Origin of the sequence: Citromicrobium bathyomarinum (assembly GCF_021021475.1) — a bacterium.
GTDB classification, from domain to species: domain Bacteria; phylum Pseudomonadota; class Alphaproteobacteria; order Sphingomonadales; family Sphingomonadaceae; genus Alteriqipengyuania; species Alteriqipengyuania bathyomarina.
Genome location: NZ_JAINWL010000001.1, coordinates 1225840 through 1341182 on the forward strand (window position 1 = coordinate 1225840; position 115343 = coordinate 1341182).

The window sequence follows — 115343 nt, forward strand, 5'->3', positions numbered from 1 at the left end:
CGCGGCCCTGCGGATAGTTGTAGGTGCGGATGCGTTCGGAGCGGTCGCCGGAGCCGACCATCGCCTTGCGCGCCTCTGCCTCGGCCCCCTGCGCGGCGTCGCGCTGCTGTTCGTAGAGGCGCGCGCGCAGCACCTGCATCGCCTGTTCGCGGTTCTTGTGCTGGCTCCGCCCGTCCTGGCAGGTGACCACCAGCCCAGTGGGCAGGTGGGTGATGCGGATCGCCGAATCGGTCGTGTTGACGTGCTGCCCGCCCGCGCCCGACGCGCGATAGGTGTCGATCTTGAGGTCGCCCGCGTCGATCTGCACATCGACCTCGTCGGGTTCGGGCAGCACCGCCACGGTCGCCGCCGAGGTATGAATGCGCCCGCCGCTCTCGGTCTCGGGCACACGCTGCACGCGGTGCACACCGCTTTCGAACTTCAATTTGGCGAACACGCCGGTGCCAGTGACGTGGGCGACGATTTCCTTGAACCCGCCGACTTCGGACGCGCTCATGCTGACCGGCTCGACCTTCCAGCCCTGCTCGCCCGCGAAGCGTTCGTACATGCGATAGAGGTCGCCCGCGAACAGCGCCGCCTCGTCGCCGCCCGTGCCCGCACGGATTTCCAGCATCGCGGGCTTGGCATCGGCGGAGTCGCGCGGGAGCATGGCGACGGCGAGCTGTTGTTCGAGCTCGGGAATGCGCTGATTGAGCGCCTCCAGCTCCTCTTCCGCCATGCCGCGCATCTCGGGGTCGGCGAGCATCTCCTCCAGCCCCGCGACTTCCTCGCGCGCGGCCTTAAGCTCCAGCGCCAACTTCGCGACCGGCTCCAGCTCGGCATAGTCGCGGCTCGCCTGGACGAATTCCTCGCCCTCCAGCTGGCCCGAGGCCATCCGCGCCTCGATCTCTGCGAAGCGGTTGGCGATCTGGTCGAGGCGTTCGGGAGGGATGGTCAATGGTCGTTCCGGTAGGGTTTCTGACACACCTGACACACAGTCCAGGGGTTAGAAAGTGGGTCCTGCGCGAGGGGGCTATTTCGGCAGGTGAATGTCGGGTGCGTGGGCGATCATGCAAGGCGCATTAGCGCGGGAAGGATGGAGTAGGAAAGCCGTCCCCACACCGTCATTCCCGCGAAGGCGGGAATCCCGCTTTCTTTGACGCATGGGCGGAAGAAGCGGGACCCCCGCCTTCGCGGGGGTGACGGGGAGGGGCGCGAACACCGCCTGTCTCTCCGTCATGCTGAACTCGTTTCAGCATCCAGCTTTCCATTTGCAAGCCCGCGGCGGGAGGAGGACTGGACCCCGAAACAAGTTCGGGGTGACGCAGAACCTACAGGTCGTGCCGCATGGCATCCCATGCTGCCTGCACCTGTGCCGCACGCGGGTTGTCGCCCCGAAAATTGGAGGTCGTTCCTTCGGCCCCGTCACGCAGGCTCACGATGGCCGAGGCAGGCGTCTTCACGGCCTTGTCGAACCGCTTCTTGGGCGATCCAATCGCGATCAGGTCCGCCGAGAACCCGAGTTCGCGAAAGCGAGCAAGCGCGCGGATGGCCGTGGGAATCACGTCATCGGATTCCGCAACCACCATCACATCGGCCGCGTTCGCTTCCTTCTCGCCCACCAGCATAGCCAGCCGCTCGATCCCCGCGGCCCAGCCGACCGCAGGCGTGGCCGGTCCGCCAAGACTCTCGATCAGCCCATCATAGCGCCCACCGCCCAAGATCGTGCTTTGCGAACCCAGTGCGTCGGCTGCGGCAGAGCCCTCGTCGGGAATGAACTCGAACGCCGTGTGGCGATAATAGTCGAGCCCGCGCACGAGGCTCTCGGCACGCACCCACTTCACGCCCGCCGCATCCAGCCCGCTGGTCACCGCATCGAAAAAGCCACGCGCCTCGTCGGTCAGGAAGTCGTCGATCTTCGGCGCGTCGGCCACGAAGCGCTGGTCGCGGCGATCCTTGCTGTCGAGAATCCGCAACGGGTTCTTCTCCAGCCGCTCCTGCGATTCCTCGCTCAACTCGTCCTTCACGCTACGGAAGTGCTCGACCAGCGCGGCACGCCATGCCTCGCGAGAATCGCCGTCGCCCAAGGTGTTGAGATGCAGCGTCACACCCTCGATCCCGAGTTCGCGGATCACCTGGTCGGCCATCGCGAGCAGCTCGACGTCCGCTTGGGGCTCCGCCGCGCCGATGATCTCGGCGTCGATCTGGTGGAACTGGCGGTAGCGGCCCTTCTGCGGGCGCTCGTAACGGAACAGCGGGCCGTGCGTGGCCAGCTTGACCGGCGCGTGCTGTTGCCAGCCGTTGGTGAGGTACGCGCGCGCGATTCCTGCGGTGAATTCGGGCCGCAGCGTCAGCGATTCCCCGCCGCGATCCTCGAAGCTGTACATTTCCTTGGACACGATGTCCGTGGTCTCGCCGATTGAGCGGGCGAAAACCTCGGTCTTTTCGAAGACGGGCATTTCCGCGCGGCGGAAGCGGTAGAGCTTGCGCACCCGTTCGAAGGTTTCGACCACGAAGGCGAAGCTTTCCGCCTCGGCCCCGAAAATGTCCTGCGTGCCGCGGATTGCCTGCGGTGTCTTTGTCTTTGCCATGATGGGCGAGCGCTTAGCGTGCGCGGCACCTAAACGAAAGCGGGCCAAACGAAAGCAGGATACATTATTGCATGCGCGCGCGATTGCCCGCATGAACCCCGTCCATGAAGCATCCCGCCCTCAGCGCCGCCCTCCTCCCTCTCCTGCTGGCCACCCCGGCCCTTGCGCAGGGCGACATCCGCCCCGCGGGCAACACCGCGCCGGAGCAGGCGCAGCTGGACGACGCGACCCCGCTGCCCGCCGATACGCCGTGGCCGGGCGGGACGATCGCGCTGGATATCGATGCGACAGATACGGCGCGCGGCGTGTACCGCGTGACGCAGACCATCCCGGTCACCGCCGACATGCGCGAGCTGCGCCTGCTGTTCCCCGAATGGCTGCCCGGCAATCACGCGGCGCGCGGGCCGATCAACCTGATCAGCGGCATCCGCTTCACCGCGGGCGGCAAGGTGCTGGAATGGAAGCGCAACCCGCTGGACGTGTACGAGCTGATCGTCGACCTGCCTGAGGAGACCAACGCGGTGACCGCGCAGTTCGTCCACACCTCGCCGATCACCGGCAGCGAGGGGCGGATCACGATGACGCAGGAAATGCTCAACCTGCAGTGGGAGAAGATGAGCTTCTATCCCGCCGGGCATTACGTGCGACGGATCGCGGTGAAGCCGACGGTCAAGGTTCCTGCGGGCTGGCAGGTCTTCACCGCGCTGGATGGCAAGACGCGCGAGAACGACACCGTCACCTGGCAGACGGTCGATTACGAAACGCTGGTCGATTCACCGATCTTCGCGGGCAAATATGCCGAACGCTGGGAAGTGGGCGAAAACGTGTGGCTGGATGCGGTGGCGGACAAGCCCAAATATCTCGACCTCGCGCCCGAAAACCTCGCCCGCTTCGAACGGCTGATCGACGAGGCGGACGCGCTGTTCGGTGCGCGCCATTTCGACCACTACGACATCCTCCTCGCGCTTACCGACCGGATGGGCGGGATCGGGCTGGAGCACCAGCGCTCGGCGGAAAACCAGTACGAGCCGACCGCGCTGATCGACTGGGACGAGATGGACTGGGACCACAACGTGGTCAGCCACGAGCTGGTGCACAGCTGGAACGGCAAGTATCGCCGCCCGGCGGACCTGTGGACCCCCGATTACCGCACCCCGATGCAGGATTCGCTGCTGTGGCTCTACGAAGGCCAGACCCAGCTGTGGGGGTGGGTGCTCGCCGCGCGCAGCGGGCTGCAGACCAGGCAGACCTTCCTCGATGCCTTTGCTACCTATGCGGCGAATTATTCCGAAGGGCAGCCGGGCCGCGCGTTCCGCTCGGTCGCCGACACGACCAATGATCCGATCATCAACTCGCGCCGCCCGATCCCGTATTCCTCGCTCTCGCGCAGCGAAGACTATTACGTCGAGGGCGCGCTGACCTGGATCGAGGCGGACCAGATCATCCGCCAGGGCACGAAGGGCAGGAAGGGGCTCGACGATTTCGCCAAGGCCTTTTTCGGCGTGAACGATGGCGACTGGGGCCAGCTGACCTATGATTTCGACGAGATCGTTGCGACGCTGAACGGCGTCTATCCCTATGACTGGGCCGATTTCCTGACCACCCGCCTGCTCGAACCGAACCAGCCCGCCCCGCTGCGCGGCATCGAAATGGGCGGCTACCAGCTGGTCTGGAAGGACGAGCCCAACAGCTACGACAAGGGCCGGATGGGCAACGGCAAGTATCTCAACCTGTTCTACTCGCTCGGCGTGAACCTCGGCACCGACGGCACGGTCACGGGCACGCTGTGGGACGGGCCGGCCTTCGATGCGGGGATCGTCAACGGCAACACCATCGTCGCGGTGAACGGCATCGCCTATTCGGGCGACACGATCGAAGAGGCGATCACCGCCGCGAAGGATACGGACCAGCCGATCGAACTGCTGGTCAAACGCGGCGACATCTACCGCACGGTGGCGATCGATTACCACGGCGGCCTGCGCTATCCGTGGCTCGAACCGGCGGGCGATGGCGAACAGCCGCTCGACCGCTTCCTGGAGCCGCGCGCGGGCGGCTGACCGGCACAATCGTCGCCAACCCTCCCGCAGTGCACAAAACGCGTTGCGGCTTGCGGGCGGCTCCACTAGGTCGCGGGCATCCTTCCAGCCCGATCGCGCGGGTGCCTGCGCACCCTGCCGATGGCGAGAGCGAACAGAGAGTAACAATGCGCATCGACAAGATCCCGACCGGCGACAATCCGCCCGAAAGCCTCAACGTCATCATCGAAGTGCCGACCGGCGGCGAGCCCGTGAAGTACGAGTTCGACAAGGAATCGGGCGCGCTGTTCGTCGATCGTATCCTCCACACGCCGATGCGCTACCCCGCGAATTACGGCTTCGTGCCGCACACGCTGTCGCCCGACGGCGACCCGCTGGACGCGCTGGTTATCGCCCGCTCGCCCTTCATCGCGGGCTGCGTGGTGCGTGCGCGCCCGATCGGCGTGCTCAACCTCGAAGACGAGCATGGCGGCGACGAAAAGCTGATCTGCGTGCCGATCGACACAACCTTCCCCTATTACTCGGACGTCGCCGAGACGAAGGACCTGCCGAGCATCATCTTCCAGCAGATCGAGCACTTCTTCACCCACTACAAGGATCTGGAGAAGGACAAGTGGGTCCGTGTCGGCAAGTGGGGCGATGCGGCGGAAGCCAAGCAGATCGTGATCGAGGCGATCGAGCGCGCGAAGGGCTAAGCGACAGGGCGGACGTTCGCCTTCGACTCGCGGTCGGACAACGCAGGCTCTCCTGCCCGATGTCCGCATCGATGCTCCACCCTCTAAACAGCGGCCGGGCCGAAAGCCCGGCCGCCTAAAGATCTGCGAGGCCTTCAAGCCGTAGAACGTGTAGCCAAGAGAATTGTCGGCCTCCTCGAACAGGGCGATCTCGCGACGGGTCTCCTCGATCACGATGCGCATTGCGTCCGTGGCGTTCTTGGAAAGGATATCGGCCCGAGCGCTCAATGGCGCATAATAGCCATAGTGCCACGCTTCTGAAGGCAGGCGTTCGGTGAATATAACCTCAAACCCGCTCGCCCGGGCTGTGGCGATATTCTCTGCCTCATTTGCGAGTTGGGGATATGCCTCGGTCTAGAATGCCTCGACCTTTTGCGGTCTGTGCTCACAAAACCAGGTGAGCTCGGAGATTACCGCATAGCCGCCTGTCCGCAAGACGGGCCGCCACGCGGACAGGGCTCCGGCGAAGGTCAGGTTGTAAGCTGCACCTTCCGACCACAGAAGATCGAGAGGACCGTCGTCGTGGCGATACTTCGCCATATCGCCGACATGACCGCGGATCAGGTGATCGAGACCACGTGCTTTAGCCCGTTCCTCGAGGATCGCTATGAAGGCGTGAGCGGCATCGACGCAATCAACCGGGGTGTTGAGCGCTTCCGCAAGAACCATTGCCGACGCTCCGGTTCCGCATCCCAAATCCGCGATCCGCGGTTCAGGTGGCAGTGTCGGAACGCGGTCGAGCAAACGACGGGTAAGAGCATCGTCGCCCGGCCCTTGTCGCTCCATCGCGCCATGAAGGGCCAGCATAGCATCCATAATCGCGGAATTATCAGAGGCCATCTGAAGACCCTCCGATGCGATTTGAACGATAAGAGAAGTTAAATAGCGTGCTCATGACTGAGCCTTTCGTGAAGATGTGAGGAAACACTCCGACCTGCAGTTCGCACGGTCGGCTGCATTTGCGCTTCACTGACGTGACTCGTCAGTGGCGCAAGTTTCCAACAATCTCCAACGTCGAGGCTCTGTTCGTCATGCGAGCATGATACGCAGCGTCGACATCGGGGTAAATCCCCGAAAGCAGCCGTTAGATTTTGGCCTCCCAAATGTCCGCCAGCCCAGAAGCGGCCCCATCACTCCACCGGCCGCCGATGGTCGAGCAGGTCGTGCTTCTGTTCGCTGCTGTCGCGTTCTTCCTCGACCATTTCGTCGATCTCATTGCGCGGCGCGACGTCGGTCGGTGGCGGGGCGGTGGCGGCGCGCGGCTTGCCCGGGGCTGTGGTCTCGGCACCGGACCCGGCACCCCGCGCCGCAATATTCTCAAACGGGACGCTGGCGGAGCGCGGGTCGAAGCGCAGGCGGTAGATCGGTTCGGGCAGGCCGAAGCCGGCATCTTCCAGCGCGGTCTTCACCGCCGGGATCGCGACGCTCTGCGCCTTGAACCAGTCGGTCTCGCGCTGGTCGATCCAGCCGAGGAAGCGGATCATCACGGCCGAATCGCCGACCTCCACGATCCGCGCCTCCGGCGCCGGCTCTGCCAGCATGAAGGGCAGGGCCTCCAGCGTGGTACGGCCCAGCTCTGCCGCAGCGGTCGCGTCGTCATCCGCGTCGACGCCCAGCGTGAAATCGAAGCGGCGCTGCGGATTGCGGGTGAAGTTGACGATCACCGCCTTGAACACGGCCGAGTTGGGGATGCGCAGGTGGTTGCCCTCCAGCGTCATCAGCACGGTCGCGCGGCTGGTCAGGCGGACGACGCGCCCCTCGAACGCGTCGATCTGGACCAGATCATTGGCCCGGAACGGCTGGCGTAGCGAGAGCATCAGCGAGGCGACGTAGTTCTCCACCGTGTCGCGCATGGCGAAGCCCAGCGCGATGCCGATCACGCCCGCCCCGCCCAGCACCGCGCCGAGCAGCGCGGTCGCCCCGATGATGTCGAGCGCGATGACCGCGGCGAAGATGATCGCGATGAAGCGGATCGCGCTCGCCACCAGATCGGCGAGGAAGTCGTTGGGTGTGACGAGCCGCCAGAGGAACTTGAGCGAGGCGAGCAGATATCCCACCAGCAGGATCGCCAGCCCGATCAGCAGCGCGACCCCGATCAGCGGCAGCATGCCCGCCGCGGCGCGCAGCCGGTCGATCAGCGCGGTGACGATATCCGCCGTCCCCTCCAGCGAGGTGTCGCGCGCGATCTCGTTCTCGACCGTCACCACATCGAAGCGCGCGGCGATCGCACCGGCATCGTCGATCGCTTCCTGGCTGGGGGCGGAGCCGGTCAGGCGCACCACGCCCTGATTCACCGCGACCTCGACGCCGGAGAACGCCTCGACCTCGGCATAGATGTCGCGCAGGCGAGTGGCGATGCGGCTGTCGGCCTGCGGATCGCGCTCGTCCGACAGCGCGCCGGTGGCGGTTGGCGTGGGCTGCGGCTCGGCCTGTTCGGGCACCAGACCCGGCAGCGCGGCGGCCAAGGGCGCGGCTACGGGCGCGGCGAGACATGCCAGCCAGAGCGCGGCGAGGAGTCGCAGCAGCATGGTCAGCCCCGCACAACTCGGCCAAGGCCGCGTGCGGGCATCAACCGGGGAAGGCCGTGCCGAATCCCAGCGCGAGCAGCATAGGCACGCCCACGGTCAGCAGCCACAGCGCCACCTGATCGCGCCGGAACGCGCCCTTCAGGGCTGGATCGTGCGCCTTTGCGTCGTCGATATCGGTCCACCGCTTTTCGAAAAATCGCAGCACAGGGATGAAGGCGCCGACCATGATGACCAGCAGCAGGTAGACAGTGATCCCGTCGAACGCGTGCTTCATCTTGGGCATGGTGATGAAGATCAGCAGCGCGGTGGTGATCAGCAGCGCCCAGGCGATATTGTCGCTGATCGCAGCGGGCCAATCGGCCTCGGGCCGCGTGTCAGCTGCAGTCTTGGTCCAGGTGTTCATGTGCGGCATCCTCTCGATCGCCCCCGTGCCGGGCACGATAGGGCGAGTGGGCCGCGCGCTCAAGCATGGAGGCGCAAGGCAGGCGCTCACCTATTGCGACTTTCGCCGCGCGCCCCATCTGCTAGGCAGAGAATTATGGCCGAGATCGATCCCGCCGACATTGTCCAGAATCCTTCCGAAGTGGAGGCCAACGCCGCCCCGCCGATTCCGCAGGGCGGGCTCGAAGTCGTGTCGATCGCCAAGAGCTACGACAAGCGCCCGGTGCTGACCGATATTTCGCTGTCGGTCGGCAAGGGCGAAGTGCTCGGCCTGCTCGGCCCCAACGGCGCGGGCAAGACGACCTGCTTCTATTCGATCATGGGGCTGGTGAAGCCCGATAGCGGCCGCATCCTGATGGATGGCGAGGATGTCACCGGCCTGCCGATGTACCGGCGCGCGATCCTGGGCCTGGGCTATCTGCCGCAGGAAACCAGCATTTTCCGCGGCCTGACCGTGGAACAGAACATCGCCACCGTGCTCGAACTGGCGGAACCCGACCGGCAGGCGCAGCGCGACGGGCTGGAGCGGCTGCTCGACGAATTCGGCCTGACCAAGCTGCGCAATGCGCCCGCGATGGCGCTTTCGGGTGGTGAACGGCGGCGGTGCGAGATCGCCCGCGCGCTGGCGGCGAACCCGTCGATCATGCTGCTCGACGAACCTTTCGCGGGGATCGATCCGCTCTCGATCAGCGACATCCGCGATCTGGTGATCGACCTCAAGAAGCGCGGCATCGGCGTCCTGATTACCGATCATAACGTTCGCGAAACGCTCGATATCGTAGACCGCGCCTGTATCATCTACGGAGGCCAGGTTCTGTTCGCGGGCACTCCGCAAGATCTGGTCGCAGACGAGAACGTGCGCAGGCTCTACCTTGGCGAGAATTTTACCTTGTGATTTTCCGGCGGTCCGAAACGTGATCGCGCATGGAAAACTCGGGTCCGCCGGGGCGGCACCAGCCGGGTGCAAGGGTCGGCGCAAGTCGAACCCGGATGGACGCCAAACCTGATGTCACTCGCTCCGCGCCTCGACCTGCGCCAGTCGCAATCGCTGGTGATGACGCCGCAGCTGCAGCAGGCGATCAAGCTGCTGACGCTGTCCAATCTCGAGATCGAAGCGTTTATCGGCGATGCGCTGGAGGCCAACCCGTTGCTCGAAATGGGCGAAATTCCTGCGCGCGGCGATGCCGGCCAGCGTGACGAGGATGGCAACGGCGACACGCCCGAAACCCCGCGCGAGGAACGCGACGCGGATGCGCTGATCGCGGAGGGCGCTGCCGAGAGCGACGCGCCGACCGACCTTTCTGCCGCCGAGATGGAGATCGACCGCGACACGGGCGACGGCAGCTGGGGTGCAGCGGAGGGCTTCGGCGGCGAGGATGACGGTTTCTCCGTCGACAGCCACGGCGGCACCGCGCTGTCGCTGTCCGAATATCTCCATGCGCAGGTCGGCGCCGCCGGGCGTGACGACCGCGAGATATTCATCGCCCGCGCGCTGATCGAACGGCTCGACGAAGCAGGTTACCTCACCGAGCCGCTGCGCGAGGTCGCCGATACGCTGGACATTCCGCTCGCCGAAGCGGAGCGCGCACTGCAACTCGTCCAGTCGCTCGATCCCGCAGGGGTCGGCGCGCGCAATCTGGCCGAATGTCTCGCGATCCAGGCGCGCGAGGCGGATCGCTACGATCCGTGCATGGCGCGGCTGATCGACAATCTGGAACTGGTGGCGCGCGGCGAGGTCGCCCGCCTGCATAAGCTGTGCGAGGTCGATGCGGAGGACTTTGCCGAAATGCTCGCCGAATTGCGCAGCTACGATCCACGCCCCGGGCTGACCTTCGGCGAACATGGGGGCAGCCCGGTGGTGCCCGACATCCTGATCGCGCCCGCTCATGACGGCGGCTGGCGAATCGCGCTGAACGAGGCGACCCTGCCGCGGCTGGTGGTCAACCGCCCCTATCTGGTCGAGCTTCGCGACGGCTGCCGCGACCGCTCCAGCCGCGCGTGGCTGAAGGATCGGCTGGAGGATGCGCGCTGGCTGATCCGCGCGCTGGACCAGCGGCAGAAGACCATCCTTGCCGTGGCGAGCGAGATCGTCACCCAGCAGGAGGGATTTTTCCGCCACGGCGTCAGCCATCTGCGCCCGTTGACGCTGAGGCAAATCGCCGAGAAGATCGAGATGCACGAAAGCACGGTCAGCCGGGTGACCAGCAACAAGTTCCTCCACTGCCCGCGCGGCACCTTCGACCTCAAGTACTTCTTCACCAGCGGCGTGGGCGGCGGCGAGGACGGCGAAGGCGCGAGCGCGGCGGCGGTCAAGGCGCGGATCAAGGCGCTGACCGACGCCGAGGATGCGAAGGCAATCCTCTCCGACGACAAGCTGGTGACCCTGCTCAAGGCCGAGGGCTTCGACATCGCGCGGCGCACGGTCGCCAAATATCGCGAGGCGATGGGGATCGGCTCCAGCGTGGAACGACGCCGGGCGAAGAAGCTGGCGGCGATCGGCTAGGCGCAGACCGCCGCCAGCCTGACGTCAGTCGCGCCGCAACACCGCGAAATAGGTCACATTGTCGTCGGTGTCCTGCACGTCCGCTGCCAGCACATCGAGGTTGTACAGCTGCGCCGCACGGGTCGAGGCGAGTGCGGCGCGGGTAAGCTGCCGTGCTTCAGCCACCTCGCTTGCGGCCCCGGCGGTGTCGCCCGCTTCCTCTGCCCGTGCGCCGATCTGCGCCAGGAAGCGCGTGCATTCGGCCAGCGCCATCGGATGGCTCGCGACCACCTCCACCTCTTCCAGCCGGGTGCCTGGCACTGCGAGGCAGTGGAACACGACCGGTTGGGGATGCACGTCGAGCCGGGTGACGGGGAGCGAGGCGAGCAATTGCTCCACCCCCGGCACCGCACCCGCAATCGAGTTTTCGAACGGGATGACAGCCCTGTCGCAGGTGCCCGCGATCAACGCGTCGCACGCGGCGCGGAAATCCCTGTAACCGACCGGCTCGGCGTCGGGGAAGCGGCCCAGGCACGCAAGTTCGCCGAAGGCACCGGGGTGCCCTCCATAAGCAATACGCATGTCGGTGTCCGGATCAGGCGGCGCGGCGGGCCAGCGGGACGACCCGCTCGATCGCGCACAGGTGCATCTCGCCCGAGACGGCGATGGGGCACACTGCCTCGCCCCGGCCCAGCCGGGCGGCGAGTTCGCTCTGTTCGAGCACGGCGTAGCTACGATCTTCGCACAGCCGGTCGCGCGACAGGCGGCCGACCGCGAGCGCGGAGCCACGCCCGCCCTCGCCCAGCAGCCCGTCGATGATGACCAGCTCGGGTTCGTCGGCCAGTGCGGTCCACCAGTCGCCCTCGCCGATCTCGATCATGGCGATCGCCTTGCCCGTGCGCGCACGCTCCAGCGCCGCTTCGGGCGAGGCGCTCTTGCGCACCGGGATGATCGTGCCGAACCGGGCGCGTGCCATCAGCTGCATGCGTTCCGGGTGGCGGGTGGCGTGCAGCGCGATCTCGATCGGGCGCTGGGCCTGCAGATTGATCGCCATCAGCTCGCGCCAGATCGCGGTCAGACTGACTTCGGGGATGCGGCGGGTCATTGCGTCGAGCCGGGCGATAATGCTCGCCTCGCGCGCGGGCCGCAGCAGCAGCTCGTCGCTATCCTCGTCTGTAACATCTTCCGATTTGGCGCTGGCGATCGAGGCGGCAAGGTCGAGCCGCTTCTCGATCAGAGCCAGCAGTTCCTCGTCGAGCGTATCGATCTCCTGACGCAAAGTATCGATGGTGCGGTGATTGGCGGCATTGGCAGACATGGTGAATTCGCTTTCGGTTCGTCACCGGCGCACGACGCAATGGGTCGGCGCGGGTGGTTATCGTTCGTTTGTCTCGATGGTGGCCGCTTTTCGCGCAGGGCCTCGCGCGGATCCCGATACGCCGCTCAGGCGTACCGGCCGCTAAACGAACCGAAATAATAGCCGTAATAGGAGAAACGCGCGCCAGCCAGATACACGAATGGCGGCACGGAAAGCTGTGTCGGGGCCGAAGCGGGGATTGCGAGATCCCGATGCTTGGTCATGACCAAATTGCTCCCGAGGCAAGGATTGAAATCAAAGCGCTGCCTCCCACGCTTTGCGCGTAACGAAATAACGCAAGCTTTGCCGCACTGCAACCTCGTATATCGCACAGGCCCGATGCTGTGGCATTCGGGTGACTCGCGCCGTGCCCGGTCCACCCGACTCGCAATTCTGCCGTTTCTTCGTGCGACTCGCCGGTTTTTCACGCTTTACACGATGTTAACCTTTTCCGTTCAGACCTTATGTGGTTAATAAGCGCAACACCTTCTGCGGGGGGCGTTGCAGCACATTCATCGGGCCAAAGGGGGCGACCCAATGCGCGTATTGCTGATCGAAGACGAGCCGAGCACGGCGAAGGCGATCGAGCTGATGCTCACGACCGAGGGGTTCAATGTCTACAGCACCGATCTGGGCGAGGAAGGCCTCGATCTGGGCAAACTGTACGATTACGATATCATCCTGCTCGACCTGAACCTGCCGGACATGCACGGTTACGACGTGCTCAAGAAGCTGCGTGTCGCCAAGGTGCAGACGCCGGTTCTGATCCTCTCGGGGATTTCCGAGATGGACAGCAAGGTCCGCTCCTTCGGCTTCGGGGCCGACGATTACGTGACCAAGCCGTTCCATCGCGAAGAACTGGTCGCCCGGATCCACGCCGTGGTCCGCCGTTCCAAGGGCCACAGCCAGTCGGTCATCCGCACCGGCAAGCTGGCGGTGAACCTCGACGCGAAGACCGTGGAAGTCGACAGCGCGCGGGTCCACCTGACCGGCAAGGAATACGCGATGCTGGAGCTGCTCAGCTTGCGCAAGGGCACCACGCTGACCAAGGAAATGTTCCTCAACCACCTGTATGGCGGGATGGACGAGCCCGAACTCAAGATCATCGACGTGTTCATCTGCAAGCTGCGCAAGAAGCTCAGCCATGCGTGCGACGGCGAGAATTACATCGAAACCGTGTGGGGCCGCGGCTACGTGCTGCGCGATCCCAACGAAGAGGCCGAAGCCGCGTAAACTACGGCATCGCTAGGTTTTCAGGACATTGATGGGGGCGTCGTGGTTTCACGGCGCTCCCATTCTTTTAGCGTGCGCGGGCTGGAGAGGCGGGCGAAGTCGACCCCGCTGGGCTCCTGAAACACGCGCAGCCCGAATTCGGGCAGGATCGCCAGCAGGTGGTCGAAAATGTCCGACTGGATCGCTTCGTATTCCGACCAGTCGGTAGTCGCGGCGAAGGTATAGATCTCCAGCGGCAGGCCCGTGGGCGTCGGCTCCAGCTGGCGTACCAGCGTCGTCATCTCCTGATCGATTCGCGGGTGGGTGCGCAGATACGCGAGCACATAGGCGCGGAAGGTGCCGATATTGGTGATCCGCCGCGCGTTTACCGGATTGTCCTCCCCCGCCATTTCGCGCGCGTTCCAGTCGCGCAGTTCCTGTTCCTTGCGGTCCAGATAGTCGCGCAGCAGGCGGAAGCGGCGCAGATCGGCCAGTTCCTGTTCGGTCAGGAAACGCAGCGTGTTCTGGTCGAGATGGATCGCGCGCTTGATCCGCCGCCCGCCCGATTCGGCCATCCCGCGCCAGTTGCGGTAGGATTCGTTGATCAGCTTGTAGGTCGGGATCGTGGTGATCGTCTTGTCGAAGTTCTGCACCTTCACCGTGTGCAGCGCGATATCGATCACATCGCCATCCGCGTTCTGCTGCGGCATCTCGATCCAGTCGCCGACCCGCAGCATGTCCTGCGCGGACAGCTGGACCGATGCGACCAGGCTGAGGATCGTGTCCTTGAACACCAGTAGCAGCACCGCCGCCATCGCGCCGAGGCCCGACAATAGCAGCAGCGGCGACTGCTCGATCAGTGCGGCCACGCCGAGGATCGCGGCGGCGGCGAAGACCAGGATCTTCACCACCTGGAGGAAGCCCTTGATCGGGCGATTGCGCGCTTCCGGGCGGCGCTTGTACAGCTCGTTGACGTAGGTCAGCCCGGTCGTGATGGCGAGCGCGACGACCAGCACGATGGTCGCATTCGCGACGTTGGAGATCACCGCCTCCAGCTCTTCAGGCAGGTGGCGCACGAACACGATCCCGCGCGAGATGATCAGCAGCGGAATCGTGGTGACCAGCCAGCCGACCGCCTTGTCCGGCGTCTTGGTCCGCTTGTCGAGGAAGGGCGCGGCCAACCGCAGCACCACCTTCTTGAGCACCAGATTGACGAGGAAGGCGATCCCCAGCAGCAGCGCCACACCGCCCAGTGCCTCGACCAGCGGGGGCTGCCCTTCAAGATAGGTGAACATTTCGCGCATCGTGCACGCCGCCTAACGCGAACCGCCCGGCTGCGTCACCCCCGTCCGTCGGGCACGAGCAAGAAATGCTTTGCGCGCGGCCAGCCGATTTCGCTTGGAAACCCCTGTCGCGTCTGCGCATTTGCTTGGCGCTACACAACCTTTCGCAGGGCCCTATGTCGTTTCTGTCTGACTATTCGGCCCAGATCGGGCTGGTGGTGCTGGTCCTCACCTTCATCGCCTTCCTGATGGAGCGGCGGCCACCGGTGGTGATCGCGGTCGTCTCGGGCGCAGTGATGCTCGCGCTCGGCTATCTTCCGCCCAAGGAAATGCTGACGACCTTCGCCAACTCGGCGCCGATCACCATCGCCGCGATGTTCATCCTGACCGGCGCGCTGCTGCGGACCGGCGCGCTGGAGGAGGTCTCCGGCTGGGTCATCCGCCGGACCACGCAGAGCCCCCGGCTGGCGACAGCCGAGATCGGGCTGGGCACGATCGCCGCGTCGGCCTTCATGAACAACACGCCGGTCGTCATCGTGATGATCCCGGTGGTCAAGAAGCTGGCGCAGGTGCTGAAGACGGGCGCGACCCGGCTGCTGATCCCGCTGTCCTACCTGTGCATCCTGGGCGGGACGATGACGCTGATCGGCACCTCGACCAACCTGCTGGTCGACGGCGTCGCGCAGCAGGCAGGCCAAGCGCCTTTCGGCATTTTCGAGATTACCGCGGTCGGTGTCGTCGGGATGATCGCCGGGGTCGCCGTCCTGCTGCTGCTGGGCCCGCTGCTGCTGCCCAATCGCGGCCCGCGCATGGGCGACGAGACGCGCGAGAGCGACATCTACCTCACCCACCTGACGCTGATGGCGACCAGCAAATATGTTGGTCGAACACTGGCAGAGAGCAATATCGGGCGGCGGCCCGGCGTGCGCGTGGTGGCGATCCAGCGCGGCACCGACCTCTATCGCAAGGATCTGGGCGCGTTCGAACTCGCCGCCGACGACCAGCTGATCGTCAGCGCCAGCCCCGAGGAAATCACCTCGCTCGCCGAAGCACCCGATTTTCGTACCGGGCTCGTTGGCCTCGGCGGCGGGGTCGAAACCGCGCGGGACAAGCGCCCGGCAGACCTGAAGGTGATAGAGGCGGTGGTTTCCGCCACGCACCCCGTGGTCGGCCAGCGGCTGAAGGAAATCCCGCTGCTCTCACGCCTGAGGGTCCGCGTGCTCGGCATCGCGCGCCCGCACCACCTGCCCGGGCCCTCCTTGGGCGAGACGCGGGTGCGCGCGGGCGACCGGCTGCTGATCGCGGCGGGGCCGGACGCGGCGCAGGCGCTGCAGGGCAATGTCCAGCTGACCAATGTCGGGCTCACCACCGCGCAATCCTTCCGGCGGACCAAGGCCCCGATCGCGATTGCCACGCTGGCGGCGGTGGTGGTGGGCGCGGCGGTGTTCGGCCTGCCGATCGAGGCACTGGCGGTGGGCGGCGTCGCGCTGGTGCTGGCGACCCGCTGTATCGAGCCGAGCGACGCCTGGGCGAGCCTCGATGGCAGCACGCTGGTGCTGATCTTCGGGATGCTCGCCTTCGGGACTGGGCTCGACAATGCCGGGACGGTCAAGCTGATCGTCGACACGCTCCAGCCGCTGCTCGGCGCGAGTTCGCTGCTGGTGCTGATCCTGCTGGTCTATGGCGTCACCAGCACGCTGACCGAGGTGATCACCAACAACGCGATCGCGGTGATCATGACCCCGCTCGCCATCGGGCTCGCCGATGCCGCCGGGCTCGACGCGCGGCCGCTGATCGTGGCGGTGATGTTCGGCGCCAGCGCCAGCTTCGCGACCCCGATCGGCTACCAGACCAACACGCTGGTCTACGGCGCGGCCAACTACCGATTCTCCGACTTCGTGAAGATCGGGGTGCCGATGAATATCGTGGTCGGCCTGGCAGTGTCCTTCGCGATCTGGATTTACTTCGGCTGAGGCGCTAGCCGCTCCCGCATGACCGCATACAAGGACGGCGATCCCACCACCCTCAGCCGACTCTATGGCCGCAGCGTCGGCAAGCCGCTGCGCGCGCGCCAGCAGGCGCTCGTCGACGATCTGCTGCCGAAAATCTCCGTGCCCGAAGAAGGCCCGGTGACGGCAGAGCGCCTGTTCGGCGAGGATTGCCCGCTGCATTTCGAAATCGGCTTCGGCGGGGGCGAGCATCTTGCCTACCGCGCCGACCTCCTGCCCAATCACGGCTTCATCGGGGCCGAGCCCTTCCTCAACGGGGTCGCGCAGGCGCTGACCCATGTGGAGGAACAGCGGCTCCCCAATATCCGCCTGCACGCGGGCGACGCGCTGGAAGTGCTCTCACGCGTCCCCGACGGCGCGCTGACCATGGTCTACCTGCTCCATCCCGACCCTTGGCCCAAGGCGCGCCATGCGAAGCGGCGGATGATGAACGACGGGCCGGTGCGGATGATCGCGGACAAGCTGAAGCCCGGCGGCGAATTCCGCTTCGGCACCGATCACCCGGTCTACGTGCGCCATGCGCTGATGGTGATGCGGCGCTTCACCGATCCGGCGACCGGCCCGTTCGAGTGGGTGGTCGATGGCCCGAAGAGCTTCCAGCAGCGCCCCTCTGGCTGGTGCGAGACCCGGTACGAGAAGAAGGCCCGCGAACAGATGGGCCACGAAGTCTGGTACTTTCGATTCAGGCGACGCTAGACTACGCTGATGTTGTAAAAACAACGACTTAGCGCAAAACACTTACGCCAGAATTGCCTCCAATTCGCCCCTTTTTCCGCTTGCGTGATTACCCGGTGATTGCCAGAAAAGGCCACGAGGTATCGCATGGCAACAGGAAAAATCAGCAAGCGCACGGTCGATTCGCTCCCGGTTGGACCAAAGGAAAACTATCTTTGGGACACCGATCTCAAGGGCTTTGGCGTCAAGATTACAACTGCTGGATCAATCAGTTACATAATCCAGTTCCGAATGGGCGGACGAGAAGCGAAGACCCGTCGTTTCACGATCGGATCACATGGATCTCCTTGGACACCGACTACTGCACGCTTGGAAGCTGAGCGATTGTTGGTGATTGTTGCGCAGGGCATTGATCCGGTTGATGCGGAAAAGCAGCGCCGCCGGGAAGCTGTCGACCTCGCCTTCTCGAATTACGCTGACCTCTTCACTCGCTCCTGCAAACGCGAGGGATGGCGTCGCCTCGTGGAGCGATCCATTCGCCTCTACCTCAAGCCCACATTCGGAATGAAGGCGCTGCCAGCGATTACGAAGATCGACGTCGTTTCGGTTCTCGATCAGATGCCGCCCAAGCAGGTGGCAAACCGGCGAAATGTCTTTGCCGTTATGCGCCGCCTGTTTCGCTGGGCCGTCAGTCGCGGAGATATCGATCGCAATCCGATGGAGGGCATGGAAACGCCGTCTCCGGTCAAGCCACGAGAGCGCTGGCTCAAGGATGGCGAACTCCGCCATATCTGGAATGCGGCGCCGGAATGTCATCGCTGCTTTGGTCCAATTGTCAGGCTTCTGATCGTAACCGGACAGCGCCGTGAAGAAGTCTCCGGGATGCACTGGCAGGAGCTCAGTCGCAGCGAAAGATTATGGACCCTGCCCGGATCTCGAACCAAGAACGGAGAACCTAACTCCATTCCCCTCAACGATCTTGCAATCGCCGAGCTCGACCGGGAGGCTCGCGGCGAGAGGTGGCCGCGTAAGGGCCGTGTTTTCGCGACAGCTAGCGGGGCGGGCTTTACGGGATACGCCAAAGGGAAGGTGAAGCTCGACAGCCTGATCGAGGAACGTTGCGAAGAGCCGCTCGAAGCCTGGCGCCTTCATGATCTACGACGAACCCTCGCAACGAACTTCCAGCGGCTTGGCGTTCGGTTTGAAGTCACCGAAGCCGTTCTCAACCATGTGGGCGGATCTCGCGCCGGAGTCGCCGGCATCTACCAGCGCCACGACTGGAAGGACGAAAAGCGCCAGGCGCTCGATGCCTGGAATGACCACCTCGCGACGGTTCTGTCCGAGAGTGGGGAGACGACCTAAAATATTGGCGAGGGCTAGGGCGTCTGCTGGTTCAAACGTCCGACAAGAGCGGGTACCAGATCCTCAATGTGTTGATGATATGCGCGTACCGCTCGGTTTGAGCCATCGAACCCTTGCTGCGCTTTTCGCTCAATTTGCTCAAGGGCATGCGGCGCGCCAGGCCAAATCACCGGCTCGAGTTCACGTAGCGGATGGAGTCTGTCGCTAATGCGTTCGACCAAATGTACGCGAAACCGATTGCCTGAGCTTGCCGCGATGTCTCTGAAGGCGCGCGCCAATCGGTCGGCATAAGCACCTCGCGTGTCGTTTGATCCTTCGTTGATTGTCAGTGATTTGTGATCGTTGTCGGGAGCCTGCTCCAAAAGCAGGGCGTTGACTTGCAGAATGTCGCGCAAGGCCTGTTCGGTAAGCAGCGGTACGCGAAATCCTTCGCCGGGCGTGAGGTCGACCAGCCCTTCACCGACAAGCTGGTTCAGGCTGTCTCTTACCGGCGTCATGCTCACTCCGAAATCGTCAGCGAGTCGCATCGCCTCAAGCTTCGTACCGGCCCGGAAGCGCCCTTCCAGCAATGCATCTTTCAACCGCCTGTACGTAGGCTCGAGGACGTGAGCGGGACTCATCGTCCGCCGCGGCGCGTCTTGGCGAACTCACGAACCGCTTCTTTCTGGTCGGGGCGCAGACTATCGGTTGCCTGAGGGAATTCGGGCACCTTGTCGCTCAGCAAAACCGACGGGCATTGCCCTTCGAAATTACCCAGGTTCGGACGGTGCTGCACATATCCGGCGAGCTCGGCGAGTTCGGGAGAGAACTCTTTTGCTACTGCTGGTGGATAGGCCAGCCAGAGATTCTCGTAGGGTTTGAGCCAGCCGAGACTGTAGCCGATTACGACACCGCGGCGGACATCCTCGGTCTGGTTTGGTCCCGCTCCATGGACGGTGGAGCCGAGAAAGCAGATCGCATCGCCGGGCTTGCAAACAGCTACTATGGGATCGTCGAGACTTTCGAGATTGTCGACAGGCTTCCTGTGCGTCCCGGGGTAGATGCGTGTCGCGCCATTGAGGCGAGTAAATTCGGTCAGCGGCCAGATGACGTTGAGAAGATATTCGTGATCGCCCTTGCGGCCTGCCCACATATCCTGATCGCAATGCGGAAACTGTTCTATCTCGCCGGGATGGATCGCGATCGCCTGGGCGACATTGAGCTGTATCCGGTCGCAGGCGCTGCCGAGAATTGCGCGGGCGAGCGATAGGACTAGCGGCTGCAGGACTAGATCGCCTGCGACCTGCGACCGGCGAAGCAGGCTTCCAAACCGTTTGGTCCGATGGCCATAGAAGTCTCCCTTGCCGAGGGGCGCCTGCGCAAATGCACCTTCCAGGTCGGCATCGAGTGCGGCGATCTGTTGCTCGGCGACAAGCTGCGGAATGATGCAATAGCCATCCTCTTGCAGCTGATCGAGCCAATGCGCCTCCCTCGGCCCAGTCATGCTGCCAGCTCCATGCCGCCATAGGCTTCCGGCTTAGGATTGCGGCAGTAGATCCCTGCGTTGGCGAGTTGCGCGCGTGTATCTTGGTCGATGTCGATCCGAAGAGCGACAAGCTGCTGCCCATCGATAGAAACGCACGGTCCAAGCTGCTGGCAGCGCCAGCCGAACTGGGCGATCTGACGGAACCAGGGCACTGGGGCGACCGCCGAATAACCAGAGATCCCTTCCGATATTGCAAAATCGGCGAGTGCGGAGACGAGCTGGTTGCGGACACTCCGGCGATCAGCGCGCGGCAACGTGGGATCGATACAGAATCGGGTAATCTCGCGAAATGCCTCATCTTGCGGAACAGGTCCGGTGCACAGCTGCGGAAAGAGATCGCGTAAGATATGAGGTCCATCAGAACGCAGGAGCCGGGCCGATGCGCGATGCTCGCACTTTTCGCCGGTGAGGACGAGATAGGCGGCCGAGGGCGTATCGAACTGGTCGATTTCAAAGGTCCCGTCGAGCACCGGAACGTCCCACCCAAGAAGATCCACGAACACGCGCTTGCGCGCCTCGAACATGGCGCGAAGTGCCGGATCGACCAAGTTTGCACCATTTATACCGCTGCTTTGCTGCATGAAGATTACCTGTGAACTTGATGACTGCTCGCATCTCATCAAATCCGGATAGGCAGCGACATACCAAGAACTGGGGAGGGCCACATCTGGCGCTCTACAGGGGAGAGTTTACTGGCCATCCCACCTTTGCGATGAGCGTCAGCGTTTGAAAATCATCAAGATACGACAGGTATCTTATCGGTCCGATTCTGTTCATCCCGGGAAGGTCACAAGCTGGCTATGAATGCAAAAGTCATCACGAACTTCCAGCTTGGCAGCCGCGAATCCTCTTCGGCGCCTGATGTCTTGCCCCTCGCTACAGAGCATGCGCTGCAATCCGCCGGAGCTGCTTTCCATGCGCTCGCCGACACCATGCCGCAGATGGTATGGTCGACTCTTCCCGACGGCTCCCACGATTATTACAATGCGCGCTGGTATGAATTCACGGGTGTCCCTGTCGGATCAACCGACGGCGAAGGATGGGCCGGGATGTTCCATGAGGATGACCAGGCCGACACATGGAAGAAATGGAACCACAGCCTCGCTACCGGCGAACCGTACGAGGTTGAATATCGCCTGAGGCATCACAGCGGCGATTATCGCTGGATGATCGGTCGTGCGCTGCCGATCCTCAACGAGGAGGGTGAGATCCAGCGCTGGATCGGCACTTGTACGGATATCGACGAGCAGAAGCGCACCGCCCTCCAAAACGAAATCCTGAGTCAAGAGCTCAGCCATCGCATCAAGAACATCTTCGCGATTGTTTCCGGTTTGATCAGCCTGACAGCGCGCGCAAATGAAGCGTTCGGTGAAGCGTCGCGCGACCTGCTGGGCCGGATTTCCGCGCTGGGGCGCGCGCACGAATTCGTCCGGCCCCACAGCGAAAAGTCCCAGCCCGAGGGCAAGGAAGTGACCCTCGCCACGCTGCTTGCGACGATCTTCGAGACCTATCCTGCCTTTTCCGAAAGAAGGATTGCTATTTCCGGCCCCGATATCGCGGTCGAAAGCCGCGCCGCCACGCCGGTTGCATTGGTGTTCCACGAGCTGGCTACCAACGCGATGAAGTACGGAGCTCTGTCCAATCCCGAGGGAAGGATTTCGCTGGACCTTTCAACCGAGGACGAGATGGTCCGCTTCCGCTGGAGGGAACACGGAGCTCACATCGACAAGGCGAGTGAGCCTCAAACGGGTTTCGGAAGTCGCCTCATCGAGTTGGCCGTGAAGCAACAGCTAGGAGGCAATTACGAGAGAACCTGGCATGACGATGGCGTTGAACTCGTCATGGATGTCCGAAAAAGCAGGTTGCAGGAGCCTAGTTAAAGAAGAGCCTAAGACGGGCTGGCGGATCGATTTTTTCGCCCTTCCGGACCGCAATGACATAGTCGAGAACCTGCTTGAGAATGCTAAGATCGACCGGTTTTTCCAGCGCGCCCAGCGTTCCGCTCACCCCTTCGCCGAGTTGTGCGGGATTGGCGGTTACGAAAATAACCTCGATCCCGAAATCCGCAGCAAGCTTCTCGCCGATCCTCGGACCAGTGGCTCCATCGGCCAGATTGACATCGACGAGCGCCACATCGATCGCGTCTGAAGCCTTTGCCAATGCCGATTGCATGTCGTCGGCTATGCCTGCGGATTCATGACCGAGATCGTGAACCACCGCCTCCATTTCGACAGCTATGAGGAATTCGTCTTCGACAATCAGAATGGTGGTCGGCATGGAAAGCTATCAAAAGTTAAATGACGAGGCTCTGTAGTGAGGGGACGGACAGGGCGCATATTCGTTCCCTCGCCTCGTCGCATCCGGCTTCGATCGAAATAGCTTCAAGACGCGCACCCGTTCCGACGGCATAGCTTCACTATCGGGCGCCAGGACCACGACCAAAGAGCGTATCTATGATGGGGCATTCCGGAACATCACCGCCTTCGCAGCGGGCTGATACATCGGCTAGCGTGCGCTCCAACCTAGTCAAATCAGCAATTTTAGCTCGCACGCTGGCCAGATGGTTATTGGTCAGATCCCGAACCTCGCCGCAGCTGTAGGGGTGCGAATCAACGAGGCTGAGCAGGCTTTTGAGCTCCTCGATCGAAAAACCCAGATCGCGGCCGCGCAAGATAAAGCCGAGCCGCGCCTGGTCGCCGGGTGGATAGAGCCTGTGCCCGCTTGCCGTACGCTCGGGAGGCTGAAGCAGACCGATGTTCTCGTAGTAGCGGATTGTCTCAAGGTTGCAGCCCGACCGTCTGGCCAGTTCTCCCCGTTTGATCACTTGCGATGCTGTCATGAGCCATATGCCAATTAGTGCTTGAACCTGTAGTTACTACAGGGAGTACATTGGTTTCCATGGTCGATCAAATGCACAAGAACGCGCAGCGCTTATGGGCGAGCGGCGGGACGCTCGGCGCGATACTCGCCTCGTCCTGCTGTATTGCCCCGCTGTTACTGCTGAGCCTTGGCATCAGCGGCGCGTGGATCGGCAATCTCACTGCGCTCGAACCGTACAAATGGGTATTTATCGCCATTGCGGTTGTCTTTTTGGCCCTTGGATTCCGGCACGTCTATTTTCGGCAAGCCGAACCTTGCGAAGACGGAACATATTGCGCGCGGCCCGGAGCAAACCTGCTCGTCAAAAGCTCCCTGTGGCTGGCGACCGTATTGGTCGCTGCCTCGTCCACGGTCGAGTGGTGGGCGCCGCAATTCTACTAGGAGTTCGAAAGATGAAGAAGACGATGATCGTCGCAGTTGCGATACTGGGACTGGCCGGAGCGGGTATCTGGGCAGCGACCTTGTTTCCGCCAAACTCCGACGAACGGGTTCAACAAAATTCCGCGCATCTGCAATCGGCAAGTTTTGCGGTCGAGAATATGACCTGCGCGACCTGCCCGATAACGGTTCGGCGCGCGATGGAAGGCGTGGCAGGCGTGCACGAGGTGACTATCGATTACGAGACCAGGACGGCGACTGCGCAGTTCGATCCTGAGCGAACAACCACAAGCGCGATCGCCGCGGCGTCGACCGAGGCCGGATATCCGGCGATCCTTTCAGAGAGCGCGCTATGATCGAACTGAAGTCCGAGATCACATGCCCTACTTGCGGGTACAAAAAGCTCGAAAGAATGCCGACGGATGCCTGCTGGTTTTTCTACGATTGCAATGGTTGCGGTGTGAAACTCCGCCCCAATGCGGGCGATTGCTGTGTCTTCTGCTCATTCGGCACCATCCCCTGCCCGCCGATCCAGGAAACGCGTGCCGATCGCAAGGGCGCCACATGTTGCGGAGGGCGGTGAGATGAGTACGCGAAACTTCGATCTTATAGTGCTGGGTGTTGGTATGGCGGCCGTAAATGCCGCCAACAAATGCGCCTCAGCCGGTTGGTCGGTCGCGGTGGTCGACGCACTGCCTTATGGCGGCACCTGCGCCCTGCGCGGCTGCGATCCGAAGAAAATGCTCCGCCGCGGGGCGGAAATCATCGACGCAGCGCGGCTCATGCACGGCAAGGGCATCGAACCGAACGACATCGCCATCAACTGGCCCGATCTGGTCGCCTTCACGCAGACGTTCACCGACAAAATGCCCGGTCGGATCGAAAACGGTCTGGAGAGCAACGGCGTCACTACCCTTCACGGGAAAGCGCGCTTCGTCGGCGAAGATACCGTCGAAATCGACGGCGAGGGGCAGTTTCAGGCAAACCATTTCCTGATCGCAACGGGTGCCAAGCCGCGGACGATAGATGTTCCCGGCTCCGAACACCTTACCGACAGCACCGAGTTCATGCGGCTCGATGCGCTGCCCGAACGCATCCTGTTCATCGGCGGCGGCTTCATCTCGTTCGAGTTTGGCCATATCGCAGCACGCGCCGGCAGCGAGGTGTGCATGATCGATCGCGGCGAGAGACCGCTTAAAGGTTTCGATGCCGATCTTGTTGAAAGACTCGTCGCGCGAGGCGAGGAAGTCGGCGTCCAACTGCGACGGCGCACGTCACTCAAATCCATCAAGAAGGACGGGACGGACTTTCTTGTCACGGTAGAAACGGGTAGCGAAACGAAAGATTTGCGCGCCGATCTCGTCGTCCAAGGCGCGGGCCGCGTCGCGGCAATTGATCAGCTCGATCTGGCCGCAGCCAATGTCGAGGCAGGTGACAAGGGCGTTGCGGTCAACGCCTACCTGCAAAGCACGTCCAACCCGAAAATCTACGCTGCCGGGGATGCCGCCGATACGCAGGGTGCCCCGCTTACGCCTGTCGCGGTTTTCGAGGGCAAGGTAGCTGCGTCCAATATGCTCAAGGGCAACCGGACCAAGCCGGATTATTCGGGAGTTCCGAGCGCTGTATTTACCGTACCGGAGCTAACCCGCGTTGGCATGCTCGAACAGGATGCACGAGAGGCCGGGCACGATATCCGCGTCGTCGAGAATGACACCGGCGACTGGTATTCCAACCTTCGCGTTGGCGAAAGCTGCGCTGCAACCAAGGTTATAATCGATAAGGACAGCGACACTATCCTGGGCGCCCATCTGCTCGGACCCGAATATGGCGAAATCATTAATTTCTTCGGTTTGGCCATCCGACTTGGACTGACAACAAGCGATCTCAAGAAAATGGTATCGGTGTATCCGAGCGTGGGCTCCGATCTTGGCTCCATGCTATCGTAGTTGCGCCTCGCTTGGTCCAGTAAAGCCATCAACCGGGTAATCCCGTTTGCGATCGACAGTCGAAATCTCGATAGAGGTCAGATGATGACCTTTCTCGCATATCTCGGTGCTGCAATTGCTGAAATTGCGGGCTGTTTCGCTTTCTGGGCGTGGTTGCGTATGGACAAGTCGGCTTGGTGGCTCGTTCCGGGCGTGGCTTCACTCGTCCTTTTTGCCTATTTGCTAACGCTGGTCGATGCCGAGCATGCAGGTCGAACTTATGCTGCCTACGGCGGGGTCTACATTCTGTCCGCGCTTTTGTGGCTTTGGATCGCAGAAGGCGTGAAGCCCGATCGGTGGGACACTCTGGGCGTGGCGATCTGCCTTGTAGGCGCCGGCGTCATCTTGCTCGCCCCCAGACCGGTATGAGGCACATCCGCATCAAGCCAAAGGGAATATACCACGCGTCCGATTGGCGATCGCTACCAGCGACAACATGACAGGCACTTCTACGAGGACGCCTACCACCGTAGCCAAAGCAGCTCCGCTCCCTAGGCCGAACAGGCCGATCGCAACCGCCACCGCCAGTTCGAAAAAATTGGACGTGCCGATAAGAGCGCAGGGCGCGGCTACTGCGTGCGGGACCTTCCACGCTTTGGCCCAGCCATAAGCGATGAAGAAGATGCCGTAGCTTTGGACAACAATGGGCGCTGCAATCAGCGCGATCAACAGCGGTCGGGCGACAATGGTTTCCGCCTGGAAGCCGAACAGCAGCAACACCGTCAGCAGCAGGCCGATGATCGAGAGCGGCTTCATGCGCCCCGTGAATTCGGACACCGCCGCTTCATCGCCGCCATGGGTCGCGAGAAGCCGATGCCGCACAATGGCACCGGCTGCGAGCGGCACGACCACATAGAGCGCGACCGAGAGCAGCAGCGTCTCCCACGGGACCGCAATGTCGGTCACGCCCAGCAGCAGCGCGACAATGGGCGCGAAGGCCACGATCATGATGAGATCATTCGCCGCGACTTGCACCAGCGTATAGGCAGGATCGCCCCTGGTGAGCTGCGACCATACGAAGACCATCGCGGTGCAAGGGGCCGCACCCAGCAGGATCAGCCCGGCGATGTATTGCTGGGCATCGGCAGGCGCGATCAGGTCGGCAAAGACGACCTCGAAGAACAACACGCCAAGTGCAGCCATCGTGAAAGGCTTGATGAACCAGTTCACTACCAGCGTGATGATCAGGCCCTTTGGCTTGTCACCGACGCGACGCACCGCGCCGAAATCGACCGCCACCATCATCGGGAATATCATCGCCCAGATCAGTACTGCGACGACAAGATTGACCGAGGCGTATTCGATGCCCGCTAGCGAGGCGAATAGCTCTGGCGCTGCATTGCCGAGCGCAATCCCGGCGAGGATCGCGCCGCCGACCCAGACCGAAAGCCATTTCTCGAACAGGCCTAGCCCCGCCGCGCGGGCGTCCATGTCAGCAGCTGCAGCGGTCATTGTTCATCCGCCTCGTGGCCAATGGCTTGCAGCTTTTCGCGCAGGGCAATCTGCTCGAAGCTGGCAATCGGCAGCGCCAGCATCAGGTCGATACGGCGCTTCAGCATGCGAAACGCATCGAGGAAGGCCGCTGCCTTCTCTGCATCGCTGCCCTCGACCGCCGCCGGATCAGGAATGCCCCAGTGCGCGGAAGTCGGACGACCCGGCCATACTGGGCAAGTCTCGGCCGCCGCGCTGTCGCAGACGGTGAAGATCAGATCGAATTCTGGTCCTTCGGCAAACTCGCTCCAGCTCTTTGAGGAATAGCCATCTGCCGGATAGCCCAGTGTCTTGAGCGTATGGATCGCCCAGGGATTCACTGTGCCGATCGGATTGCTTCCGGCGCTGTAGGCCTTGAATCGACCCTCACCGTCTTGGTTGAGGATTGCCTCACCCAGGATCGAACGAGCGGAATTGCCCGTGCACAGGAACAGCACGTTCAGCGGTTGATCTAACATCAGTTACCTCAGCAGCAGGACGTCTTGGCAGGTGCCAGTTGCGGCGCGCAGCAGGCGCCCAAAGTGGCAATGGCAGATGCGAGCTGGTCGAGGTCAGGACTGCCGCCATAGGTCGTGCTCTCGCCATCGGTCAGAAAAGCTTCCCAGACGACGCCATCTGGATCGGCGATCCAGCTCTTTTCCGACTGCGCGTAGCAGCAAGTCGTCGCGCCTTCTTCGAGCACCGGGCGGTCAGCAGCCTTGAGGCGGCCATAGACCTCTTCGAGCTCGCTCTTGTCCTCGACCTGCAAGCCGACATGCTCGATGCCTTTGGCAGCAGCCTCGCGCATCGAAATCGCGAAGTTGATGCGCGGATCTTCCAGCATCCACTTGGCATAGTCGGCCTTCACCACGTCGGGCTCGGCACCGAACAGGCTTGAATAGAAGGCAATAGAGTGGTCGATGTCGGTCACGCCGACATGCACGTGAAAGCGTTTCATCAGGCGCTCTTTCGTTGAGGAGAAGGAAAGCATTCGGTATCCTGGGAACAGGACATGCCGCCGCAGCAGTTCTCGGTGAGGTAGCCCATCAGGCCATTCATCGCGGCATAGTCCGCCGAATAGATGATCGAGCGGCTTTCGCGCCGCTGGGTGACCAGCCCCGCATTGCCCAGTTGGGCAAGGTGAAAGCTCATTGAAGACGGAGGCACTTGGAGTTTCTCAGCTAGCACCCCAGCGGCAACGCCTTGCTCCCCGGCCTGCACGAGCAGGCGGAATGCGGCGAGGCGATGCTCCTGTGCCAGAGCAGATAGGGCTCGGATCACGCGGTCGGCTTGCATCGCTCACTCCAATGATTCGATAACTATTAAAATATCGAAATGCCGAGAGAAGTCAAATTGCTTTCTGAACGGTTGCGAAATAGGCAGTACGGCCATGTTCGAGTGATTGAGAGGCAGTGGCGCGAAAACTAGCCTGTGTCCCGCCAACGGATAATGTCGGCAAACCCGATCAACCCGTCGAACAGCGCCGCGACGACGAGGGACTGTTTACAATGGACCTGGTAGCGCTCGCGGGCCATCTTAAGATGCTGAATGACGGTTTCGGTGCTGATTTCGAGTATCATGGCCGTTTCAGCTGCAGTCTTCCCTCTTGCAACCCAAAGCAGACACTCCCGCTGCCGATCGGTCAGGGAAGGGACCTTCTCATCGAACTTTTCTGAACTCAGGCCCAGCGCACAGCTCAAAGCCAGCGTCCCGATCATTTCCGCGACGGCGAAGCGCCGTCGGGGCAGTTCTCGCTCGGGTCGAACAGCAAAGGTGCAGGTGCCGCGCCCTATCCCGGGCAAATGCCGCGGAACAGTATAACCATTGCCAATTCCGCATTCCCGGCCGACATTGAGCATTTGACGGTCGCCGCGCGTGAGAGGGACGAGTTCGTCAATCCAGTCCCAGGCGAAACCGATGATGGTCTTGTCACAGGCTCTTCGCACCGGATCCTGCCCTGCGAGGTCGAAGGCAATATAGACTTTCGCCCATTCGTCGGGATAGTCGTGCAATAGCAGGCCCGGTGCCTCGCACGATGTCGAACGCATCTCCAGGCTAAGCGCGAAGTGGTCGAAGCCAAGGCGCCGGGAAACCTGTTTAAGCGCACCGTCGAGTTCAGTGTCCGAACGGACATTGATAAGTTCAGTTGCGAATTCCTCCGCGAGATATGCGTACATAGACCTGCCGTTCGATCGGCAGCACGCAATCCAACACGCCGCCACCTGACCGCCTGCTCGGTGCCGGATCAGACGGTTCCATTCCACCTGTTCCAGCAGTTGCAGTTGCGACCCTCAAGGTCCGGTTCCAATCCGGGCGCGCCGCAAAATTCAGCAGCATGCCCCACGAAAAACCATAGTGCATTCAGTGCGTTTGAAAAGAGCGGAGCCGGCTTTGGCGAAGCAAGCCGAGATAGCCGTGCGACGCCATTCGCCGCGCCTCAACCACGAGACGTTGGGTCTGGCGGCGTTGCGATGACGATTTCCAGTCAATGGCGCGCTGCGCGGACAATCCCCGATAAACAATGGTTCCAGCGATATCTTTTAGCATAACACCCTCAGGCGCCCGGGATAAAGCATCAAGTATGGCGAGCAGCAAGTGGAAGCGGTGGGACTGATAGGCAGTGGGCTGCAACTGGTTTCGCACGCTGGGAGCAGCGGAACCATCTACACAGCAGTGAAACGCATCGAGCGCCGCCAGCCTGATCGGAAACGACTGGTCCCGAGGGATCAGATAATTGTCTCCACCCAACCGGGCGGAGGCCATAACGAGCAGCCGATGGCGAGCGCCACCACCGGCGAGGACCAGATGATCTCCCGCATTGCTGGTTCGCTTGGAGATCAGGTCGCACGTTGCGCGCGCCGCCTTGACTGCGCGCCCACCGCCAAGAATTACCACATGAGCGTTTTCCTCGGCTTGCCAGATCGCCGGATGGCTGCGAGCTGAAAGGTCGGGATCAATCGGGAAATTCAAGGCCCCATGAACGCGCCATTCGGCGGCAAGCTGGGGATTGCGGGTCGAAACCGCTTTCGCTGGCGATCCGTGCGTATTGTTGCCGGTACGCGGCATTGCGGCGCAGGAATTCCTGCGCGAAATCCGAATAGTCGAATGCGCCTGTCCGGTCGTTGCTGTCAAATGGTCGATCCATGAAGCACCTCCTTTCTCGCCGATTTCGCTAGAGGCGCCAGCACCGCGCCGACATTCCATGACCTAGGGGGCCGCCTCCCCAATATTGGGCATATTTGATCAGGCGCTCGCCGAGACCGTTGCTTTCTTAGGGAAGGCGACGACCGCCGCCACAAGCGGGTCCAAAACGGCTCTACTTACCTCTTGCAAGCCATTTCTATGTTGGGCAGATTGACAGCGCGCGGATTGATATTCTGGCACCATCCGCGTGGATCTTTCCGCCGGACATCATGCACGCCGGTCCATCGCAGGCCCGGCGGCCGGACCGATCAAGGGGCACAAACTAGGCCCCGGACGGCGGCACAGACCTGGAACCCGCACGCAGTTCGCCACGGCGAACTCAGGTTGCGGTCGCCTCCAAGTTCGAAGCATGACTCAAATTGCCGCCGAAATTCGGCACCAATCTCCCCAGTGCGTGGGTCCCGCATATTGCGCTGCAAAGGTAAGCCGAACGGTCGGTCGCCGCCGCACACTCGATGCCCTCTACCGCGAGGAACGGGCTGGACTGATCGCCTATCTTGCGCGCCGCGTGGGCTCCGAACGCGCCCGCGACCTGGCACAGGACGTGTTCCTGCGTGCGGCGACCAGCAAGCAGCTGACGGAACTCGTCAATCCGGCGGGCTTTCTGAGGCGGATTGCATTCAACTTGATGGTGGACGAGGCGCGGCGGCAAAAGTGCCGGGTCAGGACCCAGCCACTTCTGGAGAACGCAGACGCGCCAAGCCGTGCTGCGCAAGAAGATGCCGTGCATGTCCGTGAAACCCGGCAAGCGCTGGAAATCGCGCTCGCAGAGCTCCCCGAAAAGTGCGCGCGTATCTTCGCGATGAACCGCTTCGAGAAGAAATCCTACCGAGAGATACATATCGAACTCGGCATCGCACTGCCGACGGTCGACTATCACATGATGAAAGCTCTTGCGCATTTGCGTCAAGCGCTGGGTCACAGTTGGTGACTGCAGGCATCCGGCCAAAAGGGACCACTCAAAATTTAATTTCAATTGAAACTAAGGTGCTCGCAAAAGTGAGCGTCATCTTCTGTAGCGGCCGGTCCGCGCCAAAACAGGGAGATATCAATGTCGTCGACAATTCGCACACTTTCCGTCCTTCTAACCGGGGCAGCATTTGCAGGTGCCGCTCCTCCTCTTTTCGCCCAAGACAGTCCAGGCGAACAGGCACAAGATGACGCTGCCGAGGTTGGCGATACAGCTTTGGACGAAGAGAGTTCCGCGATCGTTGTCACGGGAACGCGTATCCGAGGCGCACGGGTCGTAGGTGAAGTCATCGAGCTTGATCGCGAGACGATCGTCGAGACGGGCCAGGTGGACCTCGGCGAAGCGATCCGCAACCTACCCCAGAATTTCTCGGGCGGTCAGAACCCTGGGGTTGGTTCGGGCGGCGGCATCGGCAATGAAAATGTAAATTCAGCATCGTCTCCCAATCTGCGCGGGCTTGGGCCCGATGCGACGCTGACATTGCTCAACGGTCATCGCCTTCCATACAACTCGGCGTCCCAGGGCGTCGACATCTCCGCCATTCCGCTCGCCATTGTCGACCGGCTCGAGGTCGTCCCCGATGGAGCTTCAGCGCTCTATGGCTCGGACGCGGTTGGCGGCGTTGTGAACGTCATCCTGCGCCGCGACTTTGAGGGCGTGACAACCTCGGCCCAGATTGGAGCGAGCACCGATGGAGGCAACTTTCGCCAACAGGCCGACATAGTCGCAGGCACAATCTGGAACAGTGGCGGCTTCGTCTTCGCCTACGACTTCGCGAACAATTCCGGGATTGAGGCGAGGGAGCGCGCCTATGCAGGATCACTGCTACCGGAAACCTTGCTTTATCCCTCAAACCGGCGCCACGCCGTAACATTTTCGGCGCACCAGAGCTTGTCAGAAGGCGTGGAGGCCAATCTCGACGCGCTCTATTCGTATCGCGAATCAACCACCATTGATGGCACGCCGGCCCAGCGCATTCGGCGTGAGCCCGACCTCGAGACCTTTTCCGTAGCGCCGTCGCTGCAGTTTGACCTTGGGCCGAGTTGGAAGGCCAATCTCGCGGGTGTCTTCGGGCGCGATCGAACCCGCTTCCAGACCAGTTTCATTCCAGAGACAGGTCCGGCGCGCGTCTCTACGGGAAGCTACCTGCATCAGATCACCTCGCTGGAAATGGGTGCGGAAGGCCCGGTTATCACTCTTCCCGGCGGCGAGACGCGCTTGGCTGTCGGCATCGGATTTCGTAACAATCGACTCGAGTACTCTCTGGAAAGCGCGATCCTCAATGCGCAATTCGATGCAACGCAGCGGGCTCGCTTCGCCTATGCGGAACTGTATGTTCCATTCGTGTCGGGTCGGAACGCCGTCGATGGAATCGAGCAGCTAACGCTATCCGCTGCAGTTCGCTACGAAGACTATCCCGGACTCGACCAGCTCGCCACCCCGCGCCTTGGGATTACCTATTCGCCAAGTGGTGATCTGATGTTCAGAGCGAGTTGGGCACGCTCGTTCAAGGCTCCCACGCTTTTCCAGCAAAACATCTTTTCTCAGGCCATTCTGGTGCCTGCTGCGGTGTTCGGAGCGGGCACCGGCTCCGACACAGTCTTTCTGAGCGGGGGCGGCAATCCCAACCTCCGTCCCGAGCGCGCCCGAAGCTGGACGGCGGGATTCGAGTTCCAGCCTGCGGCAGTCCGAGGATTGACCGCCTCCGCGACGTGGTATGATATCCGCTATGACAACCGCGTCGTTGCGCCGATCGCTGGATCGATCGCAGCTGCTATCAACAATCCGGGCTATGCCAGCCTCATCGATTTTTCACCTGATCCGGCCGATTTGGCCGAACTCATCGCGGGTGCCCAGTTCGGATTGGAGAACTTTACAGGCCGCCCGTTCGATCCTGCAGATGTTGTCGTTCTGTTCGATAACAGGAACATCAATGTCGCGGCGTGGAGCGTAGAAGGGCTGGATGCCAGGATTGCCTGGAACCGCGATCTCGGGAATGACCGCTCGATAGGATTGGATCTCAACGGCAGCTGGTTGCGCAGCAGGCAAACCATCACATCCGAACTACCTGAAGTCCAGCTTGCCGGTACGACTTTCAACCCGCCCCGCTACCGCGCGCGTGGAGCAGCAAGATATCGGGCAGGCCGCCTTACCGCCAATGCGGCAGTCAGTTATATCGGTGCGCTCGTCGACAGACGGCTTGCAACCGTGCAGCGGCTGTCACCAAGCGCAACTGTCGATCTTGGCATGCACTATGCGGTCATTCGCGGCGACGACCGTGATCCCGGCCTCGAGTTCTCGTTGACCATTCAAAACCTGTTTAACGATAAGCCGGACGTGATCGGCCAAACCGGTCCCAACACAACACCCTACGATTCAACCAATTATTCTCCGATCGGGCGCTTCATCGCGTTTGGCGTAAGGAGGCATTGGTAATGACTGCGCTCCTTACCCTAGCGCTCAGCCTGACGATCGTGCCGACAGCTGAAGATCCGCCATCGGCCGAAGATCCGTGTGATGCACTGCCCATCGCCCAGGAAACGGCAAATGCGGAATTAGGTGAGTGGACAGTGGACGGACAAGTCCGGATTGCGGATATTGGCGCACCGGTCGGAACTCCCAATCGAAGTGTATTTGGCATCTCGCCTGACGACAGCCAAATTGCCTTCACCGTCCGTCGCGCAATTCCCGAGACGAATAGCTATTGCCAAAGACTGCTGGTCGCGCCGTTGAACGGCGAAGGTTCTCCAATCGAGGTGGCGCGCGGCGGGGAATTCATTCGCGACGATTTCCGGCTTCGCGACTTCACCGCGATACTGGCCGGTTGGCCTAGGACAAGCGCGCCGCGATGGTCGCCGGATGGCATGCGAATTGCGTATCTGAGGAGAGAAGCCGGTTCGACACAGGTTTGGTTGGCCAGCCCAACCGGGCAAACGGGTGCGGTCCGAGCAACCAATCTGGCCGACGATGTCGACGATTTCGCCTGGGCTCAGGACGGAATGGGTCTCATTGTCAGCACAAGGCCTGCAATTCGCCTCGCCGCCGCGGCAATCGCCAGCGAAGGCAGACGCGGCTTTCTCTTCGACGCGCGGTTTGCGCCGCAGGCAGCCGACCGACCGATACCGACCGGCCATGCCGATCCGATCTATACATGGGTTTCGCTTCGGGACGGGTCATCGCGACCTGCAACCGAAATGGAGCAGGTGCTTATTGCCCCGCCGCGACCGGCAGCGATACCGGACAACGCACGAAATGTTCGATCAGGAGAGGGTGGATTTTCGGCCTGGCTCGAAGCAGAGTTCCCCGAGCGTCTCCTCAGCCCGACGCGGCTGGTTCTGGCCGCTCCGGACGGCAGCCGAAAAGTCTGCCCTGTCACGCAATGCGACGGCATCCGAGAACTGTTCTGGTCGGCCTCGGAGCGCGCCCTTTTCCTCGTCCAGCGTACTGGATGGGCCGACAGCCAGACGGCATTGTTGCGCTGGGATCCCCGCGATGCTGCGCCTCGCCAAGTCCTGATTTCCGATGATGTGTTCATCGGGTGCGCCCCTCATGCCAACGAACTTATTTGCGGGCGTGAGGGCAGCACACAGCCTCGCCGATTAGTGGCGCTCGACATGCGAACGGGATCAGAACGACTGATCCACGATCCAAACCCGCAGCTTGAGAACATGGAGTATGGCTCCGTCCAGCGTTTCCGCTTCCGCCTGGCAAGCGGTGTCGAGAGTTTCGCCGACCTTGTCCTGCCGCCCACTCATCGACCTGGCGAACTGCATCCCCTGATCGTGGTGCAGTACCGGAGCCGGGGCTTCCTTCGCGGAGGAACCGGGGACGAGGTTCCGATCCAGCCTCTCGCCGCACGCGGATTCGCGGTCCTCAGTTTCGACCGGCCTGATTTCCCGCCAGAGGCGTATCTGGCAACAACCGATGCAGAAATACGGACATTGAGCGAAGATGACTGGGCGGACCGGCGCCAGGTGCAGGAAGCACTAGAGCTCGCTGTACGACGCGCCGTCGAGACTGGTGCGGTCGATCCAACGCGCATGGGGATCAGCGGATTCAGTGATGGCGGATCGACCGTCCAGTGGGCGCTGATCAACTCGGACCTTTTCCAGGTCGCTTCGATGGGATCGTGCTGCGAGGATCTCTACTCCTTCGCTCTCGCTGCAGGGCCACGGTTTACCGAGTATTTGCGGGACATGGGTTATCGCTATTTCGAGCCCGGTGCCGAAACATTCTGGGAGCCCATGTCGCTCATACTCAATGTGGACCGGATCGATGTTCCAATTTTGATCCAGGCAGGGGACAGCGAGTACGAAGGCAGCCTCGATGTCGTTGAAACCTTGTCGCATAACAATAAGGCTATCGAACTCTACGTGTTCCCCGATGAGTCTCATGTCAAATGGCAATCGTCGCATCGCCTGGCGATGTACGAGCGCGTCGTCGAATGGTTCGAGTTCTGGCTTATGGGCAGGCTGAACTGCAATCCTTCAAGAGAAGCACAGTACGCCCGCTGGAGCGCCATGGAGGGTGCCCCGCCCACACGCGACCTTCGCTGCCATGCTGAACCATTAGCGGGTCCATGAGCGAGCCCAATTCTCGGCTTCGAGCAGGTCAAGTATGCGACCGAACATGCTGTTGTCGTCTCGTTCATCAGTGCGCAGCGCGGCTTCCACGGCATGGCGGTCGATTACCCCGTTCGCGGCGAGCAACCCATCCAGCAAGCGCTCGGCGATCGAATTTCGGTTCAGGGCGAAAATTTGCCTTACGAAGCTGTCGGGTCCGGCCTTCGATGTTCTGGCCAGCACGGCAGGCGGCAATTCCTGTGCGAATGCCGCCCGGGCCAAAGCGCGGTTCCTGCCGCCGTGTGCCCATATCCAAGTCGGAACACCGAGACAAAACTCCATGAGCGGCTGACTCATTAGTGGCGAAAATCGAGGCGGGCCGGCGGCCAGTCCATGAATGTGGTTCTGTGCCCGCATGATCAGGACCATATGGTCGCGTTTTCCCGAACCTGAGATCCCTAGAGGACTCAGCCAGGGCACGAGTGGCTCGCTGTACGCAGCGTCAGTTCCGCAGGTAAGCAGACTCGCATCGACCGGCCAGCTTTCCCTCGTTCCCTTACCAAGCCGTCTGCGAAGAACTGCGGCGACCATGGTGGGGACCGAGCATCCGGTGATATGGCACATGTCAATCAGGGAGCGCAGCACGCCTGTCCCCAGACCCTCCGCTGCCAGCCGGTCGGCTACCGGCGCAGAGGAATGGAGGAAACAGAACAGATTGTCGCCTCCGTTGCCATCGTAGATGACCGAGGCGCCGAGGTCCGCCATCGCATCGACAAGCAAGGCGTCAAGAATGTGCTGGAATGAACGTCGGGCCGGTCGCGGCAACCCCCGGGAGGAAGACCTCGAAGGATCGTAAAACGCCGGGTCGTATATCCGTTCGACACACCGAACCCCGAACCATTCCGCCACGCGATTGGCGTATATGCGCTCGTCGCCGGACGGATCCGGAGTGGCGAGAGTAACGCAATCGAAGCGTTCGCCCGAATGGGCCAGAGCAGCGCAAATGAATGACGAATCGACGCCGCCCGATGCCGCTACGCTTGCTCTTCCAAACATGCCGCTCCAGCTTTGCAGCACTGCGGCGCCGAGCTCCTTCAGTTGCGCGGCGTAATCCGTGAATGCCGGGATCGGCATTCGTGGGAGAAAGTCGGTTGCATGCCATATCCTACGGATCTGCAAACCCTGGCGCGCGAGTAAATGCAGCGATCCAGGCGCGAGTTCGTCAATTCCCTCAAGACACGTTTTCCGGTGGCGTTGTTCAGGCCGTAGCAGGTGCGCGTGCAGCGCCGGGTACGAAACCGGCGTCTCCAATCCTCCCGCTTCCGCAATCAGGAGCGGGTCACTGGTCAGTATGACGTGCTCGGATGTGGAGAGAAGGTAAACGGGCAAGAGTCCGGAAGGATCGACCAGCACACCCATTGGCCCATTGCTCCAATCGCCTAGGATGGCGACATATCCACCCCAGACGTTGGCGACGAGATGCTTGGCGGCCTCCTCGGCTTCGGCCGGGGCCAACCCGAGTTCCTCGGCGGCGCGCACGCGGCGATATGTCGTTCGGGAAAAAGCGATCCCGATCAGGCAGCACTGTCGGTTCAGGAAATGGCAGGGCGTTTCGCTGTCACACCACAAGGCCGCGACATCGGAACAAACCTGACCCGGGGTTGCAACGATTGACGGCAAGATTTGGCCGTTCGCGCCATGAGGAACCGCAAGAACAAAACGTAGCGGTCTCATACGACAAGAATTGGTTCATAGCGGAGCACTTCTTCGACACTGTCGTTCAAGACCGTGTCTCGGTGCTGCGTCCAGCAGTGTGCTGCAAAAGGGGGTGTATGGACGCCGATGACGATCCGCGCCCGGTCGCCATATGCGGCAAGACAAGTCGCGAGAGCGATGGAGCGCGAAAGACACCGGTCCGCAGCGGTGCGCAACAATCGTGCATCCTCAAAAGCCCCGATACACCTGCGTCCCTTCTCACTGATCTCGAATTGGCTTTCCGACCTGGATTCGACAACGCTCCGTAATTGGGAAAGGACCAGCGCCAAAGAGTGTTTCGCGAGCCGCGCTTCAACGCGGCGTTGCATCCAAAGCGCTCTCGCGACTGCGGGCAGACTAAAGGTGTGCTCGGCGATTGCCGGGCTCGATTGTTCTGGGACGGTCCAGTCCGCAGGCCGGGCGAGGCTGCTCGGTTGGTGCCATTGCTTCTCGGGATACCGGCCAAGTTTTTCGAGACATCTGCGATTTTCGTCATCCGACAACCGAAAGTAGCGATCGTTGGAAACATCGAGAAATAGGAGCTGGCCATCCAAAATGCGCCACGCCAGTCCTTCGCGGTGGAGATCCATCGATTGGGAGCCCGAATCGGCGGGTCGCGCGGCAGGATTGCGCCGCACGGCCCGCCGAGGACTTATTCGTCGAGCAGGCCCGGGCTGTTGGCCAATTGCCCGCCGCTGGCGTCGATGTAGAAACCGACGGCGCCCTTGGTCTCAACCGAGGCCTTGCCGAGGTCGATAACCTCATTCTGGTTATGGTCGAACTCCTTCATGATTCACTCCTGTGGTTGGTATCGCGACTCGGACGTCGCAAGTGGAGAGTGAGCGCGGAGCGGAATTCAGACCAACTTATAATGGAATTATAAATACAGTGTGGTCGAAGATGCGACCGGGTGATGGAAACACCCGTTGGCGAGTGTATCGACACTTTTAGCTTTTCGCCTGGACATGCGTGTCGCCACCCGGTCGCTAGGAACATGCGTTCGCTACTTCACGATAAGGCCAATCATGCACGCGGAAACAGCGCAATTCTACCTACGTGTGCATTTCGCAAGTAAGAATGGCTTGGAAGAACCAGAAAAAGTTCCGATATTGTAGGTGCTTATTGTTTGGATAGTGCGCGCGATCCTCTGCGTGCCTTGGCAAAATCCCGGTCACTTGCAACAAAGCGCTCGATCATCGGCGGAATAAGCAGCTCAGGCACAGGCGCACCCTCTGATACCCCGCCATTGAGCACGGTCCCATATTCGATCAGCCGGCGATGGAGCCGGGCAGGGATTTCGATCGTTAACTTTACAGGCTTGCCATCGGTGATGTCGGAGAGTTTGAGCCGGGTCATGCTCCACCCTCCAGCACGATATCGCGCGTCACCAGCACCCGCACGGGAAAGCCGGGGCGGATCGTCAGCGTCGGGCGGATATCGAGCTCGCGTGCAATCACCTGCTCGCCAGCGCGATTGATGCTGTCCTGACTGCCGCGGCGAACAGCGCGCAGCAGATCATCATCTCCACCTGCGCCGAGTTCGCCACCAATCCCGAGCAAAATGGAAACGAGCGCCGCCTTGACGACACCGCCCCAATGGTAATCGACGCCGTCTTCCAGTCCGGCATAGCCCGAGGGATCGGCGACTGGCTGGCGATCGAGCACAATCGAGCGACCATCAGGCAGGATGAGCCTGTTCCAGGCCAGCAGCACCCGGCGTTGCCCGAACCCGACATCGGATTCGTACTCACCGATCAGGCGCGCACCCTGCGGGATCAGAAGATGCCGTCCGGTCAGGCTGTCATAGATATTCTCGGTAACCTGCGCGGTCACGAGGCCGGGCTGGTCTGAGCGGATGCCGGTGATCAGCGCTGCCGGAATGATCGACCCGGCCTGAAGCAGCGCGCCAGATGGCACCGCCTCAAGCCGCTGCACGGACGCTGTCCGCGTCTCGGCAGGCTGTTGGAGAAAACTTGCCCGCGCGGTCGAGACGGAGGGCTGAAATGGTACTGCCGGTTGTGGCCCAGCCCCCGAAGCTGCCGGACCAGAACTGGCAGCTTGTGTCCCGCCGCCGAAAAACAGGCGGCTGCCGCGCGCCGCCTCGCGTTCCTGTTCTAGGCGTTCGCGCTCTATTTCTTCAGGGCTCGGCGCCGCCCGCTGGGGCGGGACCGGAGGCGGGGCGCCGACAGGGGGCAGCGCGGCAATAGCACCGCGATCCTGCGCCTCGAGGATCGGTTGACCGAGATCGCCCGGCAGCGGCGGCCCTAACCTCGGAACCTGGGAATAGTCCGCCGGGGCTGCGGCAAGCCCGTCTGCCACAGCGATCCCGTCGGTGTTCACCAGCTCTTCGCCGCTGTCCTGTGAGGGCGGCTGCAGGCCGTAGAGCAATATACCGCCAAGGACGGTCAGACCCGCGGCGCTGGCAATGCCGATAGCCTTGCGCGACAGCCTGACCACGCGCGGTCTTTCCCCGCGCAATTGAACGATACTTTCGGCATCGGGTGGCGGCTCGGTCTTGCTTTCCTGGTTCACGACCGGCCCCGCATGCGGTTTTCAATCTTCACGCGGACCTGTCTGCGACCGGCACCCAGGCGCAGTTCGGCCTTGTGGAAGAGGCGGTTGACAATGAGATAGCGCCCGGAGACCCGGTAATTGACCAGCTCCGCTGCGCCATCGGCGCCCACCACGAAGAACGGGGGCATTTCGCCTTGGGCGATGTCGGGTGGAAACTCGACCAGGGTCCGCTGTCCGTCGTCGAAGACGCGAACGGGCCGCCAGTCAGGCTTGTCACCCGAGATGCGGTAATCGAAATTGAGCGCCTCCAAAGTGAACCCCTCGGTGACCGGTGCGGCTCGTGCCACTCGTTCTTCTTCGCTGCGCAGCGCGATCAGTTCGTCTGCCGGATAGGACCAGCTGACCGAGGCCATATAGGTGTTCGGGTTGGCGCGCAGTTCGATGTGGTAGGTGCGGCGGTCGGTATTGATGACCAGATTGGTGGCGATATCTGGCCGCGTCGGTTTAACGAGGATATGGACCCGCTGCGTCGCTCCCGAGCCGCTCAGCGTGTCGCCGATCATCCAGCGCACGGTATCACCTGCAGCGACCGGCCCGGGGCCGACCAGCGTTTCGCCCTCCTGCAAGGCGATGTCGGTCACCTGCCCGGGTTTGGCGTAGACCTGGAACAACGCACCTTCGCGATAGGCATAGCGCTGGATGGCATTGTCAAATCCGGCATTGTCCGGTTCGATCCTGGCGGCCTCGTTCGCCGCTCCCACATGGCTCTGAGGATCAGGGGCGGGGTCAGAGGCAGGGGAGCGGCGCGCGGCAGTGGGGGAGGCCTGCCGCGAGGGGGTGTTGGCATATGCAATGGCCTGAACAAGGCGGGAAGCATCGGCGAGGTCGGAGGCGGTGATCGCCCGCAATGCGGCCTGCGCCTGCGGCGCAGGCGTCGCTGCTGCCGGCGATCCGGCAAGGAGCAGAACGCCGGCTGCGAGCAGCGGCGGACGGGAGAGTTGAAGTAAATGGGTCATCAGCCAAGCTCCTTTGACCAGTTGATCGAGGTGACGAAGATCCCGAGCGGATTGCTGGTGAGCGCGTCGGGCGTTCTGGGAGGCTGGACGGCAACGCCGAGAATAGCGGTCCAGCGAGTGGTTTCGGCGAGCGCGCCGTCACGGTAGCGCCGCTCGACCCAGGCCACGCGAAAGCTGCGCGGCGAGGCACGGATCACGCTGGTGACATCGACCGCAACCTGTTCGCGGCCGATTGCCGCGAACGGGTCGTTGGCCCGCGCATAATCGTTGAGCGCCAAGGCGCCCTTGTCGCTGGCGAATTGGTAGGCTCTGAGCCAGTTCTCTCGCACCACAATTGGATCGTCGGGGATAGCGCGGACATGCTCGATAAACCGGGCGAGGTGAAAGGCGATCTGCGGATCGGTCGGCTCGTAATCCGCAGCGGCGGGAGCTACGGTGCGGGCCTCGCCCAGCCTGTCGACCTCGACCACCCAGGGCACGATGGTGCCGCGCGCATTCTGCCACACGAGCCCGCCGGTCAGCGCTGCCGACAGGCCGAGCGCACCGAAAAAGGCGTAGCGCCAACTCTTTGCCTGGACGCGCGCGGAACCGATGCGCTCGTCCCAGACCTGCGCCGCGCGCTGGTAGGGCGTCTCTGCTTGAGGCGTTTTTGCGTACCGGATCGAAGGCCGTTTGAACATTGGAGGCTAATCCTTCTCTTTGGTGTCGATGGAAGCGCCTGCACCATGGCCATCACCGGAGCGCACGGTGTGCGCGGCAAGCGAGGCCGAGTGCCCCAGGCTTTGCCTGTGCTTCATGGACCGCGCCCAGGCCGGCGGGCCGTTCGTCTGTTCCGGATCCGGTGACGAAGCACCGTGAGCGGGCACGATGCGGCCACCCATGTTCCCGACCGACCCACGCGCCCCGTCGCGGAAATTGCTCCTGGCGCTGTCTGCCGCTTTACGTAGCGGAGACATGGCGGCACCGCCTGCTGCGCGGCCAACACCCGCCATTCCGCTTGCAACCGCGGCGCCGCCGCTCTTGCCCGCCGAACCGGTGGCATAGGCCATGGTCGCACCTCCGGCAGCGCGCGAGGTGCCTCGCGCGACGGAAGAGGCAGCACTGGCGACCGCGCCGCCCGCAAGTTTGGCACCGGCCACGCCGCCAACCGCAGCACCGCCTGCAAGAAGCGCGGTGCCTGCGGCAGCGCCTGCACCGAGCTGCGGACCGCCCGCGACAATGCCATTGGCGATCCCCGGCCCGAAAATGCCCAGACCAAGCAGGGTGAGGCTGGCGAGCACGATGGCCAGCGCATCCTCGATGGTCGGCTCGCCGGGGATGGCGCCGGTGAATTCGGCGAAGAGCGTCGAACCGATGCCGATGATGACGGCGAGAACGAGAACCTTGATCCCCGAGGAGACCACATTGCCGAGCACACGTTCGGCAAGGAAGGCGGTCTTGCCGAACAGTCCAAAGGGAATGAGCACGAAACCCGCCAAGGTCGTCAGTTTGAACTCGATCAGGGTGACGAACAGCTGGATGGAGAGAATGAAGAAGGCGATGATGACAATCGCCCAGGCGACGAGCAGGATGATGATCTGCAGAAAATTCTCGAAGAAGCCGACATAGCCCATCAGATCGGCAATCGATTCGAGCAGCGGCCAGGCGGCATCGATGCCTACTTGCGCCACCCGTCCCGGCTGCAACAGATCGCTCGCGCCAAGCCCCGAGCCGCTCGCCTTCAGGCCTAGCCCGGCAAAGCTGTTGAACACGATATTGGCGAGCGCGCTCCAGTTGCCGATGATGTAGGCAAAGATTCCGACGAAAAGCGTCTTCTTGACGAGCCGGGCGATGATGTCGTCGTTCGCGCCCCAGCTCCAGAACAGGGCGGCGAGCGTGACATCGATCACGATCAGCGTGGTCGCGATAAAGGCGACCTCGCCAGAAAGCAGCCCGAAGCCGCTGTCGATATATTGCGAGAAGATCGCGAGGAAGCGATCGACAACACCGGTGCCGCCCATGTCAGTTCTCTCCTCTCGCTTCGCGGGAAAAGGACTCAGGCAGCGCCCTGTCGCCGATCCCGGAATAAGCCTCGGGGTGATCGACGCCGAAGAAGCGGCGGCGTTTTTCGGCCCAGGCCGCGCGGCAATCGGGCGAGGACAGCGCCAGTTCGCCCATTTGAGCGCAAGCCCTCAGCTGTGCTGGCAGCGGATCACCGTCGGGCACCCATATGCGCCGGTCAGTTTGCCGCACCGGCGCGGGCTCCTCGCGCAGCTGTACGATCGTGGTCGCGATGGCGAGACCGACGAACACAGCGGCACCGATGCGCGCGAGGAGCTTGGTGTCCATCGCGGATCAGTCCGATCCGCCGGGCAGATAGCGCGGACGAATAGCGAGAAACCGCCTCAGCTGCTCGCGCGCCTGTGCCTTGGCCGCCGCGCGTTCGGCGGCATCGAGCGCCTGCGCCCTGCCAGTAGCGGCGATCGTGGCGGTCAGGTCGGCCAGCTGGCGGGCCTGCAATGCCAGCAGCTGGTTGCCAGCCTGTGCTGCCTGCAAGGCGCCCGTGGCGGACTGGCTTGCGGAAGCGAGGCTGCCGAGCGCTTCGCGCGAACCTTCGATATTGGCAACCGTGCCCGCCTGGACCTTGAGGGCATCTTCGAAGGCCGCCACGCTGTTTTGCCAGCGCGCCTCGGCGCCGTCGACCATCGCCCGCTGCGAGGCACCGAGGGGAACGTTCTTGTAATGCTGTTCGAAAGCGCCCTCGATGGTGCGGACATCGTAGGCGATGCGCTGGGCTTCGTTCAGCAGTTGTTGGGTCTGCCGGATCTGGTCCTGCAGGGGCTGCACGATCGTCAGCGGCAGGCTCTGAAGGTTCTTCGCCTCGTTGATGAGCGACGTCGCCTGGTTCTGCAGCATGCGGATCTGGTTGTTGATCTGCTCAAGCGTGCGAGCGGCAGTCAGCACGTTCTGCGCGTAATTGGACGGATCGTAAACGATCCCGCCGAACTGGGCGTGTGCAGGCGTTGATACCAAGGCGCTCGTACTCGCCAAGGCGAGCGCAATGCCCATGGCCATGCTGCGGAAGATTTTTCGAGAGGTCACTTCAGGTCTCCTTCTGGTGGGTTTGGGGGGTCGGAAGAGTGCGCATCGCTGCCGAGCAATTCGGCGGCCCAGTGGAGGCCGCGATACCTCAGCCAGTGGGCGGCAAAGCCGCTCCGGCCATGCTCTTCGATGATACGGGACATGGCGAGCTGGTCACTCTTGGAAGAGGCGGCGGCAAAGGCGAGCGCCACTTCGCCAAGGCCGAGTTCGAACAGGCGGTTACCGCGAGAGGACTGACAGTAATAATCGCGCTTGGCCGTTGCCCGGCTGAGGATTTCAATCTGGCGGTCGTTCAGTCCGAAGCGGCGATAGATACCCAAAATCTGGGGTTCGACCGCCCGGTCGTTGGGCAGGAAGATTCGCGTCGGGCAGCTTTCGATAATCGCGGGCGCGATCGCCGAGGTCTCGATATCGGCAAGGCTTTGGGTGGCGAAAACGACGCTCGCATTCTTCTTGCGCAGGGTCTTGAGCCATTCGCGCAATTGCGCGGCAAAGGCCGGAGCGTCGAGCACCAGCCAGCCTTCATCGATAATGATGAGCGTCGGCGAGCCGTCGAGGCGCCCTTCGATCCTGTGGAACAGATAGGACAGTACGGCGGGCGCAGCCGCCGATCCGGTCAGCCCTTCGGTCTCGAACGCCTGGAAACTCGCTTCGCCCAGCCGTTCGCTTTCGGCATCGAGGAGCCGTCCGAACGGCCCGCCGACGCAGTAGGGAGCAAGCGCCTGCTTCAATGCCTGCGATTGCAAAAGGACAGCGAGCCCGGTGAGTGTGCGCTCAGCGACCGGCGCGCTCGCCAGCGAGCTCAGCGCCGACCACAGGTAATCCTTGGTTTCCGGATCAATTGCGACGCCCTCCGCAGTGAGGATCGCCTGGAGCCATTCCGAGGCCCAGTTGCGCTGTGCCGGCTCATCGATCCGCGCCAGCGGTTGCAGCAGGACTGCCTCGTCGCTGTCCTCGGAAAGACTCGATCCCAGATCCTGCCAATCGCCGCCGCAGGCGAGCGCCGCCGCACGGATCGAGCCGCCGAAATCGAAAGCGAAAATTTGCGACCCGGCATAGCGGCGAAACTGCATCGCCATCATCGCCAGCAAGACCGATTTGCCCCCCCCGGTCGGACCGACGACGAGGCCATGTCCGACATCGCCGACATGAAGCGAAAACCGGAAGGGGGTCGAGCCTTCGGTCTTGGCGTAAAGCAGCGGCGGCGCGTCAAAATGCGCATCGTGTTCCGGTCCGGCCCAGACAGCCGAAAGCGGCATCATATGCGCAAGGTTCAGCGTCGAGATCGGGGGCTGGCGAACATTGGCGTAGACATGGCCGGGCAGCGATCCGAGCCAGGCCTCGATCGCATTCATGCCTTCGGTCACACAGGTAAAGTCGCGGCCCTGGATGACCTTCTCGACCAGCCGCAGCTTCTCGGCGGCAAGCGCCGGTTCCTCGGCCCACACCGTAACGGTCGCGGTGACCAGCGCGAGCCCGACATGGTCGGCGCCCAGCTCCTGTAGAGCGGCATCGGCATCCTCGGCCTTGTTGGCTGCATCGCTGTCGACCAGCACCGAAGCCTCGTTGGTCATCACTTCCTTGAGGATCGCGGCGACCGATTTGCGCTTGGCGAACCACTGGCGGCGGATTTTCGAAAGCAGCTTCGTCGCGTCGCTCTTGTCGAGCATGATCGCCCGCGTCGCCCAGCGATAGGCGAAGCCCTGCGCATTGAGTTCATCGAGCAGCCCGGGGAATGTCGCGCTCGGAAAGCCGATCACGGTCAGTGTCCGCAGATGGGCCGCACCCAGGCGCGGTTCGAGACCGCCGGTCAGCGGCTCGTCGGCAAGCAGCGCATCGAGATGCATCGGGGTTTCGGGAACGCGTACATCGTGCAGTCGCGTCGAGATGCAGCTGTGAAGATAGCTCAGGGTCTCGCCATCATCGAGCCATTGGACCTCGGGAAAGAACCCTTCGAACAGGCGCAGCAGCCGGTCGGTCCGATCGGCGAAGCCCTCGAGAAGCTCGCGCGGATCCACGCCTTTCTCGGCTTTGCCTTCGTAGAGCCAGCTTTCAGCCCGCGCGGCATCCTCGGCAGGCGGCATCCATAAGAAGGTCAGAAAATAGCGGCTCTCGAAATGCGCGCCTTCTTCTGCGAACTGCGCGGCGCGCTCTCGTTCGACCAGTGCCGAGGCCGGATCGGGAAAGGCGCAGGCGGGATAATCCAGTGCCGGACGACGCACAGCCTCGACGAAGATCGACCAGCCCGAACCGAGCCGGCGTAGCGCGCTGTTCAACCGCGCCGTCGTTGAAACCAGTTCGGCAGGGGTCGCGCTGTCGAGATCCGGCCCGCGAAAGCGGGCCGTCCGCTGGAAGCTGCCGTCCTTGTTGAGCACGACGCCGGGTGCGACGAGCGCCGCCCATGGCAGGAAGTCCGCAAGCCGGTCGGCCTTGTTTCGATATTCGCGCAAGCTCAGCATGGCTCAGACCTGCAGATGCGCGGGGAACCGCAGATGCCGCCGCGCGACATCGACGAATTGAGGATCGTGCCGGGCGGCCCAGACCGCGACCATGTGGCCGAGCGCGAAAAACGCGGCGCCTGCGATCCACAGCTGCAGACCCAGTCCGATTGCGCCCGCCAACGTCGCATTGGCGATAGCGAGCCCGCGCGGCGCACCGCCGAGCAGGATATGCTCGGTCAGCGCCCGGTGAACTGGAACAGCAAAGCCGTTCGGCAGAGGAGATTGACCGCTGTCCATCAGACCAGCGCTCCGCCGCCGAAGGAGAAGAACGAAAGGAAGAAGGAGGACGCGGCAAAGGCGATCGAAAGCCCGAAGACGATCTGGATCAGGCGCCTGAAGCCTCCCGATGTATCCCCGAAAGCGAGCGCCAGCCCGGTGGCGATGATGATGATCACCGCGACAATCTTGGCGACCGGGCCCTGGATGGATTCGAGGATCGCCTGGAGCGGCGCTTCCCACGGCATCGACGAGCCGGCGGCTTGGGCGGGCGCCGCAAATGCCAGCGCAATGACGCTCCCAACGATCAAAGCGGACAGGCGCGGTCGCGCCCGCGAAAAGATATGGGTCACGAATGGTCTCCTGTTGTGGATGGAAGGGGTGCGAGGACGTATTCGCCCGCGGCATCGAGTCCGCGCACCTCGGCGAGTTCGGCAAGGCGCCGCCCGGTGCCGTCGCGCACAAGCACGGCGATAATATCGATGGTCTCGGCGATCAGCGCGCGCGGCACGGTGACCACGCTTTCCTGGATAAGCTGTTCGAGCCGCCGCAGTGTGCCAAGCGCCGAGCCGGCGTGAAGCGTGCCGACCCCGCCTGGATGACCGGTGCCCCAGGCTTTCAGCAGATCGAGCGCCTCGGCACCGCGCACCTCTCCGATGGGAATGCGATCGGGCCGCAGGCGCAGCGCCGACCGGACAAGATCGGACAAAGTCGCAACGCCGTCCTTGGTTCGCAGCGATACCAGATTGGGCGCTGCACATTGCAGCTCCAGCGTATCCTCGATGAGGACGACACGGTCGGACGTGGCTGCGACCTCGGCGAGCAACGCATTGGTGAGCGTCGTCTTGCCGGTCGAGGTGCCGCCGACGACCAGAATGTTCTTTCTCGCAGCGACCGCACCGGCAAGCGCTTCGGCCTGCCATTTGCTCATGATCCCGGTCGTCACGTAATCGGCCAGCGAGAACACCGCGATGGCTGGTTTGCGGATGGCGAAGCTCGGGGCGGCAACCACCGGTGGCAGCAGACCTTCGAAGCGCTCGCCGCCTTCCGGCAGTTCGGCGGACACACGCGGTACGCTTGCATGCACCTCGGCGCCGACATGATGGGCGACCAGCCGGATGATCCGCTCGCCATCGGCTGCGCTCATCAGACATTCGCTCGCCGCGAGACCCTCGCCCAACCGGTCCACCCAGAGACGCCCGTCGGGGTTGAGCATGACTTCGATGACATCGGGCTCGTCGAGCCAGCGGGCGATGTCGCCGCCAAGCGCAGTGCGCAGCATGCGCGCGCCGCGCGATGAGACTTCGGATCGAAGGGGGATGACGCTCATGGACTGCCTCGGATGCGGCAACCGACCATCGGCTGCGTTCGCGAGGCAGATCAAAAAGACATTACTTTGCCCTCGGGCAATAGCGATCTGCAGTGAGGGTAGAAGGGCGAAGAATAAGAAATAAAAGACAAGGCCAAATCGGAAGGTCGTCGCCATTCAGGCTCGAACACCGCGCGATCGTGGTTGCTTTGCCAGGCCAGGTTTGGTCTTATCGGTGCACCGATTTCAATGAAGGTTGTTCCTTGCGCAGACCCGGCCCCGCCTATCTCGATTTCATGGCCTCAACTCCGGTCGATCCCTCGGTCATCGATGCGATGACGGACGCGATGAGCCATGACTGGGGCAATCCGCATTCGGATCATGCGCATGGCCTGCAAGCCTCGAAAATTGTCGAACGATCGCGCGAAGCGCTTGCGGCGCTGCTCGGTGCCGGGGAGGACGAAATCCTCTTCACCAGCGGAGCAACCGAGGCGAACAACCTCGCCATCAAAGGTGTTATGAGCTCAGCCGAACGACGCGGAAACCATCTGGTGGTGTCGTCGATCGAGCACAAATGCGTGCTGGAAGCCGCCCGTTCGCTCGTCAAACGCGGGATCGAGGTCACCGAGGTCAGACCAGGGTCAAATGGCCGCGTTCGCGCAGAAGCCATCGCGCAGGCCCTGAGGCCCGACACGGCGCTCGTATCGGTCATGCACGCCAACAACGAAACCGGCGTCATTCAACCCGTGCGTGAGATTGCCGAAATCTGTCATCGCCAAGGTGTCCTGTTTCACACAGACGCGGCGCAGACCGTTGGAAAGATCGATGTCGACTTCAACCATACCAGTGCCGATCTGCTGAGTTTCTCCGGTCACAAGTTCTACGGTCCAAAAGGCATCGGCGGCCTTGTCGTGTCGCGCGCCGCGCGGTTACGGCTCGTTCCGCAGCTTGATGGCGGTGGACAGCAGCCTCTCGGACGCAGCGGAACGGTGCCCGTTCCGCTTTGCGCCGGGCTTGCAGCGGCGGCGCGGCTTTACGAGCGCCACGGCCAGTCGGCACGCACACATATTCAATCATTACAAAGACTTTTCGAAGATCGGGTCACCAGGAAGGGATGTCCTTTCACTATCAATCCGCATGCCGAGCGCATCCCGGGTTGCACAAGCCTCAGGGCCGAGGGAGTGAATGCGGAAGACATCCTCTTGCATGCCCGCGGCGAACTATCGGCATCAACAGGTTCAGCCTGCAACTCAGGCAGCATCGAGCCGTCTTACGTCCTGTTGGCGCAAGGGCTTTCCTTTGACGAGGCTTCGTCGTCCGTTCGCATCGGGATTGGCCGAACCACTTCCGAGGCGGATATCGACCGTGCCGTCACTGCGCTCTTGGCTGCGTACGAGAAAGCCTACCGCGCCGCTGCCTGAAGCCTAAAAGTTCGCACAAAAGGCGCGGGCAGGCTTGCCAACTGGGGGAAATCCCCAGTAGGAACAAATCATGCTCAGAGGACCCCTTGGACAGCCCGGCGTCAAGACGCGCTTCGCGGGACATGAAACCTTCCCGCTGAGGCGGCTGTGGCTGCGCAAGGCTTACGATGCCGTCTGCGAGGATTCGGAAGCTCCGGCCCCCAATACCTTCGACAAGGACGAAGGGATCATCCGGTTCGGGGTCGGCAAGAATATGGTTGCGGCGATCAAGCATTGGGCGCTCGCGTGCCGAATCATTGAAGAAGACCCGGAGAGGGGTGTCGGTGCCTTGAAGGCAACGCCCTTCGGAGATCTCATCTTTGACCGCGATTCAGGTCTCGATCCGTTCATGGAAAGCCTCGCGACCACATGGCTGCTCCATTGGCAGATCGCCAGCAATTTCGAGCGCGCCACGACGTGGTATTATGCGTTCAACCATCTGAATGCACATGGGTTCGACCGCGACGGCATTGCCGAGCCGATCCGGCTGCTGTGTGCCCAACTCGACCGGTCGCGGGCCTCCTCCACAACGATCAAGCGCGACGTGGAATGCTTTGTCAGATCCTATGTCGCCAAGGTCGGCGCGGGCGCGGTTGACGATCAGGTGGAAACCGTACTTGGCGAACTTGGCCTTATGCGCGAAGTGTCATCGCGATCGTTCGCTTTCCGCCATGGGCCCAAGCCCGGCTTGCCCGACGGTATCTTCCTTTTTGCGCTTGCAGATTTCTGGGCGAGGCGTGCGCCCGAGCAAGCAACGCTCGCCATCGATACGCTGGTATACGAGCCCGGATCGCCGGGGCGGATCTTCAAGCTAGACGAGGATGCGCTGATCGACCGGCTTGTCGATATCGAAAGGGTCGCCAAGGGCGCCTTTCTGTGGACCGACAGCGCAGGTGTGCGCGCGATTGCCAGGCGGGGAGAAGGCCTGCCTGATCCGGCCTCCTTCATCGCCAGCGCCTATCCGCACACCAAGGCGCTCGCGGCATGACGCAGGCCTATCTCTCAGACCATGTTTCGGTCGCCCCGCGCTACCAAAGATCGATCAGGATCGATGCCGATTTTGGCCAGGCCGATCCCCTCTCCGGTTATGTACTTCAAGGATCGGCGCGCGATGCGTTGACCACCACGCTCCGCCTCGCGACAAACGGCCAGGGCGCGTTCACCTGGACGGGCCCTTACGGCGGCGGCAAGTCGAGCCTCGCGCTTGCGCTTGCCTCCTACTCGCTCGGGCGCGGGCCCGCCTACAGGGAAGCGAAGCAACTGCTTGGCGATGTGCCCGAAGTGGCCGACGTTTTCGGGCGTGCGCCCAAAGACTGGCTCTGCGTGCCGGTGAGCGGTCGGCGGGGCAACCCGGTGGCGGACCTGCGCGAAGCGGTCGCATCCGCAATCGCTGGCGAGCCGGGCCACGCTCGGACCAAGCGGTCCAGGATGGAGGCCGCTGACGGGCGCGATATCGTCGAGCGGCTGCAACGCGAGGTTGAAGCGCGTCCCAAGGGCGGGGTTCTCGTCATTGTCGACGAACTGGGCAAATATCTGGAAGGTGCTGCCGATCACGCCGTCGACATCCATTTCTTCCAGGATCTCGCAGAGGCGGCCAATCGCAGCGAGGGAAGACTTATCGTTGTGGGCGTGCTGCACCAGGCTTTCGAGCGCTATGCGGATCGCCTCGGGCAAAGCGTCCAGGACGAATGGCGCAAGGTTCAGGGCCGCTTTGCGGATGTCCCGATCATTACGGCGGTCGACGAGGTCATCGAATTGGTCGGTCGTGCCGTCACGACAGAGCGTTCGCACCCTCAGTCGCATCCAATTGCCGCTATTGTTGCCAGCGAGATTGCCGAACGGCGACCAGGTGTGCCCAAGGATCTTGCGGAAAGGCTCGACGATTGCTGGCCTCTCAACCCTGCGGCGGCAGCGCTGCTCGGGCCGATCACCCGGCGGCGCTTCAGCCAGAACGAACGCAGCCTGTTCGGTTTTCTTGCCTCGGCGGAACCCAGCGGCTTCACCGAATTCCTTCAACGCACGACGCTCGCCTCGGGAAGAACCTTCGGACCGGCAGAACTTTGGGATTATCTGCAGGTCAATCTGGAGCCGGCGATCATGGCTTCGCCCGACGGCCATCGATGGGCACAGGCCGCAGAGGCCATAGCGAGGGCGGGCCGCGACGGCAGCCACCTGCGCTTGCAGATCGCGAAGACCGTGGCGGTCATCGATCTGTTCAGCAATGGATCGGGTCTGGCAGCCTCATCCCGGACGATTGCGGCAAGCCTCGGTCATTCCGATGCGGACGTCGAAGAGCAGCTTGCCGATCTCGTGAAGATTTCGGCGCTGGTCTACCGTCGCCATCTCGGCGCCTATGCAATCTATGCCGGCAGCGATTTCGACATTGAGGGCGAAATCGAGGCCCGCATCGCCGAACGCGGGCGGCTCGAGATAGCGTCTCTGAACGATCTCGCCTCGCTGCAGCCGATTCTGGCCAAGCGGCATTACGCCGAATATGGCACGCCGCGCTGGTTCGACGCACAAATCGGCGAACTGGCGCCGCAAGGGCTTGGTCCGAAAGACGTTCGGGTTAGCGCCGGGGCTGCTGGCAAGTTCCTGCTGCTTCTGCCTGGGATCGACGTCGATCCCGGCCAAGCGGAGGCGAGTCTGATCGAAGTCTCGCGCACGGAGCATCGGCACGGTCTGCCCGTAATTGTTGGTCTTGCATCGAACAGTGCGGACATTCGCAAAACAGCGATCGAGCTCGAAGCCGCGCGAGACGTGCGCAACGAAAGCCCCGAACTGGCCGGAGATGCAGCCGCCAGGCGCGAGATCGATGCCCGCATTGCCCATTTGTCCGCGCAGCTGGAAGGTCTCCTGAGAGAGGGTTTCGAGCGCGCGCACTGGTTCGACACTGGTAAGCCGCTCGATTTGCAGTCGCTTTCCTATGGCCTGTCGCAAGCAGCAAGCGATATCGCCCGGCGGACTTTCCGGCAGGCTCCGATCGTGCATTCCGAACTCATCAATCGTCGGCGGCCTTCGAGCAATTCCAACGCGGCGTTGCGAGCCCTGTTGCATGCTATTGTAGTGGGCCGCGGCGAGCAGCACTTCGGGATCAAGGGCTATCCGGCCGAGAAGGGCCTAGCGGTTACCGTTCTGGAACGCGCGGGTCTCTATGTCCGGCAAGGCGAGCGGTGGGACTTCGTTCCGCCCGGCGAAACCAGCACGTTCGCCCCTCTCTGGTCGCTAACCGATGGCCTGCTCGAAGCCGGCGAGCAGGTTGGTGTTGCCGACATCTACCGGGCTTGGGGCGAGCCGCCTTACGGCGTGCAGCAAGGCGTGATGCCCCTATTGCTCGTGACCTATCTTTTCTCGCGCCGCCACAGCACTGCGATCTATGCGAAAGAGGCCTTCCAGCCGGCCATATCCGATCTGGTCATGGATCTTCTGCTGCAGGACCCCGAACATATTGCGCTGAGATCTGTTCCGACCGATGCCGCTAATGCGGTCGCGCTGAAGGAATTTGCAGCCGTCGCGAGCGAGTTCGTTGAAGAGGCGCCATCGGAGGAGCCGCTCGAGATAGCGCAGGCGCTCGTGCAGTTTGCGTACAGCCTTCCCAACTGGTCGCGCAAGGCGCAAGCAACGCTTTCCAAGCAAGCCATCGATGTGCGCCGCTTGTTGCTCGATGCGGACGATCCCTACCAGCTCCTCTTCGTTGACATCCCCCAAGCGCTCGAAACTTCGGGCGAAGGCACCGCACCTGCGCTGCGCACGGTCCTGAGCGAACTTGATCACGCTTACCCAGACATGATCGAGGATCTGAAAACCCGGATGCTGGAGGGTCTGAAACACCGCGATGCCGGCAATCTCTCGGAGTTGGTGGAACGAGCGAAGCGAATAGCCGGTCACGGAGGAGACGACCTCAAGCTTCGAGGCTTCATCACGAGGCTGGCCGAGTTCGATGGGTCGACGGAAAGCATGGCGGAAATTTGCGGTCTCGTGATGGGTAAGCCGGTGACGACGTGGCACGATCTCGAGCCGAGTCGGGCGGGGATGCAGCTGTCGGAATACGCCTACCGGTTCCGCCGCGTGGAACTGTTCGGCGACAGCGACCAGCAACCGACCCAGACCGCGGTGATGGTGATGGCGGGTGTCGGGTCGACCGAACGAAGCGTCGTCCGCAGAGCACAGATTGCAACCGAGGCGCAGAAGCGCCTCGGGCCACTCCTCGACGAGATCGGCAAGACGCTCGACGCCGCACAGCTCGAGCCCGATATGGTGCTCGCCGTGATCGCGGAGCTCGCACAGCGTTATATCGAGGATGACGGCGAGCGCGATGTCACTGTGCCCATCAGCGCGGAGAAGGAAGCGTGACCGGCGAGGCGATGCATGTTCTGGGTCTGTCCGGTGGACGAGACAGCGCTGCCCTCGCGGTCTGGATGCGCGATCACCGCCCGGACATCGATGTGCGGTATTTCTTCACCGACACCGGCAAGGAGCTACCCGAGGTCTACGATTATCTCGGCCGCCTTGAGGGCTTCCTTGGCAAGCCCATTGAAATGCTCAACCCTGGTCGGGACTTCGATTTCTGGCTAGCCGAATACGGCCATTTTCTGCCTTCCCCGCGGACACGCTGGTGCACCCGGCAGTTGAAAATTCAGCCATTCCAGAAGTGGCTCAAACCGCATCTCGACGCAGGCGTGGAGGTGCATTCCTATGTCGCGATCCGCGCCGACGAACCGAGCCGTTCGGGGATGATCGCAACCCACCCCAACATGCACGTCCATTTCCCATTGAGGGAGGCCGGCCTCGACAAGGCTTCGGTCATCGGCCTGCTGGAAAACTCCGGGCTTGGCCTACCGGATTACTATCGCTGGCGCTCTCGCAGCGGTTGCACATTCTGCTTTTACCAGCAGAAGATCGAATGGGTGCGGCTGATGCGCGAGCACCCGGACGCCTTCGAGGAAGCCAAGCGTTACGAGAAATCAGCCATCGAGCACGGTTCACCGTTCACCTGGACCCAGAACGAAAGTCTCGAAGAACTGGCGCGGCCGGAGCGGGTTTCCGAGATCGAGCGCAATCATGAAGAGCGCAAGGCACAGGCGCTCGCTCGCAGAATGCCAAATCCGCTGCGAGCACGGATCACCGATGAGACGGTGGAACAGATGCTGGCCGAGGAGGACAGCGGCTGCCTCGTCTGCCATAAATAGCCATTCGCCATCTTTCTCCTCAAGGAAGGCGCGAAACCGCACCCAGTATATGCCTCGGAGTGTCCCGGGTCCGAGAATTCTTTTATCACAATTCTGTTGTCACTTGCCCGAGCATGCTTTTCCTACCAGCCGAAATATCGCTAGGTAATCAAAGCACATGGACACAACCGCTGGGGGTAAGGTTTCTTGACCATCGATGTAGAAAAGGCCTTTCGGGCAAATCCAAGAAGCGTCTTACAATTCCTGCAGGTCCCGGGGCAGGGTTGCTACATTCCCGCCTATCAACGGGAATACCGGTGGGATAAAGAAAACGTCAATCGACTGTTCGAGGATGCGCTTCACGGCCTGAGCCTGCTGCCTGAGCGCAAGGAAACGATCAGCTTCCTCGGTACGATCATCGCGATCCACGACACGCAGTATGTGACCGTGAAGCCGCATTTCCGGAACGAGATGCCACGGCCGGTGATGACGATCATCGATGGCCAGCAGCGCATCTCGACGTTTATTCTGCTTTTTGTTGCAATTCACAATCTTCTGGCGACCTGCCTGCCCTCGGTCGAGAAAGATGACGAAGAAGGCAGCGCCTGGCTGCTTGAAGAAATTCAGAAGATGATGGCGGAACTTCGCGATTGTTTCATCCTCGACAAACGCAGCGGAAAGGCGCTCAACAGGTACTATCCACGTCTCATCAGATCGTTCGACGATGTGTGGTCTTCAAAACCGGAAGCCCGGTATTCGAGCGCGATCGCCCGCCTGGTTTGGGACTACCTCAAGCATATCGAGAACGAGGAGACCGAGGCCAAGCAGTTTCGTCCGAGCGAGCCCGATGGCGAAAAAGCTTCGACGCACAAAAATGTGGCCGCCGTCTTCCGGCATATGAACAAACGCCTTCGCGACCTCGTGCAACCGCAGGAGGAGATGCCCAGCCTGATCGAGCAGGCGCTCAAAGCCGGCTTCGGCGAAGCGCTCTTTGGTTTCGAGGTCCCATCCGAGGTCGCTGAAAGGCTCCGCAAGGATGACGAGACGACCACGGGCAAGCGTTTCCGGCTTGCCTTTGCCGCGATCATCTTTGCTCACTATTTGCAAAGGCGAATGGCCTTCACAGTTGTCGAAAGCGAAGGCGAAGATGACGCTTTCGATATGTTCGAGGCTCTCAATACGACCGGCGAACCGCTCACCGCGTTCGAAACCTTTCGGCCCCGGGTGATCGACGCGGAAGGGTTAGAGGATTATCAATCCACCCCTTCGCACGCGGACATGCTGCGGACCGAGAAATACGTCGATCGCTACGCCAAGGACGCGAGTAAACTGCAGCGCACGACCTCCGAACTTCTTGTCGCTTTCGCGCTCGCAGAAACGGGCCAGAAGCTGGGTAAGAAGCTCAACGAGCAACGACGTTACTTGCGCGCCCAATACGGCGATCCGGACGACAAAACCCGTACGGAATTTCGGCGGGGCTTCGTAAAACGTTTGGGCGATGTGTCCGATCTCATGTCGACTTCGTGGGATCCTGCAGAAACCCTTAATCCCAGCTTCGGCGGCCTCTCAAACATCGACGAGCCGGCGAAGGTCGCGTTCGAGTTTCTGCGTGGACTTAAGCATACGGTCACGATTCCACCGCTCAGCAGATTTTTCGGGGCCGCATTGTCCGCCGATCCGGAAGAGCGCCTTCAGAAATCGGTGGCCTTTGCCGATGCAATCAAGGCGAGCGCTGCCTTCACTGCGATCTGGCGCGGAGCATTCGGCACGACGTCGGGCATCGATGCGGTGTATCGCGATGTCATGCTTTCCGGCGACGGGCAGGCTGCCCTTGCGGCACGGCCCTTCTCAGGAAACCCATCCACCAAACGCAAGAGCGCGCTCGACATCGCACTTTACAAACGCGTCCTGTGCGATGCGCTGGAAAAGGCCGGCATTTCGGAGAAAGGGAGCTGGTCCGGTAAAGTCGAAACGAGCCTGTTAGCCAAGCACGCGACCGAGGTTGCGAAATTCCTTCTGATAGCTTCGGCGCACGACGTAGAACCCGACCTCAATAATCCGGGTTTGGTCGTATCCGGCCGGAAAGGTGTTCATCCAACCCTGACGCTGGATGCGTGGAACCTGCTTTCGCCCATGCAGGTCGAGCACATCGCTCCACAGCAAGGGGCGAGCACTGACTGGCCCGCTGACCTCTACGATGAACGAGAGCTGTTCCAGACTCTGGGCAACCTCACGCTGCTGCATCGCGACCACAACATCGTGGTGTCAAATCATCCCCAACCGAAAAAGATGGCAAGCTACCGCGCCTTGGCATCGAGAACGCCCGAAGCGTTCGAGGCCGCGCGCGAAGAAGCCAGAAAGTTGGGGTATGACTTGCCCGAAAGATCGGAAGCGATCCTCGCCGAAGCAACCCACGCGAGATTGTTGATTCCGCTCGTCGGATGTCCGTCCGACTGGGACGGGGAATTTGTGCGTCAACGCTCGCGAAGGTTGGCGGAAATTGCATGGGATCGCTTACGGCCATGGTTGGACTGACGGCCGTGTCGCGCAGTTGCAAACCAATGCCTTGGCGTCACGAGAGGACTTAAAGCTTGTTCCGTATTACCGCCCGAACTGTTCTCGAACTTGGCTCTGAACTAATCAGTTCGGATATTATCGCGTTTTATGAGCTCATCAAGAACGGTTTCGACGCTAGAACAAAAGCAGGGGTCGACGTAAAGTTCGACATTGTTCTGACACGCCGAGCATTTCTACGCCTCAAGGGTACAATCCACGGTAAAGCCAGCCTCCCGGACCTGAAAAAGCTCATAAAAGACGAACTTCTTCCAACTGCTTCAGAGGCAGCGTACGGGAGCTTCGTCGATTTGATCGATGAAGCGACTACAAAACAAGAGCTTACCGAAAAGCTCGATCAAGCTCAGCGACGCTTCAACACAATCACCGTGACAGACACGGGAAGCGGAATGTCGCTAGAGGATTTGGATCGAAGCTTCCTCGTGATCGGAACGCCATCAAGGAAAAAAGAGGTCGAAGCAGCGCTTGCGCGTGGAGACAAGAGCACCCCGTATCTCGGCGAAAAAGGTATCGGGCGCCTTTCGGCAATGCGTCTTGGCGAGCGGTTGCTGGTTGAGACGGCCCGTTCAACCGACAAGAAACTCAATCGTCTCGAAATCGATTGGACCGAGTTCAGCAATGTCGATGCAATGCTCGATCAAATTGCGGTGGCCCCGACGAAAGGAGGAAAAAAACCCAGTGCCGAGTGGTCCGGCACAGCTTTGACGATCAGCGACCTTGTCGAGAATTGGACCGAAGCGAGGGTCCGCGACATGGCGGACTATGAATTTGCCCGCCTGACCGACCCTTTCGCCAATGCGACGACGCGACCTCGGATCGCCATCTTCTGGAACGGAGAAAGGATCGGCATTCCCATAATGTCCGGTGCCCTGCTTGATGCTGCCCATGCACGCGTGTCAGGCGCATATGAACTTATCGATGGCGCACCTGTTCTGACCTGCACTTTCGAGGCGTTGGATCTCGGGTTCGAGCATCCGCGAGAGAGGCAAACCGTAAAGCTCACGGAAGAAGATCTTCAAGCCACGATCATCGGGAAAGACGGACCTGTCGAAGATAGTGCGCTGCGTACAATCGGGCCATTCTCATTCGAGGCACATTGGTACAACCGCCGCCGACTCGGCGCAATCGACACTATTGGTGAGCAAAAAGCTGTTCGTGAGTTGCAACAGAAATGGTCGGGAATCTTGCTGTTCCGCGATCGCTTCCGTGTTTTTCCCTACGGCGAGGATGAGGACGACTGGCTTGAACTTGACCGCCGCGCTCTACGTCGATCTGGCTACACTCTCAACAAAACCCAATTTATTGGGCGGGTAAATATTTCGCGGATCGCGAACCCGCAGCTGCTGGATCAAACGAACCGTGAGGGGCTGCGCGAGACTTCGGAGCAATATGTGCTCTTGGAAGTCCTGCGGTACGCCGTGCAGGATATGCTCGGCAAATTCATGAAGGATGTCGAACGGCAGTACAAACATCAAAAAGTGGATCTGTCCGACGCGCAGGCACAGGTTACCAAGCTCGAGGACCGAGCCAAAAACGCCATCCGTCAACTCAAGAGACTTACACCGTCCGAGGGCGACGACGCGATAGAGGAGCTCCAGCAAACTCTTTTCGAGTTCTCCGAGTTCGCGGCGCGTGCGCGCCAGCGCATCGCGGAAGTCGAACAGGAAAGCCGACAGATGATCGAGATGGCAGGTGTTGGCCTCATGGTCGAAGTGGTCGCACACGAACTAGCCCGCTCATCCGAAAATGCACTGAAGGCTCTTGCCCATATGAAGGGTCGCGATGTCCCAGACCGCCTGCGCAGCTACTTCAATACGTTGCAGGCGGAAATGAAGAGTGTCAGCAAGCGCGTGCGCGTTCTCGACCCGATGAGCGTCTCTGGTCGACAACGATCGGAAGTCTTTGCACTCGACGAAGTCATTCGGGACGCCATTGAAGCCCATCATGCCCAATTCAAGCGTCACAAGATCGACGTGATCACCGACCTGACTACGCGACCTCTGCGGATCAGGGCAGTCAAGGGAATGATCGTTCAAATCATTGAAAATTTGATTTCGAATTCAGTCTATTGGCTCGATATGCGCGCGGAGCGAGAACCTTCCTTCAAGCCGAAAATTTCAATCTCGCTTGAAAGTGACCCACCCGTGATGATGTTTGAAGACAATGGGCGAGGCATTGCTCCGGAAAATCGAGACCAGGTTTTCAAGATGTTCTTTTCGCTCAAGGATACGCGCAGGAGGCGCGGACTTGGCCTTTACATCGCCCGCGAGGCGGCCATGCATAACGGCGGCACACTTGAATTGGACGAGGAGCGCGATCCGGAAACCGGCAGACTCCACAAATTCGTTCTCGAATTGCCAGCAGGAGCGCAGGTGTGACGCTTGGAGACCTTCTGGCGCAAAAGAGAATAACAACCGCTCTCGTGGTGGATGACGTCTGCGACGCCGTGCCGACCGCGACGGATATTGGACCCGAGAACGAGGCTTGGGCGATCTTCAATGACGACCTTACCGCCGAACAACGCCAGCTTATCGAAGCTGCATATGAGGATGCGAAAGACAGAAGTTTCGATGAGCTGGTGTCCGATGATGCCTATGTGGCAGCCGTATGGGGCTTGCGCGATACCCTTACGGAAGTCGCCGCTCCTTTGTTCGAGCAGTATCTTGCCGATCAGGCATCTGACCAAACTTATGTCGATGTGGTGGTCCAGAAGCTTCAAGAGCTCGGGCTCGAGTGTCGGACATCCGGGCGCGACTTCATCGAAGCTGCGCAGGAGGTCGATCTCATTGTTATCGACCTGTTCTTCAACAAAGCGCAGGACGAGGCGGCCCTTCACGCATCCAAAAGGATGCTGCGCGACGCCGTAGAGAAGCGTCGAGCCACGCCGCCCCTGGTTATCCTTATGTCACGCAGTCCTCGGCTCGAAGACAAGCGAGAAGAGTTTCGAGACGAAGTGGGCCTCTTGGACTCGGGTTTCAGGATCATAAGGAAATCGGAGCTAGAAGAGGCAGGCAAACTCGAACGCCAGCTTGAGCGCCTTGCCCACAATGCGGATGACTCCCGCATGCTCGCGCGATTCTTCGAATCCCTCGAACAGGGAATGGCTGAAGCCACTTCGCGAACGCTCAAACTTTTGCGAAATCTCCGCCTCTCGGACATCGGTCAGATCCAGCAACTGCTACTCAACGCCGAGGGCGAACCGGCGGGAAGCTATCTGGTCGATGTCTTCGATCGTGTTCTGCAACACGAGATCGAACGTGAGCGGCAAATCATCGATGCGGCAATTCCCTTAAACGCCTTTTCCGCCGTTAGTCATCCTTCGCCCTACGTTGCCGGATCGCCCGCGCTTCAGGAACTGGTGGAACGTCTCCTGACCCAAAACAGCGAACGATTGCGACTTCCCGGTTCGCTGGAAGCTCAAGTGACTTTTGGAGATGTGTTGCAGGTCACAGAAGGATCAGACCTCGACCGACTTCGCACCACGATAGCCGTCGATCTCGATGCCAATACGGTCCTTCTTGTCCTCACGCCGGTGTGCGATCTCCAGCGCAACGGAGCTCCGCGCATTCTGCTCCTAGTCGGCAAGACGCAACCACTCGGAGTAACGAGCTGGAAGTACGGCGACGATGCCCGGACTGCAGCGATCCGCCTCGACGACGAGGTTTCTTGGATAAAGTGGAACCTCAAGCATATCGATACGGTGTCGCATGAACAGCTGAGCAAGGCATTTGACGATAACGATCTGAAGGTAGTGGCACGTCTGCGCGAGGCGCATGCCTTGGAACTCCAGCAACGCGTATTGTCAGGCCTCGGACGCGTAGGTCTCGTGGCAGCCATGCCAGCGACATTCGCTGTCGATGTCGAGATCTATCATCCGGACAGCGAAGGAGTGCCGGTAAGACTAGATGTTCCAGCTCTCAATGACGGGGCGGTCTGCTTCGTTGGACGAGAAGATAATGGGAAGCCGGCGCTGAGGTTGGTCATGACCGATGTAAGCTGCGATGGCGTCTTGGATGCTCTCAATAAGCTGGACCCCGATCTTGTAGCGCCCGGTGCGCAGGCTGTTCTTTCTCATGTCCAGAGCTCCGAGGATCTGCGCAAACTCCTAGAAACAGGACTCGATCTCAATTCAGCGAAATCAGATAGTTGGACCTATATCCCCTCGATCAGCGGGGAACAGGCGCTAGCGAAGATGGGACTGTTAGCGTGGAACTACGATTTCGCTCCCGAGGCCTTGGGAAAGAAAGACTTGCCAAAGGCAGGGGTTATCATCCTGGTGAAAGACAGAGAGCAGGCCGATGCCGTCGGTCGCGACGAGGCGATACGTAGCGGTCTGTTGCCCACTGATCCCGATAGCGAACCTTCACCGGACTGATGGGGAGACATTCGTTGTTTCCAATGTCGCTCCCCATACACACCAAAGCGAGTAAAATTGTATATCAAAACTGGGCTCTTCTTGAATTGAGTCGTCTTGGCAGTTTCATTGCCAGCCTGGAAACAGCGACGGATGTCTGATCGTATCCTTTCAGCGCTTCAAGCTGCGCATCATCTCGGGATCACGCCGGAACTCCTGACCGCTTATGCTCGGCCGAACTTTGCACCGGGGCGAGCAACATCGCGACCACTCAGGTCGCTGGAGAGCACCGGCCCGATCCACTTTGCTGAAAGCGAACTCGATGCATTCGACGGCATCTTGCAGCAGCCTTGGAGCAAGAGCGCGAAGGATCGTCCATCAATACCAGCTGCTATTGTTGCCCACCTCAAAGCGGAAAGCCGCAATCAATGCGCGTGGTGTGGAAGCGGCAGTCGGATAGAAACTGCACATATCGGGTCGTGGGCTGCGACCCTCTCGCACTACCATCATAATCTCATCCGATTGTGCTCAGTTTGTCACGGAAGGCACGATACGGAAGGCACGATCACCACCGCACAGCTCAAAGCGCGTAAATCGGAGATGGTAGAAGCGACCCGGGCAAATCTCCGCGCACGGATGGACGGAACACTAACGCACACGCGTATTCCCCGCCCCACCGCACGGTTCTATGGTCGCGAGAACGACGTCAATAAACTCGTACAAAGCCTAGTAGCAGGAAGCTCAATTCTAATTTCGGGGCCAGGTGGCATCGGAAAGACCGAATTGGTTCTCCAAGCGCTTCACAAGCTTGGATCGGATCGTAAAGCAATCTGGGTGGATGTGGAGCGCTACGCTTCTTCCAGCGCAGTGCTGGACGCTCTTCGGAATGCGCTTTCCGCCGACGGCGAGCCTTGTGGAATTGAAGATATTGCGCATCGCCTTGACCAGTGCGAGGCGATTTTGATCCTCGATGGCATCGATCGAGGCAACCTGGACGACCTAGAAAATTTCGAGGACAGGTTCAGCAAGCTGTATGCGGAAACCCGAAAAGCTCAGTTTGTAATAACCTCACAAGTGAATCTGTTGCGAGCCCCTGTCGACGTCCGACACGTGGCAGGAGCGCTCGGACGCGCGGACAGTCACAAGTTGCTCGCGAGCGGATTTGATGAAGACATCTTCGAGGACGGACCTGAACTCGAGGAGCTTCTCGAACTTTGCGAGGGGCATGCGCTCACATTGCAGCTCGCGGGAGCGATCACGTCGCACTACGGATCCATGCGTCATTGCATCGATCTCGTGAACGAGCGCGGTTCGCAGGCCATAGCTCTTCCGGCTCGTCAACGACACGATCGCACAAGTTCTCTGAATATCTGTCTCGATGTCACCTTCCATGCCTTATCGCCCGAAGCGCAGGCCATGCTCTGGGTGATCGCTCAGGCTCCAGCCGGTCTTTTCCGAGCTCAACTTGAACGCGGAAACTTCGAAATTAGGGAGCCGGTCGAGGCTCTCGCCCAATTGCGTCGCTGGAATCTCATCTACACAACTGATCCTGGCATTCGCGAGCGGATCCACTGCCTGTCACCTATACGCCTGTTTGTGGCGGACCGGTGGCCTACGGCGAATCGCGAATGGGCGGATAAACTCAAACGGTCGCTCCTGCTCGATATCGCGATGATGGTGTCGGTGATCGAGGACAAGTCGCTCGAGGCGGAGGAGGTCGGATACATGGTCGCCCGGTATTCGGAAGAGATGCCGAATATCGATTATCTCATCAACGAAGCCTTCAAAAAGGAGGCAAATGATGAGGTGGCCTTGTTAGCCGAAGCGGTATGCTCGTCGCTGGTCAGGTATTTCTTCGTGCAACGTATGGCCGAGGAGGGTGGGCACGCGATGCTGAAGGCGGCCAGGATTGCGCTCGCCAATAAGCGGCCTGACAGAGCCGCCTCATTCGCAGGTATGCTCATTGGCCTCGCTAGACAGTCAGGGGCCCATATTGCCGGAGTCGCTGAAGAAGTCATTGCCAAGGTCGAAGCCTGTCGCCCTTTGAGCGACGGCACTGAAGGAGACCTGCTGATAGCCAAGACCATGCTGGCGCTCGATGCAGGCGAACCCGAACGCGCGAGCAATTTGTCACGTGAGGCCTTTGAAAGGTTCAAGGCCGCTAGCAGGAAGCTGGATGAGCCTTTGCCGGGTGATCGAGATGAACTCGACGAACAAGCGGAGAAAGAACGCCGCGAAGGGATCCACAACGATCTCGCTTCCGCCCTGCAGTTGCATGGCGATGCCCAACTCGCCATGCGGAAATATAAGGAGGCCGCCGATGCCTATCGGCACGCGCTTCGGCATCAGCGAGGCGCCTCGGTAGCGGTCAACCTCGGACAGACATTGCATCAGATCGGCAATTGCGAAGGCAATCTGGGCAATCACGCCCAGGCCGCCGAATACTACGCGAAAGCGCTGACCGTTTTCCTCGCGGTCGAGATGAAAGAGTTCACCAGCAATGCCAGCGGCGAACTGGGGTTCGCTCTCATCGACGCCGATCTACCCAGCGTACGAACCGGGAAACCTGAAGGCCTCCAGGCCTGTTTCGAGGATCTCGAATGGGAAATTCGCAGGTCCCTGCAGGATAGTTCTGTGGACCTGAACCGAGCCTTCGTAGTCGCTCGCAAGGCTTTCGGTACCGTCGCACTCGGGATCTTCGCGCGTCAGGCGCGCCTGACGGGTGACTGGGCTTTGCAGACCGCAACAGACCTTCTCGTGCCGTTTGCCGATGCCGCCGCTTCTTTCGACGAGCGGTTCACCTGCACCGTATTGAACATTCCGTTGCAACTCGCATTCCTTGTTGGGGAGCTTGAAGCTAGTCGGGACAGCACAGGCGATCCGGAGATCGGGTTAGTGCACGAATTGCTGAGGTTTTGCTGCTCCCCCGATCCACGCTCCCGCGATATGTTCCGGTTAGCAGACTGGCTCGCCACCTACCTTACACGCGAGATGGGAGTGGAGGGCTTGACGGGAGCCAGAGTCCGCGAGTTCATGGTGAATGCGGACGACGGGGTCCATGACGAGTTGGAGCTATTTCGACCGCGACCAGAAAAAAGCACCGAGTGATGTACTTCGGCTTCAAGCCCTGATCAGTTTTCGGACCTTATCTGGAGCTCAGCCAGCCTTTCAGAACATACCTCGTGCACGACCCGGCCGAGTTCCTCGACCTGTTCCCCAAGCCAATCGAGCTCGTCCTTGGTAATACGGTAATGCTTTGAGTATCGTGCCTTGACGTACGCTTCCTTCAGCTTCTCGAAGCGCGCACGATCGCGGCGCGTGTCGCGCGGCCAGACATAGGTCAAACGTGGGTCGATACGTTCGGCTTGTGTTCGCAGGAAGCCGAGGTTGTGCACGTGCGGGGTGTAGAAGGTACATACGAGCAGAACCGTGTGATATAGTCTTTCACACGACTGATGAAGGATAAAGGCGGCCTCCTTTGTGCGGCCCTCGTCCCATAGCCCCCTCGCAGTCTTTAGGTAGACTAGAGCGCTCGGATACCACTCGTCGAAATACTCCTGCGCCATCGCCAGCGCCTCACCGGCAGTCTTGGGCTTCGGCGTGTGGAGCTCGGTGTCATCGGATTGGTAGAGCGCGATCCCGTCCTTCGCGACATCCATGAAGAAATAGCGTCCGTGCGCGAGACCGTCGTTCACCTCCTGCAGCGTATGGACGATAAAATTGACCGGCGTCTTGAGCGATTTGGTCACGCCGTACTCGCGCATCAGCCGGTCATCGAGCTTCGACCAGTACTTGACCCGGTCGACCAGCCGCTTGTCGTTGACGATGATGAGCAGATCGTAGTCCGACTGGTAGCCTTTGGCCGTATGCGGCTCGTCGACCCAAGTGCCGCGGGCATAGCTACCGTAGAGAATGACCTTGAGAATGCGGCCGGCCTTCTTCCACTCGTGCTTCGCCAGGGCAAAGGCATCATCGAATTCTTCGAAAATCAGCTGCACCACGCGCTCAAGTTCGCGTTGCTTTTGCGGGGGCAGGTGATCGAGTTCGGTGCGCATTACTGGACCTTTAGCAAGCACTTGGAATGGTTGCACCCTCGCATTCCTGCAGGTGCGTCGGCATACCCAAGAAAGCGTCCCTCTCCTCCATTGGTTGGATTTCTCCGCCGGACTATCGAAGGCTTCTGTCAGGGCTACGCTGGAGGCTCTGGGCCGCTTCCGTCTGTTTTCTCGACCTCACCAAGCTCTGGTTCCGGGACCGCGCGAATGAGATCGTCAGCGAGATGCCTGCCCGTTTCCATGCGCCGCGCGAGCGCTTCGATGAAGAAGTCGAAGCGCTTTTCTGCATCGGCACGGGCGGCGGCATTGGCTTCCAAAGGTATAGCCGGCGTCACCGCCAGCCATCGCCTGAGGTAGAGGGCGAAGGCCTCGTTCCCGACCTCGATATGATAGTCGAGCTTGCCGATCTGTCGGCTTATGCGATCAAGGCGTCGGCTGAAGGCCGCTTCCATGCGTTCCGATCCATCGGGAGAGAGAAAAGAGCCGATGGCGGCCTCTACCACCGAAGCCTGCGAAACGCGCTTGCGACCCGCATAGTCTGCAAGCTGCCTGGAAAGGGCTGGCGGCAGACGGAAGGTATGCTTGATACGGTTGCCCTTGCTCATAGCTCGATCCCGTCGCCGGGATCGAGCGCAGCGCGCCGCGCATTGGCCTGCATCCGCTGGGCCATTCTGCGATTGCGGTTTGCCTGATCGTCCTCCGTTCGGTCGTCAAACTCAAATTCGTTGGGGATATCGACGGGCGGCGGCGCGACATCTTCGTAGTCCGGTAATTCAGGGGATTGGCGGATCCCGCCATCGGACTGGCGATCATCGATCTCGTACTCTTCAGACGCAGTCAGCGATTTTTCCAATTGCGAAGGCGCGGTCACATGTCTCCCGTGCCATTCGCTCTCGTCCGCCGCGAACTCCGACTTTTGGACCGTCGGTGGACGCTCCACCCGTTTGCTGAACCGGGGGTCGCGGTAGTAACGTGCTTTCCTGGCACGGATCGGATGCACGCCTGCGAGCAACACGATTTCGTCGGTGTCGGGCAGCTGCATGATTTCGCCCTGGGTCAGAAGAGCGCGCGCCGTCTCCGAGCGCGAGACCATCAGGTGACCAAGCCACGGAGAGAGGCGGTGTCCGGCATAATTGCGCATCGCGCGGGTTTCGGTCGCAGTCCCGAGCGATTCCGAAACGCGCTTGGCAGTGCGCTCGTCATTGGTCGCGAAGCACACCCGCACATGGCAATTGTCGAGAATGGCATTGTTCTGCCCGTAGGCCTTCTCGATCTGATTCAATGACTGGGCGATCAGAAAGGCCTTGATGCCGTAGCCCGCCATGAAGGCGAGCGCGCTTTCGAAAAAGTCGAGCCTACCCAAGGCAGGAAACTCGTCGAGCATAAGGAGAAGCCGCTCGCGAACGGCACCTTCCTGCAGATCCTCGGTCAGACGTCTTCCGAGCTGGTTGAGAATGAGCCGGATGAGCGGCTTGGTGCGGCTGATGTCTGACGGCGGAACGACGAGATAGAGCGTGACTGGGCGGCCCTGTGCCACGAGGTCCGCGATGCGCCATTCGCAGTGCCGCGTGACCCTTGCGATAACCGGATCGCGGTACAGGCCGAGGAACGACATGGCGGTCGAGAGCACGCCCGAGCGTTCGTTCTCCGACTTGTTGAGCAATTCTCGCGCCGCGCTCGCGACAACCGGATGGACGCCGTCTTCCCCCAGATGCGGTGTGTGCATCATTGCGGTCAGTGTCGCCTCGATGGATCGGCGTGGATCGGAGAGGAAGTTCGCCACCCCGGCGAGCGTCTTGTCAGGCTCGGCATAAAGCACATGCAGAATGGCCCCGACGAGCAGCGCGTGGCTGGTCTTTTCCCAGTGATTGCGCCGTTCAAGCGAGCCTTCCGGATCGACCAGCACGTCGGCGATGTTCTGCACGTCGCGCACCTCGTTGATGCCGCGTCGCACTTCCATCAGAGGGTTATAGGCCGCCGATGCCTCATTGGTCGGATCGAACAGAAGCGTGCGGCTGAACCGGGTACGGAAACCAGCTGTCAGCTCCCAGTTCTCGCCTTTGATATCGTGCACGATCGCCGAATGCGGCCAGGTCAGGAGCGTTGGCACGACAAGGCCGACCCCTTTGCCGCTGCGGGTCGGCGCGAAGCAGAGCACATGTTCGGGGCCGTCGTGACGAAGATAGAGATTGGCATGCTGGCCGATAATGACGCCCTTGCCTGCCAGAAGGCCCGCGCGTGAAATTTCGGAACGGGTCGCCCAGCGCGCCGAGCCATAGGTCGCGCTGTTCCTGATCTCTCGGGCGCGCCAGACCGACATGCCGATCGCGACCGCCACCGACACGAGACCGCCCGATGCGGCAATCATTCCGCCGGTCTCGAAGATGCGCGGCGCATAGGCTTCGTAGCTGAACCACCACCAAAAGATGGCATAAGGCGGATAGACAGGTGCTCCGAAAACACTGAACCACGGCGCGCCCAATTGTGCCTGATAGCCGAGCGCGTGCGCGGTCCATTGGGTACCCACCCAAACGCCTGCGAGCGTGAGGGCGAAGACGACGAGTATCTGACCCCACAATATCCGGGTTGCCGACAAGGCTGGCTCCTTTCGTGAAGGACAGCACGGCGGCTTTGCATTACATATTCAAGTCGGAAGCTGCGTGATCGCAGGTTGGCGTAGCAAAAGCGGCGTACGGCTAGATTGCTTCCCGACTATAGTCCGGGTTGCCGGACCAGGTCAGGCGGTACATCGCCCCTTGCGCGACCGATTGCACGACGTTGGGCCACAGGGCCGCGATGCAAGTCCCATCCGCATGGCGCACAGAGGGATAGATAATGCCGTTATGACCGGCGGCGCGTGCCTCCGCCGCTAGAGCATTGCCGACAGGATAGCCTTTCGTCTTGTCCGGATCGAGGGCCGGGTGTCCGGGCTGCTCGCGCAGATCGATAAAGACGCCCGCCATGCTGGCGATCATCTCGCCATATTCGACAACGGCATCGAAATCGCCGGCATCGGCGAGCGCCTGTGTCAGGTGATGGCCGACCTCGGCAATACAGGTCTCGACATCGAGCGCGGCATACCATGCGCCGCGGTTCGCGGGGTTGAAGCGATTGGGCTCGCGCGGTTTGGCGTAAGCAAAGCTCGCATTAATGAACCTGGCATGCGGCACGCCATGAACCAGCTCGTCGGCTGTCAGCCCGCCAAACCCGCGCTCTTCGGCGATCAGGCGCGAACTCGTCGCCCCCTCGATTTCAGCGAGCAGCGCAAGCTCGGCATCACTGTCGGCAAGTGGAGCCATGACCGCTTCGCGCAAGCGCGCGCTGGAAACGAGCCGGACAGTCCGCTCGAACGCTTCGCGGATCTGCGGCGGCTCGCCTGCCTCCTCAGAGCCCGCCACGAAGCGCGTCGATATATTGTCTGGTCTCCAGCATGCGCGGAATGCCGCCTTCGATCATCGCCCCGATGGGCGAGCGGCGATCAAACAACGGGGCCCTGTTTTCGAGCTTTGGCCAGCGATCGGCCATGTCGTTGGCGAACAGCAGATGCAGTCCCTTGAACAGACCGATCAGCGCCGACGCGCGGGTCAGCTGGTCCTGACCGAGCGAGCCTTCCCAGGTTCCGGCTTTCATCCGGTCCCAGGTGCTTTCGGACACGCCGAGCAGCGCAGCGCCCTCAGCGTTGCTCGCACCCCAGGCCCCAATGAGGCGCAGCACGGCCTTTACCGCAGCGCTGGTGAGGCGGCTGCGATCACCGTCGCTTGCAAAGGTCTGAAGCCCCGGGGGAGCTTCGGCATGCTGAATCGCTGCACTTACCATATCGCATCTCCTGATGCGTTTATAAGCATCATATGGTGCGTTTGTCAAGATTTCCGTTATGATGCCGGTGCTCCTCAAACCGCCGGACCGCGCGAACGCGCAAAGTTCCAGTCGACACCGCCTCGCACATGGACCTTGCCAGCGACTTCTTTTCCAAGATGCCGCTCGAGGTCTTGCCTCCAGGGCACGAGCTGGAAACCCACTCCGTCATCGATCATGGCGAAGCGACCCGACGCCAGCGAAATGCGCTCGCGGTAGATGCCGGAAATGTGATCACCTTCCGTTACCGGATTTGCCAGACGACCATGACGCGCAGCCAGCGCTTTACCTGCCGCGTCCAGTTCCTGCTTGCGGAGCGTTCCGAGCAGGTTGCGCACCAAGGTCACGCTCCTACCATGTCGCTTCGCAAGACTTTGATCGACGAGCCATTCACGGCGCTCGTCAAGAGCCTTCCGGACTTCATTGCCGAAGCCGCCTCCCAGCGACGCGGCTCGTGCCGACAGCAGCTGCCGGTCGAGCCAGGTCGCCCCGCGCGCGTCAATCTGCCGCTCGAGCGGCAGGTCCGAACGCACCAGCAGGCTGCTGCGCCGTCGCCCGTTGCGGTCGGTCCATTCGCCTGTCTCGACGATGGCGCCGGGTGCTGCATCGGCTGTCTGGTCCAGATCGGGAAAACGCAGATAATGCGCACGCCCGTCCACTCCTTCGACGATCGCATAAGCCTCGCCTGTCAGCTCATCATGAAGACCGCGCTCGACCAACCTTCCGATGACCCGGCGGTTCTCGTCTTCTCCATGCAGCGCGAAGGATGCAAGGGCGCCTTGTGCGCCGCGTCCACGCATCGCCTTGTGCAAGGTCTTGATGATGTCGCCGCGCTCGCCCAGCGCGCGCAATGTCGGTTCGAGGTCTGCGGTCAAGGTCCAGCGCGCCGACCCGACCCGCTCGGCCAATCCCATGCGTTCGAGCATTTGTGCGCGGCCAATAAGGAATGCGCGGTTGCTGCGGCGTGTCGCATCGTCCTCGGGGGACAAATCGACCACGCCAAGATCGTCGCGCTGATTTTGCAAGCGGCGGTCGAGCGAGGTCCAGCGCTCGGCATCGACCTCGCGGCGGAGCGCTTGCTGAATATTGCGCTCGCTGCGCGGGCCGAGCTCGACGGTGACGCGCTCCTGGGCGCGGGCCCGCATACCTTCGCTGATATAAGAGCGATCGATCACCAGGTCCCTGCCGTCCGAGGCAACGCCGCGGACCAGGACATGGACATGCGGGTTGTCGGTATTCCAGTGATCGACCGCCACCCAGTCGGGCTTGGTGTCGAGATCGCTCGCCATATCCTCAAGGAGTTCGCGCGTGAAAGCGCGCAGGTCAGCCATCTCGCTTGCGTCTTCCGGCGACACGATGAAGCGGAAGTGATGCCGGTCGTCTTCGCAGCGCGCGGCGAAGGCATCGCCATCGACCTCATCCGATAAGGCATCGAACATCTGGGCATCCGATCCGTCACGGGTGACGCCGTCGCGTTCGAGATAGGCGATGTGGCGGGCGAGCGGTGCCGAGCGGAACCGGCTGCCGCCATGGCGAACGACGCGCGCCTTGATGATGACCCGCCGCTGGAAAGCATGGGGGCGGCCTCGGAACGCAGCACGTTTGCCGCGTCCCAGATGCCCGGTTCCGCCGCCTGCCCGGCCTCGCCCGAGCGGCGTATAGCCTGACCGGCGCGAGGCCTGCAGCACGCGCCCGACCAGCGTACCGGCCTTGCGATAGGCGCGCGCATCGCTGTCTCTTGACCGACCCGGCCTGATATCGAATTCGTCGTCAGCCACAGACAGGAAAACCGGTAGACGGCGCTTTCAGCATTGAAAAGCCTAAGGATTCCGATCCAAGCGCCTGCAGGCGTACAGCAGAGACGGCGCATATTCTCCCGCAAAACCAACCACCTGCAGCCCGGCCGACGGCGCTGCTTTTATCTCGCCATCCCTCCCTTCCATTGATGCCTAGGTCTCCGCTCCTACGCCCGCTTTCGCTTGGGAACGCATGCCTGGGCGAAGGTGCGAGGACCGCTCTCATTTAGAAGGAGCCGTCGAGACGGGCGCGAAAAGATCATGCGCGGGCTGTTCCGGGCGCGCAAAAGGGTTCGCTACGGGGCCGGGCGCAGCCACCTCGTCCAACTCTTGTCGCGCCGCGCCGGAAGGCTGCAAGACGCCGGGCGGAACATCCCCGGCTTGAAGAGGCGCCGCCGCAAAAATGCCCTCGGACTGCAACAGCGGCGCAATCCGGGCGACATAGCGGCGTGTTTCGAGTGGCAGCGAACGCCGTCCGGCAAGCCAGTCTTCGTAGCGTCCCGGACCCGCATTGTATGCAGCGAGGAAGCCTTGCGCGCCGTAGCGATCGTACATTTCGCGCAGGTAAGACGTGCCGGCCAGAATGTTGTCGCGCGGGTCGAACGGGTCTTGCCCGAGGGAGAACCGGGCGCGCTGCCGCGACCAGGTTCCGGGCATGAGCTGCATGAGACCCATCGCTCCTGCTCTGGAAACCGCCCGCACCCGGCCCGCACTTTCGGCGCGGATCACCGCGTAGATCCAGTGCTCGGGAATGCCGAATTGCTGCGATGCTTCGCTGACATGCGTCGCAATCTCGACGCGCGGGGAAGGTCGGACAAACTGCTCCGATTGTGCAAAAGCCTGCCCGGGACTCGCCGCCAGCATGGCGGCCAGGATCCCCGGCAGAAGATGCGGGCGGAGCACGGAATCAGTCCTTTGCCGGGCGGCGCGCGCCGCGCGACCATATCAGGACATGGCTCTGGTCGTCAGAACTGAACAGATTGGCGCGCAGGGGCCGCGGCAATACCGGATCGTCGATGACGAGCGTGACGAAATCGCCTGCCTTGTCGCCGACATGTTTCCAGCCTGCACCCACCTCGTAGGTTTCCTCGCCTTCGCCTGCCATGATGCGATAGTCCGGGGCGTTCTCGGTGTCGCCGGGGTCGGCGGCCACCAGGGTCAGCGGTGCGTCGATGGTCAGGGTTTGCAGCCGCCCTTCAAAGCCGTCGGGTGTGGCTGCAAAAGTGCCGATACAGGTCATTGTGCGTCTCCATCATTTACGTTGGGAATGGGAAAGTCGGCGGGCGAGGCGAGCAGGACATAGTCCCCGTCGCCCGCTTCGTTGGTCCAGACGGGCCGCGCGCGCCCGATGACATCGGCGCGTGCGACCGGGCCGAAATAACGCCCGTCAAAGCTGCCGGGGGCGCGCCTGTTCATCACGAACAGTTCATCCGCAGCGATAGTCCGGCATCCTTTCCAGACGGGCAGTTCGCGTCCAAGGCTGTCGCGCCGACGCGCCGAGCCCGCAGGTGTCCCATTGATCTCGATGAGCAGGTCGCGCCGGCAGACCGTATCCCCGCCAAGCGCCGCAACCTCCTTGATGAGCGGAACGCCCGCAGGAAGATAGCCGCGCGAGGCGAGGTATTTCTGCAGCCTGAAAGCAGGATCGATCGCGACGCGGTCGCCCCTCTGGAGACCGGTCTTTCCGCCGATTGAGTACAGTCCAACCGGCACGCTGGCCGTCACGTTCCAGACCAAAAGTCGCGAGAACGGGATTGCGATGCTGGCCAGTGTCGCTGCCGCGACCATGCCTGCCAGAAAGGCGGTGCGCCGCCTCATGATTGCAGCTTTCGCCGCCGCAGCCAGTCGCGATGGCGCGCAGGGGAATAGAAACGTACTTGCATGCCCCCTGCCAGCCTGTTGTGGACATGATGCCAGTGGTCGGGAGCTACATCGCAGGGATCGATGCCAACGTCCTCGATCGCATCGATCAGCGCAAAGACCTGGCGAACCTTTGGCCAGCTTCGCACCGAGAGCAGGATTTGCGCGCCAGGATCGACCTGCGGCAGAGTGGTGAACGGCTCGCCGAAACCGGCGGCTTGGGCGATCGTGAGTGTGGAGCCAACGGTCCCGTAGTCGTTCGAAGCCCACCGAACCAAGGCAAAGACCTGTCCCGGAGCATAGCTTTCGATACGCGTCCGGCGATCGAGGATGCGCTCTGCAACGGGCTTGCCGAACCGAAGCCAGTCTTCCTGCACGCCGCCGCGCCACACCAGCGTGACATGCGTAAGTGGCGGATCACCGGAACCTGCCTCGACCGGTTCCGGAGGCGGAAGCGAAGCGCGCGCTGCGCTTTTGCACAGGCGTGGCTGTGTTAGCAGGAATCTGAAAGATTCCTTGTTAGCATTGTTAAGGGCTTCGCAGGCGCCGCGTTTTCGGCGAGTCGCGCAGGCTCCCGGTTCCCGATAGTCCGGGAATAGGGTTCCCGATCGTCCGAACGTCATGGTTCCCGATAGTCCGAACATCACGCACCCTTTTCCACAGGGGGCAGCCCGATACGGCGCCGCGCGGACGCGAAGGGATCGACAGGCGCTGCAACGAACAGGAGCCGCTCGCGGCCGAACTGGTGCTCAAGAGCGAGATTGTAGCCGGGGAGCGACTGGCGGCGAACGATGGCCCGCACTTCGAAAGCGAAACGCTTCAATGGCGAGAGCGCGCCGGACTTCAAATGCAGGTGCGAAATGTCGAAACTCCACCCGCCCTTCTGCTTCCCGCCATGCTTGCGTACGATGCGATAGAGCCAGCGCTCAAGACCGCCGGTAAGCGCGAAATAGGCCGGGTCGATGGTCAGGACGAGCGCACGATCGAGCACGCCCTCGTAGAGCCAGTCCGGCACGATCATTTCGATGCCGAGCGCGCGCCCGTTGTCGTCGAGCCGTTCGCGCCATTCGTTGATCCAGGAAAATCGTCGGCGGCGTCGCGCCCCGGCCTGCCGGATGGAGGTGGCAATGCTGGTCGACTGCAAGCGGTCGAGCGCCGCCTTCAGGCGCTCGTAGCCAGCCTTTCCGGTTCCGCGCCGGGTGAAGGTAAGGATTTCATGGGGCGTCGCCGCGATAAGGCGCGAGGTGGCTTTGCCGGCATCGCGCGCCTCGACGATCTGGCTCGCTACCCAGATCAGTACATCGGCGTCCCAGATGGTGGCCATGCCATGTTCGGCGGTCGCTTCGACCAGAATGGCGATCTCGCCCATACGAAAGTCGATCGGCTTCACGCGCTTCGTCTTGGCGAGGCTGAAGAAAGGCCAGGCCATCAGATCCTGCGCATCGCGCGCGGCGATGTCGCTGCCCGCGCCGACGAACAGGTCGAGCTGTCCGGCCCCGCCGTCCGATGTCTTCAAGGAGCGCATGGTACCGCTTCAGCGCCGGACCGGACCGGTGTAGCCGTCGATCCGCTTGGCAGGATGAACGACGCCCTTGCCCGGATCGCTGGTGGAACGGCGCAAGCCCTGCTCGGCCCAGGCGTCGAGATCTTCGGGCCGGTAAACGATGCGGCCGCCGAGCTTGTGGTAGACCGGCCCTGTTCCATAGCATCGGTGCTTTTCGAGCGTGCGCGGCGAAAGCCCCAGATGCACCGCGGCATCCGGGGTGCGCAGGTAGCGGGGACGGACCGGATCGGGAACGGCGGGCATGGGGTTAGCTCCAGGAGGCTTGGGTGGCTGCGGCTAACTGCCGCTGATTGCGGAGGGTGATGGCGCATGCCCTGGCAATGGGGGGAGCGACACGATGCCGCGTTCGGATTTGTCGCCCCTACCGATCTGAGCTCGGCAGGATCGAGGAGGGGCGGCATCCGCGCAGAACCCGACGCTATCGCGCTGCCCGGCAGGCTTTCGGCTGCAATGCCGAAGGCTCAGAGCAATGAACCGCACCTGCGAGAGAGGCAGTGGCCAAGGGCCTGTGGGAAGCAAGGCAAGCGGGACCTGTCGCGGCCGTAGCTTCCCGCTCGCCCGACCCGCTGCCGGTTCGCAAGTGCATGCGGGGCCCCAAAAACACGTAATGCCGCACCCTCAGGAGCGTATCGCCAGATGCGCGGGACAGAGTGCGTCCCCAGCCCCGCTCCATTTATCCCGATCGCCAGTTGGCCAAGCCGATGTTTGGAGAACCGCCGATTGCTGCTGGATCGAAACTTGAACCTGTAGCTCAGCCCATAAGAGACACGAAAAAAGGGCAGGAACCGCTGCCGGTCCCTGCCCTGCAGAATGCCTCAGAATTCGTCGAGCATTCCGCCATGGACGGTATGAACGACCCGGATCGCAAGATGCGGGGGCAGCGCATTGTAGTCGCCTTCGTCGACCGCGCGATATCCGAGTTCGTCATCCTCGATAACATGCTGGTCGAAGAAGCTGTGCAAGGCCCGTTGCTCAGCTGTTTCCAGAGCCTCGAAATAATTGCGCGAAGGCAGTGTGCATTTCGTGAAATAGGTCATGATAATCCTCCTGAAATCTGTCGCGAGACGACAGGAGGTCGGCGGATGGGCCTGGGCAGGCCGGGTCACAGGATCGCCCACACGGGCGACCGCGAAGCGGCGCAGGGGGAAACGGTTTTGTCCGGTGCCGGATGCAATCCGGTGGCGGGCAAAATGGTGGGGCCCCTGCCGTCCTTGATGCGGGCGGCGCAGGACCATCATGCTGAAAGTGCGGTAAGCCAGGCCAATCCAGTCCACCACAAACGACGGCTTCGAATGAGCGCTGCCAGCATGGATCTGGCCATCTGGGCAAAGCCTGTCTGACCCAGGGAGAACAGATCGAGCGAAAGGACAGGTGAACAGCAAAAAGGCCCTGCCGTTTCCGGCAGAGCCTCCTTTGGCTGGTTCGATGGCGCCGGATCAGTCGATCGGAGGGGCGTCCTGGTTGTCGCCGCCATTGGCCCGCGAGAGGAAATCGACCTTGTCGGCAAGGATCTCCGAGCCATACCGCGTCACACCGTCCTGGTCTTCCCACTGCGTGTAGTGGATGCGGCCCTGGACCGAGACCAGCTGGCCTTTCGAGCAGTACTGACCGACGGTCTTGGCGAGGCCGTTGAAGCAGGTCACCCGGTGGAATTCGCTGTCCTTGGCGGTGTAGCCGTTCTCGTCCTTGTAGGTCTTGCCGTCCTTGTCGCGTGCAGGACGATCGGTGACGACGGTGATCCCGGTGACGCTGGTGCCGCCCTTGGTCTCGCGGGTGTCGGGATCGCGGGCGATGCGGCCGGTGAGGATTGCGATATTGGTCATGATGAAATTCCTTCAGTTCCTCAAACCGGAGACCATCTCCGGCTTGCGAACATCCAGAAGAAGCAGGGCATGGGAGGACTGCACCGCAGGCCTGAAGGGCCGAAGGGAAACCTGTTCATGACGAGTGGTGCGGGCAGGCGGCGAAGCCGCCAACACGGCCGGAAAGGAACGGGTTGCGGCTCCTCAGCTGACCTGGTTCAGGACTGTTCGCGAAGAAAGCCGGATGGGTATCGGGTGCGGGTCTGAAGGTGCCAGGACCCTGCTGCAATCAGCTTACCTCATTGCCTTCCGATGCCGCCAGGAGATCCATGAAGTTGCGGGCTGCTTCCCGGTCTTCCTCGTTCTCGAAGGCCACGTCGAGGTCGGGGGCAGACCCGAGCAGGTAGAGCATGGCCCACAGGGCAAAGCGTTTTCCCCGGTCCTGCTCCAGACCGAGATCGACCTGGCATCGCTCGATCCCCGAGGCCAAGGTTTCTGCGCCAGTCGCTCCAGGATCGGCAGTGCCAAAATAGCGGATGAGAAGCGTATCAAGGTCCATCGCACTCTTTTCGGATCATCGGTCGGGCCGCGGCGAGGAAGGCCAGCATTCGTGGCCCGGTCATGCGTCGCTCAATCAGCGGTGGGTTGCTCGCGAAGCCGCCGGGCGCGCTCGACGAAGTGCTCCATCTGGGTGGCGGCATGCAGGGTAAGCGGATGCGGCTTCGCATCGGCACGCGGGGATATGAATTCCGCGATTTCTTCGATTGCTGCAAGCTGATCGGCGCTGGCCTTCGACAGAAGGCCGAGCACCATGTTCTCAAGGGCGATCACCCTGATGCGCAATTGGATGATCTCGGCATCCGAAAGTGGCGGAATATCCCATTTCTCGCAATCGGCAGCGAGCGCTTCCTGCGGCCCGCAGGGCAATGCCCCGCCTTCGTCTTCCCAGCGCGACAGCGCCCCGGCTTTTCCCGTTTCCGACATATGCGGTTCCTTTCATAGCCAACGAGGCGATCGTCTGCACGCTGCTCACATAGCACAAAGCCCTACCGGGATGCGCCTGGCACGGCGACAGCGAAGCCGGGCAAACGGAACCCCGCGCGGGTTGGTCTTCACGCGGGGTTCCTGAACGACCCCTTTGGGGGCACCTGCGACCCGCAGGGCTTCGGGGGGAGGCGGGGCCGTCCTTTCCTGATCTTGCGTTGTTCGTTGCGATTTCTTGCCGAGGATATCTCCTGAATTGCCGAGTTACCGGGAAACGCGTCCGATCACATACCTTCCATGTCGTGATCGGCCATCGAGGACATGTCATGGCCCGCATGGGGATCGGCGGGTTGGGTCGCTTCGCTCGCGGGTTGCGTGCGCGCTGCTGGCGCTGCGGGTGTGGCAGTTGCGCGTGATGCGGGAGAGGCAGCGTGCCGTGAGGCGGGCGTGGCGGCCCCATTTGTCGAAAGAGCGTCCTCCCGAGCGGTCGCTGCCTCATCTTCGGAAGGAGAGGCTGCCGGATCGGCAAGACCCGACCCGGGAGCCGTGCCAGCCACCACTGCAGCTTCGCCCATAGGCGAAACCTCGGTGATCGGTGTGCTCTCCTGCGCCTCGTCGCAAGCAGCAAGAGCGGACATCAAGGGCGCGATCGCGAGAAACCCGATCGCTGCATTCAATCTGGAAGTACGCATGCTCTTCAACTCCTTCAGAGCCAGGAAATACCGAGGTGGTTCGGCCCATGCGCGAGCTCGCCGCCAAGGAAGCCCTGGATGAGAACGAGCGCCGCCATGGAGAATATCGACGCGCGCAACCATGCGCGGCTCTGGCTCGGCCTGCTCGCGAGATAGGCCATCGCAATACCGAGAACGGCGATCAGCATACCGTTCCATCGATGCACCTGCATGACGGTGTCGCCGCCGAACCACAGGCCGGTGTGAATCCATCCGAACAGGACTGCGACCCCCGCGCCGATGGCTCCGCCGTAGACAAGCACGCGTACCGCACTTTCCAGGCCCGCTCCTTTCCGGCGCATCACGAACAATTCGGTGGCCGCAGCCATGAGAAACAAGGCGATCGGGAAATGGATCGTTGCCGGATGCAGCTTCTTCAGTACGGCCATGACGCCGGCTTCGCCCTCATTCGCATGGCCACCGGCCTCGTCATGACCTCCGCCCGCTTCATCGTGCGCGCCGGAGGACTCGCCAGCATCCGCAGTCTCGCCCATCTGCGCCATGGCCGCCTGGTCGTGCACATCGCCATTGGTGGCAGCAGGCGCGGCGCTCGCCTCTTCGCCGTGCTTTTCGTCGCCATGAGCCTGAACGGGTCCGACGAAGAGCAGGCTTGCGGCGAGCAGCGCCAGAAATGAGGGGGCTTTCATGTCTCGTATGTCTTCCGAACCTGCAGTTAAAGTGCGACCTATGTGCCTGATACGCACGGCAGCCGCGTGCCCCTCACATTAATTTGATGGTATTGGCGCGACAGAAGAGCGTCTGCGGGATCAGGTCCGATGCCGGCACGATCGCGATCGTCGAACGCATTCGGCTCCTGGCCCGTTGGGCCTGGCGAACGGGGGTAAGGCGTTCGCCCACGCACATGAGCCCCATGGGCTCAGGCGAGCTTGCTCTTCTTTGCGCGGCGGCGCAGCCTCGGCATCCGGTTCGCCAGCAGGACGAAACCCGACAGGGCTATGATTGTGCCGCCAATGCCGAACAGCAGCAGCCACCAACTGTTGATGCGGTCGCGCTCGGTCCAGTCCATGATGTGGAGGCCCCAGATGAAATCGAACAGGCGCCATGTATCGCTGCGCGCCGCCCCGAGCGTGCCGCTGGCGGCATCGATGTAGATGCGCGTCGAAGCCTCGTCAGCATAGGTGACCTGCCAGGCCGGAAAAGGGCCGCGAAACTCGGTTCCGATGGGGTCATCGACGATCCGTGCGGCCTCGATGGTCGTGCGCGGCCCGGTCCATGCGCGCAAGGCGATGGATTTTGCCGTTGCCGCCGAGATGGGGGAGAGTTTACGCCCAGTCACCGGATCGTGGAGGCTCACGCTACCGTCAACCTTGCGGACCTCGGTCACGGCATCGCCGTCGAGCGAACGTGTCGTTACCGCTGCAAGAGTACCGTCGTTTGCGACCCAGGCCGGGAGCGGGGCATCGGCGGGCAGCGCCTCTTGTTCACGCGAAACGACATGTTCGGAGCGAACTTCTTCCAGGTCGAGAAACGACATGAGGGCGCCGGTTCCCATCCACAAGAGAACCTGGACACCGACGAAAATCGCCAGCCATTTGTGGATCTTGCTGCCGAGCACATGCAGGCGCAGCTTTAGCGACGGCGTTGCCAACCGGTGCTACCTCTTCGAAAGCCGTAATCAGTTGCGCGGCGCGCGCGACGAGGAATGGTACTGGACGATTCTCCACCCGTCCGCATCGTGAGCAAGCACCGATGTCGCCACGCCGTCGCGCTCGATCACCCGGCCATCGCTAAGTTCGATGCGATAGCCATACGTCTCATAGGCATGGGCCATGTGCCCCATCCGGGTGACGGTCAGCGTGGGGTCGGTAAAGGTGAAGCTCACAATCGCGTCGAGCTCGGGGCCCAAATGGTGCTCCATGTAATTGGCAAAGCTTCCTTCGGCCTTGCCATTCTCGAAGATCGCCGAGTCCTCGGCGAAGAGCGCGCGCATTGCCTGCGCGTCGCGCGCTTCAAGAGCGGTGCGATAGGCCTTGAGGGTTTCTTCAGCGCCCGCGACATCGTCCGCCGAAGCGTCCATCGCGTGCATCTGATGGTTCGCATGGGAAGAGTGGTCCATCTGCTGCGCGAAGGCTGGCAGCGGTATCAGCGTGGCAACAAGCGCAGTCGCCGCGATGCGTGTCAAAGTCTTGGTCATGGAAGTTCTATCCTTTTTGAGATTTCAGAACCAGAATCGCACACCGACGACATAATTGGTGACGCTCGGATCCTCTCCGGCGGCCCGCGCAAAATCCGCGCTGTCGCCGATGCGCCATTCCTGGGAAACGCCGACATAGGGCGCGAATTCGCGTGCGAACTCGTAGCGAAGACGCAAACCTGCCTCGATCCGATCGAGCCCGGCACCGATGCCCAGCTCGGGAATGTCCTGCGCAGAAAGCGCGAGTTCGGCCCTGGGCTGGAGGATCAACCGCTGCATGATGCGCTGATCGAGTTCGCCCTCGATACGCGCGGTCACATCGCCCTTGGTGGAGACGAAGGCCGCGGCATCGACCTCGAAGCGGTACGGCATGAGACCCTGGATACCGATAACCGCGTGCGTGCGCTCCGGACCGGTGAGGTCCTGGCGAACACCCGCCTGGAAATCGAAGAAGGGCGCAATGGCGCGACTCCAGAGCGCCTGGACCTCGGCGCCTTCTATGGGTTCGCCAAAGCTGCCCTCACCCTCGGACTTGAACCAGAATTTGTCGATGTCGCCGCCATAATATCCTTGGATGTCCCACAGATATCCATCCTTCCCCTCGCGGGCGCGGTATTCGAGCCGGTCGCCCTGAAACCAGAAGCGCATTCCTCCGTCGGTCTCGCGGACAAGCTCGCGGCGCGCTTCGTTCATGGCTTCCTCGCCCCAGATGGCGACCGCCGCGCGCGCTGGGCCGCTCCCTGCTTCTGGAGGAGGCGGCAGCAGCGGGATATCATCGTCCGAGCCCATCTGCATCGCCGAATGGTCCATGCCCTGCCTGTCCTGCGAAGGCGTCTCCCCATGGTTCATCTGGCTGTGATCCATCTGCCCATGGTCCATCGACGAACTGGCCTCCGCCTGACCCATCTCGCCGTGATTCATCTGCGAATGATCCATCGCGCCTTCGGCGGGCTTGCCCTGCGGCATCGAGCCGTGATCCATTCCTTCATGACTTTCGGGCGATGCCTGTGGACGGGCAGCGTCCACAGGCATTGTCATGCCAGAATGGCCATCCTGAGCGGTCATCGCACCATGATCCATGGTTGAGTGATCCATCTGCGAGCGGTCCATGGCGGCTTCAGGTTGAGCAGCCGGTTCGCATGCTCCATCTGCAACCGGATGCCCCATCGCGCGATGGCGCTCGGCTTCTTCCTCGCACTTCGTCTTCGCGTCAGCCTGCGCCTCGGCGTTTTGCTGCGGCTCCGCCGGCGAATGACCGGCATGCTGCGCCGCCGCGGGGGAGGCGAGAACTGAGCCGGCTGCGACCGATGCGAGCAGGCTGACAATACGAATTTTCATGCTTCGCTCCCGTCGGGATTGGCGACCGTGACGATCTGAAACATCCCGGCATGCATGTGGTAGAGAAGGTGACAGTGGAAGGCCCAGTCGCCCGGCTCGTCCGCCGTCAGGTCGAACTGCGCGCTGCCACCCGGCTGCAGGATTACCGTGTGCTTGAGCGGTTGACGATCGGCCGGCGCGCCATTGACCAGCTCGAAGAAATGACCGTGCAAGTGAATGGGGTGCGCCATCATCGTGTCGTTGACGAGCTTCACGCGCACGCGCTCGTTATAGGCGAAACGGATCGGCTCGTTTGAGACGGCGGAGAACTTCTTGCCGTCGAACGACCACATGTAGCGCTCCATATTGCCGGTCAGATGAATTTCCATTCGCCGGGACGGCGTGCGGCCCTCGCGGTGTGGAGTCAGAGCGCGCAGCTTGCGATAGTCGAGCGTACGATGCGGCACATCGGCGAGACCGATGCCGGGATCGCCCATGCGGTCGACCGGGTTCATCGAGACCATGTCGAGACCGGGCCCGACCTTCACATCGGGCGGCAGAAGCGACGTGTCGCGCATCTGCATCCCCGACATGCCGGCCATGCCTGCCATCTCGGATTGGCCGGACGAACCATGATCCATCCCCGCCATGTCGCCGCCACTTCCGTGGTCCATGCCCGACATGCCGGCATCGCCAGACGAGCCGTGGTCCATGCCGCTCATGCCCATGTCGGCCATGGTCAGAAGCGGCGGATCGCGCAGCGGCGGAATGGCGGCGCGAGCGCCGGGTGCGCTCGCGAGTGTGGCAATACCCATGCCCGAGCGGTCCATCGACTCCGCGACCAGCGTGTAGGCTTGTTGCGCGCCCGGCGTCACGACGACGTCGTATGTCTCGGCCACACCGATCTGGAACTCGTCGACCTCCACCGGCTCGACGTTCTGCCCGTCCGCCTGAACGATGGTCATCGGCAGGCCGGGAATGCGAATATTGAAGAAGGTCATGGCGCCGGCATTGATGAAGCGCAGCCGCACGCGTTCGCCCGGGCGGAAGAGGTATTCCAGATTGTCGAGCGGGCCATGGCCGTTCAGAAGATAGGTATAAGCCGCGCTCGACACGTCGAGGATGTCCGTCGGCATCATGCGCATTTTCGCCCACATCCGGCGATCCTCGCCCGAAAGCGGGTAATCGTCGGTCCAGGTGTTCTGGTTGTAGTTGAAGTAGCCTTCGCCCTTCTTGAGCTTGTCGAAAATCGTGTGGGGCGACATTTCGCTGAATTCGCTCAGCACCACGATATATTCGCGGTCGGCCTGGACCGGATCGGGTCCGGCGGGGTCGACCACGATCGCGCCGTAATGCCCGGCCTGTTCCTGCAGGCCGCTATGCGAGTGCCACCAGTAGGTACCCGACTGGCGAACCGGAAATTCGGCGGTGAAGGTCTCTCCCGGTTTGACGCCGGGAAAGCTCACGCCAGGCACTCCATCGAGCTGAAACGGCACGAGCAGACCGTGCCAGTGGATCGAGGTATCTTCCTCGAGCTGGTTATGGACATTGAGCCGGACGGTCGTGCCTTCCTGCAATCGCAACAGCGGACCGGGGATCGTGCCATTGACGGCGATCGCGCCGCCGCGCCTGTTGCCGGTCGCGAAGGCCGATCGGGCAACGGTGAGGTCGATATTGGGGCCGGATATCTCGTCCAGCCCCTTGCGGGCGTTACCTGCGAGGATGTCCGCGCCCCGTGCCCAGGCAGGCATCGCCCCGGCAAGGCCGAGCAGACCCATTCCTCCTGCTCCGGCTCCGAGAAACTTGCGTCGATTGACGGCGATCATAAAGGGCTCCTGACTTGGCGTTTACCGTTACTTACGCGCGCGCCCAGCCAACCCCTCAAAGTTTTTCGAAGCGCTCCTTCAGCCTGTTGCGCGCGCGATATACGCGGGTTTCGATCGCCTTTTCGGTCGTTCCGAGAAGATCGGCCGCCTCGGCCTGGCTACGCCCCTCGATGGTCACGAGCACAAGCGCTTCGCGCAGCCTTACAGGCATTCGCGCGATCTCGGCCTGAACGAGATTGAGCTCTTCCCTGGAAACGGCCAACGCTTCAGGACCCGGCAAATCGTCGGCGATGGAATGGAGTTCGTCATCACCCGACAGTCCGAAAAAGCCCGCGACCTTGCGCCTGCGCAAACGGTCCCGGCAGCGGTTGAGGACGACGGTTGTCAGATAGGGTCCGATCGGCTTGTCCGGATCAAGCCGATGGCGCGTCAGCCACACCGAGGCCAGGCTGTCCTGAACAACGTCCTCGGCCTGAGAAGGAGAGGAAAGCATGCGTGTCGCGAGCGCGAGAAGCCGACCCGTTTCATACTCGACGAGTTTGCTGAAAGCCCGCTTGCTTCCGGCCCTCGCCTGCGAAACAAGGGCCTCATCCGGATTGTCGCCCGCCCCCGACATGGCGCTTCAGTCGCGTGGGTCGCGGGTCAGGGCGTCGGAGACCTTGCGATCGAACTGGCGTTGCTGCTCGGGTTCGAGAATTTCACGCATGTCGAAGATATGCCGTACCGTTGCTTTCTGCAGATCGCCCATACGCGCATGCACCTCGTCGATCGCGGCCGAAACCTCGGGACCGTACTCGTGCTCATTTTCCATCGCCTGGGCGAGCCGGGCATTGGCTGCGCGCGCCGATCCTTCGAGCCGTGCCCTTTCGACAGCGAAACGGGCCTCGAGCGCATCGAGACGCTGCTCCTGGTCGGCCGTCAGGGTGAGCTCGTCGTGCACGAAATCGTGGAGGCCGGAGCCGGCCTCGTGATTGGCCCAGCGGTCCGCGGCAATCGCGCCGAGGCATCCTGCGAGCGCTGCGAGAAGCACCGCGAGAACGATATGTGTCGTCTTCAAACCTTATTGCTCCACATGGAGGAGTGCCGATGGGGACAGCTGTTCGCCGAGGATAAGACTCTCGCCCAGTGGCGCGGACGACGTGCCATAGCTGCCAGGCCAACCGCTTGTTCCGGCGCCAGCTCCAAGCCCGACGACGAACAGACCGACGAACAGAGCCGTCCGGCGGCGTCGGTCGGCGATTTCGCCAAGCTGTCCGGCGCGCTGCCAAACGCCATCCATGAAGTCCGCGGGGACCTCGTTGGTGGCGGTGGCGGAAAGGGTTCCGAGCACCGCATCAAGAGAGTGATTGTCACGCATCCGAAAAACTCCTGTGGGTTGCACGTGTCCTATACGCGCTCGCCTGCACAATCCCTTAAAGTTCCTTTTTTGAGGGAATGTCCAGCGCCATACGTAATCGAGACGGGTCTGTCAGAATCGGGTCGAACCCGGGATGAATGGGAGCCAACTCGTGAGCAATATCACCGCACCTGAAGATCAGGGCGAATTTACGCCTCTTCTTGGCAAGAGCTTTCTGACGCCGCTTTACGACCGGGCGATCGGTCTGTTCACCCGCGAACATCTCTGGCGCCAAAAGATTGTCGAAGAGCTGCACCTTGTCCCCGGCGACCGGGTGATCGATGTTGGCAGCGGAACCGGCACTCTTCTCAAGGCCTTGATGACGGATTGCCCGGAAGCGGGTCTGATCGGTGTCGAACCCGACCCGGAGGCGCTCGCGCTTGCGCGGCACAAGTTTGGAGCGGGAGCCGATCTCGTGAAATGGCACAATGGCTTTCTCGAAAGCCTCGAGCTGCCCGCGGGGTGGCGGCCGAACAAGATCGTCAGCAGCCTCGTCCTTCACCAGGTTCCCTTGCGCAAGAAGCAGGCAATCCTGGAAATTATCGAAAGCTTGCTCGTGCCAGGCGGAACCGTCTTGATCGCCGATTATATGAAGCAGGAGAGCCCACTCATGCGGAGCCTCTTCCGGGCGACCGTCCAGTCGCTTGACGGCATTAGCGACACGCAGCCCAGCGCCGACGGCGAAGTCGAAAAACTGTTCGCCGAAATCTTCACCGAGCCATGCCTGCTCCACCGGCTCCCGACGGTGACCGGGACGATCTCGCTATGGCGCGGATACAAGAAAGGAATTGCACAATGATCTGGAAAAAGCCTGCCCTGTTCCGGCGATCGGTTAGCGGCGCGGCCTTGCTCGTGCTGGCAGCCTGTTCGAACGTGGCTCAGGCAGCGACCTATACGATGTTTAGGGACCCCGGATGTGGATGCTGTCTCAACTGGGCAGGCCATCTTGAAGATGGGATGAACGCGAAGGTGGCATCGGTCGATAGCAACGACATGGCGGCGATCAAGACAGCGCGCGGCGTACCGGAAGAATTGTGGTCGTGCCACACGATGGAGGTCGATGGATACATCATCGAAGGTCACGTGCCCGCCGAAGCCGTCGCCCGACTTTTGCGCGAGCGGCCCGACGGCGTTGCCGGTCTAGCGGTTCCGGGAATGCCTCTGGGATCGCCCGGCATGGAGGCCGGAAACCGGATCCAGCCCTATGAGGTCATCGCCTTTGGTCCGACCGGACAGAGCGTCTTCGCATCTTATCGGTGATTGTAAGGAACTGACGCCAGTGGCCGCGCGAGAAATAAGGGCGATGTCTCGTTGAAGAACAATCGCGCGAGAATAACACAGAAGCCCGGGACACCGGGACGGGCGCTAAGATGCCTGTCGATCATCCCGCTGGGTCCGGGGCCGGCTGCCCCGACGGTCCCGGACCCTTCCGTTTGCATAATTTTAGGACGCACGAAGTGGGAGAAATGCGATGGTAAAAGGATCAATCAAGAACTCGATATTCGCATGGGGCTGGACGCTCAGCGTGTTCCTGCTTGTCAGCTACCTCCTATGCATTGCCTTCGGAGTCCTCGCACCCGAGCGGTTTCACATGCACCAAGCCTGGGCTCCGTTGCTGCCATGGTTCGAATGGCTGACCCTGTCGGGATTTCTCGCAGGAGCGGTGGGCAGTTTTCTCTACGGCTGGTACATCGCACTCATCGCGGTCCCGCTGCACCGGTTTTTCCAGGCCCGGTTTTCCTGATTTGACGCGCTGAATATTAGGCGCACTCAGCGTGGACTGCCGTGCCTTGACGCGCCGCCATCGGCATCGCTGCAGGAAGAAAGAGCGCGCCGCCGGAAATCGATAGCTCATCGCGATTCCGGGGCCAGCCCAAGGATGGCTCATGCCCCGCCAGAAAATTTTTTGAGGGGTGAGCCGCTTCGCAACGTACTGCTTGTCGTGATGTTTCTCGGACGGGAGGACATCGACAGGGGAAAGACTTGCAGACAGATGGCAACGATCAACATGGGAAGAGTGCTGGATCGATAACGCTGCTTGGCGGTGTCGCAATGGGAACCGGCGTCATGATCGGCGCTGGTATTTTCGCACTGACCGGCCAGATTGCCGAACTGGCTGGACCGCTATTTCCGCTTTCTTTCATAGTCGGCGCCCTGGTCACTTCCCTAGCCGCCTACAGCTACATCAAGATGTCGAACCGCTGGCCCTCCTCTGGCGGCATCGCGATGATTCTTCAGAAGGCCTACGGACCGGGTGTTGTTGCAGCATCGGCATCGCTCCTGATGGCGCTGTCGATGGTCATCAACGAAAGCCTGGTCGCTCGGACCTTCGCGACCTATGCCTTGCGGCCCTTTGGGCTCGAGAGCAGCGGCATTCTGGTTTCCGTCGCAGCGCTTGCGCTCATCGTCTTCGCCTATTTCGTGAATGCGGCAGGCAACAAATCGGTCAGCGGTTTCTCTCTCGTCATGTCGGCGATCAAGATCGGCGGCATCGCCCTGTTCGCGATTGCGGCGATCTGGGCCAGCGGCTTTTCGGGCGGCGCCTTCTCAGAGCCAGTCGCGCTTTCAGGTCTCGACGCGTTGCTCGCGTCGGTCGCCTTCTCGATCCTCGCGTTCAAGGGTTTCACCACCATCACCAACAGCGGCGGCGAAATCATCGATCCGCACCGAAATGTTGGCAGAACCATTATCATTTCGATCACAGTATGCGTGGTCGTCTACCTTCTGGTCGCGGTGGCGGTCGGAGCCAGCCTCGGCACTTCGGAAATAGCCCAAGCACGCGATTACTCGCTTGCGGCAGCTGCGCGCCCCGCGCTCGGAGAGCTTGGGTTCTATTTCACAGTCGCAATCGCGATCGCAGCCACGACCTCGGGTGTCATCGCCAGCGTTTTCGCCGTTTCGCGAATGCTGACGATGCTGACCGAAATGAAGATGATCCCGCATAGCCATTTTGGGATGAAGGGACCGATCCGCAGTCACATGCTGGTCTATACCGTCGTGGTCGCCGGCACGCTCGCGGTCCTGTTCGATCTTTCGCGGATCGCCTCGCTCGGAGCGTTCTTCTATCTCGTAATGGACATGCTCGTGCATTGGGGCGTGCTGCGCGGTTTGCGGGAAGAGATAGGCGCGCGTGCCTGGATCCTCTGGTCGGCGCTCATGGCGGACGGCGTAGTCCTGACAGCTTTTGCCCTCGCCAAGCTTAAAACCGACCCTGCGGTCGTTGCCTATGCGGTCGCAGGTATTGCCGCAGTGTTCGGAGCCGAATGGTTCTATCTACGTCGGAATCCTGCGCTGCGTGAAATGCCCGCCACAGACGATGGAGATCATCGATGATCGCCGCACTAATTCTCGCCATTGCACTTTTCCTGGCCTCGGTCGGCGTGCATCTGTCGATCCTCGGCGCCGGGCATCGCCTGCTCCACGCACCCGGAAATTTCTCCGCCAAGCTTCGGGTCGCGCTTCTCGTCCTGGCATCGCACCTGCTTGTCGCGACGCTCTTCGCTGGCGGTTTCTGGCTGGGCGCGGAGCTGGGCCTCGGCGGGTTCGACAAGACGCCGGCGATGAGTGCGATGGACTATTTCTATTTCTCGCTGATCAACGTGACCACGCTGGGGCTCGGCGACATCTACCCGACCGAGCACCTGCGCGTCATTGCCGGCGTCGAAGCCTTGACCGGCTTCGCGCTCATCAGCTGCTCGGCACAATTGTTCTGGACCATGATGAAGGAAGGAGAAAACGCATGACTGAAAGCTCATCCCACTCGGATAAGGGAGGGGGCGGCAACTACTGGCGGTTTATGGCCATGGTATCGACCTCGACCGTGATCATGTTCTTCCTGATGTACGCCAACAGCTTCGACATGGACGACGTGTTCTGGAGCGAGACGCGCTTCTGGATGATGTTCGTCATGGGCGCGATGATGATGGTGGTCATGCTGCTCTTCATGTGGGGCATGTACAAGGACCGGACCAAGAATTTCATCATCCTGGGTGTCGGAGCCGTCGTTTTCGCACTCGCGCTATGGCTCGTACGCAGCCAGACCACGGTCGACGACACCGAATACATGGCGGCGATGATCCCGCACCACTCGATCGCGATCATGACCAGCGAGAGAGCGAGCCTGAAGGATCCGCGTGTCCGCGAACTTGCTCAGGCCATCATCGTCGCGCAGCGGCGCGAGATCGCCGAGATGAAATATCTCATCCAGGACATCGAGGAGAACGGTCCGCGCACCGAAGAACGCCTGCCCGAGGAGATGCAGCAATGAACAAGATCGCACTTCTGACGCTTGCAGCCCTCCCGCTGGCAGCCTGCAACACCAATACCGCCATCGGCAATGATCGCGAAGCGCAGCTCGATCCTCCGGCAACGGCGGCGCCGATAGAGAGTGCTGCGAGCGCTCTTGCCAATCTCAGCCCCGGCCTCATGTTGCCCGAAACGATGAGCGACGCGGATCTTACCGCGCTGGGAGCCGAGAACACGTGCCAGTTCCGCCTGACCGAGGTCGCGTTCCCGTCGTTCGTCTACGACAACAGCGGTCGCGGGGCGATCAAGATCAATGGCAAACTGATCCCGGTCACGGCAAGCGCTTCGGGTGAGTATGCGGATGGTGAGCTTCGTATCCGTACGCGCCTTCTCGATGACGAGGGAGACGCGGGCCTGCAGATGCAGGAGCTGATCGTCGCCGGACCCCGGATGAAGGACGAGTTCGGGTTCTGGGGTTACACGACCTGTGGCAACAGCGAGGCGTGAAGACGAGCGAGCGGGCGCTAGCGTCCGTCGGTGCCCGCTCCACGATCACGATCAGCCCGGCACGCGCCGCCGAATTCATAATGAGGTACGACCGTGGAAGCTGAACCTGTGACCGATGCAGCCCCCCTTGCGGTCTTCGGTGCCGGAGGAAAGACCGGCACGGAAATATTGCGCCATGCGGTCCGCAAGGGCATCGCGGTACGAGCGTTCGAACACACCCTGCCCGAACCATCGGACAGGGTCGACAATGTCGAGTATTTCCAGTGCGACGTTCTCAATGACGACTTCAGCAGCGAGCTTGAAGGTTGTCGTGCGGTCATTTCCGCACTCGGTATAGGGTTTAGTCCATCTACGGCGATCGATCCGCCTCCGCTTTATACGGAGGGAACCCGCAAGCTGGTGGAAGCGATGTCGACGACCGGCATTTCCCGGATCGTCGTGATATCGGCGGCGTTTGTAGAGCCGCAGCCCAGCGTTCCTGCATGGTTCGAGCTCACGGCAAGACCAGCCTTGCACAATATTCTCGAACAGATGCGCGCCATGGAAGATCTTCTGGAGCGCGCGAAAGGCCTGAATTGGACGTCTGCGCGACCGGGCTGGCTCCTCGACGAACCCTATACGGGTGAAGCCGTCATTACCGACGAGCGTCTTGCCGAGGGTTGCTTTCGTTGCCGGCACGCCGACCTCGCGGCAGCCATGCTCGAATTCGTCTGTGAGAACACCTGGGTCAACGCCAAGCCCGCTATCGCCCGGCCAGAAGCAGACCGCTTCGAGAACGTCTCGGCACTCAAAGCCGAACTCGGGATCGACTAGATCGACGCGGTCTCACGGAAACACTCCAACAACGAGGCAAAACATGCTGCTCGAGAAGATAAAGACCCCCGGCCTCTCCCACCTTTCCTATCTGATTGGTTCGCAGGGCAAGGCAGCGGTCATCGATCCGCGCCGGGACTGCGAGATTTATGTCGAGCGTGCCCGCGCCGAAGGGCTGGAGATCACGCATATCTTCGAAACGCACAGGAATGAGGATCTCATCACGGGATCGCCGGTATTGGCCAAAATGACCGGTGCCCGCGTTCTGCACGGTCCAAACCCTGCGGACGAGATTGTTTTCGCCGACACCGCGCGAGAGGGCGACGTTTTCGAGATCGGGAAGTTGCGGATTTCGGTGCTCGAAACTCCCGGTCACACCGACGATCATCTCGCCTTCGTCCTCCATGACGACGATTTTCCCGAAGGACCGATCGGCGTGTTCACCGGCGATGCGCTCTTCGTTGGCGACGTCGGACGCACCGATTTCTATCCCGAGCGCGCGCGGGAGGTCGCGGGCCTCCTGTACGATTCACTGCAGAAGATTTGCGGTCTGGGTGACCAGACGATCATTTACCCCGCGCATGGAGCAGGCTCGGTCTGCGGTTCGGGAATGGCGGACCGGGAATTCTCGACCATAGGCCACGAACGTCGCAACAATCCGAAGCTCCAGATCGCCCATCGCGAGGAATTTATCGAGGCCAAGCTCGCCGAGCATCATTACCAGCCGCCCTACTTCAGACTGATGGAACGCCTGAACGTCGAGGGAACATCTCCTGCGCCACGGATCTTGCGACCAAAACGTCTCAAACTCCCCGACATTCGCGAAATCGACGCCGATCATGTCGTCGACGTGCGGGATCCGCTTGCATACGCAAGCGGGCATCTGCCTGGTTCGATATGCCTTCCGGTCGGCATGATCTCGGCGTTTGCGGGCTGGTTCATCAGGGAGGGTGAAACAATCGCCCTCGTCGGATCGGCGGAAGACCAGCTGGCTTCGGCCATGACACACCTTGTGAGGATCGGGCTCGACTCGATCGACGGCGGCTATGTCGGTATCGTCCCGGCTGCAGCGCAAGGAATGGACATGGCGAACCTTCCGATGATCGGGACGAGCGAGGTTCAGGATCGTCTCGAGCGCAAGCGCGACAACTGGACCTTGCTTGACGTGCGTGACCTCGATGAGCGGCGCAGCAGCGCGATCGAGGGATCGGAACACATCTACGTGGGCGAACTCAATTCCCGCTTCGCCGAGCTCGATCGCGAACGCGCCTATTCCGTCATGTGTGCCAGTGGCATGCGTGCGAGTGTGGCGGCGGGCTGGCTGCAAAGCAAAGGATTCGAAAAGCTCGATATATATCTGGGCTCGATGGGTGCCTGGCAGCACGCGTCGTGATGAACCATCGCACCCGATGCGAGGTCCTTGTCTTGCTCTGCGGGAAGCTTTACGCTTTTATTATGCGAGACTTGCGCACCCTTGGACTGCTTTTGATCGCTTGCGGGCTGTTCGTTCAATCGGCAGCGCATGCTTCTGCCGTGCCTCAGTCCCTCGGAGCAGGCACGCCAGCCTGCGCCGAGATGGAGATGATGGCGGGCGCAGCTTCCATGGACGATCATGACGGCGTGCCTTGCAAGAACCTTCGGCTGGATTGTCTCGTGGCATTCGGCTGCATCCCGCCCCTCGTTCCAGGGGGTGATGCGACCCTGGTCGGTGAAATACCGGCGCAGGCTTCTCAGTTCAGCAGATTAGTCTCCAATTCGCTCGCAGCCACAGGACTAGGGCCAGAGCCGCCACCTCCGCAACTTCCGGCATGACCCGTGTGCAGGCTCAAGCCTGCGCGCTCCTGCCTCTGGATGAACGGCCTGCGCTCGACGCGGGCCGGTGATCCGGAACGCGTGTCTGACGCGCTCCTTTTGCGGATGAACGATCATGAAACGAATAAGCTGGACCGCGCTTCCGGTCCTGCTGGCCCTCGCGCCGGCGAGTAATGCCCAGTCGGTGGGCTATGAGGAAGCTTTGCGAGCAGCAACGAGCGACCAGCCCCAGGTTCGAACAAGCGAGCTAAGACTGGAAGCCCGGCGGGAGATCGCCGATGCTGCCGATGAGTTGCCTGACCCGCGCCTTCGTGCGGGCGTCCAGAACCTACCGGTAGGCGGGCCGGCAGCGTTCGAGCTGGGTCGCCAGCTTCCGACGCAGATCCAGATCGGTATCGAACAGGAAATTCCCAATCTCGCGAAACGTCGGGCCCGGTTCGGAATGGCGGACGCCGACATCGACCTTGCCGCAGCACAGTTGCGTCAAACCCGTTACAGGGTGCGTGTCGGAGCAGGAATGGCATGGATTTCGTTGGCTTATGCCCAACAGGCTCTGACCGTCGCCGACGATGCACTTACTGAAATCGAGGGGCTCGTACCACTCGCCCGCAGTTCTGTCTCCGCCGGTTCGGCCAGACCCGCCGAAAGTCTCGAAATACGCCGTGCCGTGCTCGAGGTCGAAGATATGCGGACCAAGATTGAAGCCGACCGAGAGGCCGCGCAAGCCATGCTGTCGCGCTATACCGCTCTGACGAACGCTATCGCGACCGGAACCACGCCTTCGCCCGATCTCGATCCCGAAGGTTTGCGGGCAAGTTTGCAAAGCAATCCGGAACTTGTCGTGGCGCTTGCGCAGGTTCGTCAAGCGGAAGCGCGAAGTGATCTTGCCCGATCGGAAAGGCGTCCGGATTTCGGCGTCAATGTGAGCTATGGAAGGCGCGATCCCGACTTTGGCGATGTCGTCTCGGTGATGGGTTCGATCACGCTCCCGATTTTCGCCGACCGGCGCCAAAACCCGCGTGTAGCCGCCGCCGACGCCGAGGCGGCGGCGGCGCAGTCGGCCAGAGCAGACCGGCTCCGTGAACTCGAAGCCCAGTTCGAGACCGATCTCGCCGCATGGCGCAGCGCTTATCGACAATGGCAGCGCGCGACGGACGAACTGCTCCCTCTTGCCGAAAGCCGCGTGGACCTCGAACGCGCGAGCTTTGCCGCAGGCCGCGCGGATCTGCTCGACATCATCGACGCCATCAAAACGCTCGCCATGCTGCGGGTGGAAATTCTGCAACGCGAAGAGGCGTCCGTCGAGGCCGCCGCGAACCTGCGACTGACTTATGGGGAGTATGGCCGATGAGACCCGCAATGGGAGCCGCGTGGGACAGGCTGTCGCCGCGCCAGAAATCCTGGATGATGGCAGGCACGGTCGCGCTCATCAGTCTTGCCGCCGGCTATGGTCTCTCGCAGCTCGGCGAAGGCCAGGGTGGTGCAAGCGACGCGGGCGGCAGTGCGACCGAATGCGAGGAGGTCCTTTACTGGTACGACCCGATGGTGCCGGGGCAGCACTTCGACGAGCCGGGCAAGTCGCCCTTCATGGATATGCATCTGGTGCCCAAGTGCGCGGGCGAGGAGGCCACTGCAGGCGTCAGGATAGATCCCGGCCTGGTGCAGAATTTCGGCATCCGCACCACTGAAGCCGAGTACGGCGTCCTCGAGCCGGAAATAACCGTCACAGGCGTTCTGGCCTACAATGAACGCGACGTCGCGATCGTCCAGCCACGTGCCGGAGGCTATGTCCAAAGAACCTACGGCCGCGCGCCCGACGATGTCGTTGGACGGGGCGCGCCGCTCGCGGATATCCTGGTTCCCGAATGGGGCGGAGCGCAGCAGGAGTATCTGGCCGTCCTGAACAGCGGTGATGAAGAACTTGCGCAGGCCATGCGCGAACGCATGCGCCTTTTGGGCATGCCTCCAGGCCTGATCTCATCGGTAGGGCGCAATGGACGTCCGCAGTCCACGATCACCGTTACCGCGCCGATTGGAGGTGCCATCACATCGCTCGGCGTGCGTCCGGGAATGACAGTCATGGCCGGACAGACGCTCGCCGAGATAACCGGTTTCTCACCGATCTGGCTCGAAGCCGCGGTGCCTGAAAGGCAGGCGGCGACTGTCCGCGTCGGGCAACCTGTCAGCGCGACGCTGACCGCATTCCCCGAGGAACGCTTCTCCGGGCCCATCATCGCTATCCTGCCGAGCGCGCAGGATGCAAGCCGTACGATCACCGTTCGTGCGCAACTGCCCAATGCATCCGGGCGCCTCAAGCCGGGCATGTTCGCACAGGTCTCGCTGACCCCGGACACACGCCGCGCGCTGCTGGTACCGTCCGAAGCGGTTATCAGGACCGGACGTCGAACCATCGTGATGGTGAAGCAGGACGAGGGCGGTTTCATGCCCGCCGAGGTCCGGATCGGCCGCGAAGCGGGTGGAAGGACCGAAGTGCTGGCCGGTCTGTCGGCAGGCGACCAGGTCGTGACATCGGGTCAGTTCCTGCTCGATTCCGAAGCAAGCCTCACCGGACTGGACGTCCGTCCGATAGATCAGGCAGATGACGCTTCCACCGGCGGCGAGGACGCATCAGCGACCTTCGGTGCCACCGGCACGATCCAGTCGATCGCCAATGGTTCGGTGACGCTGCGGCATGGTCCTGTGCCCCGGCTCGATTGGCCCGCGATGACCATGACCTTCCGCACGAAGAGCGCGGCGCAAATGCGCGGGCTCGAGACGGGAGACAGGGTGCGCTTCACCTTCACCCAGCAGGATGCCGGCCCCCGGATCGAGTCTATCACGAGGGCCGGACAATGATTGCTCGGATAATCGATGCCTCGATCGCCAACCGCCTGTTTATCGTTCTCGCCGCCGTCGCGGTAACGCTGGCCGGTTTCTGGGCGGTGCGCACGACGCCGGTCGACGCGTTGCCCGATCTGTCCGATGTGCAGGTTGTGGTCCGGTCAAACTATCCGGGTCAGGCCCCCCGGATCGTCGAGGAACAGGTCACCTATCCCCTGGCAACGACCATGCTCTCGGTGCCGGGGGCGAAAACCGTCCGTGGCTATTCGATGTTCGGTGACAGCTATGTCTATATCATCTTCGAGGACGGTACCGACCTCTACTGGGCACGCTCGCGCGTGCTCGAATATCTCAACCAGGTGCAGAACCGCCTGCCCGATGGCGTCACGAGCACGCTTGGGCCCGATGCAACCGGTGTGGGGTGGATCTACGAATATGCGCTCGTCGACCGGACCGGCGGGCACGACCTTGCCGGACTGCGCAGCCTGCAGGACTGGTTCCTGCGCTACGAGCTCAAGACGATTCCCGGCATTGCCGAGGTCGCCAGCGTCGGCGGAATGGTCAAGCAATACCAGGTCGTGCTGGAACCTTACCGGATGGCATCGCTCGGCGTGACTCACGCCGAGATCGTGAGCGCAATCCAGGCCGCCAACCAGGAAGCGGGCGGCTCGATCGTCGAGATGGGCGAAGCCGAATATATGGTCCGCGCCTCGGGCTATCTCGGCGACCTCGAGGATTTTCGGCAGATTCCACTACGCACTGCGAGCGGCGGCATTCCGGTCACGCTTGGCGACGTAGCGACAATCCAGGTAGGCCCCGAGCTGCGCCGTGGCATCGCCGAGCTCAATGGCGAAGGCGAGGTTGCCGGGGGCATCATCGTTCTGCGCCAGGGCGCGGATGCGCGAAGCGCGATCCAAGCCGTGGAACTCAAACTCGACGACTTGCAGGCAAGCCTTCCCGAAGGCGTCGAGATCGTCACGACCTACGATCGCTCTCAGCTCATCGATGCGTCTATAGAGAACCTCACCACGAAGCTCATCGAAGAGTTTATCGTCGTGGCGCTCGTATGCGCGCTGTTCCTCTGGCACGCGCGTTCGGCACTTGTCGCCATCATCACCCTGCCTTTGGGCGTGCTCGCGGCCTTCATCGTGATGCGCATCCAGGGCGTCAATGCCAACATCATGTCGCTGGGTGGAATAGCCATCGCGGTCGGTGCGATGGTCGATGCCGCCGTCGTCATGATTGAGAACGCGCACAAGCATCTCGAGCGATGGGAACACGAGAATCCCGATACCGCGCTCGCGGTGAAGGAACGCTGGCGGATCATCGCCGATGCATCGAAGGAAGTGGGACCGGCGTTGTTCTTCAGTCTGCTGATCATTACGCTGTCGTTCCTACCGGTCTTCACCCTGCAGGCGCAGGAAGGGCGGTTGTTCGCTCCGCTCGCTTTCACCAAGACCTATGCCATGGCGGCCGCGGCCATTCTGTCGGTAACGCTGGTGCCGGTAATGATGGGATGGCTGATCCGTGGGAAGATCCCTTCGGAGGATTCCAATTTTCTCAACCGCTGGCTGACGAAAATCTATCGTCCGGGGCTCGACTGGGTCATGCGGCGCCCAAAGGCAACGCTGGTGATCGCGGCGCTGATCTTCCTGACCACCGCGATCCCCTTCACCCGGCTTGGCGGCGAGTTCCTCCCGCCGCTCGATGAAGGCGATTTGCTTTATATGCCGAGCGCGCTGCCCGGCCTTTCCCCCGGCGAGGCTTCGGCGCTGCTGCAGCGCACCGATCGCCTGATCAAGTCGGTCCCCGAGGTGGAAACGGTGTTCGGCAAGGCGGGGCGCGCCGATACAGCGACGGATCCGGCTCCCCTGACGATGTTCGAAACGACGATCCGCTTCAAGCCGCGCGAGGAGTGGCGCGAGGGAATGACACCCGATCTGCTGGTCGAGGAACTTGACCGGGTCGTTCAGGTGCCGGGCCTCGCCAATGTCTGGGTGCCGCCGATCCGCAACCGGATCGACATGCTCGCGACCGGGATCAAGAGCCCGATCGGGGTCAAGGTTTCAGGCGACGATCTCGATCAACTCGAACGCGTTGCACTCGATGTGGAGCGTATCGCCAAGACCGTGCCTGGCGTGAGTTCCGCCCTGGCGGAGCGCCTGTCGGGCGGTCGCTATGTCGATGTCGATATCGACCGGATGGCGGCCGCGCGATACGGGCTCAACATTGCCGACATCCAGCAGATCGTCTCTGGTGCAGTTGGCGGTGCCAATGTCGCACGGACCGTCGAGGGGCTGGCGCGCTATCCGATCAATGTGCGCTATCCCCGCGAAATCAGGGACAGCGTCGAGGAACTCAGGGCCTTGCCGGTTCTGACGCCGTCCGGCCAACAGATCACGCTTGGCACTGTCGCCCGTATCGCCGTCAGCGACGGTCCGCCCATGCTCAAGAGCGAACAGGGCCGACTGACCAGCTACATCTACGTCGACGTCCGGGGCCGCGATCTTACTTCGGTGGTCGCCGATCTGCAGGAGGTCGTCGCCGCGGGTGTCGATCTTCCTGCCGGCGTCAGCCTGTCCTATGCGGGCCAGTTCGAATATCTGACGCGCGCCTATGAGCGACTGAAGGTCGTGGTTCCCGCGACGCTTGCGATCATTTTCCTGCTGCTCTATCTCATTTTCCGGCGCTGGGACGAAGCCTTGCTGATCATGGGCACGCTGCCCTTCGCGCTGACGGGCGGATACTGGTTGCTCTATCTGATGGGCTACAACCAGTCGGTGGCGACTGCGGTCGGTTTCATCGCGCTTGCCGGCGTCTCCGCCGAATTCGGCGTAGTGATGCTGATTTACCTGAAAGCCGCACTGGAGCGGCGACGCGGTGATCTGAGCGCCGAAGAAGTAGACGAGGCCATCCGGGAAGGCGCGCTCCTGCGCGTGCGGCCCAAGGCGATGACCGTCGCAGTCATCCTTGCGGGTCTCTTTCCGATCCTGATCGGCACCGGCGCGGGCTCGGAAGTCATGAGCCGCATCGCCGCGCCGATGGTTGGCGGCATGATCACCGCCCCGCTCCTGTCCATGTTCCTGCTTCCCGCCGCCTATCTGTTGTTGCGGCGCCCCCGTCCGGAAAAACCGGCCAACCCTCAAGGAGAAGAAGAGTGCGTACCCCAACCTACATGATCCTGCTCGCGGCACCGCTGGCGCTTGCAGCCTGCGACGCTGCAGACGACAGCTCAGAGACCATGATGTCAGACGACATGGCGAACTCGGACAGCATGCCCATGTCAGGCGAAATGCCGATGGCGGAGGAGACCGGCGGCGAGCAGAGCGCCAGCGCGGAGGGAACGGTTACAGCCATCGATTCCGAGGCGGGCACGGTGACCATCGAGCATGGTCCGGTCGAAAGTATCGGATGGCCCGCGATGACCATGACCTTCGAAGCCGACGCGCAAATCCTCGAACAGGTCAGTGTCGGTGAGGGAATAGCCTTTGAATTTCGTACTGGAACCGAAGGCAGCGTCGTTACCTCGGTAACGCCGCGATAGGACGGTGGGTGGGAGGCGCTCGGTTGCGCCGGTGCCTCCCACGCAAAAACAGGTGAATATGCCAGGTATCGACAGGCCCGACTTTAAGGATCGCCGCGACTTCATCAAGAGCGCCGGCCTCGCGGCGACGGGTTTCGCCGCGCTGCCGCTGCTGGGTTGCGGTACGCAAAGCAGGATGTCGCTCGATCAGGGAGGCGAAAGCAATCCTCTTGCCATACCTCGGCTACAGGCAGGAACGATCGAACGGGGCGAGCGTGTCTTTCGCCTGTCCCTGACACCGGGCGAGAAAGAATTCGTGCCCGGCACGGCGTCACCGACGATCGGTATCGACGCATCCTATCTCGGCCCGACCCTCGAAATGCGCCGCGGCGAACAGGTTCGCTTTCACATCGACAACAAGCTTGCCGAAGATGCGACCGTTCACTGGCATGGTTTCGAACTTCCCGCCACAGCGGATGGCGGGCCGCACCAGCTCATACGGCCCGGTGAGCGCTGGAGCCCGTCCTTCGAAATACGCCAGCGCGCTTCGTTATACTGGTATCATTCGCATCTGCATCGCCGGGCCGGACCACAGGTCTATGCCGGACTTGCTGCCCCGATCTACGTGCGCGACGAGGAAGAGGATCGCCTCGATCTGCCGAGCCGGTACGGTGTAGATGACATACCGCTCGTCGTGCAGGATCGCGTGATCGACGGCGCGGGCCGCCTTGTTTACCCGCTCGATATGCACTCGCGGATGATGGGGGTGATGGGTGAGCGCATCTATGTGAACGGAACGGCCAATGCCGTTTTCGAGGCCGCCGCCGGTCCGCTGCGCCTGCGGCTTCTCAATGGATCGAATGCGCGGTTCTACACCTTCTCGCTCGAAGGTGATCGTCCGATGCAACTCATCGCAAGCGATGGCGGCCTGCTCGCCGCGCCAAGCGAGGTTCGCAGTCTTACCCTTGCCCCAGGCGAACGCGCACAAGTGATCGTCGATCTTTCCGAAGGGCGCCCGCTCCGGCTGATTGCCAGCAGCCCTGCTAACGCCATGGGCATGATGGGCGGGCAAGGCGGGGGTATGATGGGCGGCGGAATGATGGGAAACCGGGCCGATCGCGAGAGGCAGGGACGCACGTTTTCGATCCTCGATATGCGCCCCTCAGGCGCGTCAACTCCAGTAATGCTCCCGCCCACTCTGGCCGCGCTTGCTGCGCCAGACCCCTCACTCGCCGTTCGCAGCCGCCGTTTCGTGCTCGATATGGGCATGATGGGCCGGGGCATGTCGATCAACGGCGAAACCATGGACATGGACGTCATCAATCAGCGCGTACCGGTGGGTCAGTGGGAAATATGGGAAATCGCCAACGCATCGATGATGGCCCATCCCTTTCATATTCATAACGTGCAGTTCCGCTTGCTCGACCGGGACGGTCGGCCTCCGCGGGCGGAAGAGGCGGGCTTCAAGGACACCGTAATCGTCAACCCGCGTGAACAGGTCAGGCTGCTGTTGCGGTTCGAAGAAAATACCGATCCCGACACTCCCTACATGTATCACTGCCATATCCTCGAGCACGAGGACGCAGGCATGATGGGGCAGTTCGTGGTGATGGCCAATTAGGGGAGAACGACAGATGAGCGATGGGCACAATGCAATCGAGGGTATGGCGACCGACCCCGTTTGCGGAATGAGCGTGAAGATGGACGGCGCCCGCTTCGTCGATCGACACGAGGGTGGCGACCATTACTTCTGCTCCTCGCGCTGCCTCGACAAGTTCCGCGCGGATCCGGAGATGTATCTTTCGAAGGCGCACCTCGATGCTGTCGAGGATGTCCCGGAAGGTACCATATACACCTGTCCGATGCATCCGGAGATCCGGCAGCCGGGGCCGGGCTCTTGCCCGATATGCGGGATGGCCCTCGAACCCGAAACGGTCACTCTGAACGAGGGCCCCGATCCCGAACTCGTCGACATGCGGCGAAGGTTCTGGTGGAGCGCGCTCTTCACGCTGCCGCTCTTCGCCTATGCGATGGGCGACATGATCCCGTCGCGACCGTTCGATCAGGTCATCGAACCCGCTATCGCGCAGTGGCTGCAGCTCCTGCTGGCAACTCCGGTGGTGCTTTGGGGCGGCTGGCCCTTCTTCACCCGCGCGCTGCAATCGGTCCGGACCATGAACCTCAACATGTTCACCCTGATCGGCTTCGGCGTCGCCATCGCCTATCTGTTCAGCCTTGTGGCAACCCTCGCCCCGGACATCTTTCCCGAGGCATTCCGCGATCATGCGGGCCGGGTCGGCGTCTATTACGAGGCCGCAGCGGTTATCACGACCCTCGTGCTGCTCGGGCAGGTGCTCGAGCTCAAGGCGCGCGGATCGACATCGAGCGCCTTGCGAGCGCTTCTCGAACTCGCACCCCCGACCGCGATGAAGATCTTCGGTCGCGGGGACGAGCGCGAAGTACCGCTCGATGAATTGACGTCGGGGGACCTGCTGCGCGTGCGTCCGGGCGACAAGGTCCCCGTCGATGGCACGCTCGAGGATGGAAGCAGTGCCATCGACGAATCCATGATCAGTGGCGAACCCATTCCCGTCAAGAAAAGCGCGGGCGATCCCGTGATCGGGGGCACCGTAAACCAGACCGGCAGCTTCACCATGCGCGCGACGCAGGTCGGCGCGGACACCATGCTCTCGAAGATCGTGCAGATGGTCGCGGAGGCCCAGCGCAGCCGGGCACCGATCCAGCGGCTCGCCGACCAGGTCACCGGATGGTTCGTACCCATCGTCGTCCTTGTCGCTATCGTGAGTTTTGTCGTCTGGGCCATCTGGGGACCGGCACCGGCCCTTGCCTACGCGCTCGTCAACGCGGTCGCCGTTCTGATCATCGCGTGTCCCTGCGCGCTCGGACTGGCGACGCCGATGTCGATCATGACCGGTACCGGCAAGGGCGCGCAGCACGGGATCCTGATCAAGAACGCCGAAGCGCTCGAAACGCTGGAAAAGATCGATACGCTGGTCGTCGACAAGACCGGAACGCTGACCCGGGGCAAGCCTGATCTTGTCGACGTAAAACCGCAGCCAAATTTCGACGAGCAGGAATTGCTGAGCCTTGTCGCTGCCGTTGAGAGAGGAAGCGAGCATCCGCTCGCCCACGCGATCGTGGAAGGGGCTCAAAACAGGGGCGCTGCCATTCTCGACGCTTCCGATATCGAATCCGTGACCGGCGAAGGTATCCAGGCAAATGTCGACAAGCGCCTGGTCGCGATCGGGAATGAAAAGATGATGGAGCGTATAGGGGCGCTCGAAGAAGGCTGGCGGTCAACGGCGGACGAAGGCCGAAGCCTCGGACAGACGGTGATGTTCGTGGCCGTGGACGGGGCACCGGCAGGCCTTATCGCGGTCGCCGATCCGATCAAGGCAACCAGCCGCACCGCTATTGCCGCGTTGCATGAGCGCGGCATCAAGATCGTGATGCTTACCGGCGACAGCGAAGCCACCGCGCGTGCGGTAGCAAGCCAGGTCGGTATCGACGAAGTCGAAGCGAACGTCTCGCCCGAGGACAAACATCGCAAGATCGAGCAGTTGAAGAGCGATGGTCGCCGGGTCGCTATGGCCGGCGACGGCATAAACGACGCACCCGCGCTTGCCGCTTCGCATGTCGGCATCGCGATGGGAACGGGTACCGATGTCGCGATCGAAAGCGCGGGCGTGACATTGGTGCGCGGCGACCTCGTCGGCGTTGTTCAGGCGCTCGTCCTGTCTCGGGCCACTATGCGCAACATCAGGCAGAACCTGTTCTTTGCCTTTGCGTATAATGCGCTCGGCATACCGGTCGCAGCAGGTGTCCTCTATCCATGGACCGGGTTGCTTTTGAACCCGATGATCGCGGCCGCAGCGATGAGCCTGTCTTCGGTATCGGTGATCGGCAACGCCCTGCGCCTGCGCGGCCTCGCTCTTCCCAAATTCGATACCTGAGCGATGGGGACGGGACGGAGATCGCAGGAGTGACGAATCAGACGATGCAGGATCAGGACCAAATCTCTGAGGAATCGCGCGAATGGCGCGGTGCTCATCCAGCCCTCTGGATCGCGATATTCGGAATTCTCATCGCTTTCGCCTGGGAGATGCTCCAGCTTCCTTTCTACCAGTCGGGAGGTCTGTCGCCTGCCGAGGCAGCACGTCGCTGCGGCCTGGCCTCGTTCGGCGATGCCGGGATCATGGTGGCCGCTTATCTCGGCGCCTCTGTCGGCAGTGGTAAAACGCCGTGGCTCGTAGACTGGCCGATCTCGCGTTTTGTCGTGTTCCTGGGAATCGGCCTGGCCATTACTGCCATGGTCGAAGTGCTGGCTGTCGGTGCCGACTGGGGGTGGTCCTATAGTGCAATCATGCCGCTGGTGCCCGGAACCAAAATCGGTCTCATACCGATCGCGATGTGGGTCGCGGTTCCCACAGCCTCCTTGTGGCTCGCGCGCCGTCTCGGCACCGGACCCCGCTGATCGCAAACCGGGATCACCTATCCCTCGACAGCTGCCGGCTGCGGTCCCGATGGTGATCGACTTATCCGAAATCCGGCAATCAGAGCGAGCAGCGTGAGCAATTGCGCGCCGATCGTCTCGACAGTCGGGAAGAAGCCGAGTTCGGCGAGGCGCGGCAAGCCGGCAATGAAAGTGGCGGAAAGAACTCCGGCCTCCTGGAAAGCGCCCACGCCCTTGCCCGCGAGAATGACCGCAAGGATCGCAATCAGGATAGCACTATAGCGGAAGAACTGGGTGATCGGCAGTTTGCGGCTGTAGCGCAGCATGGCCCAAGCAATGAGCGCCAGCAGCGCTACTGCGGACAAGGCACCTGCCAGTATGATGCCGCTGCTCTGCGGGTTCCACAGGGCAGCGTAGAACAGGATAGTCTCGAACGCTTCCCGGTAGACGACCACGAAGGCGAGACCGAAGAGAAACCATGCCGATCCGCGCGAGAGCGCCTTGCCCATTTTTTCCTGGATATAGCGCCGCCATTCCTCGGCCTGGGATTTGCCGTGCATCCAGATGCCGACCGATACGAGAATGACAGCCGCAAGCAGCGCGCCGATACCTTCGGTCATTTCGCGGCTCGCACCGCTGATGCTCACGAAGTAGGTTGCTACGACCCAAGTGGCGACACCTGCAAGAAGAGCGGCGATCCACCCACCATGGACATAAGGCAATACCTCGGAGCGCTGCGACTTTTTCACAAAGGCGATCATGGCGATCACAACCAGAAGTGCTTCGATCCCCTCGCGCAGCAGGATGGTGAACGCCCCGAGAAAGGTCGAGATTTCGCTGGCCGCCTCAGGAGCCAACGCTTCCTCGGCTCTTGCCAGCAGACTATCGATGCGAGCCCTTAGTTGCTGTAGTTCGGATGGATTCGCACCGGACTCTATTCCGGCCCGGAATTGCCCGAGCGCCTGTTCTACCTCCCGCATCAAACCGCCATCGCGCGTTGCCAGGAGGGCCTCCAGGGGTTCAAACCCGTCGAGATAGGCAGACAGGGCAAGCTGCCGCGCTTCCTCTCGGTTGCCAGCCCGATAAGCTGACAGGCTGCGATCGAGCGTATCGCGAACGAAGGCGAGCGAACCTGCGTCATTTGCCTGTCCCACCGCATCGGGATTGGCGCGAAGATAGGCCATGACGGCGAGCGCACGGTCCTCGCCGATCTGCTCGGCCAGACTTTCCGGTGTGAGCGCGGCGAGCGTCTCGAGATCGGGGACAAGCTGGCGTATGCCATCATCTTCCCGCCAAATACGCTCGCCCTTGGCCACATCTTCAAAAGCAATGCTGCCGGCATGGAATGCAAGCGCCCAGCGATCCTCGTCGGACAGCGATGCGAAGCTGGCCATGGACGTTCCTTCCAGCCCTTGCGTGATGACCTGGTAAAGCCCGAACGCACTGCGCTGCCGCGCCCGGTCGATATCGGTGAAGTCGATCGGCGGGGGATCAAGTGCCTGCATTGCGGCCGGTGGCGCACTTCCGGCGGCGCCGTGACACGAGGCGCAGTTCTGCGCGAAGAGAGTGCGGGCGCGGTCAAGGTCGGGCGCTTGCGAAGGGGCAAGCGGAACCGGGTAGGCTGTCAGCAACGAGGCTGCCAGCGCGCGCGCTAAGCGCCCAACTCGCTCGGCGGGTTCCTTATTGGCGATCAGAGCTCGCAGCTGGTCCGATCGGCGGATGAGTGCTTGATTGTCTTTAGTATCCGGCAATGCAGCGATCTGCCGCGCCACGACATCGGAAAACTCCACCATTTCGCGATATTCGAATTCGTCGGCAACACGTCCCTCGGAAACGGCGGAGGCGTAGTCGACCGCGATATAATCGAGCAGACGCCAGGTGGTTCGCACGTCGGGTTCTTCCGCGTTCGCGGTGACGGACAGACACAGCGCAAGCGCCAGCAGAATGAGCCGCAGTGCCGGATGGACGGTGGCGGAGACGATGCGATGCATGAGGGGTCTCTATATCTGTTGCAATTAATTCGCAATAGCAGGGTGTAGACGGAAATGTATTTCCTCCAACCCCCGATCGCGGGGATATTCTGGAGTTTAGGTAGAGCGCAGTTCGCCGCGTGCCTGATTGAAGACTTCGGCACTTCCCCACACCGCCAGTCCTGCCATGATGCTCGCCACAACCAGATCGGGCCACGCACGGCCGGTGCCGAAAACGCCAATCGCTGCCGCCAGCACGGCGATATTACCGATCGCGTCGTTGCGCGAACAGATCCACACCGAGCGCATGTTCGCATCGCCCGAGCGATACCGGAACAGCATCGCGGCGACGGCGAGATTTACCGCCAGAGCAAGAGAACCGATGGCGCCCATCGTTCCCGGGTCGGGCGACGCCCCGACAAAGAAACCCCAGATGGCCGAGCCGAGCACCCACAGGCCGAAAGCCAGCATGGTCGCCGCCTTTACGAGAGCCGCACGTGCGCGCCAGACGAGCGCCATCCCCGCTACGCCAAGACTGATAGCATAGTTTGCCGCATCACCGAGAAAGTCGAGCGCGTCGGCCTGCAAGGCGCGCGAATCCGCAGCAATGCCTGCCACGATCTCCACACCGAACATGATTGCATTAAGGCCCAGCGCGATCCACAGAATGCGCCGCCATGTCGGATCGTTGTTGTTTGCACCGGCCTCATCGGGGCCGCAGCAGGTCTTTCCCATTTACTCGACTCCTTGCGTCGATCCGCCCTATGCACCTTGTAGTAACTACAAGGTCAAGCGGCAGGAGCCTTTGTCATGAGAATTGGTCAACTTGCCCGGATAACCGGCGTCAAATCCGAAACAATCCGCTTCTACGAGCGCGAAGGTATCCTCGCTGCCCCTCCACGCACGCGGGCCAATTATCGCGATTATGGACCAGCAGAGGAAGCGCGCCTTAACTTCATACGGCGCGCGCGTGATCTCGGCTTCTCCATGGCACGCATCAGGGAATTGCTCGATCTCTCCGATGATGCCGACCGGTCCTGCGCGGGCATCGACGCTCTGGCCAGAAGCCATCTCGGCGAGGTCGAGCGCAAGATCGCGAGCCTGGAGGCGTTGCGGACGGAACTTGGGCGTATGATCGCTGCCTGCGAGCAAGACACTGTAGGCGATTGCCGCATCATCGATGCACTTGCGGGTACCGCCGAGCCTTGATGTCCGCGCCTCGTGCGCCAGTTCGGTCAGGCTCGCCAATGCACGGCTTTTGTCGGCCGCCCATAAGAGACTTAACTTCGGGAAAGGCCGACGAGTGCGAAGCTGCCCGTGTCGCCATCCCGGGTCTGTCGAACGGGTTATGATGCTGCTGTCGGCCAGTTCCAGACGGCCATTTTTTCAATGCTCATATCCGCCATAGTGTAGGGGATCCCGCCGACGCCAAGCCCGGAGCGGCGCAGCCCTGCAAAAGGCATCCAGTCCACGCGGAATGCCGTATGGTCGTTCACCATCACAGCCGATCCCGCCAGAGACTGTATGCAATGATTGGCGATTGACAGCCGATCGCTGAATACAGCGGCCTGAAAGGCGTAAGGCAGGGCATTGGCCTGCTCGATAGCCAGGTCGATATCGTCATAGCCATACACGCAGATCACGGGGCCGAAGATTTCTTCCCGGGATATCTTGGCACTTTCGGGAGGATCGACAATGACGGTCGGGGAGAAAAGAGTGTCACTCAGACGGCTTCCCCCGCACACCAGGGTGCCTCCTGCTGCGATGGCTTCATCGACCCAGCGTTCGACGCGGTCAACTTCCTCCGTTCGGATCAGGGGTCCGCATTGGGTCTGAGCATCGGCGGGATCGCCCACGACCAGCTTTTCGGCAGCTCGCCCTAGGTCATTGGCGAAGTCTTTCAATTCTGCAGCAGGGACGAATACGCGCTGTACGGAAACGCAGACCTGACCCGAATGATAGAACCCGCCTTTAAGCAACGAGGCGATCACTGCTGCGCGCTCCACGCCGTTGTCCACGATTACCGGCGCCGCGCCGCCGTGCTCGAGAGCAATGCGGGTTCCCGGCGCCAGCTTCGAGCGAAGCATCCAGCCGATCTTCGCAGAACCGATGAATGAGAAGAACGCCGTGCGCGGATCGGTTACCATTCTTTCGGCGATATCGTTGCCGCAAGGTGCGAACCGGCACCAGGCCTCGGGCAGGCCGGCTTCATGGAGAATGCTCACGAAGCTCTGGCATGACAGAGGCGTTTCCAGCGCAGGCTTGATGAGAACGGGGCACCCGGCTGCTACCGCCGGTGCAACCTGATGGACGATCAGGTTGAGGGGGTGATTGAATGCCGAGATCGCCACGACAGGACCGATCGGCTCGCGGAAGGTATATGCCGTCCTTCCCGCACCCGCTTCTGTCAGGTCCATGGGGATCTCGTGACCGCCGCCATCGCTGAGCGCCTGAACGCATAAGTCGACGCTGTTGATCGCGCGACCGGCTTCCACGCGCGCATCGACCAGCGGTTTGCCGCCCTCCCTGACGATCTGGAGAGCCAGATCCTCGGCTCGTTCGCGCATGATATCCGCAGCCCGCCGGAGGATGGCGACACGCTCGTGCACGGCAAGCCAGCCATGGCGGTCGCGGTGGAGCAACTGCGCTTCATTCAGCCATTCATCGATTTGAGGCCAGTCGATTAGCGGCACTTCTGCAACCGGCTCGCGGTCGAACGGATTGTGAACGATCGTCTTCATAGCTCACACACCTTTGCGCCGAGTTCATCAATCAGCACCTTCTTGTTTTCGGAATAGTCGACGGGCAGATCGACGAGATGCACGCCGCCAGCCTCGAATGCGTCGTTCAGGACCGCCACAAGATCTGCGCTCCGTTCGACCCGGTGACCGGTCGCTCCATAGCTTTGTGCGTAGGTGACGAAGTCGGGATTGGAAAAGGTCAGGCCGTAGTCCGGAAAGCCGAGCTGGTCCTGCTTCCAGCGGATCATGCCGTATGCCGCATCGTTCAGGACGAGTACGACGAGGTTCAGGCCCAGCCTGACGGCCGTTTCCAGTTCCTGCGAGTTCATCATGAACCCGCCATCGCCGCATACCGCGAGCACTCTGCGCCCCGGCGACAGCATCGCCGCCATCATGGCCGATGGAAGGCCTGCGCCCATCGTCGCCAATGCATTGTCGAGCAGGATGGTGCCAGGCTCGTGGGCGATGTAGTTTCTGGCGAACCAGATCTTGTAGATGCCGTTGTCGAGCGCAACGATATCATCGCGCGCCATTACGCTGCGTACGTCGGCAACCACGCGCTGGGGGACCATTGGAAAACGTTCGTCGTCGCTGGTCTCGGAGATGTGCGATGCAATCTCGTGATGCAGGGCGGTATAATAGCTGCGGTCGCACTGCAGCTTGCCATCCAGGCGGTTTCCCAGCCGCTCGACCGATCCGGCGATGTCGCCGATGACCTCGAGCTGCGGGAAGTAGACCTGATCGACTTCGGCTGCCTTGTAATTGATATGGATGACGGTCTGCCCGCCCGGCTCCATGAAGAAGGGCGGCTTCTCCACCACGTCGTGACCGATATTGACGATCAGATCGGCCTTTTCGATTGCGCAGTGAACATAATCGCCCGACGATAGCGCCGCGGTGCCCAGATAGAGCTCGCTATCTTCATCGACCACGCCCTTGCCCATCTGGGTGTCGAAGAATGGAAAGCCGGTATCAGACACGAATTTGCGCAACGCTTTCGAAGCGCGGCGGCGGTTCGCTCCGGCACCGATCAGGAGCAATGGCCGCTCAGCCGCGATGATGCGCTCGGCCGCTTCGTCGAGCGCAGCATCTCCGGCGACCGCATAACGCCTGTAATGCGGAGGTATGACCGGTTCGATCGTTTCCTCTTCAGCGATATCTTCCGGCAGCTCGAGCAGTACAGCGCCCGGCCTTTCTTCCTGCGCCAGACGGAAACCTTCGCGAACGAGCGAGGGAATGCGATTGCCGTTCACGATCTGGGTCGAAGCCTTGCAGAGCGGCGTAAACAGGGAAACGACGTCGACAATCTGGAACTGGGCCTGTTTCGATGTCTTGATCGGTTTCTGCCCAGTAATAATGACGAGCGGAAAGGCCCCGAGCGCGGCATAGGCCGCCGGTGTGGTCAGGTTCGTGGCACCAGGCCCGAGCGTTGCCAGGCACACACCTGCCTTGCCGGTCAGGCGGCCATAGGTCGCCGCCATGAAGCCAGCGCCCTGTTCGTGACGGGCCAGAACCAGCGTGATGGCGGAAGTTCGCAGCGATTCCAGGAGATCCAGGTTCTCTTCGCCTGGAACGGCGAAAACATATTCGACGCCCTCGGCCTCGAGCGCGGCGACCATAAGATCGGAAGCTTTCATTCGTCGGTCCTCTTTTACGAGTTGCAGGGCGGTTCATGCCGTGCGCTACCAAACTGCTTGCTTGCAGCGGCCGACCTGATCGCCGCGCTTGTCAATGGTCGTGATCATGGTCTTGGCATTGGTTCTTTTCGACCTGATGGCCCGGGACCATAACCGGATCACAGTTGGCAGCGAGGCAGGCTTCGAACGTTGCATGGGTGATGGCGTGCCGCGTCTCGAGCATACCGCGAGCCCACGCCTTCACATCCTCGAAAGCCTGCAACGAAGATTCGGCAGGAACGACATGCGCCTCAAGCGCGCGATAATGCTCGCTGATGCTCCAGACTTGGACGTGATGGACGTCGGCCACGCCTTCTGCGTCACGCAGGTCGCTCACAATGCGATCGAACTCGCTTTCGTCCGGCACCGCGCCCATCAAGAGACGCACCGTGCGAGGCAACAAAGTAACGCCCTGCCAGATCACAAAGTCACCAATGACCACCGTGATGGTCAGATCGGCGATATAAAGTTCGTATCGCAGAATGAGCACGCCAGCCACGATCACACCGGCCGAAGCCAGCGCATCGCTCACATTGTGCAGGAAGATCGAATAGGGTCAATTCCTCTTCTCGCCGTGTTTGGTTCCCGCATCGTCGTGGCTATCCATGTGAGCGTCGCGCAGAATCTCGATGCCGCCATAGAGAGCGATGCAAGCTACCGCGATGCCCACAACGAGGTCGGGCCAGTTGGTTCCGGTCAGCATCACAATGATGCCGGCGATAATGATCCCGCCATTAGAGATAAAGTCGTTGAAGCTGAAGGTGGTCGCCGCCCGCATATTGACGTCCTTGTTCTCCATCTTCTGCAGCAGGCGCAGGCAATAGAGATTGACCATCCCCGCGATGAACGCCATCGCCATCATCAATATCCCGCCCGGATCGGACCCTTCCACAAACCGTCGGTAAGCATCGAAGATAACCCCAGCAGAGAAGATCAGCAGCATGATGCCGGAGAAACGTGCGGCCCCGCGTTTCCAGGTCCGTGAGCGGGTCAGCGCGAGCAGGCTGAGCGCATAAACGATGGCATCGGATGAATTATCGAGGCCGTTCGCCAACAGCGCATTAGAATCGGCAAAATACCCGACCGCGAAAAAGCCGATCGCGATGGCCACGTTAAGCCACAGGACAACCCACAGGGTCTTGCGCTTTTCAGACGACCCGACATCGACCTCATGTCCGCCACTCATGCTGCGTCCTCCTCGGTTTGTACCCAGCTTTCCGCATGACTACGCTGTGATGGCCGGAAAAACTTCATTTCGGCGCGGAAGAGTGAGGATGACAATTTCGTGCCCCACTCTTCCCATTCGCTGTCGCCGATTATGGCGATCCGGCCGAAACAATCCTTATGCCGGATGTCGAACTTGAGATCGCGCCAGAGACCTCCGAAGTTCCAACCCGAAAAGTCAGGCGCGAGCTCGATCACCATCGGGACGGTACCGGCCTCGCGCTCTGCGATATGTTCGAATTGGGGAACAAAGCGGTCATAAGCTTCATCCCCCTGCCTGCCTCCGGCACGTATCCAGAGCAGTCCGTTCTTTTCCTTCAGTGCCAGCACCGTATTCTCCTTTCCCGATCGGTCATGTGATGTCCTTCAGCTCGCGCTGCTCATCGCTTGTCACATTGCGCCGCAGCCTGTCCCACCAACGCTGTCGCCAGGTCCGGTCATCTTCTCTGGTCCCGAAAACCAGCTTCAAGATTGCGGGCAAGACGAAAAGGGTCAGCGCGGTGGCGGTGATCAACCCTCCAATGACGACTGTCGCCAAGGGACGTTGCACTTCCGCGCCGGTCCCGGTCGCAATGGCCATCGGCACGAAGCCGAGCGATGCAACGAGCGCGGTCATGAGAACCGGCCTTAGGCGCGCCAATCCACCATCGACGATGGCGTCATCGAGCGCCATGCCCCTGTCGAGCCGCTGACGGATCGCAGTCACCATCACGAGGCCATTCAAGGTCGCCACACCCGACAGGGCGATAAAGCCTACCGCCGCAGATACCGAGAATGGCATCCCGCGTAGAGCCAAGGAGAAAATCCCGCCTGCCAGGGCCAACGGGATCGCGCTGAATACGGCGAGCGCCGGCACCCAGCCCCCAACCGCCATGTAAAGCAGCAAGAGAATGACCGCGAAAGCGATAGGAATGACTATCTGAAGTCTTTCCTGAGCAGCCTGGAGGTTCTGGTATTGACCGCCCCACTCGATAAACGCGGCAGCGGGCAGTTCGACCTGCGCCGCAACCCTTTCCTGGGCCTCTTCTACAAAAGACCCGAGGTCGCGTTCTCGCACGTTGGACGAGACGATCACCAGTCTGCGTCCCTGTTCCCGGCGAACCTCCGCGAGACCATCCACCACACGGAACTCGGCAACCGAGCGTAGCGGTATGGTTGCCCCGTTCGGAAGCAGCACCGGCAAAGCACCCAACTGGTCGAAATCGTCGCGGGTCGCGTCCGACAACCGCACAACCACATCGAAGCGGCGATCGCCTTCGAAAACGAGGCCCGCAGGCCGACCGCCCAGTGCGATCGCCACCGATTGCGCAACGTCTTCGACCTTCAGCCCGTAACGGGCAATCGCTGGCCGATCGAAGGCAATATCGAGGGTGGGGAACCCGGTCACTTGCTGGACCTTGACGTCCGCGGCGCCGTCGACATTGCGCAGCACGCCCGCAACCTCGTTCGCCGCTGAGGTCATGGCGCTGAGATCGTCTCCGTAGATCTTGACGGCAACATCTCCGCGAACGCCTGCGATCAATTCGTTGAACCGCAATTCGATCGGTTGGCTGAACTCGTAAAGGTTGCCGACGAGACTGCTGAGGGCGCTCTCCATTTGCGCGACCAACTCGTCCTTGGCGAGGTCGGGATCGGGCCATTCCTCACGGGGTTTGAGGATCACGTACGCATCGGAAGCGTTCGGCGGCATCGGGTCACTGGCCACTTCCGCCGTGCCCGTCCGCGAAAAGACAAGCTCGACTTGCGGAAATTGCTCGAGCCGGTCCTCTACCCGCCTTTGCATCGCGAGCGAACGTTCGAGCGATGTCGAAGGAATACGCAGCGATTGCACGGCGATGTCGCGCTCGTCCAATTGCGGTGTGAACTCGCTCCCGAGGAAGCTGAACACGAAGGCCGCAAAGGCGAAGATGCCGACGCCGACGCCGATGACCGGCCAGGGGCGGGTGATCGCCCTGCGGACCAGCGGTCCGTATCGCTCCTTGGCGATCCGGATCGGCTTGACCTCCTTTTCGGTCAGCTTTTTGTTGAGCAGGATGGCGATCATTGCCGGGACGAAGGTCAGCGACAACACGAACGCCGAGGCGAGCGCGAGCATGACCGTGATCGCCATGGGTGAAAAGGTTTTGCCTTCGACGCCGGTAAAGGTGAGAAGCGGTGCGAAGACGAGAAGAATGATCGCCTGGCCGTACACGGTTGGCTTGATCATTTCCTGCGCGGCAAGCCGCGTTTCCGTCAACCTCTCACCAAGTGTAAGAAGTCGGCCCTCGTGTTCCTGTCGAGCCGCGAGCCTCGCGACGCTGTTCTCGACGATGATGACGGCACCATCGACGATCAGGCCGAAGTCCAGCGCACCCAGGCTCATGAGATTGCCCGAAACGCCGAGCCGGTTCATTCCGATCGATGCCATCAGCATGGAAAAGGGGATGACCAGCGCCGCGATGATCGCTGCCCGGATGTTGCCCAGCAGCAAGAACAGGATCGCAATGACCAGAAGCGCGCCCTCGACAAGGTTCTTCTCGACGGTCGCGATCGTCGCATCGACCAGGGAAGACCGGTTGTAGACGATCTCCGCGACAATTCCTTCCGGCAGGGAGCTGCGGACTTCCTCAAGCCGTTCGGCCGCCTGGGCCGAAACGGTGCGGCTATTCTCGCCCGCGCGCATGAGCACGGTGCCCACGACCGCTTCATCGCCATTCAGCGACGCCGCGCCAGTTCGAAGGTCACCGCCGATGCTGACCGTGGCGATGTCCCCTACGCGAATAGGCACTCCCTCGCGGGTGGAAACGACCGCCTGCTCGATATCCTCGACGCTGCCGAGGCGCGCATCGACCCGGGCGAGGAGGGCTTCACCGGCCCGTTCGACGAAATTGGCCCCTTCGGCGAGATTGGCCGCTTCCAGCGCGTCGATCACCTCGTCGAACGACAAACCGTAACCGGTCAATCGTGCGGGATCGGGTTGGACGAGATATTGCTTTTCGAAGCCGCCGATGGAGTCGACACCTGCCACACCGTCGACCGACCGCATGAGCGGTGCAACCACCCAGTCCTGAATGGTTCGCAGATAGGCAGCCTTGGCAACATCGCTGTCGAGCCGGTCGCCACGTTCGGTCACGAAGCTCCCGTCGGACTGCCATCCGACCGCTCCGCCCCGCGGCGCTTCCTTGCCGTCAGGATATTCGTACTCGATGGTATACATGAGCACTTCGCCCAAGCCGGTCGAGATGGGTCCCATCACCGGTTCGGCACCCTCGGGCAGCGAAGCGCTTATGGGCGTCAGCCGTTCGTTGACCTGCTGACGCGCGAAATAGATGTCGGTCCCTTCCTCGAAAATCGCGGTCACCTGGCTGAACCCGTTGCGCGATATCGAGCGTGTCATTTCCAGACCCTCGATGCCAGCAAGCCCGGTTTCGACAGGATAGGTGACCTGCGTCTCGACTTGCGAGGGCGAAAGGGCTGGTGCCTCGGTGTTGATCTGCACCTGTACGTTGGTGATATCGGGCACAGCATCGATGGGCAGGCGGAGCAAATTCACCACGCCAAAGATTGCCACACCGAGGGTCAGCACGACCATCGCCCAGCGAAAGCGCACGGCGACGTCGAGGATCATGCCGATCAGGCCATGGCGGTGGGGGCGATCCGCGTCCTGCATGTGATCAGTGTCCATGCTCGGCCTCCTCCTTCTCGAGTTCAGCCTTCAGCAAGAAGGCGTTGGCGGTGGCTATCCGCCAATTTGCTTCGAGACCGGACTCGATGACCACCCGTCCTCCCGAACGCGCACCGGTGACCACTCGACGGGTTTGAAACCCGCGGCGCGTGCGAACGAAGACCACCTCTGCGCCATCGATTGTCTGGACGGCACTTTCCGGCACCGACATGCGGCCGTTATCGACCTCACCCGAGGGGCGGATACGTGCCTGCAAGAACGCACCGGGTTGCAGGCCGGGGATCGGCCTTGCCAGCGACAGGACCGCCGTAGCGCTGCGGCTTTCGGGATCGAGCGAGGGAGTGACGGATCGCACGCGCGCACCCACTTCCCGGTTGTCCGCGATTTCCAGCGTGGCCTCGTCGCCAGGCTGGATGCGGCTTGCTTCAGCCGACGGGAGGGCAACCTCGACCTGCATGCCGCTCGGGTTCACGACCTGGTAGAGTTCTTCTCCGGCCTCGACGAAGGACCCGAGAACGATAGGCGCCGAGGTCACTCGGCCCGCGAGCGGGCTCGTAACCGCGAGGGAGCGCCCGTCGCCGCTAACACCCGCCGCCGAGACTGCCGCTTGGGCACGCGCAAGTTCCGATTGAGCAACCTGCAGATTGGCTCGGGCGGCCTCGAGATCCTGCCGCGCGGTGACATTGGCTTCGAAAAGGCGGCGCTCTCGATCGTAGGCAGCAGACAATTCGTTGACCCGCGCGCCCGCTGCGCTGAGTTGCGCCGCAAGAGCAGCGGCGTCGGCGCTCTCGATGCGGGCAATCGTCTCTCCCTGCCTCACGTAATCACCCAGCGTTTTGCCGACACTGCGGACTACGCCCGCTGCGCGGGCATCGATGCGGGCACTTGCCGTCGGGCTTGCC

General features: G+C 61.7%; 110 protein-coding genes (2 of these 110 only partly in view). 42 read left to right on the forward strand and 68 right to left on the reverse strand.

Annotated elements, in window-relative coordinates:
- Both prfA and hisS read right to left on the reverse strand, forming a co-directional pair.
- On the reverse strand, positions 1-937 hold the 5' portion of the coding sequence (gene prfA / locus K7H93_RS06160; RefSeq protein ID WP_230782923.1) for a peptide chain release factor 1. Its footprint begins 131 nt before the window's first position; only the first 937 of its 1068 coding nucleotides appear in the window; its start codon is at positions 935-937; its stop codon lies beyond the left edge, outside the window.
- Between the two features lie 373 nt (positions 938-1310).
- Complete coding sequence (hisS, locus tag K7H93_RS06165; protein WP_230782924.1) at positions 1311-2570, reverse strand: histidine--tRNA ligase; 1260 nt, start codon at positions 2568-2570, stop codon at positions 1311-1313.
- A 104-nt stretch (positions 2571-2674) separates the two neighbouring features.
- Here hisS and K7H93_RS06170 point away from each other — a divergent pair, with 104 nt between their 5' ends.
- On the forward strand, positions 2675-4627 hold the full coding sequence (locus tag K7H93_RS06170) for a M61 family metallopeptidase (RefSeq protein ID WP_230782925.1): 1953 nt from the start codon (positions 2675-2677) through the stop codon (positions 4625-4627).
- A gap of 146 nt (positions 4628-4773) precedes the next feature.
- Entirely contained in the window at positions 4774-5301 is a 528-nt protein-coding gene (ppa, locus tag K7H93_RS06175) for an inorganic diphosphatase (RefSeq protein ID WP_230782926.1), read from the forward strand.
- Between the two features lie 393 nt (positions 5302-5694).
- On the opposite strand, the gene K7H93_RS06180 is transcribed toward ppa, so the two are convergent.
- From K7H93_RS06180 to K7H93_RS06190, 3 genes are all read right to left on the reverse strand, one after another.
- A complete protein-coding gene (locus K7H93_RS06180; RefSeq protein ID WP_230782927.1) occupies positions 5695-6180 on the reverse strand; it encodes an SAM-dependent methyltransferase in 486 nt (161 codons plus the stop codon).
- A 290-nt stretch (positions 6181-6470) separates the two neighbouring features.
- Positions 6471-7868 (reverse strand): mechanosensitive ion channel domain-containing protein, encoded by a 1398-nt coding sequence (locus K7H93_RS06185; protein WP_230782928.1) that lies wholly within the window; start codon positions 7866-7868, stop codon positions 6471-6473.
- Positions 7869-7908: 40 nt separating this feature from the next.
- The gene (locus tag K7H93_RS06190) at positions 7909-8271 is read right to left on the reverse strand and encodes a hypothetical protein (RefSeq protein ID WP_010233046.1); all 363 of its coding nucleotides are present in this window, start codon (positions 8269-8271) and stop codon (positions 7909-7911) included.
- Between the two features lie 135 nt (positions 8272-8406).
- Here K7H93_RS06190 and lptB point away from each other — a divergent pair, with 135 nt between their 5' ends.
- Together lptB and rpoN are read left to right on the forward strand one after the other, a co-directional pair.
- Positions 8407-9204, forward strand: a complete 798-nt coding sequence (gene lptB, locus K7H93_RS06195; RefSeq protein WP_230782929.1) for an LPS export ABC transporter ATP-binding protein — start codon at positions 8407-8409, stop codon at positions 9202-9204.
- Positions 9205-9315: 111 nt separating this feature from the next.
- Positions 9316-10812: an RNA polymerase factor sigma-54 gene (rpoN, locus tag K7H93_RS06200; RefSeq protein WP_230782930.1), complete on the forward strand. Its 1497-nt coding sequence runs from the start codon at positions 9316-9318 to the stop codon at positions 10810-10812.
- 24 nt (positions 10813-10836) lie between these two features.
- On the opposite strand, the gene K7H93_RS06205 is transcribed toward rpoN, so the two are convergent.
- From K7H93_RS06205 to K7H93_RS06215, 3 genes are all read right to left on the reverse strand, one after another.
- The gene (locus tag K7H93_RS06205) at positions 10837-11373 is read right to left on the reverse strand and encodes a prephenate dehydratase domain-containing protein (protein ID WP_230782931.1); all 537 of its coding nucleotides are present in this window, start codon (positions 11371-11373) and stop codon (positions 10837-10839) included.
- Positions 11374-11386: 13 nt separating this feature from the next.
- The gene (locus K7H93_RS06210) at positions 11387-12109 is read right to left on the reverse strand and encodes a chorismate mutase (RefSeq protein WP_230782932.1); all 723 of its coding nucleotides are present in this window, start codon (positions 12107-12109) and stop codon (positions 11387-11389) included.
- A gap of 125 nt (positions 12110-12234) precedes the next feature.
- Positions 12235-12372, reverse strand: coding sequence for a hypothetical protein (locus tag K7H93_RS06215; RefSeq protein WP_226664458.1), 138 nt, complete (start codon positions 12370-12372; stop codon positions 12235-12237).
- A 313-nt stretch (positions 12373-12685) separates the two neighbouring features.
- Here K7H93_RS06215 and ctrA point away from each other — a divergent pair, with 313 nt between their 5' ends.
- Complete coding sequence (ctrA, locus tag K7H93_RS06220; protein ID WP_010233034.1) at positions 12686-13381, forward strand: response regulator transcription factor CtrA; 696 nt, start codon at positions 12686-12688, stop codon at positions 13379-13381.
- A gap of 20 nt (positions 13382-13401) precedes the next feature.
- Here ctrA and K7H93_RS06225 read toward each other — a convergent pair whose 3' ends face one another.
- Complete coding sequence (locus K7H93_RS06225) at positions 13402-14664, reverse strand: mechanosensitive ion channel family protein (RefSeq protein WP_230782933.1); 1263 nt, start codon at positions 14662-14664, stop codon at positions 13402-13404.
- Between the two features lie 155 nt (positions 14665-14819).
- Between K7H93_RS06225 and K7H93_RS06230 the strand changes: the two genes are divergently transcribed.
- The 3 genes from K7H93_RS06230 (at position 14820) to K7H93_RS06240 (ending at position 18689) form a co-directional block, all read left to right on the forward strand.
- Positions 14820-16616 (forward strand): SLC13 family permease, encoded by a 1797-nt coding sequence (locus K7H93_RS06230; RefSeq protein WP_230782934.1) that lies wholly within the window; start codon positions 14820-14822, stop codon positions 16614-16616.
- 18 nt (positions 16617-16634) lie between these two features.
- Complete coding sequence (trmB, locus tag K7H93_RS06235) at positions 16635-17348, forward strand: tRNA (guanine(46)-N(7))-methyltransferase TrmB (protein ID WP_230782935.1); 714 nt, start codon at positions 16635-16637, stop codon at positions 17346-17348.
- 126 nt (positions 17349-17474) lie between these two features.
- Positions 17475-18689, forward strand: a complete 1215-nt coding sequence (locus K7H93_RS06240) for a tyrosine-type recombinase/integrase (protein ID WP_230782936.1) — start codon at positions 17475-17477, stop codon at positions 18687-18689.
- Between the two features lie 14 nt (positions 18690-18703).
- Here K7H93_RS06240 and K7H93_RS06245 read toward each other — a convergent pair whose 3' ends face one another.
- Genes K7H93_RS06245 through K7H93_RS06255 form a run of 3 tightly spaced genes read right to left on the reverse strand, consistent with a single transcriptional unit; the run spans position 18704 to position 20795 of the window.
- Entirely contained in the window at positions 18704-19270 is a 567-nt protein-coding gene (locus K7H93_RS06245) for a GntR family transcriptional regulator (RefSeq protein WP_230279203.1), read from the reverse strand.
- Between the two features lie 35 nt (positions 19271-19305).
- On the reverse strand, positions 19306-20172 hold the full coding sequence (locus K7H93_RS06250) for a phytanoyl-CoA dioxygenase family protein (protein ID WP_010239387.1): 867 nt from the start codon (positions 20170-20172) through the stop codon (positions 19306-19308).
- Complete coding sequence (locus K7H93_RS06255) at positions 20169-20795, reverse strand: acyl-homoserine-lactone synthase (protein WP_050775909.1); 627 nt, start codon at positions 20793-20795, stop codon at positions 20169-20171. Before K7H93_RS06255 ends, K7H93_RS06250 begins: the two co-directional genes overlap by 4 nt.
- Before the next feature lie 219 nt (positions 20796-21014).
- On the opposite strand from K7H93_RS06255, the gene K7H93_RS06260 reads away from it, so the two are divergent.
- Positions 21015-22094 carry a sensor histidine kinase gene (locus K7H93_RS06260; protein WP_054522828.1) on the forward strand — a complete coding sequence of 360 codons (1080 nt, stop codon included), beginning with the start codon at positions 21015-21017 and terminating at the stop codon, positions 22092-22094.
- Here the strand turns inward: K7H93_RS06260 and K7H93_RS06265 are convergent.
- Together K7H93_RS06265 and K7H93_RS06270 are read right to left on the reverse strand one after the other, a co-directional pair.
- Entirely contained in the window at positions 22087-22491 is a 405-nt protein-coding gene (locus K7H93_RS06265; protein ID WP_010240358.1) for a response regulator, read from the reverse strand. The genes K7H93_RS06260 and K7H93_RS06265 overlap by 8 nt on opposite strands.
- A gap of 139 nt (positions 22492-22630) precedes the next feature.
- Positions 22631-23053: a MerR family transcriptional regulator gene (locus tag K7H93_RS06270; protein WP_010240361.1), complete on the reverse strand. Its 423-nt coding sequence runs from the start codon at positions 23051-23053 to the stop codon at positions 22631-22633.
- A 59-nt stretch (positions 23054-23112) separates the two neighbouring features.
- Here K7H93_RS06270 and K7H93_RS06275 point away from each other — a divergent pair, with 59 nt between their 5' ends.
- The 5 genes from K7H93_RS06275 (at position 23113) to K7H93_RS06290 (ending at position 25826) form a co-directional block, all read left to right on the forward strand.
- Complete coding sequence (locus K7H93_RS06275) at positions 23113-23475, forward strand: mercuric transporter MerT family protein (protein ID WP_010240364.1); 363 nt, start codon at positions 23113-23115, stop codon at positions 23473-23475.
- 11 nt (positions 23476-23486) lie between these two features.
- Positions 23487-23828, forward strand: a complete 342-nt coding sequence (locus K7H93_RS06280) for a heavy-metal-associated domain-containing protein (RefSeq protein WP_047819462.1) — start codon at positions 23487-23489, stop codon at positions 23826-23828.
- Positions 23825-24055 (forward strand): GDCCVxC domain-containing (seleno)protein, encoded by a 231-nt coding sequence (locus K7H93_RS16040; protein ID WP_082379137.1) that lies wholly within the window; start codon positions 23825-23827, stop codon positions 24053-24055. Before K7H93_RS06280 ends, K7H93_RS16040 begins: the two co-directional genes overlap by 4 nt.
- Before the next feature lies 1 nt (position 24056).
- Entirely contained in the window at positions 24057-25418 is a 1362-nt protein-coding gene (locus K7H93_RS06285; protein WP_230782937.1) for a dihydrolipoyl dehydrogenase family protein, read from the forward strand.
- An 81-nt stretch (positions 25419-25499) separates the two neighbouring features.
- A complete protein-coding gene (locus K7H93_RS06290; RefSeq protein ID WP_054522830.1) occupies positions 25500-25826 on the forward strand; it encodes a YnfA family protein in 327 nt (108 codons plus the stop codon).
- Positions 25827-25838: 12 nt separating this feature from the next.
- Here K7H93_RS06290 and arsB read toward each other — a convergent pair whose 3' ends face one another.
- From arsB to K7H93_RS16130, 7 genes are all read right to left on the reverse strand, one after another.
- Positions 25839-26909 carry an ACR3 family arsenite efflux transporter gene (arsB, locus tag K7H93_RS06295; RefSeq protein ID WP_054522831.1) on the reverse strand — a complete coding sequence of 357 codons (1071 nt, stop codon included), beginning with the start codon at positions 26907-26909 and terminating at the stop codon, positions 25839-25841.
- Positions 26906-27406 carry an arsenate reductase ArsC gene (locus K7H93_RS06300; protein WP_029140661.1) on the reverse strand — a complete coding sequence of 167 codons (501 nt, stop codon included), beginning with the start codon at positions 27404-27406 and terminating at the stop codon, positions 26906-26908. The genes arsB and K7H93_RS06300 overlap by 4 nt, the downstream gene beginning before the upstream one ends.
- 8 nt (positions 27407-27414) lie before the next feature.
- Positions 27415-27885 (reverse strand): ArsI/CadI family heavy metal resistance metalloenzyme, encoded by a 471-nt coding sequence (locus tag K7H93_RS06305; RefSeq protein WP_010240701.1) that lies wholly within the window; start codon positions 27883-27885, stop codon positions 27415-27417.
- Positions 27885-28223, reverse strand: coding sequence for an ArsR/SmtB family transcription factor (locus K7H93_RS06310; protein ID WP_010240699.1), 339 nt, complete (start codon positions 28221-28223; stop codon positions 27885-27887). Before K7H93_RS06310 ends, K7H93_RS06305 begins: the two co-directional genes overlap by 1 nt.
- 128 nt (positions 28224-28351) lie before the next feature.
- Positions 28352-29104, reverse strand: a complete 753-nt coding sequence (locus tag K7H93_RS06315; RefSeq protein WP_054522832.1) for a LuxR family transcriptional regulator — start codon at positions 29102-29104, stop codon at positions 28352-28354.
- Positions 29105-29288: 184 nt separating this feature from the next.
- Complete coding sequence (locus K7H93_RS16125) at positions 29289-29690, reverse strand: DUF2285 domain-containing protein (RefSeq protein WP_050775923.1); 402 nt, start codon at positions 29688-29690, stop codon at positions 29289-29291.
- A gap of 190 nt (positions 29691-29880) precedes the next feature.
- On the reverse strand, positions 29881-30072 hold the full coding sequence (locus tag K7H93_RS16130) for a transcriptional regulator domain-containing protein (RefSeq protein ID WP_029140658.1): 192 nt from the start codon (positions 30070-30072) through the stop codon (positions 29881-29883).
- 408 nt (positions 30073-30480) lie between these two features.
- Here K7H93_RS16130 and K7H93_RS06325 point away from each other — a divergent pair, with 408 nt between their 5' ends.
- The 3 genes from K7H93_RS06325 (at position 30481) to K7H93_RS06335 (ending at position 35684) form a co-directional block, all read left to right on the forward strand.
- Positions 30481-31062 carry an RNA polymerase sigma factor gene (locus K7H93_RS06325; protein WP_082379135.1) on the forward strand — a complete coding sequence of 194 codons (582 nt, stop codon included), beginning with the start codon at positions 30481-30483 and terminating at the stop codon, positions 31060-31062.
- Between the two features lie 120 nt (positions 31063-31182).
- Positions 31183-33537, forward strand: coding sequence for a TonB-dependent receptor plug domain-containing protein (locus K7H93_RS06330; RefSeq protein WP_082379134.1), 2355 nt, complete (start codon positions 31183-31185; stop codon positions 33535-33537).
- Complete coding sequence (locus K7H93_RS06335) at positions 33537-35684, forward strand: Atxe2 family lasso peptide isopeptidase (RefSeq protein ID WP_230782938.1); 2148 nt, start codon at positions 33537-33539, stop codon at positions 35682-35684. The genes K7H93_RS06330 and K7H93_RS06335 overlap by 1 nt, the downstream gene beginning before the upstream one ends.
- Here K7H93_RS06335 and K7H93_RS06340 read toward each other — a convergent pair.
- The 14 genes from K7H93_RS06340 to trbB all read right to left on the reverse strand — a co-directional run bounded on the left by K7H93_RS06340 (position 35670) and on the right by trbB (position 48075).
- Positions 35670-37343 carry an asparagine synthase-related protein gene (locus K7H93_RS06340; RefSeq protein ID WP_197273853.1) on the reverse strand — a complete coding sequence of 558 codons (1674 nt, stop codon included), beginning with the start codon at positions 37341-37343 and terminating at the stop codon, positions 35670-35672. The genes K7H93_RS06335 and K7H93_RS06340 overlap by 15 nt on opposite strands.
- 50 nt (positions 37344-37393) lie before the next feature.
- Positions 37394-38008 carry a lasso peptide biosynthesis B2 protein gene (locus K7H93_RS06345; protein WP_010240191.1) on the reverse strand — a complete coding sequence of 205 codons (615 nt, stop codon included), beginning with the start codon at positions 38006-38008 and terminating at the stop codon, positions 37394-37396.
- Positions 38009-38070: 62 nt separating this feature from the next.
- Positions 38071-38208: a benenodin family lasso peptide gene (locus K7H93_RS06350; RefSeq protein WP_010240188.1), complete on the reverse strand. Its 138-nt coding sequence runs from the start codon at positions 38206-38208 to the stop codon at positions 38071-38073.
- 329 nt (positions 38209-38537) lie between these two features.
- Complete coding sequence (locus tag K7H93_RS06355) at positions 38538-38774, reverse strand: DUF2274 domain-containing protein (RefSeq protein WP_010240186.1); 237 nt, start codon at positions 38772-38774, stop codon at positions 38538-38540.
- Positions 38771-39949 carry a TraB/TrbI/VirB10 family type IV secretion system protein gene (locus tag K7H93_RS06360; RefSeq protein WP_230782939.1) on the reverse strand — a complete coding sequence of 393 codons (1179 nt, stop codon included), beginning with the start codon at positions 39947-39949 and terminating at the stop codon, positions 38771-38773. The genes K7H93_RS06355 and K7H93_RS06360 overlap by 4 nt, the downstream gene beginning before the upstream one ends.
- Positions 39946-40947 (reverse strand): P-type conjugative transfer protein TrbG, encoded by a 1002-nt coding sequence (gene trbG / locus K7H93_RS06365; protein ID WP_230782940.1) that lies wholly within the window; start codon positions 40945-40947, stop codon positions 39946-39948. The genes K7H93_RS06360 and trbG overlap by 4 nt, the downstream gene beginning before the upstream one ends.
- Positions 40947-41627, reverse strand: a complete 681-nt coding sequence (trbF, locus tag K7H93_RS06370; RefSeq protein ID WP_010240179.1) for a conjugal transfer protein TrbF — start codon at positions 41625-41627, stop codon at positions 40947-40949. Before trbF ends, trbG begins: the two co-directional genes overlap by 1 nt.
- Before the next feature lie 6 nt (positions 41628-41633).
- On the reverse strand, positions 41634-42947 hold the full coding sequence (gene trbL, locus K7H93_RS06375) for a P-type conjugative transfer protein TrbL (protein WP_230782941.1): 1314 nt from the start codon (positions 42945-42947) through the stop codon (positions 41634-41636).
- A gap of 1 nt (position 42948) precedes the next feature.
- A complete protein-coding gene (gene trbK-alt, locus K7H93_RS06380) occupies positions 42949-43275 on the reverse strand; it encodes a putative entry exclusion protein TrbK-alt (protein WP_230782942.1) in 327 nt (108 codons plus the stop codon).
- A 6-nt stretch (positions 43276-43281) separates the two neighbouring features.
- Positions 43282-44028 carry a P-type conjugative transfer protein TrbJ gene (trbJ, locus tag K7H93_RS06385; protein ID WP_047822842.1) on the reverse strand — a complete coding sequence of 249 codons (747 nt, stop codon included), beginning with the start codon at positions 44026-44028 and terminating at the stop codon, positions 43282-43284.
- Complete coding sequence (gene trbE, locus K7H93_RS06390; protein WP_230782943.1) at positions 44025-46487, reverse strand: conjugal transfer protein TrbE; 2463 nt, start codon at positions 46485-46487, stop codon at positions 44025-44027. The genes trbJ and trbE overlap by 4 nt, the downstream gene beginning before the upstream one ends.
- Positions 46488-46490: 3 nt before the next feature.
- A complete protein-coding gene (locus K7H93_RS06395) occupies positions 46491-46766 on the reverse strand; it encodes a VirB3 family type IV secretion system protein (protein WP_010240658.1) in 276 nt (91 codons plus the stop codon).
- Positions 46766-47089: a TrbC/VirB2 family type IV secretion system protein gene (locus tag K7H93_RS06400; protein WP_369813978.1), complete on the reverse strand. Its 324-nt coding sequence runs from the start codon at positions 47087-47089 to the stop codon at positions 46766-46768. Before K7H93_RS06400 ends, K7H93_RS06395 begins: the two co-directional genes overlap by 1 nt.
- Before the next feature lie 5 nt (positions 47090-47094).
- Positions 47095-48075 carry a P-type conjugative transfer ATPase TrbB gene (gene trbB, locus K7H93_RS06405; protein ID WP_029140414.1) on the reverse strand — a complete coding sequence of 327 codons (981 nt, stop codon included), beginning with the start codon at positions 48073-48075 and terminating at the stop codon, positions 47095-47097.
- A 179-nt stretch (positions 48076-48254) separates the two neighbouring features.
- On the opposite strand from trbB, the gene K7H93_RS06410 reads away from it, so the two are divergent.
- The 8 genes from K7H93_RS06410 to K7H93_RS06445 all read left to right on the forward strand — a co-directional run bounded on the left by K7H93_RS06410 (position 48255) and on the right by K7H93_RS06445 (position 64718).
- Positions 48255-49475 carry a cysteine desulfurase family protein gene (locus K7H93_RS06410; RefSeq protein WP_230782944.1) on the forward strand — a complete coding sequence of 407 codons (1221 nt, stop codon included), beginning with the start codon at positions 48255-48257 and terminating at the stop codon, positions 49473-49475.
- Positions 49476-49545: 70 nt separating this feature from the next.
- Positions 49546-50502, forward strand: coding sequence for a DUF4007 family protein (locus K7H93_RS06415; protein ID WP_066558474.1), 957 nt, complete (start codon positions 49546-49548; stop codon positions 50500-50502).
- Positions 50499-53867, forward strand: coding sequence for a hypothetical protein (locus K7H93_RS06420; RefSeq protein WP_230782945.1), 3369 nt, complete (start codon positions 50499-50501; stop codon positions 53865-53867). The genes K7H93_RS06415 and K7H93_RS06420 overlap by 4 nt, the downstream gene beginning before the upstream one ends.
- On the forward strand, positions 53864-54703 hold the full coding sequence (locus tag K7H93_RS06425; protein ID WP_230782946.1) for a phosphoadenosine phosphosulfate reductase family protein: 840 nt from the start codon (positions 53864-53866) through the stop codon (positions 54701-54703). The genes K7H93_RS06420 and K7H93_RS06425 overlap by 4 nt, the downstream gene beginning before the upstream one ends.
- Before the next feature lie 186 nt (positions 54704-54889).
- Positions 54890-57217, forward strand: a complete 2328-nt coding sequence (locus K7H93_RS06430) for a GmrSD restriction endonuclease domain-containing protein (protein WP_230782947.1) — start codon at positions 54890-54892, stop codon at positions 57215-57217.
- A 56-nt stretch (positions 57218-57273) separates the two neighbouring features.
- Positions 57274-59634 carry a sensor histidine kinase gene (locus K7H93_RS06435; protein WP_230782948.1) on the forward strand — a complete coding sequence of 787 codons (2361 nt, stop codon included), beginning with the start codon at positions 57274-57276 and terminating at the stop codon, positions 59632-59634.
- A complete protein-coding gene (locus tag K7H93_RS06440) occupies positions 59631-61631 on the forward strand; it encodes a hypothetical protein (protein ID WP_230782949.1) in 2001 nt (666 codons plus the stop codon). Before K7H93_RS06435 ends, K7H93_RS06440 begins: the two co-directional genes overlap by 4 nt.
- Positions 61632-61763: 132 nt before the next feature.
- The gene (locus tag K7H93_RS06445; protein WP_230782950.1) at positions 61764-64718 is read left to right on the forward strand and encodes a tetratricopeptide repeat protein; all 2955 of its coding nucleotides are present in this window, start codon (positions 61764-61766) and stop codon (positions 64716-64718) included.
- A gap of 23 nt (positions 64719-64741) precedes the next feature.
- On the opposite strand, the gene K7H93_RS06450 is transcribed toward K7H93_RS06445, so the two are convergent.
- From K7H93_RS06450 to K7H93_RS06565, 24 genes are all read right to left on the reverse strand, one after another.
- Positions 64742-65665: a HEPN domain-containing protein gene (locus tag K7H93_RS06450; RefSeq protein ID WP_160733256.1), complete on the reverse strand. Its 924-nt coding sequence runs from the start codon at positions 65663-65665 to the stop codon at positions 64742-64744.
- Between the two features lie 134 nt (positions 65666-65799).
- Positions 65800-66270: a CopG family transcriptional regulator gene (locus tag K7H93_RS06455; RefSeq protein ID WP_160733257.1), complete on the reverse strand. Its 471-nt coding sequence runs from the start codon at positions 66268-66270 to the stop codon at positions 65800-65802.
- A complete protein-coding gene (locus tag K7H93_RS06460; RefSeq protein ID WP_230782951.1) occupies positions 66267-68261 on the reverse strand; it encodes a conjugal transfer protein TraG in 1995 nt (664 codons plus the stop codon). The genes K7H93_RS06455 and K7H93_RS06460 overlap by 4 nt, the downstream gene beginning before the upstream one ends.
- Positions 68262-68361: 100 nt before the next feature.
- Positions 68362-69063 carry an RES family NAD+ phosphorylase gene (locus tag K7H93_RS06465; protein ID WP_198046019.1) on the reverse strand — a complete coding sequence of 234 codons (702 nt, stop codon included), beginning with the start codon at positions 69061-69063 and terminating at the stop codon, positions 68362-68364.
- Positions 69050-69481, reverse strand: a complete 432-nt coding sequence (locus K7H93_RS06470; protein ID WP_047822813.1) for an antitoxin Xre-like helix-turn-helix domain-containing protein — start codon at positions 69479-69481, stop codon at positions 69050-69052. The genes K7H93_RS06465 and K7H93_RS06470 overlap by 14 nt, the downstream gene beginning before the upstream one ends.
- 74 nt (positions 69482-69555) lie before the next feature.
- Positions 69556-71304 (reverse strand): relaxase/mobilization nuclease domain-containing protein, encoded by a 1749-nt coding sequence (locus K7H93_RS06475; protein WP_230783166.1) that lies wholly within the window; start codon positions 71302-71304, stop codon positions 69556-69558.
- 234 nt (positions 71305-71538) lie between these two features.
- Positions 71539-72219, reverse strand: a complete 681-nt coding sequence (locus K7H93_RS06480; RefSeq protein ID WP_408636657.1) for a lytic transglycosylase domain-containing protein — start codon at positions 72217-72219, stop codon at positions 71539-71541.
- Between the two features lie 4 nt (positions 72220-72223).
- On the reverse strand, positions 72224-72556 hold the full coding sequence (locus K7H93_RS06485; RefSeq protein ID WP_010236492.1) for a DUF736 domain-containing protein: 333 nt from the start codon (positions 72554-72556) through the stop codon (positions 72224-72226).
- Entirely contained in the window at positions 72553-73104 is a 552-nt protein-coding gene (locus K7H93_RS06490) for a S26 family signal peptidase (protein WP_040378824.1), read from the reverse strand. The genes K7H93_RS06485 and K7H93_RS06490 overlap by 4 nt, the downstream gene beginning before the upstream one ends.
- A gap of 26 nt (positions 73105-73130) precedes the next feature.
- Complete coding sequence (locus K7H93_RS06495) at positions 73131-73820, reverse strand: DUF2840 domain-containing protein (RefSeq protein WP_230782952.1); 690 nt, start codon at positions 73818-73820, stop codon at positions 73131-73133.
- On the reverse strand, positions 73820-74701 hold the full coding sequence (locus K7H93_RS06500; protein ID WP_230782953.1) for a replication initiator protein A: 882 nt from the start codon (positions 74699-74701) through the stop codon (positions 73820-73822). The genes K7H93_RS06495 and K7H93_RS06500 overlap by 1 nt, the downstream gene beginning before the upstream one ends.
- A gap of 9 nt (positions 74702-74710) precedes the next feature.
- Positions 74711-74983: a helix-turn-helix transcriptional regulator gene (locus tag K7H93_RS06505; RefSeq protein WP_010240237.1), complete on the reverse strand. Its 273-nt coding sequence runs from the start codon at positions 74981-74983 to the stop codon at positions 74711-74713.
- Positions 74984-75555: 572 nt separating this feature from the next.
- Positions 75556-75777, reverse strand: a complete 222-nt coding sequence (locus tag K7H93_RS06510) for a hypothetical protein (protein WP_010240235.1) — start codon at positions 75775-75777, stop codon at positions 75556-75558.
- 399 nt (positions 75778-76176) lie between these two features.
- On the reverse strand, positions 76177-76563 hold the full coding sequence (locus tag K7H93_RS06515) for a single-stranded DNA-binding protein (protein ID WP_054522840.1): 387 nt from the start codon (positions 76561-76563) through the stop codon (positions 76177-76179).
- A 268-nt stretch (positions 76564-76831) separates the two neighbouring features.
- Positions 76832-77101, reverse strand: a complete 270-nt coding sequence (locus K7H93_RS06520) for a hypothetical protein (RefSeq protein WP_067674521.1) — start codon at positions 77099-77101, stop codon at positions 76832-76834.
- A 71-nt stretch (positions 77102-77172) separates the two neighbouring features.
- Positions 77173-77526 carry a hypothetical protein gene (locus K7H93_RS06525; RefSeq protein WP_010240464.1) on the reverse strand — a complete coding sequence of 118 codons (354 nt, stop codon included), beginning with the start codon at positions 77524-77526 and terminating at the stop codon, positions 77173-77175.
- A gap of 706 nt (positions 77527-78232) precedes the next feature.
- On the reverse strand, positions 78233-78904 hold the full coding sequence (locus K7H93_RS06530) for a DUF2231 domain-containing protein (protein ID WP_151884815.1): 672 nt from the start codon (positions 78902-78904) through the stop codon (positions 78233-78235).
- Between the two features lie 230 nt (positions 78905-79134).
- Positions 79135-79866, reverse strand: a complete 732-nt coding sequence (locus K7H93_RS06535) for a PepSY domain-containing protein (protein ID WP_009823988.1) — start codon at positions 79864-79866, stop codon at positions 79135-79137.
- Between the two features lie 27 nt (positions 79867-79893).
- Positions 79894-80412, reverse strand: a complete 519-nt coding sequence (locus tag K7H93_RS06540) for a YybH family protein (RefSeq protein ID WP_009823989.1) — start codon at positions 80410-80412, stop codon at positions 79894-79896.
- 24 nt (positions 80413-80436) lie between these two features.
- Complete coding sequence (locus K7H93_RS06545) at positions 80437-81750, reverse strand: copper resistance protein B (RefSeq protein ID WP_230782954.1); 1314 nt, start codon at positions 81748-81750, stop codon at positions 80437-80439.
- Positions 81747-83555, reverse strand: a complete 1809-nt coding sequence (locus tag K7H93_RS06550) for a copper resistance system multicopper oxidase (protein WP_230782955.1) — start codon at positions 83553-83555, stop codon at positions 81747-81749. Before K7H93_RS06550 ends, K7H93_RS06545 begins: the two co-directional genes overlap by 4 nt.
- A 55-nt stretch (positions 83556-83610) precedes the next feature.
- Positions 83611-84171, reverse strand: coding sequence for an RNA polymerase sigma factor (locus K7H93_RS06555; protein ID WP_230782956.1), 561 nt, complete (start codon positions 84169-84171; stop codon positions 83611-83613).
- A gap of 6 nt (positions 84172-84177) precedes the next feature.
- A complete protein-coding gene (locus tag K7H93_RS06560; protein WP_230782957.1) occupies positions 84178-84612 on the reverse strand; it encodes a Spy/CpxP family protein refolding chaperone in 435 nt (144 codons plus the stop codon).
- Between the two features lie 3 nt (positions 84613-84615).
- A complete protein-coding gene (locus K7H93_RS06565) occupies positions 84616-84912 on the reverse strand; it encodes a hypothetical protein (protein ID WP_230782958.1) in 297 nt (98 codons plus the stop codon).
- 133 nt (positions 84913-85045) lie between these two features.
- Here K7H93_RS06565 and K7H93_RS06570 point away from each other — a divergent pair, with 133 nt between their 5' ends.
- The 16 genes from K7H93_RS06570 to K7H93_RS06645 all read left to right on the forward strand — a co-directional run bounded on the left by K7H93_RS06570 (position 85046) and on the right by K7H93_RS06645 (position 103187).
- Entirely contained in the window at positions 85046-85750 is a 705-nt protein-coding gene (locus K7H93_RS06570) for a class I SAM-dependent methyltransferase (protein ID WP_269060063.1), read from the forward strand.
- The gene (locus tag K7H93_RS06575) at positions 85747-86211 is read left to right on the forward strand and encodes a DUF411 domain-containing protein (protein ID WP_029140646.1); all 465 of its coding nucleotides are present in this window, start codon (positions 85747-85749) and stop codon (positions 86209-86211) included. The genes K7H93_RS06570 and K7H93_RS06575 overlap by 4 nt, the downstream gene beginning before the upstream one ends.
- A gap of 211 nt (positions 86212-86422) precedes the next feature.
- Positions 86423-86695 (forward strand): hypothetical protein, encoded by a 273-nt coding sequence (locus K7H93_RS06580; RefSeq protein ID WP_010240151.1) that lies wholly within the window; start codon positions 86423-86425, stop codon positions 86693-86695.
- A 284-nt stretch (positions 86696-86979) separates the two neighbouring features.
- A complete protein-coding gene (locus K7H93_RS06585; RefSeq protein ID WP_255351377.1) occupies positions 86980-88284 on the forward strand; it encodes an APC family permease in 1305 nt (434 codons plus the stop codon).
- Positions 88281-88694, forward strand: a complete 414-nt coding sequence (locus K7H93_RS06590; RefSeq protein ID WP_230782960.1) for a potassium channel family protein — start codon at positions 88281-88283, stop codon at positions 88692-88694. The genes K7H93_RS06585 and K7H93_RS06590 overlap by 4 nt, the downstream gene beginning before the upstream one ends.
- On the forward strand, positions 88691-89218 hold the full coding sequence (locus K7H93_RS06595; RefSeq protein WP_230782961.1) for a DUF305 domain-containing protein: 528 nt from the start codon (positions 88691-88693) through the stop codon (positions 89216-89218). Before K7H93_RS06590 ends, K7H93_RS06595 begins: the two co-directional genes overlap by 4 nt.
- Positions 89215-89703 (forward strand): DUF6692 family protein, encoded by a 489-nt coding sequence (locus K7H93_RS06600; protein WP_054522845.1) that lies wholly within the window; start codon positions 89215-89217, stop codon positions 89701-89703. Before K7H93_RS06595 ends, K7H93_RS06600 begins: the two co-directional genes overlap by 4 nt.
- A gap of 108 nt (positions 89704-89811) precedes the next feature.
- The gene (locus K7H93_RS06605) at positions 89812-90516 is read left to right on the forward strand and encodes an NAD(P)-dependent oxidoreductase (protein WP_230782962.1); all 705 of its coding nucleotides are present in this window, start codon (positions 89812-89814) and stop codon (positions 90514-90516) included.
- A gap of 43 nt (positions 90517-90559) precedes the next feature.
- Positions 90560-91909: an MBL fold metallo-hydrolase gene (locus K7H93_RS06610; protein WP_230782963.1), complete on the forward strand. Its 1350-nt coding sequence runs from the start codon at positions 90560-90562 to the stop codon at positions 91907-91909.
- Between the two features lie 534 nt (positions 91910-92443).
- Entirely contained in the window at positions 92444-93679 is a 1236-nt protein-coding gene (locus K7H93_RS06615; RefSeq protein WP_230782964.1) for a TolC family protein, read from the forward strand.
- An 8-nt stretch (positions 93680-93687) separates the two neighbouring features.
- Entirely contained in the window at positions 93688-95184 is a 1497-nt protein-coding gene (locus K7H93_RS06620; protein WP_230782965.1) for an efflux RND transporter periplasmic adaptor subunit, read from the forward strand.
- Positions 95181-98348, forward strand: a complete 3168-nt coding sequence (locus K7H93_RS06625; protein WP_230782966.1) for an efflux RND transporter permease subunit — start codon at positions 95181-95183, stop codon at positions 98346-98348. Before K7H93_RS06620 ends, K7H93_RS06625 begins: the two co-directional genes overlap by 4 nt.
- Positions 98327-98713, forward strand: a complete 387-nt coding sequence (locus K7H93_RS06630; RefSeq protein ID WP_225082053.1) for a copper-binding protein — start codon at positions 98327-98329, stop codon at positions 98711-98713. Before K7H93_RS06625 ends, K7H93_RS06630 begins: the two co-directional genes overlap by 22 nt.
- Positions 98714-98771: 58 nt before the next feature.
- Positions 98772-100313 carry a multicopper oxidase family protein gene (locus K7H93_RS06635; protein ID WP_010240406.1) on the forward strand — a complete coding sequence of 514 codons (1542 nt, stop codon included), beginning with the start codon at positions 98772-98774 and terminating at the stop codon, positions 100311-100313.
- 13 nt (positions 100314-100326) lie between these two features.
- On the forward strand, positions 100327-102666 hold the full coding sequence (locus tag K7H93_RS06640) for a heavy metal translocating P-type ATPase (protein ID WP_010240409.1): 2340 nt from the start codon (positions 100327-100329) through the stop codon (positions 102664-102666).
- A 29-nt stretch (positions 102667-102695) separates the two neighbouring features.
- Positions 102696-103187, forward strand: coding sequence for a hypothetical protein (locus K7H93_RS06645; protein ID WP_230782967.1), 492 nt, complete (start codon positions 102696-102698; stop codon positions 103185-103187).
- 17 nt (positions 103188-103204) lie between these two features.
- On the opposite strand, the gene K7H93_RS06650 is transcribed toward K7H93_RS06645, so the two are convergent.
- Both K7H93_RS06650 and K7H93_RS06655 read right to left on the reverse strand, forming a co-directional pair.
- Positions 103205-105157, reverse strand: coding sequence for a cytochrome c/FTR1 family iron permease (locus K7H93_RS06650; protein WP_230782968.1), 1953 nt, complete (start codon positions 105155-105157; stop codon positions 103205-103207).
- A 96-nt stretch (positions 105158-105253) separates the two neighbouring features.
- Positions 105254-105871 (reverse strand): cation efflux transmembrane domain-containing protein, encoded by a 618-nt coding sequence (locus K7H93_RS06655; RefSeq protein ID WP_119511747.1) that lies wholly within the window; start codon positions 105869-105871, stop codon positions 105254-105256.
- Between the two features lie 75 nt (positions 105872-105946).
- Between K7H93_RS06655 and K7H93_RS06660 the strand changes: the two genes are divergently transcribed.
- Complete coding sequence (locus tag K7H93_RS06660) at positions 105947-106345, forward strand: MerR family transcriptional regulator (RefSeq protein WP_060703638.1); 399 nt, start codon at positions 105947-105949, stop codon at positions 106343-106345.
- A gap of 137 nt (positions 106346-106482) precedes the next feature.
- Here K7H93_RS06660 and K7H93_RS06665 read toward each other — a convergent pair whose 3' ends face one another.
- From K7H93_RS06665 to K7H93_RS06695, 7 genes are all read right to left on the reverse strand, one after another.
- Positions 106483-107877: an aldehyde dehydrogenase family protein gene (locus tag K7H93_RS06665; protein ID WP_230782969.1), complete on the reverse strand. Its 1395-nt coding sequence runs from the start codon at positions 107875-107877 to the stop codon at positions 106483-106485.
- Positions 107874-109514 (reverse strand): acetolactate synthase large subunit, encoded by a 1641-nt coding sequence (locus K7H93_RS06670; protein ID WP_221601658.1) that lies wholly within the window; start codon positions 109512-109514, stop codon positions 107874-107876. Before K7H93_RS06670 ends, K7H93_RS06665 begins: the two co-directional genes overlap by 4 nt.
- 91 nt (positions 109515-109605) lie before the next feature.
- A complete protein-coding gene (locus tag K7H93_RS06675) occupies positions 109606-110085 on the reverse strand; it encodes a cation transporter dimerization domain-containing protein (protein WP_230782970.1) in 480 nt (159 codons plus the stop codon).
- A gap of 24 nt (positions 110086-110109) precedes the next feature.
- Entirely contained in the window at positions 110110-110739 is a 630-nt protein-coding gene (locus K7H93_RS06680) for a cation diffusion facilitator family transporter (RefSeq protein ID WP_230782971.1), read from the reverse strand.
- Complete coding sequence (locus tag K7H93_RS06685; protein WP_123880457.1) at positions 110736-111107, reverse strand: SpoIIAA family protein; 372 nt, start codon at positions 111105-111107, stop codon at positions 110736-110738. The genes K7H93_RS06680 and K7H93_RS06685 overlap by 4 nt, the downstream gene beginning before the upstream one ends.
- Before the next feature lie 22 nt (positions 111108-111129).
- Positions 111130-114393 (reverse strand): efflux RND transporter permease subunit, encoded by a 3264-nt coding sequence (locus K7H93_RS06690; protein ID WP_151886420.1) that lies wholly within the window; start codon positions 114391-114393, stop codon positions 111130-111132.
- A gap of 37 nt (positions 114394-114430) precedes the next feature.
- On the reverse strand, positions 114431-115343 hold the 3' portion of the coding sequence (locus K7H93_RS06695) for an efflux RND transporter periplasmic adaptor subunit (RefSeq protein ID WP_230782972.1). The gene runs 236 nt beyond the window's last position; 913 of the gene's 1149 nt are visible here — the last part of the coding sequence; its start codon lies beyond the right edge, outside the window — the gene reads right to left on this strand; its stop codon occupies positions 114431-114433.

Bases quoted from the DNA above. Each gene is read 5' to 3' on its own strand.
- K7H93_RS06670 (WP_221601658.1), bottom strand. From the start codon at position 109,514: ATGAAAGCTTCCGATCTTATGGTCGCCGCGCTCGAGGCCGAGGGCGTC.
- K7H93_RS06525 (WP_010240464.1), bottom strand. From the start codon at position 77,526: ATGTCGGAAACGGGAAAAGCCGGGGCGCTGTCGCGCTGGGAAGACGAA.
- trbF (WP_010240179.1), bottom strand. From the start codon at position 41,627: ATGTTCAAACGGCCTTCGATCCGGTACGCAAAAACGCCTCAAGCAGAG.
- K7H93_RS06520 (WP_067674521.1), bottom strand. From the start codon at position 77,101: ATGGACCTTGATACGCTTCTCATCCGCTATTTTGGCACTGCCGATCCT.
- trbB (WP_029140414.1), bottom strand. From the start codon at position 48,075: ATGAGCGTCATCCCCCTTCGATCCGAAGTCTCATCGCGCGGCGCGCGC.
- K7H93_RS06355 (WP_010240186.1), bottom strand. From the start codon at position 38,774: ATGACCCGGCTCAAACTCTCCGACATCACCGATGGCAAGCCTGTAAAG.
- K7H93_RS06635 (WP_010240406.1), top strand. From the start codon at position 98,772: ATGCCAGGTATCGACAGGCCCGACTTTAAGGATCGCCGCGACTTCATC.
- K7H93_RS06335 (WP_230782938.1), top strand. From the start codon at position 33,537: ATGACTGCGCTCCTTACCCTAGCGCTCAGCCTGACGATCGTGCCGACA.
- K7H93_RS06325 (WP_082379135.1), top strand. From the start codon at position 30,481: ATGACTCAAATTGCCGCCGAAATTCGGCACCAATCTCCCCAGTGCGTG.
- rpoN (WP_230782930.1), top strand. From the start codon at position 9,316: ATGTCACTCGCTCCGCGCCTCGACCTGCGCCAGTCGCAATCGCTGGTG.
- K7H93_RS06655 (WP_119511747.1), bottom strand. From the start codon at position 105,871: ATGGGAAAGACCTGCTGCGGCCCCGATGAGGCCGGTGCAAACAACAAC.
- K7H93_RS06345 (WP_010240191.1), bottom strand. From the start codon at position 38,008: ATGGATCTCCACCGCGAAGGACTGGCGTGGCGCATTTTGGATGGCCAG.
- K7H93_RS06445 (WP_230782950.1), top strand. From the start codon at position 61,764: ATGTCTGATCGTATCCTTTCAGCGCTTCAAGCTGCGCATCATCTCGGG.
- K7H93_RS06190 (WP_010233046.1), bottom strand. From the start codon at position 8,271: ATGAACACCTGGACCAAGACTGCAGCTGACACGCGGCCCGAGGCCGAT.
- trbL (WP_230782941.1), bottom strand. From the start codon at position 42,947: ATGGGCGGCACCGGTGTTGTCGATCGCTTCCTCGCGATCTTCTCGCAA.
- K7H93_RS06285 (WP_230782937.1), top strand. From the start codon at position 24,057: ATGAGTACGCGAAACTTCGATCTTATAGTGCTGGGTGTTGGTATGGCG.
- K7H93_RS06500 (WP_230782953.1), bottom strand. From the start codon at position 74,701: ATGCGCTCCTTGAAGACATCGGACGGCGGGGCCGGACAGCTCGACCTG.
- K7H93_RS06625 (WP_230782966.1), top strand. From the start codon at position 95,181: ATGATTGCTCGGATAATCGATGCCTCGATCGCCAACCGCCTGTTTATC.
- K7H93_RS06180 (WP_230782927.1), bottom strand. From the start codon at position 6,180: ATGGCCTCTGATAATTCCGCGATTATGGATGCTATGCTGGCCCTTCAT.
- K7H93_RS06215 (WP_226664458.1), bottom strand. From the start codon at position 12,372: ATGACCAAGCATCGGGATCTCGCAATCCCCGCTTCGGCCCCGACACAG.
- K7H93_RS06590 (WP_230782960.1), top strand. From the start codon at position 88,281: ATGATCGCCGCACTAATTCTCGCCATTGCACTTTTCCTGGCCTCGGTC.
- K7H93_RS06570 (WP_269060063.1), top strand. From the start codon at position 85,046: ATGAATGGGAGCCAACTCGTGAGCAATATCACCGCACCTGAAGATCAG.
- K7H93_RS06515 (WP_054522840.1), bottom strand. From the start codon at position 76,563: ATGACCAATATCGCAATCCTCACCGGCCGCATCGCCCGCGATCCCGAC.
- K7H93_RS06640 (WP_010240409.1), top strand. From the start codon at position 100,327: ATGAGCGATGGGCACAATGCAATCGAGGGTATGGCGACCGACCCCGTT.
- K7H93_RS06575 (WP_029140646.1), top strand. From the start codon at position 85,747: ATGATCTGGAAAAAGCCTGCCCTGTTCCGGCGATCGGTTAGCGGCGCG.
- K7H93_RS16040 (WP_082379137.1), top strand. From the start codon at position 23,825: ATGATCGAACTGAAGTCCGAGATCACATGCCCTACTTGCGGGTACAAA.
- K7H93_RS16130 (WP_029140658.1), bottom strand. From the start codon at position 30,072: ATGGATCGACCATTTGACAGCAACGACCGGACAGGCGCATTCGACTAT.
- hisS (WP_230782924.1), bottom strand. From the start codon at position 2,570: ATGGCAAAGACAAAGACACCGCAGGCAATCCGCGGCACGCAGGACATT.
- K7H93_RS06615 (WP_230782964.1), top strand. From the start codon at position 92,444: ATGAAACGAATAAGCTGGACCGCGCTTCCGGTCCTGCTGGCCCTCGCG.
- lptB (WP_230782929.1), top strand. From the start codon at position 8,407: ATGGCCGAGATCGATCCCGCCGACATTGTCCAGAATCCTTCCGAAGTG.
- K7H93_RS06490 (WP_040378824.1), bottom strand. From the start codon at position 73,104: ATGGTCGCGGCAGCGACACTGGCCAGCATCGCAATCCCGTTCTCGCGA.
- K7H93_RS06665 (WP_230782969.1), bottom strand. From the start codon at position 107,877: ATGAAGACGATCGTTCACAATCCGTTCGACCGCGAGCCGGTTGCAGAA.
- arsB (WP_054522831.1), bottom strand. From the start codon at position 26,909: ATGACCGCTGCAGCTGCTGACATGGACGCCCGCGCGGCGGGGCTAGGC.
- K7H93_RS06250 (WP_010239387.1), bottom strand. From the start codon at position 20,172: ATGACTGGGCCGAGGGAGGCGCATTGGCTCGATCAGCTGCAAGAGGAT.
- K7H93_RS06595 (WP_230782961.1), top strand. From the start codon at position 88,691: ATGACTGAAAGCTCATCCCACTCGGATAAGGGAGGGGGCGGCAACTAC.
- K7H93_RS06550 (WP_230782955.1), bottom strand. From the start codon at position 83,555: ATGATCGCCGTCAATCGACGCAAGTTTCTCGGAGCCGGAGCAGGAGGA.
- K7H93_RS06600 (WP_054522845.1), top strand. From the start codon at position 89,215: ATGAACAAGATCGCACTTCTGACGCTTGCAGCCCTCCCGCTGGCAGCC.
- K7H93_RS06485 (WP_010236492.1), bottom strand. From the start codon at position 72,556: ATGACCTGTATCGGCACTTTTGCAGCCACACCCGACGGCTTTGAAGGG.
- trbE (WP_230782943.1), bottom strand. From the start codon at position 46,487: ATGCTGAGCTTGCGCGAATATCGAAACAAGGCCGACCGGCTTGCGGAC.
- K7H93_RS06680 (WP_230782971.1), bottom strand. From the start codon at position 110,739: ATGAGTGGCGGACATGAGGTCGATGTCGGGTCGTCTGAAAAGCGCAAG.
- K7H93_RS06470 (WP_047822813.1), bottom strand. From the start codon at position 69,481: ATGGTAAGTGCAGCGATTCAGCATGCCGAAGCTCCCCCGGGGCTTCAG.
- K7H93_RS16125 (WP_050775923.1), bottom strand. From the start codon at position 29,690: ATGGCCTCCGCCCGGTTGGGTGGAGACAATTATCTGATCCCTCGGGAC.
- K7H93_RS06240 (WP_230782936.1), top strand. From the start codon at position 17,475: ATGGCAACAGGAAAAATCAGCAAGCGCACGGTCGATTCGCTCCCGGTT.
- ppa (WP_230782926.1), top strand. From the start codon at position 4,774: ATGCGCATCGACAAGATCCCGACCGGCGACAATCCGCCCGAAAGCCTC.
- K7H93_RS06510 (WP_010240235.1), bottom strand. From the start codon at position 75,777: ATGACCTATTTCACGAAATGCACACTGCCTTCGCGCAATTATTTCGAG.
- K7H93_RS06610 (WP_230782963.1), top strand. From the start codon at position 90,560: ATGCTGCTCGAGAAGATAAAGACCCCCGGCCTCTCCCACCTTTCCTAT.
- K7H93_RS06455 (WP_160733257.1), bottom strand. From the start codon at position 66,270: ATGAGCAAGGGCAACCGTATCAAGCATACCTTCCGTCTGCCGCCAGCC.
- K7H93_RS06420 (WP_230782945.1), top strand. From the start codon at position 50,499: ATGACGCAGGCCTATCTCTCAGACCATGTTTCGGTCGCCCCGCGCTAC.
- K7H93_RS06170 (WP_230782925.1), top strand. From the start codon at position 2,675: ATGAAGCATCCCGCCCTCAGCGCCGCCCTCCTCCCTCTCCTGCTGGCC.
- K7H93_RS06555 (WP_230782956.1), bottom strand. From the start codon at position 84,171: ATGTCGGGGGCGGGCGACAATCCGGATGAGGCCCTTGTTTCGCAGGCG.
- trmB (WP_230782935.1), top strand. From the start codon at position 16,635: ATGACCGCATACAAGGACGGCGATCCCACCACCCTCAGCCGACTCTAT.
- K7H93_RS06540 (WP_009823989.1), bottom strand. From the start codon at position 80,412: ATGACCAAGACTTTGACACGCATCGCGGCGACTGCGCTTGTTGCCACG.
- K7H93_RS06260 (WP_054522828.1), top strand. From the start codon at position 21,015: ATGAATGCAAAAGTCATCACGAACTTCCAGCTTGGCAGCCGCGAATCC.
- K7H93_RS06415 (WP_066558474.1), top strand. From the start codon at position 49,546: ATGCTCAGAGGACCCCTTGGACAGCCCGGCGTCAAGACGCGCTTCGCG.
- K7H93_RS06300 (WP_029140661.1), bottom strand. From the start codon at position 27,406: ATGTTAGATCAACCGCTGAACGTGCTGTTCCTGTGCACGGGCAATTCC.
- K7H93_RS06265 (WP_010240358.1), bottom strand. From the start codon at position 22,491: ATGCCGACCACCATTCTGATTGTCGAAGACGAATTCCTCATAGCTGTC.
- K7H93_RS06545 (WP_230782954.1), bottom strand. From the start codon at position 81,750: ATGAAAATTCGTATTGTCAGCCTGCTCGCATCGGTCGCAGCCGGCTCA.
- K7H93_RS06330 (WP_082379134.1), top strand. From the start codon at position 31,183: ATGTCGTCGACAATTCGCACACTTTCCGTCCTTCTAACCGGGGCAGCA.
- K7H93_RS06450 (WP_160733256.1), bottom strand. From the start codon at position 65,665: ATGCGCACCGAACTCGATCACCTGCCCCCGCAAAAGCAACGCGAACTT.
- K7H93_RS06505 (WP_010240237.1), bottom strand. From the start codon at position 74,983: ATGCCCGCCGTTCCCGATCCGGTCCGTCCCCGCTACCTGCGCACCCCG.
- K7H93_RS06660 (WP_060703638.1), top strand. From the start codon at position 105,947: ATGAGAATTGGTCAACTTGCCCGGATAACCGGCGTCAAATCCGAAACA.
- K7H93_RS06565 (WP_230782958.1), bottom strand. From the start codon at position 84,912: ATGCGTGACAATCACTCTCTTGATGCGGTGCTCGGAACCCTTTCCGCC.
- K7H93_RS06185 (WP_230782928.1), bottom strand. From the start codon at position 7,868: ATGCTGCTGCGACTCCTCGCCGCGCTCTGGCTGGCATGTCTCGCCGCG.
- K7H93_RS06495 (WP_230782952.1), bottom strand. From the start codon at position 73,820: ATGTTCGGACTATCGGGAACCATGACGTTCGGACGATCGGGAACCCTA.
- K7H93_RS06205 (WP_230782931.1), bottom strand. From the start codon at position 11,373: ATGCGTATTGCTTATGGAGGGCACCCCGGTGCCTTCGGCGAACTTGCG.
- trbG (WP_230782940.1), bottom strand. From the start codon at position 40,947: ATGACCCATTTACTTCAACTCTCCCGTCCGCCGCTGCTCGCAGCCGGC.
- K7H93_RS06530 (WP_151884815.1), bottom strand. From the start codon at position 78,904: ATGAAAGCCCCCTCATTTCTGGCGCTGCTCGCCGCAAGCCTGCTCTTC.
- K7H93_RS06230 (WP_230782934.1), top strand. From the start codon at position 14,820: ATGTCGTTTCTGTCTGACTATTCGGCCCAGATCGGGCTGGTGGTGCTG.
- K7H93_RS06225 (WP_230782933.1), bottom strand. From the start codon at position 14,664: ATGCGCGAAATGTTCACCTATCTTGAAGGGCAGCCCCCGCTGGTCGAG.
- K7H93_RS06305 (WP_010240701.1), bottom strand. From the start codon at position 27,885: ATGAAACGCTTTCACGTGCATGTCGGCGTGACCGACATCGACCACTCT.
- ctrA (WP_010233034.1), top strand. From the start codon at position 12,686: ATGCGCGTATTGCTGATCGAAGACGAGCCGAGCACGGCGAAGGCGATC.
- K7H93_RS06395 (WP_010240658.1), bottom strand. From the start codon at position 46,766: ATGGACAGCGGTCAATCTCCTCTGCCGAACGGCTTTGCTGTTCCAGTT.
- K7H93_RS06350 (WP_010240188.1), bottom strand. From the start codon at position 38,208: ATGAAGGAGTTCGACCATAACCAGAATGAGGTTATCGACCTCGGCAAG.
- K7H93_RS06290 (WP_054522830.1), top strand. From the start codon at position 25,500: ATGATGACCTTTCTCGCATATCTCGGTGCTGCAATTGCTGAAATTGCG.
- K7H93_RS06310 (WP_010240699.1), bottom strand. From the start codon at position 28,223: ATGCAAGCCGACCGCGTGATCCGAGCCCTATCTGCTCTGGCACAGGAG.
- K7H93_RS06650 (WP_230782968.1), bottom strand. From the start codon at position 105,157: ATGCATCGCATCGTCTCCGCCACCGTCCATCCGGCACTGCGGCTCATT.
- K7H93_RS06580 (WP_010240151.1), top strand. From the start codon at position 86,423: ATGGTAAAAGGATCAATCAAGAACTCGATATTCGCATGGGGCTGGACG.
- K7H93_RS06280 (WP_047819462.1), top strand. From the start codon at position 23,487: ATGAAGAAGACGATGATCGTCGCAGTTGCGATACTGGGACTGGCCGGA.
- K7H93_RS06275 (WP_010240364.1), top strand. From the start codon at position 23,113: ATGGTCGATCAAATGCACAAGAACGCGCAGCGCTTATGGGCGAGCGGC.
- K7H93_RS06210 (WP_230782932.1), bottom strand. From the start codon at position 12,109: ATGTCTGCCAATGCCGCCAATCACCGCACCATCGATACTTTGCGTCAG.
- K7H93_RS06255 (WP_050775909.1), bottom strand. From the start codon at position 20,795: ATGCAGCAAAGCAGCGGTATAAATGGTGCAAACTTGGTCGATCCGGCA.
- K7H93_RS06620 (WP_230782965.1), top strand. From the start codon at position 93,688: ATGGGAGCCGCGTGGGACAGGCTGTCGCCGCGCCAGAAATCCTGGATG.
- trbK-alt (WP_230782942.1), bottom strand. From the start codon at position 43,275: ATGGACACCAAGCTCCTCGCGCGCATCGGTGCCGCTGTGTTCGTCGGT.
- K7H93_RS06270 (WP_010240361.1), bottom strand. From the start codon at position 23,053: ATGACAGCATCGCAAGTGATCAAACGGGGAGAACTGGCCAGACGGTCG.
- K7H93_RS06315 (WP_054522832.1), bottom strand. From the start codon at position 29,104: ATGTACGCATATCTCGCGGAGGAATTCGCAACTGAACTTATCAATGTC.